The following is a 115,343-nucleotide window of genomic DNA, read 5'->3' as shown; positions in this document are numbered from 1 at the left end:
CCAGGTCGGGCGGCGGACGTACGAATGGACCGACACGCCCCGCCGTGATCCGTACGTGAACGGCCCGCGCCGGCTCGCCGTCTGGCTGTGGTACCCGGTGGCCAAGGAGACGACCGGGCGCCGTGTGCAGTACGCGCCGGGCGAGTGGAGCGGACTGCACCTCAAGGCACCGGCGTCGGTGCTCCAGGGCCCGTTCGACACACTGCAGGACCGCGCCCTCGACCGGGTCGCGATCGCGCCGGGACGGTTCCCGGTCGTGGTGCTGATGCCGGGCATGGGGCTGTCCGCGCCGATGTACGCCGCGCTCGCGGAGAACCTCGCCAGCCACGGCTACCTCGTCGCGGGTGTCACCCCGACGTACAGCGCGAATCTCACCGTCCTCGGCGGGCAGACCATCGAGAGCAAGCCGGAGGCGAACCCGCCGAATCTCGGGGACAGCACCGAGGGCGCGCAGCAGGTCGGCGACCACCTGGTCGGGATCTGGGCCGCCGACGCGCGGTTCGCGGCCGGTATGGTCGCCAAGGAGGTGCCGGACTCGGTCGAGTCCGCGGTGGGCGCGTCGTACGTCGGCCACTCGTTCGGCGGCGCGGCGTCGCTCGAGGCCTGCCGCCTGGACCCGCGCTGCGCCGCCGCGGTCGACCTGGACGGGATCCAGTTCGGCGAAGTCGTGCGGAAGGGCGTGAAGGCGCCGGTGATGCTGCTCGGCGCCGACGATTCCTGTATCACCAGCGTCTGCGGCCCGGACGCGAAGAACGACCACGACCGGGACCGCGCCCTCTCGTTGCTCAAGGCAAGCACCGGGGCGTCGTGGTGCGCGACGATCCCCGGCACCCGGCACTTCAACTTCACCGACTACGGCGTCTACTACCTGGCGTACCCGCTGCGCAGGTACCTCCCGCTCGGCAGCGTCGGCCCGCGGCACGCGCTGACGGTCGCCAACGGCTACGTGAGCACGTTCCTCTCCCACGCGATCTACAAGACCGCGGCGCCCGGCGCACCGCTCTGCAAGTCCTAGAGGTCCAGCTCGTACGTCTGCCCCACCAGGTGGTCGCCCCACATCTCGTGCACCTCGGTGCCGGTCAGCCGGAAGCCCCGTGACAGGTAGATGTGTCGCGCCGCGACCAGCGGATCATTCGTCCACAGCACCATCCGCTTGTATCCGGCCTCGCGCGCGAACTCCAAGCACGTGTCGACCAATTCGGCGCCCAGCTTCAACCCACGAGCGGCGGGCGTGACGAGCAGCAGCCGCAGCTGCGCGGTCGTCTCGTCCGGCCCGCGCACGCAGAAGATGCTGCCCGCCCGCTCCCCGTCGACCTCGGCGATCCACGCGGCCTCGCGTTCGTCGTCATGGTCGGACGCGTACGCCGACACGATCTGCGCGATCAGCGTCTCGTACGCCGGCCCCCAGCCGTACTCGGCCGCATAGATCTCCGCGTGCGACTGCACCACCCAGCCGAGGTCTCCGGGCCGCCCCAGCTTCCTGATCAGTTTCGTCATCAACCTACCCACTCTACTGACACGACTGTTTCAGTAAGCGATACTAGCCCTGTGCCAGCCACAAAGGAAGCTCCGTCCGCCCGCCAGCAGGAACTGCTGGAGCGCGCCTACGCGTACTCGCTGACGCACGGCCTGGCCGACCTGTCGCTGCGCCCGCTGGCGACCGCGATCGGCTCGAGCCCCCGGGTGCTGCTCTTTCTGTTCGGCAGCAAGGACGGCCTGATCCGCGCGCTGCTCGCCCGCGCCCGGTCGGACGAACTCGCGCTGCTCCACGAGATCGAGCAGCGGTACGACGAGCCGCCCGGCCTGACCGTGATCGCCCGGGAACTGTGGACCTGGCTGGCCGCGCCGGAACGCCGGCCGCTGATGACGTTCTGGGTCGAGGCCTACGGGCGGTCGCTCGTCGCACCCGACGGCCCGTGGGCGGATTTCGCCCGCTCGACGGTCGACGACTGGCTCGAGCTGCTCAGGACGAGCGACCCCGACCGGACGGCGGCCCGGCGCACCGCCGTACTGGCGATGCTCCGCGGCGCACTGATCGACCTGCTCGCGACCGGCGACCTCGAACGCACCACGGCCGCCGTCGAGGAATACCTAGCCGACTAGCTCGAAGGCGACGGTGCGCTTGGCGATCTCGGCCTCGACGAGCCGCACCCGGACCTGCTGCCCCAGCGGCAGCGCCGCACCCGTGACCCGGCCCTCGATCGCGTACTTCGTCAGCACGACGATGCCGCGGCTCTGCTCCTTCTCGTCCACGTCGGTGATCACGCCGTCGAACTCGCTGCCGACCTGGTCCGCGACCAGGCCCGCCTCGACCATGCTGACGATCGAGCGCTCGTACGCGTGTGCGCGCCGGTCGGCGTCGTCCATGATCTTCGGGATCTCGTCCATCGACTCGCGCACCCAGGCCGGCACCTCGGCGCCCGCGGAGAGCGCGACGCAGATCTCCCCCGCCCACCGGTCCACCAGTCGCCGCAGCGGCGCCGTGACGTGCGCGTACGCCGCTTTCATCGCGGCGTGCTGCGGCTGCTCGGGGACACTCCCGTCGAACGCCACGTAGCCGGCCCCGCGGAACAGCACCGTGCACGCCGCGAGCATCGCCGCGTGCGCCGGCACCGACGGGTCGAGCCCGTGGATGAACTCCGCGTAGGACGTCTCGGCGGGCCAGTCGATCCCGAGTGCCTTGGCGGTGCTGCCGAGTTTGCGGCGCAGGTCGTCGTGCGATTCGGGCAGCGTGCGGAGGATGCCGATCTTGCCCTTGGTCATCAGGCTCGCGGCCGCCATCCCGGTGAGCAGCGAGATCTGCGCGTTCCAGCCCTCGACCGGCAGCGGTGCACGGAACTCCAGACCCCAGCCGTGGTTGGAGGTGACGATCTCCTGGTCCGGGATCGGGAGGTTCACGCCGCCGCGTTCGAGTTCGCGCTGCTCGCGGAGTTTGCCGACCTCACGCAACAGCTGCAGCGACTCCGGCGCCGTCCCGGCGTCCAGGTCCTTCTGTACGCCGGTGTAGTTGAGCTTGGCCCGCGACTTCACCAGGGCACGCTCGCAGGTGACGCCTGTCCCTTCGCCGGTCGCGTCGACCGTGATGGTCCAGAGCAGCGCGGGCCGCACCTGGTCGGGCAGCAGCGAGGCCGCGGCCTCGGACAGCTCCGGCGGGTGCAGCGGCGTGCGCTTGTCCGGCGCGTACAGCGTCTCGCCGCGGCGCCGGGCCTCGGCGTCGATCGGGTCGCCGGCGCGCACGAACGCGGCCACGTCCGCGATCGCGTAGTGCACGGTGAACCCGTCGCCGGTGCGTTCGATGTGCAGCGCCTGGTCGAGGTCCATCGAGTCCGGCGGGTCGATCGTCACGAACTCGATCTCGGTCCGGTCCAGCTCGGGCAGGCGCGCGCTGCGGACCGCCTCGACAGCCGCCGCGGTCACCTCCGGCGGGAACTCCGCGGGCACCTCCTGCTCCCGGCGGATGTCCTGCAACGACGCCCGGAAGACCTCCGGCACACCCTCGACGAAACGAACCCTCTGCAGCGGCATGGGGTCAGACTAGCGAGGGCTGCACGTTGAAGGAGCGAAGCGACGCCAGACCGTCGGCGTACCAGTGGATCTCGGTCAGGGTCGCCGGGCGCAGCTCCATCCGGAACAGCGACGACATCGGGGCCTGCAGCACCGAACGGACCATCAGCTTGATCGGTGTCACGTGGGTGACCACGACGACGGTCTTGCCCGGGTACCGCGCGAGCAGGCCGTCGCGCGCCGACCGGGCCCGCCGGGCGCAGGTGTCGAACGATTCGCCGCCGGGCGGCGCGACCGCGGTCGAGTCGAGCCAGGCGTTCATCGCGTCGGGCCATTTCTGCTGGATCTCCGCGAACGTGTGCCCGTCCCAGTCGCCGAACGCGACCTCCCGCCAGCCCTCGTCCACGATCGCCTCGAGCCCGAGCTTGTCCGCGACCGCCTGCGCGGTCTCCCGGGTCCGGCGCATCGGCGACACGACCAGTGCGTCGACGCCCCCGATCCGCGCCAGGTATTCGGCGGCGGCCAATGCCTGCGCGCGACCGGTGTCGCTCAGCCCGGGGTTGTCGCCGCCGGATCCGGAGAACCGCTTCTCCGCGGTGTGCGGCGTCTCGCCGTGCCGCAGGAAGATCAGCTGCGTCGGCGGCTCGGCTTGCGGACCCCAGCCCTGCAAGGCCTTCTGCAGATCGGACGGCTCTTTGTCGATCGCGACCGGCGATCCGGCCGGGGCCGGCGTCAACGGGATGTCGACGCCGTCCAGCGCGTTGTTCGCGAGCGCGTCGGCGGCCGCGTTCTGCGCGCGCGGCACCCAGGTCCACTCGGTGCCGAACGGCGCGAGGCCCTGCGCCTTGATCGCCAGCGGCTGCAGGTCCGGGTGCTTGATCTTCCACCGGCCGGCCATCTGCTCGATCACCAGCTTGGAGTCCATCCGCACCTCGATCGAGGCGTCCGGCGCATACTCCGCGGCCAGCTCGAGCCCGGCGATCAGGCCGGAGTACTCGGCGACGTTGTTGGTCGCGATCCCCAGCGTCCGGCCCTGCTGCGCGATCACCTTCCCGGTCGCCGGGTCACGCACGAGCGCGCCGTACGCCGCCGGGCCGGGGTTGCCGCGCGATCCACCGTCGGCCTCGACGATGACGTGGGAGTAACTCATACAGCGCTCTCCGCCGTCCGCACGAGGATCCGGCCGCACTCTTCACAGCGCAGTACGGCGTCCGGCGCGGCGGCCTTGATCGCGGACAGGTCGGACGGCGCGAGCTCCATCCGGCAGCCCATGCAGCGCTTGCCGACGAGCGGCGCGGCGCCGATGCCGCCGTTGTGCTCACGCAGCCGCTGGTACTGCTTGACGAGCGGTTCCGGCAGCTCGGTCGCGACCGCGCTGCGCTGGTCGCCGATCTGGGCGCGCTGCTCGTCGAGCTCCTTCAGCGCGGCGTCGCGACTGGTCTCCAGCTCGGTCTGCCGGCCGGCGCAGGCCTCGGCGCGGGTGCGCAGGTCGATCTGCACCGCCTCGGCGGCCTCAAGCTTCTCCATCACCTCGAGCTCGGCATCCTCCAGGTCGGAGATCCGCCGCTCGAGCGACCCGATCTCGTGCTGCAGGTTCTCCAGGTCGCGCGGCGAGGTCACCTGTCCGGAGTCGAGCCGCTGCTGGTTGCGCGCCCGGCGCTGCTTCACCTGCTCGACGTCGGAGTCGGCCTTCTTCTGCTCACGCTGCAGGTCACTGACCTCGGTGTCGGCGGTGACCAGGTCACGGTCGACCACGGACTTCTCGGCGACCAGGTCCTTCAGGGCCTGGTGCTCGGGCAACGACGCGCGCTTGTGCGCGATCTGATCCAGCTGCAGGTCGAGATCCTGCAGGTCCAGCAACCGGCGTTGGACGGCGGGCTCGGCGTTCAGAGTCAGCTCCTTCGCTCAGATCCGCAGCGTCCAGGCGTCCGTGCAGAGTGTTGAGATGTGAGTGTCTACGGTACTGCCTCGCGCCGCGAGACCTTCGAGCAGGAGCCGCTCGGCAGCTACCAGCCACGGCCACTCGCTGGCCCAGTGCGCGACGTCGACGAGCGCCGGGCCGCCGTACGCCCGGGCCTCGGTCGCGGGATGGTGCCGCAGGTCCGCGGTCAGGTACGCGTCGACACCGGCCGCGCGGACCCGGTCGAACTCCGAGTCGCCCGCTCCCCCGACCACCGCGACGGTCTCGATCGTGCGGTCCAGGTCGCCGGCGACGCGGACGCCGTGCTCGGTCCGCGGCAGGCTCTCCGCGACCAGCTGCGCGAAGGCGCCCAGCGGCAGCGGCACCTCGAGGACACCGACCCGCCCGCCGCCGCGCTCACTTGGCAGCGAGGCCAGCTCGTAGAGGTCGTACGCCGGTTCCTCGTACGAATGCGCAGCAACCAGCGCTTCGACGACCGCACGCCGTCGGCGCCGCGGCAGGATCATCTCGATCCGGTTCTCCGCGACGACCTCGACGGCGCCGACGGTCCCGATCGTCGGGTTCGCGCCGGCGAGCGGCCGGAACGTCCCCTCGCCGGTACCGCTCCAGGCGGCCCGCTCGTAGTCGCCGATCTGCCCGGCGCCCGCCTTCGCCAGCGCGTCGAGCATCGCCTGCGTCTCCGCGACCGGGACGAACACGACCAGCTTGTCCATCGGTTCGGCCGGCATCGCCTTCAGCGGCCGCGTGTCCCGCAGCCCAATCGCGGCGGCGAGCGCGTCGCTCACGCCCGGGTTCGCGTTGTCGGCATTGGTGTGACAGACGTGCAGTGCCACACCGGCGCGGATCAGGTCGTGGACGACGCGGCCCTTCGGCGTCGTCGCGGCCACGCTGTTCACGCCGCGCAGCAACAACGGGTGATGAGTGACGAGCAGATCGAAACCACCGTCGATCGCCTCGTCGACCACCTCGCGCATCGGGTCGACGGCGAACAGGGTCCGGCGTACCTCCTGGTCCGGGTCGCCGGTCACCAGACCGACCGCGTCCCAGGACTCCGCCCAGGCCGGGTCGTAGAGCCGGTCGAGTACTGCGAGCACGTCCGCAAGCGTCGTCACGCGGCCTATCCTGACACTCCCGCAGACAAGAAGCAGTCAGGAGGATCGTGGCAGGGGCAACCGCCCCGGTGCCCCCGCCACGACCCCGGACGCCCCGGTCACAGGGGGAGGGCCGTCAGCGAACGGCTTGACCGGAGCGGGTTCTGGGAGGGCTAGATCAGCCAGGCCGTCGTGGCGCTGGGGAGCTTTTCACCCTCGAGCGGGCCGCTGGACAGCACGACCGCGGCGTCGGGCAGCTCGACCGGAGCCGCACCGAAGTTCGTGACGCACTGCCAGCCGCCGGAGCGGACGAAGTGCAGGACGTCGTCGGTGTTGTCGATCCACGTCAGCGAGCTGCCGGTGCGCAGCCCCCGCCGTACGGCGAGCGCCTTGCGGTACATGCTCAGCGTCGACTCGACGTCGTCGTGCTGCGCCTCGACGGAGTACGCGCCGAACCACTTCGGCTGCAGCAGGTGCGAGCCGCCCGTGCCGAAGCCGAACGACAGCCCGCCGACCGTCCACGGCAGCGGCACCCGGCAGCCGTCGCGGCCCTTCTCGGCGCCCTTCGAGCGGAAGTACGCCGGGTCCTGCAGGTTCGCGGCCGGCAGCTCGCCGACCTCCTGCAGGCCGAGCTCCTCGCCCTGGTACAGGTACGCCGAGCCGGGCAGCGCGAGCATCAGCAGCGTCGCGGCGCGAGCGCGGCGCAGGCCGAGCGCGACGTCGACGGTGGGCTCGGTGCCGTTGCTCAGCAGCCAGTCCTTGCCGTCCTGCCAGCCGCCCTTCGGGTTCTTCGGCAGGCCGTACCGGGTGGCGTGCCGGACGACGTCGTGGTTCGAGAACACCCAGGTCGACGACGAGCCGTTCTCCTCGGCGAGCGCGAGGTTCTGCTCGATCACCTCACGGAACTTCTCGTACTCGAAGTCGGCCTGCAACAGGTCGAAGTTGAACGCCTGCCCGAGGCCGTCGGCACTCGCATACCGCGCCCGGCGGGCGGCCGGCACGAACGCCTCGGCGACCGCCGACCGCGGCGGGTCGTAGGAGTTCAGCAGCTTGCGCCAGTCCTTGTAGATCTCGTGCACGCCGTCCTGGTCCCACAGCGGGTGCTTGCCGTTCGACTCCGACTGCCGCGGCAGCGTGGCCTTCGCCGGGAACGGCTCCGACAGGTCCTTCACCAGCGCGTGCGCGACGTCCACCCGGAAGCCGTCCACACCGCGGTCGGACCAGAACTTCAGGGTGTCCAGGAAGTCCGCGCGGACTTCGGGGTGCTGCCAGTTCAGGTCGGGCTGCTCGGCCGCGAACATGTGCAGGTACCACTGGCCGTCGTCGGTCTGCGCCCAGGCGGAGCCGCCGAACACGGAGTCCCAGTCCGACGGCGGCTGGTCACCCTCGCCGTCGCGGAAGATGTACCGGTCGCGGGCCGGGTGCCCCTTCGCGGCCTCGAGCGCCTCGACGAACCACTCGTGCCGGTCCGAGGTGTGGTTCGGGACGATGTCGACGATCAGCTTGATGTTCTCCGCGTGCAGCGCCTCGATCAGCTGGTCGAAGTCCTCCAGGGTGCCGAGCCGCGGGTCCACGTTGCGGTAGTCGTCGACGTCGTACCCGCCGTCGGCCAGCGCGGACGGGTAGAACGGGCTCAGCCACACCGCGTCGATCCCCAGCGCCACCAGGTACGGGACTCGGCTGATGATGCCGGGCAGGTCACCGACGCCGTCACCGTTGGCGTCGGCGAAGCTGCGCGGGTAGATCTGGTAGACGACGGCCTGCCGCCACCAGTCGGACTGCGCCGTGTGGGTCGTGTGGGTCGTCTGCGGAGTGGTCACTTCGCCTCACTCGGAAATCTGGGGGTAACCCGGCGTTTATATATAGGCTCTAAATTTAGAATCTGCATGTATTCTGCGGTCGGTACGACGACAGGTCAAGGGGCTTTCATGGCGAAACCACCGACTACCCCGCCGACGGCCACCCCGACGATGTTGCGGCGGGTGAACGCGGGCAAGGTACTCGGCGTGCTCACCCGCGCGCGGGTGATGACCGGAACGGGCCTGATCGAGGCCACCGGCCTCACCCGCGCGACCGTGCACGCGGTCTGCAACGACCTGATCTCGATGGGCTGGGTGGTCGAGCTCGACCCCGGCCGGACCTCGGTCGGGCGGCCGTCGCGGCGGTTCGAGTTCAACAGCCACGCGGGGTATGTGCTCGGCATCGACATCGGCGCGGCCAAGACCACCGTGCTGGTCTCCGACCTGCGCGGCGAGACGGTCGCCAAGGCCGGGCGGTCGGCGGCCGGCGTGAAGACGCCGAGCGAGCGGACCGAGATCGTGCACGCGACGGTGGTCGAGGCGCTCGCGTCCGCGGGGGTGTCGGACGCGCAGGTCCTCGCCGCCGGCGCCGGGGTCGCCGCCCCGGTCGACCGGGAGGGCAACATCCTGGTCGACGACGAGTTCTGGCGGCGCTTCGACACCGGGCTGTCCCACCGGCTGACCGAGCTGCACGGCTGGCCGGTCCTGCTGGAGAACGACGCCAACCTCGCCACCCTCGGTGAGCACTGGCGCGGCGAGGCGCGCAATGTGGATGACTTGGTCGTCCTGCTCGCCGGTGAGCGGTTCGGGTCGGGGCTGATGGACTCCGGCCGGCTGCTGCACGGTTCGCGCGGCGGCGCCGGCGAGATGGTGTTCCTGAAGCTGATCGCGGGCGTCGGCGACACCCACGGGATCGCACGGATCGCGCGCGAGAACGGGACGGCGGCGGCCGCGGACCCGGCCGTGGAGACGTCCCTGCGCACGCTGGCCGACGGCGGGGACGTGACCGCCGAACTGGTGTTCCGCGCCGCGGCCGGCGGCGACAAGGTTGCCGAAGGCATCCTTCAGGAGATCGCCGACCGGACCGCGCGGGTGGTCGCCACCCTCGGCACGCTGTTCAACCCCGAACTGGTCGTCCTGGGCGGCGCCGTCGCCGCGGCCGCGGCGGCCCTGCTTCCCGACCTCGAGGCCCGGCTGGCGCACTACACCAGCACTCCCCCGCGCGTCGCCGTCTCCTCCCTCGGCGACGCGATCGTCTCGGTCGGAGCGGTCCGCCACGCCCTCAACTACGTCGAGGAGCACGCCCTCGATCTGGAACTGGAATGCCGCTCCGACTGAGCTGAAACGCAGCTCGACAGTACGTATACGTCCACTGCGCCTGATCGCCGGGCCCGCTGAGCGTGCGCCCGGTCGGTCCGGCCGGACACCTCCTGTCGAGCTGCCGGTTCAGGGCTCGCGGGTCAGTTGTCGTGCAATGGCTTCCAGGACGATGACGTTGCGGCCGGAGGTCGTGGCGGACGGGACGCCCTGCGGGACGAGCGCCTGGTCCTCGGGGATGCCGGTGCAGAGGACGAAGACGTTGTCGGGGTGACCCTGAATCAGGTGCTCCAGGGCGGCACGCATCCACGGCGTACGGCCCGCGTCCTGGACGGCGATCACCAGCGGACGGCCTCGCGCGGCCTTCACCGCCTTGGCGATCGCGTCGTCCTGCGGCTCGCCTGTGTCGGTGAGGTGGTGCTCGCCGCGCAGGACGACACCCTCCGCGCCCGGAGCCACCCGGGTGAAGATCTCGGGCAGGCCGGAGAAGTACGGGTTCCAGGCCGGGTGCAGGCCCTGCGTCAGGTCGATGACGTACGGCGTCGCGCCGTACGCCGGGAACGTCTGCCCGGCCACCACCCGCGCCGCGACCTCGCGGATCGGGGCCCCGCCGAGGCCCGGTAGCCGCGAGCGCCGACCGAGCGACGTGGCGAGTTCGCGAACCCGGGCAGCCGCGTCGGCCACGCGTTCGGCGGGCAGTGTGCCGTTGCGGACGGCCTCGACCACGCGGGCGGTCAGCGCCTGCGGGTCCGCCGTACCGACCGCGATCATCGCCAGGTCGGCTCCGGCGCCGATCGCCGCGACGGCGGCGTCCTCGATCGAGCGGTTCTTGGTGATGGCCTGCATCTCGAGCGCGTCGGTGGTGATGACCCCGGTGAAGCCGAGCTCCTCGCGCAGTAGCCCGGTCAGCACCCGGTGCGACAGCGTGGCCGGCTGGTCGTCGTACGCCGAGAAGATGATGTGCGCGCTCATCACGACATCGGCGCCGGCCGCGATGGTCGCGCGGAACGGGGCCAGCTCGACGGCGCCGACCTCGGCCACCGAACGGTCGACCCGCGGCAGGTCGGTGTGCGAGTCGACCGACACGTCGCCGTGGCCCGGGAAGTGCTTCGGGCAGGCGGCGATGCCCGCGTCGTGGACGCCCTCGACGAACGCGACGCCGTGCCGGGAGACGACGTCCGCGGTGCGGCCGAACGAGCGGGTGGAGATGATCGGGTTCGCCGGGTTGCTGTTCACGTCGACCGACGGGGCCAGCATCAGGTCGATGCCGAGCGCCGCCAGGGTCGCGGCCGCGTCCCGGGCCGCGCCGCGGGTCAGGTCGACGTCGTCCAGGTCGCCGAGCAGCCGCGGGGACGCCAGCGGCCACGGGTTCGCCGGCGCCAGGTGGCTGAACTCGCCGCCCTCGTGGTCGATGGCCACGATCAGATCCGGCCGCTCGGTCCGCAGCTGCGCGGTCAGCGCTGCCACCTGCTCGGCGTCCGCCACGTTCCGGGTGAACAGGATGACGGCCCCGAGGCCGCCGGCCACCGCCCTGCGCAGGTCGTCGGGCGCCGTCGTCCCGGTGAAGCCGACCACCAGTGAGCCGGCCGCGTCACGCTCCAGTTGATCACTCATCCCCCAACCCTCTCCCGCCCCCGGCTCACCCCGCCACCCACCCCCCACTGCCCCCTCGAAGGACGGCTTTGTGCACCGGATCCGTACGGCGAACCCGTCGCCGCACGGATCCGGTGCACAAAGTCGGCCGGGGTCGGATCTGCCGGGCGGGGGGCCGGGGCGGGGTAGGTGGGCGGCTGTCGGGGCTGGTTGGGGTGCCTGGAGGGGTTTCGTTGTCAGGGGCTGTCATGGCAGTTACCTGCCGTCTTCCTGCGGGTTTTCCATGATTACCTGCAATCACCTCTGTCTGTTCGGGCCGACTACAGATAACGTTGTCTCTCGACCTGACCGCCCTGACCGGGGGGACGATGAGCGACGACGCAGCTTCGGCGCGGGGAACCGTGCTGGGAATCGACATCGGCGGCACGAAGATGGCCGCCGCTTTGGTGTCTGCCGACGGCACGATTCTCACCGGCGACCGGATCGCCACCCCGCCCGGCGACGCCGATCAGGTGTTCGCCGCGCTCGGTGAGCTGATCGCGCGCGTCCGCGGCGACGCAACTCCCCTGGCGGTCGGCATCGGCTCCGCCGGCCCGCTCGACCAGCAGCACGGTCTGGTCTCCCCGGTGAACATCCCCGGGTGGCGCAACTTCCCGATCGTCGACCAGGTCCGGGCGCTGACCGGCGACGTCCCGGTGGCGCTCGGCCTCGACGGGCACTGTTTCGCGCTCGGCGAGTTCTGGAGCGGCGCCGGCCGGGACGCGCGCACGCTGCTCGGGATCGTCGTGTCGACCGGCGTCGGCGGCGGGCTCGTCGTCGACGGCAGGCCGCTGGTCGGCCAGTCCGGCAACGCCGCACACATCGGCCACGTGGTGATCGACCAGGACGGCGAGGCGTGCGCGTGCGGGTCGTTCGGCTGCGTCGAGGCGTACGCAAGCGGCCCGCGGATGGTCACCCGCGCGCAGCGCAGCGGGTGGCGGACCGGCGAGGCCGTGGACGCCGAAGCCCTGGCCGCCGACGCCGCCGCCGGGGACGAGCTCGCGCTGGCCGCGTTCGACGACGGTGCGCAGGCGCTGGCCGCCGGGATCGTGGCGACGGCCGTGACCGTCGACCTGACCACGGTCGTGATCGGCGGCGGCGTCGCGAAGGCGGGGCCGGTGCTGTTCGACCCGGTGCAGGCGTGGGTGAAGAGGCTGGCGCAGCTGCCGTTCGTCACAGACCTCACCGTGGTGCCCGCCCAGCTCGACAACGCGGGCCTGTTGGGGGCCGCTCACCAGGCGTGGGCGGCACTGGCCTGAGGCGCACATTCTTGCGCGTCCGGTAAGGCCTCTCCCGCGCACCTTTGCGCAATTTTTACGAATCTCGCGGATCCGTGTAACGACGGCCCTGTGTTGCGCGATGCAACGGATGGATGGGGTGGGGGCACCGTCATCCACGGCCGGTCGAGGGGGCCCGGACCGGCCGGCACACGGGAGATCGAGGGGGGCCTTGGATCGACCGGACACGTGAGCGGCGGGTGAGGCGACTCTCCCGCCGCAACCGTGTGAAGCACGGATCGGGAACCAGCGTGCCTTCGGCACCGTCCGACCGATCGAACACGTTCGATCCTATGGAGGGATGGGATCGAACGCAGGTTCTGCACCGTGAACGGCGGACGGTGGCCGCGGGAAGGCTGTCACTGACCTGACCCCCCGTCCACGGTGCAGAACTTCCACGTCCGGGGCCGTCCACTCAGGACCGCCCGCTCAGGATTTCGGTGTGAGCCACTCCGGTTCCGGCAGCCGGCCGCGGTCCAGCCGGCCGTTGTCGTCGAGCGGGAGTTCCTCGATCGGGATCAGGTCCGCCGGCACCAGGTAGATCGGCAGCTCCTTGCCGAGGTCGAGCATCAGCCGGGCCAACACCGCGGGGTCGCTGTCCTCGAGGACGACGTACCCGATCAGGCAGGTGTCGCCGCCCGGATCCGAGCAGGCCACCACGACCGCGTCGACGACGCCGGGCTGGTCGGCCAGGACGTGCTCGGTCTCGCCGGGCTCGACCCGGTGGCCGCGGATCTTCACCTGGTCGTCCGCGCGGCCCAGGTACTCCAGGGTGCCGTCGGCGCGCCAGCGGCCGAGGTCCCGGCTCCGGTACAGCCGCGCGCCGGGGTGCCCCGGGTCGGCGACGAACGCGTGCTCGGTCTCCTCCGGCCGCCCTATGTAGCCGCGGGCAACGGCGGCGCCGCCGAGGTGGATCTCCCCGACCGCGCCGATCGGCACGGGCCGGAGCGCGGCGTCGAGCAGCCGTACGGCGACACCGTCGATCGGCCGCCCGATCGACGGCCGGTCCTCGGCCGGGTCGACCTCGTGGATCGTGGTCACGATCGACGCCTCGGTCGGGCCGTACTCGTTGAACAGCCGGCACTGCGGATGTGCGTCCAGGAAGTCCCGGACCTTGTGCGTCAGCACCATCGCCTCGCCGCCCGCGACGATCTCGCGCAACTCGGGCAGCTCCGGCAGCCGGCGCATCGTCGCGAGCAACGCGGTCAGCGGGCTGAACGCCATGAACAAGCGCTGTACGCCGTGGTCACGCAGTGCCGCGACGACCGCGTCCGGGTCGTACCGGTCGTCCTCGCCGATCAGGACCAGCGCCGCGCCGGACGCCAGCGTCGTGAACATCTCCTGCACGTGGACGTCGAACCCGAACGACGTCCACTGCAGCGTCCGCAGCGAGCGCCGCGTCCGCAGGTAGTGCCGGACCAGGTTCACCGGGCCGCGGTGCGGGACCACGACGCCCTTCGGGTTTCCGGTCGAGCCGGACGTGTAGATGCAGTAGGCAACATCGTCGGCCGCCGCCCGGACCGGCGGCGCCTGTCGCGCCCGGGTGTCACCGTCGCCGGCGGCCACCGGAACCAGCCGCAGGCCGAGGCGATCGGCCAGCGCCGCGTCGTCGCCGACCAGCGCCACCGCTGCCGCGTCCTGGACCATGAAGGCCCAGCGCGACTCCGGTACGCCGGGATCCAGCGGGAGGTACGCCGCGCCGGACTTCAGCACCGCGAGCACGGCCACGACCATTTCGGTGCCGCGGGCAACGCGGACCGCGACCAGCTGCCCGGGCTTCACGCCGAGATCGACGAGCTGCCAGGCGACCGCGTTGGAGCGGCGGTCGAGCTCGGCGTACGTGAGTTCGCGGCTGCCCTGGATCAGCGCGATGGCGTCCGGTGTGCGTGCGACCTGCTGCTCGAAGAGCGTGTGCAGTCCGCTGAGTTCACCGGCGACGACCGCGTCCCGTCGTACCCGGCCGGCCGAAGCGAGACCGGCTGGCTCGCCTTGGGGCTCGCGCTCGAGGTCGCCCTCGAGTTCGCGCAATGCGGTGAGGTCAGCCTCGGTCGGCAGCACCAGGCCGGGCAGCCGCAGCTCCGGGCTGGTCGTTGCTCTGCGCAACACTTCGGCCAGGTAACCGAGCAGCCGCTCGATCGTCTGGCGCTCGAACAGGCCGGACCGGTAGTCCGCCGTACACGTGATGCCGGCGCCGTGATGGGTCAGCCGGAACCGCAGGTCCACGCTCGGCGGCAGGTCGTCGTCGCCGTCCTCGAACTCGACCAGGATCTGGAACAGCGGATCCCGTTGCAGGATCGCGAGATCGGTGCCGGCGTGATCGAACGCGCCCGCGGTGATGTCGCGGATCCGCTCGGTCAGCTCGCCGAGGTCGGGCTCGCCGGACAGGTCGATCCGCAGCGGGAGCGGATGGCGCGGATCCGTCGAGGTGTCGCCCTTCGGGCGGATCAGCGCCGAGCCGATGGTCACGTCGTCCTGCGCGGCGAACCGGCCGAGCACGGTCGCGACCGCGGCCAGCATGGTCATCACTGGGCTGAGCTTGCGGTCCCGGCTGTACGCGAGCACCGCGTCGCCGAGCTCCTCCTCCAGCTCGTGCTTCACCGACGCCACCGCGTCGTCACCGGCGGCGCGGGCGCGGTCTGCGGGGAGCACCAACGGTTCGGCGCCGGCGAGCACCTGGTTCCAGTACGCGAAGTCGCGGCGGCGCGGGTCGACGGCCGGGTCCGCCGTACTGCGGGAGGGCGCCGGCGGCTCGTCGTCGGTCCAGGAGACGGCTGCACCGCCGACGCTGCCGTCACTCACATCCGACGCGATTTCCTTTGCGTCGTTAGCGTCTGCGGCCTGCTCGGCCGCGGCCGGGGGCTTGGCCTCCGGGGCCGGCTCGCCGAGGAGGGCGAGCTGTTCGCGCATGAGCTTCGTGACGCCGTCCACGAGCTGACCGGCGACCCGGAGCTGCTGCGACATGAGCGCCGCCATGCCGCTGCCCGGCAGCTCGGCCTCGCTCGTCGCCGCCGCGGCCTCGTCCACCTTCGCCGCCAACTCCGCGAGCCCGGAGCCCAGCACGGCCAACGCCGTCCGCGCGTCCCGGACCGGCTCTTGCTCGACAACGGGCTCGGGCTGCGGCTCCGGTTCCGGCTGGGGCGGTTCGGGTTCGGCCGTCTGGACCGCGACCGCGGTCGCGACCTTGTGCGGCGTCGTGTACGTCAGGAACAGGTCGTCCGGCGCCAGCTCGGCCTCGAACCGGCTGTTGAGCTCGTCGATCACCGGCGCCATCGACGCCGGCGTCGCCCCGAGCTCGGCGAACGTGTGGTCGACGGTGAGGTCGTACGGGTCGAGGTTGTGCACCTCGCAGGTCATGTCGAGCACGACATCCAGCGACTCGCGGTACCGCTCGGCGGACATCTCGTTGCCGGACAGCGACCCGGCCTGCGCCAGATAGTCCGCGTCGATCTGGTGCGTCTCGGCCGGCAACGCGAACGGCGACGCGGCCTGCTCGGCCTGCTCGGCCTGCTCGGCCTGCTCGGCCCGCTCGGCCCGCTCGGCCCGCTCTACCGTCGCTGGCTCCGGCGGGTCCAGCGGGATGCGCTTGACGGCGGCGCTCGACGGCGGCTCGAAGACCACGGTCTGCGCCCGGGCAGCGCGCTCGAACGCGTTCAGCCGCGGCGTGACGTTGTCCACGGCAACCGCCGTGCCCGGGCCGGCCGGAACCGTCACCGACGGGTCAACCGGGTGGTGCACCCGGCGGAACGGGTACGTCGGGAGCGGGACCCGCCCGCCGTCCGGGTAGACCTTCGCCCACGCGATCTCGGTGCCCTGCTCGTACAGCTCGGCGAGGCCGTTCATCGTCGCGAGCACCGGGTCCTGGCCGAGACGCTGCGCCGGGATCCATGTGCTGTTCGGCGCGATCCGGCGGCCCGCGGGGCTCAGTACGGCGTCCGGCCCGAGCTCCAGGAACCGGCGGCAGCCGGCCGCCGTCACCGCCTCGACCGCGTCGCCGAACAGCACCGGCTGCCGCAACTGACCGACCAGGTAGTCGCCGTCGAGCACCGTCCCGGACTCGAGCAGATCACCCGACCAGCTCGACACCATCGGCGTCCGCAGCGGCTTCAGCGTGATCTCGCGGACGATCTCCGCGAAGTCGGACAGTATTGGGTCGACCAACGAACTGTGGAACGCACGGTCGACGTCCAGCCGTTGCCAGGACACCTGCAGCTGGTCGAGTTGCGCCGCCAGCTGGCCGACGATCACCTCGGAACCGGTCAGCACGAACGACTGCGGACCGTTGCCAGCGGCAACCTCCACGCCCGCGGTCCGGGCGATCTCGCGGACCCGGTCGGCGTCGGCGCGGACGGCGACCATCGCGCCGGGCACCGTGCCGCGCTGCATGAGCTCGCCGCGCTTCGCGGTGAGGCGTACGCCGTCCGCCAGCGAGAGCGCGCCGGCCACGCACAGCGCGGCGTACTCGCCGACGCTGTGCCCGACGACCAGCGCGGGCTGGACACCGAACGACTGCCACAGCCGGGCCAGCGCGAGCTCGAACGCGAACAGTGCAGGCTGCGCGGTCTCGGTCGGCCACACGCCTTCCGCCGTACCGGCCGGGGTGAGAAGCAGATCGAGCAGGCTGCCGCCGGTCTCCTCGTGGTACACGCGGTCGCATTCGTCGAGGACCGAGCGGAACGCAGGGAACCGCGCCGCGAGCCCCGCGGCCATTCCGCGCCGGGCCGCGCCCTGACCGGTGAACGCGTAGCCGAGCGGGCCGGGGCCTCCGCGCGGCACCTCGGTCGGCTGGGCGGAGCCGAGCGCGTCGACCAGCTCGGCCTCGGTACCGCCCGCGACCGCGATCCGGTGCCGATGCGCCGGCCGGCCGAGCGCCGCCGTACCGGCAAGATCGATCAGGCGGTGACCGGTGCCGTGGTCCAGGTCGGCGCGGTACAGCTCGACGAGGTCGGCGAGCGCATCCGGGTCGGGCGCGGACAGCGGCAGTACGACGGGGCCGTCGTCGCCGCGCCGGATCTGCCGCGGCGCCTCCTCGAGGATCACGTGCGCGTTCATGCCGCTCGGGTCCAGGGCGCTGACGCCGGCGCGCAGCGTCGTACCGCCCGACTGCAGCGGCACGGTCCACTCGCGGGTGTCGGTGCCGATCACGAACGGGCTGCCCTCCAGCGCGAGCGCCGGGTTCGGGCCGGTGTAGTTGATCGTCGGGACCAGCGTCCGGTGCTGCAGCATCAGGATCGTCTTGATCAGGCCGGCCATCCCCGCGGCGCTGTCCAGGTGGCCGATGTTCGGCTTCACCGAACCGAGCGTGCAGAACCCGACCTTGCCGGTGTGCCGGCGCAGCGCCGTCGTCAGCGCCTTCACCTCGGCGACGTCCGCGGCCGGGCTGCCGATCCCGTTCGCCTCGAGGTAGCTCAGCGAGTCGGCCTCGAACCCAGCGCGCTCCAGGGCGCGCTCGATGAGCTCCTGATTGCCCGCCGGCGCGTCCTCGTTGCTGACCGCCGTACCGCGGATCACGGCGTACACCGTGTCGCCGTCGGTGAGGGCCTGGTCGAGACGCTTCAGCAGGACGGCGGCGACACCGTTCCCGCCGACCGTGCCGTCGGCGTCCGCGGCGAACGCGCGGACCTGGCCGGTCGGCGACAGGATCGAGTCCGGCGCCGGATGGTACGTCGTTGCCTGCGGCACCTGTACGGCGGCGGCGCCGGCGAGCGCGAGATCCGCGTCGCCGGACCTCAGCGCCTGGCAGGCCAGATGCACCGCGACCAGCGAACTCGACGAGGCCGACTGCACGCCGATCGCCGGCCCGGTCAGGCCGAGCCGGTACGCGACCCGGGTGGCGATCGAGTCGCGGGACTGCTGCTGGCGGTTGTACAAGTTCATGCCCGAGCCCGCGAACACCCCGACCGGGCTCGTCGTCCCCGCGTACCCGCCGTGCTCCAGCGCCTGGTGACACACCTCGAGGAACAACCGCTGCGCCGGATCCATCAACTGCGCTTCACGATCGCTCAACCCGAAGAACTTCGCGTCGAACGACTCGACGTGCTCCAGCACGCCACCAACCGCAACAGCCCCGTCACCCCCGTCCGGCGCCTCCCGCCGAACACTCTCCACCCCCGCGACCAGGTTCTCCCAGTACTGCTCGATCCCCTCGGCCCCCGGAAACCGCCCAGCCACCCCCACCACAGCCACCGGCTCCACAACACCCGCGCGACCCTCACCCCGCCGCACCCCAACACCCTCAACACGCGCCCCAGCCGGCACCGACTCACCGGCCGCGGCGACGTCGGCCCCGGCGGCGTACGCCTGCTCATCACCCGGTACGACGGAATCCGCGACAGCCTCGTCGTCCGCCCCAGGCAGTTCGTCAGCCTGCTCCGGCTCCGCGGCCGCGGCGGCGCCTGCAGCCGACACGTCGGCATCAGAAGACGCGTCACGCGCCCCCTCAACAACCTCCACCGGCTCGACAGCCTCGCCAGCCGGAACGACGGCATCCGCAGCCGCGTCGTCCGCCTCGTCAGCCTGCTCCGGCTCCGCATCCACGGCGACGCCTGCGGCCAACACGTCGGCATCAGAAGACGCGTCACGCGCCCCGTCAACAGCCTCCACCGGCTCGACAGCCGGTACGACGGCATCCGCAGCCGTGTCGTCCGCCTCGTCAGCCTGCTCCGGCTCCGCATCCACGGCCGCGGCGGCGCCTGCAGCCGACACTTCCGCCGGCTCGTCAGCCCGCTCCCGCTCACCAGCCGACACGACCGATTCCGCAGCCGCGCCGTCCGCCTCGTCAGCCTGCTCCGGCTCCACATCCGCAGCCGTGGCCGCGTTTGCAGCCGACACGTCGGCACCAGAGGACCCGTCGTACGACCCCTCGACGACCTCCGGCTGCTCATCGTCCTGCTCGGACTCTGCCTGTTCGTCAGGCAATCCGGCGGACCGCACGTCGTCCGACTCGGCCGCCTCGTCGGACTCCTCTGGAGCGGCGATGTCCTCGTCCGGCGACGAAGTGGTGCTTGCGATCGACACGTCGCCTGCCGCGTCGTGCGAGTTTTCGGCAGTCGGCGGGAGACTTGCGTCAGCTACATCAGCGGACGTCGGGTCGACCGCCGACTGCTCGGCGTCGTCTGTCAGCTCGTCGGTCTGCTCCGGGTCCACAACCTGCGCGCCGTGCGTCTGCTCAGCCGCATCTGGTACTGCGGACGCCGTGTCGTACGACTGCTCCTCCGCACCGCCGACCGGCTCATCAGCCTGCGCATCAGAAACAACAGCAGTTGCCTCCTGCGACTCCGAGGCCTCCGCATGCGCTGCCTCATCGCCTTGCGCATCGGGAGCGGCGGCCGTCTCGTCGTACGGCGGTTGCCCCGCATCGCCAGCCTGCTCGCCAGCAGGCTCCGGCCCTTCGGTCAGCGCCCCGGGGACGGCGGCGGTCTCCCCCGGCGCCTGCGACTCCTCGGCCTCCGCCTGCTCGCCGCTGGACGCCGGCACCTCCGCGCGCTCGTCAGCCGGCTCCGAACCCTCGGCCTGAACCCCGAGTACGGGAGTCGCGACCTCTGCCTCCTGCTCCGCGTCCTCCGCCCGTTCATCGGCGGACTCCAGGCCCTCAGCCTGAGCGTCGGAGGCGGCCGGCGCGTCGTACGGCTGCTGCTCGAGCTCTTCCGCCTTCCCGTCGACGGACTCCAGCTGCTCGGTCTGCGCGTCGGGCGCGGCGGTGGTTGCGGCGTGCGGCTCTTGCTCCGCGACCTCAGCCTGGTCGTCGGTGGGCTCCGGCCCCTCGGCCTGCGCGTCGGAGGCGACAGCTGGCGCGTCGTGCGGCTGCTCCTCGAGCTCTGCCGCCTTCTCGCCGGCGGGCTCCGGCTGCCCGGTCTGCACCTCAGGCGCGGCGATGGTTACAGCGTGCGGCTCTTGCTCCGCGACCTCAGCCTGGTCGTCAGTGGGCTCCGGCCCGTCGAGCTGCGCGTCGGAGGCGGCGGCTGCCGCGTCGTACGGCTGGTACTCCGTCTCCCCCACCTGCTCGCCGGCAGGCTCCGGCTGCCCGACTTGCTCGTCGGCGCGGGCCGCGCTCTCGTCGTACTCCTGTTGCTCCGCGTCCTCGGACTGCTCGTCGGTCGGCTCCGGACCGTCAGCTCGAGCATCGGCGAGCCGCGCCCCGTCGGCCGGCGCGTCGGGGACGGCGCTGGTTACAGCGTGAGGCTGCGGCTCCTCGGCGTCTGCCTGCTCGGCGGTCGGCTCCGGGTCTTCAGCCTGTACGTCGGAGACAGCCGTGGTTGCGGCTTGTGACTGCGGCTCCTCGGAGTCCGTCTGCTCAGCGGTCGGTACTGGACCTTCAGCCTGGGCGTCGGTGGCGGTCTCGGCGTGCGGCAGTTGCTCCGCGTCGACGGGCTGCTCGGCGCGTGCCTCTGGCTCTTCGGTCTCCGGGCTGGGGGCGGTGGTGGTCGCAGCCTGTGGCAGCGGCTCCTCGGCCTCCGCCTGCTCGTCCGTGGGCTCCGGGCCCTCCGCTTGCGCGGTGGACAGCAGTTCGTGCGGGGTCTTGGGCTGCTCGTTGGTGAGGTCCGGGGCGTCGGCGTTGGAGTGGTGGGTCGCAGCGGCCTCGGCGTGCGGCTGTTGGTCGGCGTCCGCTTCCTCGTCGACCGCTTCCTCGTCGACCGCTTCCTCGTCGACCGGCGCCGGGGCCTCCGGCTGCTCGCCGGTCAGCGCCAAGACCTCCGTCTGCTCGTCGGACGGTGACGGGGCTTCCGGCTGCTCGTCGGTGAGGTCCGGGGCTTCGGCGTGGGCGTCGGAGGTGTGGGCGGTCTCGGCGTGCGGCTGCTGGTGGGCGTCGTCCGCTTGCTCGTCGGTCGGCGCCGGGGCCGCTGGCTGCTCGCCGGTCAGCGCCAAGACCTCCGCCCGCTCCCCAACGGGTGCCGGGGCTTCGGCGTCGGCGTCGGGGGTGGGAACCGTCTCGGCGTGCGGCTGCTGGTGGGCGTCGTCCGCTTGCTCGTCGGCCGGTGCCGGGGCCTCCGGCTGCTCCTCGGTCGGCGCCGCGGCCTCCGCCAGGTCGTCGGTCGGTGCCAGGACCTCCGACTGCTCCTCGGCCTCCGCCCGCTCCTCGGACGATGCCAGGACCTCCGGCTGTACCTCTGTCGGCGCCGCGGCTTCCGCCTGCTCGCCGGACGGCGCCAGGACCGGCGGCTGGTCGCCGGACGATGCCACGACCTCCGCCTGCTCGTCGGACGGTGCCGGGGCCTCCGACTGCTCCTTCTGGGCGGGTGCTTGGAGAGGGGTGGTCGGGAGGGGCGCGGAGGGGTTGGGGGTTTGGGTGCCGAGGGTGGGGCGTTGGGGTGGGGTGGGGATGGATTGCTGGAGTTCGCGTTTCCAGGCGACGCGGACTACCGGGAGTTCGGTGGTGCGTTCGGACGGGTCCTCGTCGGCGTACGGGGTGGACTCCGGTGTGGTGGACGGGCCCTGGCCGGTGGGGCCGGAGGCGGGGGTGGCGCCGGCGGGTTCGACGTGGGTGTGGGCGGGTTCCAGCAGGGTGCCGTCGATCCAGCGCTGTTTGAGCAGCGGGCGGAGGATCTTGCCGCCGGGGGTGGTGGGGAAGTCGCGGCGCGGGACGCCGATGACTTGCGCGGCGAGGCCCAGGCGGGTCTGGATCAGGCTGCGGATGGCCTGGTCCATGCCGGGGACGGAGTCGGCGGTGAGCGCGTAGAACACGACGAGCCGGTCGGTGCCGGTCTCCTCGTCGGCGATGCCGCAGGCGGCGACCAGGCCGTGCTCGGCGCCGACGGCGGTCGCGGCGACGGATTCGATGTCGTGGGCGTAGTGCAGCCGGCCGGACATGATGATGCGTTCGCTGTCCCGGCCGGTGATGACGACCTGCCCGCCGGTGACGAAGCCCTGGTCGCCGGTCGCCAGCCACTTGCGGGCCGGCCAGTTGCCGACGGGGAACGCGGCGCGGTCCGCCTCGAGGTTCCCGAGGTACCCGGGCGTCACCCGCGCGGACGCGACCTGCAGTTGGCCGATCCGGCCCTCGGGGAGTACGGCGCCATTGGGCGCGACGATGCGCACCGTCGTACCGGGAGCGGGCGCGCCGACCGACACCAGCGACAGCACACCCGGCGCCTCGGTCCGCGGCTTGCCCGGACGGGCGACCGCGACCTTCCCGGACGACGGGCGCTGGTCGACCCATTCGACGACGCCGGTCGGCGGGATGCGGACGCGGTGCACGTTCGGCGTCAGGCCGGGCCGGGCGAACGTGATCCCGGTGACCGTCTCGGTCATCCCCCACGCGGCCACGAAGGTCTCCGGAACCACCCCGAACCGGTTCGTGACCCGCAAGAAGTCCGCCATCACCGGGACGGTGATCTGCTCGCCGCCGCTGACCAGGCTGCGCAGCGCCGAGAGATCCCAGTGCCTGTCCGGTTCGCCGGCGACCGCGGTGGTCGCGAGCCGGTACCCGAAGTTCGGCGACCACGAGTGGTTGACCCGGTGCTGCTCCATCAGGTCGAGCCAGCGCAGCGGGTTGGCGAGCACCCAGTCGGTGTTCACGTGGATGTTCGTGCAGCCGGTGAACACCGGCAGCAGGTGGTAGAGCAGGAACGCGCCGCTGCGGTCCAGCGGCAGCCAGTTCAGCGTGGTCTGTCCCGGCCGGACCGGCAGCATCGCCGGCGTGCCCGCGGCGAACTCGACCAGACCGCGGTGCGTGAGCTGGACGATCTTCGGCGTACCGGTCGAACCCGAGGACATCATCAGTACGGCGACGTCGTCCGCGGCCGGACGGTGGAAGTCGGAGGTCGGCTCGTGGCCGGCCATCGCGTCCGGGTCGAGGACCGGCAGGCCGAGGTCGTTCGGCAGGTCGGACGGGCGGCCGATCAGGACCGTCCAGCCGAGCAGATCGGTGATCCGGCGGAGCCGTTCGCGGCCTTCCTCGGTGCGGTCGCCGCCCGGGTTCGGCGCCACCAGGAGCGGGCGGATGCCGCCGAGCGTGCAGGCCCAGAACGCGGCGAAGAAACCGACCGGTTCGGTGCAGTGCACGACCGCGGGGTCGCCGGCGCGGACGCCGTTCGCGCGCAGGCCGGCCAGGATCCGCGCGGCGAGCTCGAGCAGGGTCGGGAAGTCGAGCCGGGTCTCGCGGCCGTCCGCGCCGATCTCGACGACGCCCGAGCCGCTGAAGTCGCGGGCCGCGCGCAGCAACGCGCTCGGCAGGTCGCGGGGGTATCCGGCAGGAATCATCAACGCCGGCCCGGCGGAGATCGCCGGCCGGTCCGCACCACTTCTCACGCCGATGCCACCACCAGCTGAGACGTCTCGGGTACGACGGGGCGCTCGGCCGGTTGGCGACCCACGGACACGTGCCTCCCCAACTGGACGGAGCGGGTTCTGGGCAGACCCCGCCTCACTTCACACCGACAGCAGCCCCGTTTTCCACCTGCCGGAACGATGTCGTGACCGGGCACACCCGGTGCGTCATCGCGCCGACCGACAGCCGTGAACCCTACCAGCCGCGACCCGCCCCGGAGGAGTCCGATCTCGGCAGCCGAAGGTTAAGAATTCCGGTGCGAAGCCCTGACCGCCGACATGGTTCCAACGAGCGACGGCAGGTTCGGGTACGGGCCGTACGAAAGCCGGACCGCGTCAGCGCGGTGGCGGTTCCGTGTCAGGACGCGCCGGGATCGTGAGTGACGTCGAACAGACCATCACTCGAACGAGGAGCAAGACCATGTCGATCCAGACCCCTTCCGTGCACAGCACCCTCCAGCAGGCCGCCCAGGAGTTCGTCGACGCCGGGTTCGGCGGGCTCGAACTGCGGGTGCACGACGAGCACGGCGAATGGGTCGGCACCGCGGGGATCCGTGAGCTCGGCCGGACCGAGGCGCCGCCGGTGGACGGGCAGTTCCGGGTCGGCAGCGTCACCAAGACGTTCGTGTCGACGGTGATGCTGCAACTCGTGGCCGAGGGCAAGCTAGAGCTGGACGGCGCGGTCGCCGGCCACCTGACACGCTTCGGCCTGGACCCGCGGATCACGGTGCGGATGCTGCTCGACCACACCAGCGGATTGTTCAACTACACCGGCGAGTACTACCCCGACGGCACCGTCGTCGCGGGGCTCCCAGCGACCGGCAAGGAGTGGGCCGACAACCGGCTGCAGGGCTACACGCCGGACGAGCTGGTCAAGTTCGCGCTGGGCAAGCCGGCGCGGTTCGAGCCGGGGGCCGAGTGGAGCTACTCGAACACCAACTACACCGTTGCCGCGCTGCTGATCGAGGCTGTGACCGGGCGTTCGTTCGTCGAGGAGTTGACGGAGCGGATCGTCGAGCCGCTGTGCCTGACGGGCACTGTGGAGCCGGGTGCTCGGACGGACATTCCCGGGCCGCATTCGCACGGGTACTTCCGCTACCAGGACGGTGACGAGTGGAAGGTCGTTGACGTCACCGAGCAGAACCCTTCGCTGCTGTTCGCCGCCGGGAGCATGCTGTCGACCACGCAGGACCTGCACAAGTTCATGTCGGCGCTGCAGGGCGGCAAGCTCGTGCCCGCCGAGCTGCTGAGCCAGATGCGTACGCCGCAACCGAAGAGCGGACCGCTCAACTACGGCCTCGGCCTCTTCGCCCAGGACACCGGCACCGAAACCATCTACCACCACAACGGCAGCGCCCCGGGCGGGTACGGCGCCCTGATGTACAGCAACGCCGACGGCACCAAGACCCTGACCGCCGCCATCACCATGGGCGACGCAGACGTCAACCTGCTCGAGACCTTCCCCCCGGCCCTCGAACGCCTGGTCAAGGCCGTCTTCTAGCTAACCGGGGTGAGCGAAGAGGGGATCGAACCGTTCCTGGACATCCACCAGGGTGAGCCCCTGGTCGATGGGCGGCCCCGAACGGTGTTGGGTCGCCTGGTCGCCCGCGTACGGCCTCCTGGTCGGCGGCACGGATCGCGTCCGTGATCCAGATCCGGGCCGGCTGGCTTCCTCGCGCCCCTGGGAGCCACCTCCGGCCTGGACGATCCGATGCCCGGCAGCATCCGTCTGGTGCTGCCGGGGCGGTGCCGCCCGTCGCCTGAGCCGACGCCCGAGGGCGCGCCTCCCGATCGCGACGGCAGCCGCCTCGTGTCGGGTGGTCTGGTGATTCGGAGTGCTGGTCGATTTCTGCCAGTGCTCGGCGCCCCACCGGCTGGTGTAGGCAGGGTCGACAGCAATGACGGCGACTCCAGCCTCGGATGCCATCGCGAGCAGCCGGGCCCGAAACCGGCCGGTGGGCAGACCGGACACCAACCGCCGGAACCACTTGCGGCGGCCGTAGTGTTCGCGACTCTGCGAGTCGGTGAAGTTCAGGTCCTCGACGGCGAGTGCTTTCGCCCCGGTCCGGACTGCCCAGCGGAGCAGCGCGGTGAGTGCATGGCGGACCTGCGCGTCGCGCCGAGTCGACGAACCGGACAGGTCGTACGCGAAAGTGCGCGGCCTGCCGATCGGGTTGCCGTGGATGTCGACCCGCCAGGCCGCGAGGTGGTCGGCGTTCAGGTCCACGCCGATCACCTCGCCGCTGCGGAGGGCTGCGAGTGACATCGCGGGTGCGTCCTTCGGCCGCCACAAGGCGTCGACGTACCAGCGGTCCTTCCCGGGGTTGTAGTGGATGCGATACGCGACCGCGCGATCGGCCGCCACGCGGGCGCGCCATTCAGCACCGCGGTGGGCAAACTCGACGTGTCCAGCGAGGACGTACCTGCCGTGCGCGGCATTGGCGAGGTGCCGCATCGGAGTGGGTAGACGGAGACTGACCTCTCCTTCCGGAGTGACCCGGATGGTTTCGTTCCCGCCTCGCTTGCCGGACTCCCCGTCGGCCGAGAGGAACCAGCGAGCGGACTCCCAGACCGGCTGCCACTGATTCTGCGTCATTCCGGCCGCCGCCAGATTGTGCCGCTTGTTCGCCAATCCCCTGCCACCGCGCACCACCGACACATGCCCAATCGCGCGGTCTTTCTCGACTGCGGCCAGCCGCACTTCCAGGTGAGCGAGGCGGCGAGACTTTGCGTGCCATTCCTTGGTGGAGCGATACCCGCCAGGCCGATCTCTGCGACCCGGCTCTCCGACAGGCAAGGACAGCCGGTGCCGGAGCGTTCGAATGCCTGCTGCGAGCGCGTCGGCGTGAGCATTCTGGGCGCGCCGGGCCAGGCCCCACTGATCGTTCGTCGCCTTCGTGATCGAGCCGGCCCACCTCGACGACGACAAGGCGGTCAGGTCGCGCTTGCGATCGGCCCAGGCTTCGCCGGAATGATCGAGTCCGTCGCGAACGCGACGGGCCAGGTCCGCAGAGGCGAGCCTGCCCAGATGTGCGCCAACCGCTCTCAGCACCGCATCGTCCTCCGGTGTGAGGTCTCTGATCCGGTCGCGGATGCAGACTCCCTGCGTCGGAACTGCGACGTACGAGCGGGCAATTGCGCGGTGCATGCACTCAGCCTCGCCGGGAGCGCCGACATTTCTCGAAGGTGCGCCGACGGGCCGGTCAGTGCGCACACACCGCCCCAGTTGAGGTGGTACGGTCGTGCCTCACGCTCCGCAGCGTATGGAACCCCGACCAGCGGTCGGGGTTGTTCTGCGGACCAGGGCTGTTAGCTCAGTTGGTTAGAGCACCTCGTTTACACCGAGGGGGTCGGGGGTTCGAGTCCCTCACAGCCCACCCGACACCTTCACATCGGCGGCTTGCGGAAACCCCACGCATTCTTGGGCGGCTTGTCGCCTAGCCCAGACTTGCCAGCGCCGCCGCGTAGTCGTCGAGGTTGCGGGCCTCGGGGATCTGGTTCACGACGGACCACCGGATGACGCCGGTGCGGTCCACCACGAAGGTGCCGCGGAGCGCGCAGCCTCGGGCCGCGTCGAAGACGCCGTACGACGTGGCGATCGCGCCGTGCGGCCAGAAATCGGTGAGCAGGCCGAAGGGGAGTTGCTGGGCGTCCGAGTACGCCCGGAGGGTGAACATCGGGTCGCACGAGACGGCCAGGAACTCCGCCGCGGCCAGCAGGTCCGGCCGGTCGCGGAGGGCGGCCAGCTCACTCGTGCAGACCTGACTGAACGCGTACGGATAGAAGACCAGTACGACGTCCCGTCGCCCGGCGTAGTCGCTGAGCCGGACCGGTTCGCCGTACTGGTTCCGCGTCTCGAAGTCGGGGGCCCGGCTGCCGGCAGCCGGGCCGGCAGCTGGGAAAGTCACCCGCGGCGACCGGACTTCGGGACCACCAGCTTGGTGGCGGACCAGTCGTCGGTCACGCTCAGTGTGCTCGTCGTCGCCAGGCCCGCGACCGGCGCGGCCTCGGCGATGTCGCTGGTCTCGACGTACCCGTCGCGACCGACCTTCGGGGTCAGCAGCCAGACGACGCCGCCGGCCTTCAGGTCGGTCAGGATGTCGAAGAAGGCGTCGACCAGGTCACCGTCGTCCTCGCGGAACCAGAGCAGCACGACATCGACGACCTCGTCGGTGTCCTCGTCGACAAACGCTTCCCCGGTGATCTCCCGGATCGCGTCCCGAAAGTCGTCGTCGCAGTCGTCGTCGTACCCGATCTCCTGAACGACCCAGCCGGCCTCCAGGCCGAGCCGGGTCGCCATGTTCGGCACCCCGCCCTTACCGTCCGCGTGGTCCGCGGTCGCGCTCACGTGTCCTCCTCCGTGGTCCCCGCTTGCCCGGGGGTAGGTTTCAGTAGCGGTAGTCCATCGTGACCTACCGCGTCGCGCAAGTATGCACCAGGGTTCCGTGACGTGTCCGGTATGCGCGTGGCGGGTACAAGGCGTGTCCGCTCAGATCTCGCCCGGCGAGCCGGAAACCGGCCGGAAAGGAAGGCGAAGTAGAACGCATTCCGAACAGGTGACAGGATTGCGGTGAAGAGAATCCAGAGAGAACGGCAGGACACCGTGGCTTCCGGACACGAACCACCAGCCATCATCACCGAGGGGATGCCCACCCAGCTCCCCGACATCGACCCCGACGAGACACGGGAGTGGGTCGAATCGCTCGACGCGGTCCTGGACGAACGGGGCAAGGCGCGAGCGCGCTACCTGATGCTCAAGCTGATCGAGCGCGCCCGGGAGCGGCAGGTCGGTGTGCCCGCACTGCGGAGCACCGACTACATCAACTCGATCCCGCCCGAGCGTGAGCCCTGGTTCCCCGGCGACGAGCACATCGAGCGGCGGATCCGGGCGTTCATCCGGTGGAACGCCGCGGTGATGGTGAGCAAGGCCAACCGCAAGGGCCTGGAGGTCGGCGGTCACATCGCCACCTACCAGTCGGCCGCGAGCCTGTACGAGGTCGGTTTCAACCACTTCTTCCGCGGCAAGGACCACCCGGGCGGCGGCGACCAGATCTTCATCCAGGGTCACGCCTCCCCCGGGATGTATGCGCGCGCCTTCCTCGAGGGCCGGCTGACGACCGACGACCTGGACGGTTTCCGCCAGGAGGTCTCCCGCGGCCCGCACAAGGGCCTGTCGTCGTACCCGCACCCGCGGCTGATGCCGGACTTCTGGGAGTTCCCGACCGTCTCGATGGGTCTGGCCGCGCTGAACTCGATCTACCAGGCACGCTTCAACCGGTACCTGCACAACCGCGGGATCAAGGACACCGGCCAGCAGCACGTCTGGGCGTTCCTCGGTGACGGCGAGATGGGTGAGCCGGAGTCGCTCGGCGCGATCGGCCTGGCCGCGCGCGAGGAGCTCGACAACCTCACCTTCGTGATCAACTGCAACCTGCAGCAGCTGGACGGCCCGGTCCGCGGCAACGGCAAGGTCATCCAGGAGCTGGAGGCGTTCTTCCGCGGCGCCGGCTGGAACGTGATCAAGGTGATCTGGGGCCGCGAGTGGGACAACCTGCTGGCCCAGGACCACGACGGCGCGCTGGTGAACAAGATGAACACCACGCCCGACGGCCAGTTCCAGACGTACTCGGTCGAGTCCGGCGAGTACATCCGAAACAACTTCTTCGGCGGCGACCAGCGGCTGCAGCAGATGGTCAGCGGCCTGTCCGACGAGGACCTGCGCAAGCTGCCGCGCGGCGGTCACGATTACCGCAAGGTGTACGCCGCGTTCAAGAGCGCGACCGAGCACGTCGGCCAGCCGACCGTGATCCTGGCCCAGACCATCAAGGGCTGGACGATCGAGGCGCTGGAGGGCCGCAACGCGACCCACCAGATGAAGAAGCTGACCTCGGACGACCTGAAGGCGTTCCGCGACCGGCTCTACCTGCCGATCGAGGACAAGGACCTCGAGGACGCGTACAACCCGCCGTATTTCCACCCCGGCACCGACTCGCCGGAGTACCAGTACATGATGGAGCGGCGCAAGCAGCTCGGCGGTTCGCTGCCGGAGCGCCGGGTGCAGCCGAAGACGCTGACGCTGCCGGGCGACGCCGTGTACAAGCCGCTCAGCAAGGGCTCGCACGCGCCGATCGCGACCACGATGGCGCTGGTGCGGCTGTTCCGGGACCTGATGAAGGACCCGGAGATCGGTCACCGGATCGTCCCGATCGCCCCGGACGAGTACCGCACGTTCGGTATGGACTCGATGTTCCCGACTGCGAAGATCTACTCGCCGCACGGGCAGAACTACGACGCCGTCGACCGCAACCTGCTGCTGTCGTGGAAGGAGTCCACGGCGGGCCAGCTGCTGCACGAGGGCATCAGCGAAGCCGGCGCGATGGGCTCGGTGCTCGCGGCGAGTACGGCGTACGCGACGCACGGCGAGCCGATGATCCCGTTCTACATCTTCTACTCGATGTTCGGGTTCCAGCGCACCGGCGACTGGATGTGGGCGCTCGGCGACCAGCTCGGCCGCGGCTTCCTGGTCGGCGCGACCGCGGGCCGTACGACGCTGACCGGTGAGGGACTGCAGCACGCGGACGGTCACTCGCCGCTGCTGGCCTCGACCAACCCGGCCGCGGTGCACTACGACCCGGCGTTCGCGTACGAGATCCCGTACATCGTCAAGGACGGCCTGCGCCGGATGTACGGCTACGGGCTGGACCAGGACAAGCCGCACGGCGAGGACGTCTTCTACTACCTCACGGTCTACAACGAGCCGGTGGCGCAGCCCGCCGAGCCGGAGAACCTCGACGTCGCGGGGCTGCTCAAGGGCATGTACCGCTTCAACGAGTACCAGACCGCCGAGGGCGACGACGCGCCGCGCGTGCAGCTGCTGGCCTCCGGTGTCGCGCTGCCGTGGGTGATGAAGGCCCAGCAGATCCTCGCCGAGGAGTACTCCGTGGCAGCCGACATCTGGTCGGTGACCTCGTGGAACGAGCTGCGCCGGGACGCCGTCGCCGCCGAGCAGCACAACCTGCTGCACCCGGACGAGCCGGAGCAGGTGCCGTTCGTCACCGAGCAACTGAAGGACACCAAGGGTCCGGTCGTGGCCGTCAGCGACTTCATGCGCGCGGTGCAGGACCAGATCTCCCGCTGGGTGCCGAACGACTACACGTCGCTCGGGACCGACGGCTGGGGCCTGGCCGACACCCGGGCCGCGGCCCGCCGGCATTTCCAGGTGGACGCCGAGTCGATCGTCGTCGCGGCGCTGGAGATCCTCGCCAAGCGCGGCGACGTGAAGCCGGAGGTCGCCGCCGAGGCGGCCCGCAAGTACCGCATCGACGACCCGACCGCGGTCGCCGGCGTGAAGCAGGAAGGCGCCGGCGCCTGACGCCGCAACGTCCGACCGACGGGCCGCTCATCCCACCCGGGGTGAGCGGCCCGTCGCCGTTCGGCCTCCACGGCGGTACTGGATCGCTCTCTGAGTAGTCGGATTGCTACGGTCGGTAGATGACCGATGCGCAGCAGGCCGCCCCCGAGAAGACGTTCTTCGGGCATCCGCGTGGGTTGATGACGCTGTTCACCACCGAGTTGTGGGAGCGGTTCAGCTACTACGGGATGCGCGCGATCCTGCTGCTCTACCTGACCGACAAGGCGCACGGGCTCGGGCTCGGGGAGTCGCTCGGGCAGGCCGTGGTGTCGATCTACGGCGCCTCGGTGTACCTGCTGTCGGTGCTCGGCGGCTGGTTCGCGGACCGCGTCTTCGGCGCCCGCCGCACGGTGCTGTACGGCGGGACCGTGATCGTCGCCGGCCACCTGTGTCTCGCGCTGCCGTCGACCGGACCGGCGTACGCCGGGATCGCACTGGTTGCCCTCGGCACCGGACTGCTGAAGCCGAACGTGTCCACGATGGTCGGCACGCTCTACGAACAGGACGACCCGCGGCGCGACTCGGCGTCCTCGATCTTCTACATGGGGATCAACATCGGGTCGTTCTCGGCGCCGTTCGTGGTCGGGTTCCTGCGCCGCGAGTTCGGGTTCCACGTCGCGTTCGCGGCGGCCGCGGTCGGGATGACGCTGGCGCTGGTCGCGTACCTGCTCGGCCGGCGCACGCTGCACGGCCGCGGCGACACCCCGCCGAACCCGCTGACCGCCGCGGACCGGCCGACGATGCTGAAGGTCTCGGCCGCCGTACTCGGGCTGCTCGCGGTCGTGTTCGCCTGGTCCGCGTGGCGGTCCGGCGGGTTCGGCCCGAAGCCGGTCGTGGACGCGATCTCGTATCTGTGCTTCCTGGCCCCGATCGCGTACTTCGTGATGCTGCTGCGCAGTCCCCTGGTGACGCCCGTCGAGCGGCAGCGGGTCCGCGCGTACATCCCGCTGTTCGTCGCGGCGATGCTGTTCTTCATGGTGTTCGAGCAGGCCGCGACCACGCTGACGTCGTTCGCCGCCGACCGGACGCGGCTGGAGCTGTTCGGCGTGCAGATCTCGCCGGAGTTCTTCCAGTCGGTGAACCCGTTCTCGATCATCGTGCTGGCGCCGGTGTTCGCGGTGATCTGGATCAAACTGGGCGATCGCGGGCCGTCGATCGGGCAGAAGTTCGCCACCGGGCTGCTGCTGGCCGGTATCTCGTTCGCGGTGATGGCGCTCGCGTCGTCGGTGGCCGGCGACAACCTCGCCTCGCCGCTGTGGCTGGTCCTCGTGTACGTGATCCAGACCCTCGGCGAGTTGTTCCTGTCCCCCGTCGGCCTGGCCGCGACGACGGTGCTGGCGCCGCGGGCGTTCCTCAGCCAGATGATGGCGCTGTGGTTCCTGGCGCCGGCCGCGGGCCAGGCGATCACCGCGCAGCTCGTGCAGGCGACCGAGGACGCGTCGGACACGGCCTACTTCGGCGGCCTGGCGGTCGTGACGATCGTGGTCGCGTTCGCGGTCTACGCGCTCGCACCGTGGATCCGCCGGCACACAGACGTACGACAAACCTCGTAGTCGCGCCCTGCGCGAGTTGCGCATTCCGTCCGACGCGGTGCACCGCCCGCGGTCCCTAGCGTCGGTGACATGACTGGCGCAAGCGTTGCTCTTCTCGCGGGGACGATGTCCACCATCCTCTTCGCGTCGAGCGCCCTGCCGATGGTGATCAAGGCGATCCGCACCCGCGACCTCGCGTCGTACAGCCCGGTCAACCTGGTGCTCGCCAACGTCGGCAACGCCGTCCATTGCATCTACGTGGTGCACCTGCCGCCGGGACCGATCTGGATCCTGCACGGCTTCTACGTGGTGACGTCCGCGCTGATGCTGTTGTGGTGGCTGCGCTTCCACACGCTGCGGCGCGACGTGGAAGGGAGACCAGCATGAACACCATCGTCATCGGCGCCGGGCAGGCGGGACTCGCCACCGGCCGCCACCTGCAGCAGCTCGGGGAGGAGTTCCTCATCCTGGACGGCAACGCCCAGGTCGGCGACCAGTGGCGCTCGCACTGGGACAGCCTGCGGCTGTACTCGCCGGCGAAGTACGACGGGCTGCCCGGCCTGCCCTTCCCGGGCGATCCGTGGCACTACCCCGGCAAGGACGAGGTCGCCGACTACCTCGCGTCGTACGCCGCGCACTTCGAGCTGCCGATCCGGCACAACACCCGGGTGGACAGGCTCGAGCGGATCGACGACCGGTGGATCGTCAGCACCGGAGGCGAGCAGCTCACCGCCGGCAACGTCGTGGTCGCCACCGGCACGTTCGGGCGTACGCCGTACCTGCCGGACTGCGCGGTCGACCTGGATCCGGCGATCCGGCAGCTGCACTCGTCGGAGTACCGCCGGCCGGAGCAGCTCAAGGACGGGCCGGTGCTCGTCGTCGGCGGGTCGCACTCGGGCACCGACATCGCGTACGAGGTCGCGCAGACGCACGAGACGATCCTGTGCGGTCGCGATCCCGGGCAGGTCCCCTTCCGGCCCGGCGGGCGCGGTCAGGTCCTGCTCTGGCCGGTGCTCCTGTTCGCCTGGCGGCACGTGCTCACGCGCCGGACGCCGATGGGCCGCAAGGAGATGGGGGAGATTCGGTTCCACGGCGGGCCGATGATCCGGGTGAAGCGGGACGACCTGCTCGCGCGCGGGGTCGAGCGGGTCCACGACCGGGTCACCGGTGTCCGGGACGGCCGGCCACAGCTCGCGAACGGGCGGGTGCTCGATGTCGCGAACGTGGTGTGGGCGACCGGGTTCCGGCAGGTGTTCGACTGGATCAAGACCCCGGTGACCGGTGCCGACGGCTGGCCGCGGGAGTACCGCGGTGTCGCCGAGGGCGCGCCCGGGCTGTTCTTCTGCGGCCTGTCCTTCCAGTACGCGTTCAGCTCGATGGTGCTGCCGGGCGTCGGCCGGGACGCGGCGTACGTCGCCCGGCGGATCGCGGCCGGCGCGGCCGCGGACCGGAGTCTTGCCGCCGCGTGACCCGACGGCGCATGCTCACCTCAAGGGGCACGGATGGGCATTGTCGACGATCTGCAGCGAGCCCGGTCCGCGTACGAGCGGCGGGACTGGGCTTCGGCGTACGACCGGCTCGCCACGGTGGACGGCGAGCCGGGGTCGGCCCTCGGCCCGGACGAGTTGATGACGCTGGCCACGGCCGCGTTCCTGCTCGGCGACACGGACAGCTGCATCCGCGCACTGCAGCGCGGCTACCGCCTGCGGACCGACGCCGGGGAGGTGCTCGGAGCGGTCCGGTTCGCCTTCTGGCTGGCCCTTGTGCTGAACATCCGCGGCGAGGTGGCGGTCGGCAGCGGCTGGGCCGCGCGCGCCCAGCGGCTGCTCGCGGACCAGCCGGACGACGTGCTCGAACGCGGCTACCTGCGCGTCCACGACTTCTTCCGGTGCCTGGACCGTGGCGACTTCCCCGGCGCGCTCGCGGTCAGCGAGGACATGATCGGCATCGCCCGCCGGCACGCCGATCCCGATCTGCTGGCCCAGAGCCTCGTGTGCAAAGGCAGGCTGCTGATGTACTCCGGGCGGGTGCCGGAGGGGCTCGCCCTGCTGGACGAGGCGATGGTCGCCGTCGCGGCCGGTGAGCTGTCGCCGATCTTCGCGGGCAACGTGTACTGCGCGATGATCGAAGCCTGCCAGGAAGTTCTGGACTTCGCCCGTGCGTCCGCGTGGACGACGGCGCTGACGCGCTGGTGCGACAGTCAGCCCGACCTGGTTCCGTTCACCGGGCAGTGCGCGGTGCATCGCGGTCAGATCCTGCGGGTGCACGCGGCGTACCCGGAGGCGCTGGCCGAGTTCGAGGACGCCTGCCGCCGGTACGCGGCGTCGGGTTCCCAGGCCGCGGCCGGCCTCGCGCTGGCCGAGCGGGGCGACGTACTGCGAATCCGTGGCGACGTTGCGGCAGCGGAGGCGTCGTACGACGAGGCGGCCGGGTTCGGGTACGAGGCGCAGCCGGGACGGGCGCTGCTGATGGTCGCGCGGGGACGCGTGCCGGGTGCGCTCGCCGCCGTCCGCCGGCTGCTGACGGAGACGGGTGACCCGGTTCACCGGTCGCGATTGCTGGCGGGGGCAGTCGAGGTGTTGCTGGCCGGTGACGCACGGTCGGACGCGGAGGCTGCCGCGGACGAGTTGGCCGCCATCGCGCAGGGTTTCGGCTGTGCGGGGTTGCGGGCGTCGGCGGCGTACTGCTCGGCCTTGGTGGCGTTGGCCGACGACGATCCGGACAGGGCGCTGCCGCACGCCCGGACGGCGGCGCGGTTGTGGGACGAGCTGCGGGCGCCGTACGAGGTGGCGCGCGCGAAGGTGCTGGTCGGGCGCGCGGTGCGGCTGCTCGGCGACGAGGACTCGGCGGCGGCGGAGTTCACCGCCGCCTGCCGGTCCTTCGCCGAGATCGGTGCGGCGCCGGCGCGTCAGGAGACCGAGAAACTGCTCGGCCGGAGTACGGCGGGCGGGCTCACCGGACGGGAGCTGGACGTCCTCCGACTGGTTGCTGTCGGCAACAGCAATGCCGAGATCGCGCACCGGCTGGTGCTGAGCGACAAGACCGTCGCCCGGCACCTCACCAACATCTTCGCCAAGCTGGACGTACCGTCACGGACGGCGGCCGCCGCCTACGCCCGCGATCACGACCTGATCTGAGGCACCCAGGTCGACAACGCCTCGTCCAGCCCCGCCACGGCCCCGTCCGCCGCGGCCCAGGCGACATACCCGTCGGGCCGGATCAGTACGCCGGTGAGGTCGCCGCCGTACTTCGTGGTCAGTACCCGCACCCGCTCGGATGCGAGCTCGCGCAGCTGCGCGGAGTCGGACAGGTCCAGCAGCAGCGACGTGCCGTCGGACAGGTACTCCCCCAGCCGCGTGCCGTCCGCGAACTCGAAATCGGGCGCGGCCGACCCGACGAGCTCATGCTCGCCCGCGATCGGGTAGCGGTGCAGGACGCCGGACAGCTTCTTCGCCAGGTACGTCGAACCGTCCGCCGTCCGGAGCAGATCGGTGACCACGTCGCGCAATGCGGCGGTCCGGGAATCCGTGCGCATCAAGGCGATCTGGGCCCGCGTCCAGTCCAGCACCCACGCGCCGACCGGATGCCGCTCGGTCGTGTAGGTGTCGAGCAGGCCTTCGGGCGCGGTGCCCTGGATCGTCGCCGCGAGCTTCCATCCGAGGTTGACCGCGTCGCCGATCCCCAGGTTCAGCCCCTGCCCGCCGAACGGCGAGTGCACGTGCGCCGCGTCGCCCGCGAGCAGCACCCGGCCCGTGCGGTACGACGTGGCCTGGCGCGCGTTGTCGGTGAACCTGGTCGCACTGTGCACCGCCGTGACCGTGACGTCGACGCCGGTGACGCGTCGCAGGCTGCCCTGGATCTCGTCGGCGGTGATCGGCGCATCGCGATCCTCCGGCGGGCCGTCGAACTCGACGGTCAGCACGCGTCCCGGGACCGGACCGTGGGCGTAGAGACCGGTCGGCGTGTAGTTCCAGCTCCGCTGCAGGCCTTCGGCACTCTCCAGATCCACGATCGCCTGGCGGCCCGTGATCGCGGGCTCGGTGCCCGGGAACTCGAAGCCGGCCAGCTTGCGCACCAGACTGCGTCCGCCGTCACAACCGACCAGCCAGCCCGCGCGCATCACGTCGTCGCCCAACCGGACGGTGACGCCATCGTCGTCGGCGTCGAACCCGGTGACCTCGGTCCCGCGCCGGATCTCGACACCGAGCTCGGCGGCCCGGGCGCCGAGGATCGACTCGAGCGCCTGCTGCCCGACCGCGAAGACCGACCGCGCGGGTCCGGCGTCCCGGAAAGCGGGATCGTCGAAGTGCACACCGGCCGAGCTGACCATGATCCCGGCGAAGTGCCCGGCCGGCGGCGGGCCGCTCGGGCCCTTCCCGGCCCGGAACGCCTTCATCTGCTCGAACGCCTGCCGCTGGTGCTCGTGCAGAGCCGGCAGCATCCCGCGCCGATACAGCGCCTCGGCGGTCGGCACGTTGATCGAACCGGCCTTGATCGTCGGGTCGATCTCCCGCAGCCGCTCCACGACCAGCACGCCCACTCCGGCCAGCGCCAGCTCACCGGCGAGCATCAGCCCGACCGGCCCGCCGCCGGCGATCACCACATCTCGGTTGTCCATGGCACGAATATTAGACCGAGTATAAAATTTGGTCCAGTATAATTCCTGCCATGGCCGAGCAAGGGCTGCGCGAACGCAAGAAGCAGGCGACCCGGCGGATGATCTCCGACGTCGCCACCGGGCTGTTCGTGCGGCGCGGGTTCGACGCCGTCACGGTCGCGGAGATCGCCGATGCGGCCGGGGTGTCCAAGATGACGGTCTTCAACTACTTCCCGCGCAAGGAAGACCTGTTCCTGGACCGGCACGACGACCGGCTGCGCGAGCTCGAGGCCGTCGTCCGCGACCGGCCGGCCGGTGAGCCCGTCGCGGTCGCCATGCGCCGGTACCAGCACGAACTGCTGGCCGCGCGCCATCCCCTGTCGGGCGCGATCGAGGGCGTGCGCGGCTTCTGGAGCGTGCTCGAGTCCAGTCCCGCGCTCGTCAGCCGCAGCATCGAACAGGAACACGAGATCGCCGCGATGCTGGCCGGGGTGCTGGCAGCCGAGACCGGCGACGAGCTCGGCGCTCGCCTGGTCGCCAATCTGCTCACGGCGACCCTCACGACGATCTACCACACCTCGGTCGCACGGATCATCGCCGGCGACGACCTCGCGCAGGTGCAGGCCGACCAGGTCACCGTGATCGACCGCGCGTTCGACGTCCTGGAGCAGGGAATCGGTCCTGGGAGGGATCGAGTTCACTCCGACGGGTGAGGTAGCGACGTACCGGTCGGGCGGATGCTCGGGACGTGAGCACAACAGAGCGTCCCGTCCCGCGCTGGGCCTACCGCCTCGCGCACGCGATCCCCTTCCTCACCCTGCCGTCCGGCCTGTGGCGACTCGGACTGGTCTTCGGCTCGTCGATGGGCATGCTCGACGACGCCCGCCAGCCGGCGCACCTGATCGGGTTCGGTCAGAAGCTGTACGTGGTCTGTCTGACGATCTTCTCCGAGCTCGTCGCGCTGACCGCGCTCGGCCTGGTCAGCCGGTGGGGCGAGATCGTTCCGCGGTGGATCCCGTTCATCGGCGGCCGTCGGGTCGCGCCGTACGCCGCGATCGTCCCCGCGGTGCTCGGGGCGCTGAGCCTGATCGCGATCTGGACCTACGGCTTCCGCGACGTGTTCTCGAAGGAGTTCATCCCCTTCTCCAGCACGCCGTGGGCAGCGCTGATGATCACGTGTTACGCGCCCTTGCAGCTGTGGGGCCCGTCGCTGCTGGTCCTCACCTGGGCCTACTACCGGCGCCGGGTCAGCGTGCCCGCGGTCGCGGTCTGAGTGTGGTCGCGGGCAGCGGCGGGGCCGGCAGCGGATCGCCGTCGTAGCCCGGGACCATGCCGAAGCGGTCGTTGCCCGCAGCATCGATCGCGGCCTGCCAGGCGTCCCGGGCGGCGACGATCTCCTCGTGGGTGCGGCCGATGAAGTTCCACCACATCACCAGCTGCTCCTCGAACGGTTCGCCGCCGAGCAGCAGGAACCGCACACCGCCCTCGGCGGCGACCAGGTCGATCGCGTCCCGGCCGGCCCCCAGGTAGACCATCTCGCCGAAGCCCGGCGTCAGGTCCCCGACCGCCAGCGATCCGTCGACCACGAGGACGGCGTACTCGTTGGACGGGGTCAGCGGGAGCGTCAGGGACCGCCCCGGCGCGACCGTGACGTCGGCCCCGACCAGCGGGGTGTACGCCGGTGCGGGCGAGGTGACCCCGGCGACGGTCCCGATCATCACCGTCACCTGCGCGCCGTCGAGGTCGAGCCGCGGCAGGTCGGCGTACGCGTTGAAGGCGGGCGGGGTCGTCGTACGAACAGCATCCGGGAGCGCGACCCACAGCTGGGCGCCGTGCAGCTTCGGCGGCGCGTCCGGCGTGGACACCTCGGAGTGCGCGATCCCGTTGCCGGCGGTCATGATGTTCAGCTCGCCGGGGCGGACGAGGGCGTGCGACCCGACGCTGTCGCGGTGCTCGATCTCGCCCTCGAACAACCAGCTCACGGTCTGCAGACTCGTGTGCGGGTGCGGCGGGACCTGCATACCGCGCTCCCCCGGTACGTCGTAGGAGTCGACGCGCCGGGTCAGGTCGTCCGGCCCGTAGTGGTCGACGAAGCACCACGCGCCGACCATCCGCCGGTTCTTGTTCGGCAGCAGCCGGCGGACCGTGGTGGACCGCCCCAGCACGACCTCCCGGCCCTCGAGCATCTCCAGCGCGGGCCCCTCACAGTCCGCGAATCCCAGGACCTCGGCCGGGTCCTTCTCCAAGTCGCTCATGATGCTGTCCATTCGAGAAGTTGTTGCTGGTCCCAGGTGTTGACGACGCGGTCGGCGGTGACGCCGCAGTCCTCGGCGCGCTCGCAGCCGTAGACCTGCCAGTCGAGCTGGCCGGGGGCGTGCGCGTCGGTGTCGATCGAGAACAGGCAGTCCATCTCGACCGCCATCGCGAGCAGCCGCTTCGGCGGGTCGAGCCGCTCGGGGCGGGAGTTGATCTCGACCGCCGTCCCGAACTGGCGGCACGCCTCGAACACCACCTCGGCATCGAACTCCGACTCCGGACGGGTTCCGCGACCGCCGGTGATCAGCCGGCCGGTGCAGTGCCCCAGGACGTCCACGTGCGGGTTCGCGATGGCGCGGACCATCCGCTCGGTCATCGGCTCCGAGGCCATCCGGAGCTTGGAGTGCACACTGGCCACCACGACGTCGAGCCGGGCGAGGATCTCGGAGTCGCAGTCGAGCGTGCCGTCCTCGTTGATGTCGACCTCGATCCCGTTCAGGATCGTGAAGCCGTCCAGTTCGTCCTGCAGCTTCTTGTTGAGCTCGGCAACGACCTCGAGCTGCTGCAGGCGCCGCTCGCGGGACAGCCCGTTGGCGACGGTCAGCCGCGGCGAGTGATCGGTGAGCGCGATGTAGGAGTGTCCCAGCCGGTGCGCCGTACGGGCCATCTCCTCGATCGGGCTGCCGCCGTCCGACCACTCCGAGTGCAGGTGCAGGTCCGCCTTCAGGTCGGCGCGCAGGCCCTTGCCGGCCGTGGTCAGCTCACCCGCCGCCTCCTCCAGCTTCACCAGGTACGACGGTGTGGCGCCGTCCATCGCCTCGACGATCACGGCTTCGGTCTTCGGCCCGATCCCCGGGAGCTCGGTGAGCGTCCCGGCCCGGCGCCGCGCCCGCACCTCGGTGGCCGGCAGCGCGGCGATCGTGTCGGCGGCCCGCCGGTACGCCTTCACCCGGTGCGTCGGCTGCCGGTCGCGCTCGAGGTAGTACCCGATCGCCCGCAACGCCTCGATCGCGTCCGCCACACCCGCCTTGTCCGTCATACGCCCATCATGGCAGTGCGCGTATGGTCTGGGCGTGGTGACGAAGGCACATCTGGCGCGGGCCGAGCGGTTGCAGAACGCGACCGGTGCGCTGGCGACCGCCGCGATGGCGGCGATGGACGCGAAGCTGCCGTGGTTCGCGACGCTGTCCGCGCAGGACCGGTCCTGGATCGGCCTGGTCGCGCAGTCCGGGATCTCCGCGTTCGTCGAGTGGTTCCGCGACCCCGAGGCGCACTCGTCGATGCCGACCCGGATCTTCGGATCCGCGCCGCGCGAGTTCACCCGGGTGATCTCGCTGCACCAGACCGTCGACCTGGTCCGCACCACGATCGAGACCATCGAGAACACCATCGGCACCCTGCTGCCGCCGGACGACGTGCCGATAGTCCACGAGGCCATGCAGCGGTACGCCCGCGAGGTCGCGTTCGCCGCCGCGACCGTCTACGCGCAGGCCGCCGAGATGCGCGGCGCCTGGGACGCCCGGCTCGAGGCCCTGCTCGTCGACTCCGTGATCCGCGGCGAGGCCGACGAGTCGGTCCGCTCGCGCGCCTCGGCGCTCGGCTGGACCGGAACCGTCGGTACGACGGGATCGGCCGAGGTCGCGGTGGTGGTCGGCCGCGCCCCGGTCGCCGAGACGCCGCCGGCGAGCAACACCGGCTCGAACGTCGCGGACATGGTCCGGCACGCGGCCCGCGAGGCGGGCGCTGACGCACTGTGCGCGATCCAGGGCGACCGGCTGGTCGTCGTACTCGGCGGTACGAGCCAACCTGTCGAGACCGTACAAAAACTCGCCCGCTGGTTTGGACCCGGCCCGATCGTCGTCGGGCCGGTCGTGAAAGACCTGATGTCGGCCGTGACCTCGGCCCGCGCCGCCGTCGCCGGTCTGCGCGCCGCGGCGGCCTGGCCGGGCGCCCCGCGACCGGTGCCGGCCGACGATCTGCTCCCGGAGCGGTCACTCTCCGGAGACGGCCACGCCCGCCGCCAGCTCGCGACCGAGGTCTACGGCCCGCTCACCGTGGGCGACGGCGTGCTCCTCGACACGGTCTCGGCGTACCTGGACTCCGGCGGCTCGATCGAGGCGACCGCCCGGGCGATGTTCATCCACGCCAACACCGTGCGGTACCGGCTGAAGCGTGTGGCGGACCTCACGGGCTACAACCCGCTGAATCCCCGCGACAGTTTCACACTGCGTGTCGCACTGACCTTGGGTCGCCTGCTGCATCCCGAGCCCGGATCCACCGTTTTGTAGGATCTCCACAAAAGCGGCCCGGTAGAATTCGTGCTCGCCGTGCGGCTCGCGGCGGGCCCGGCTGAGGGAGAGTTGTCACGTGCTCGTCATCGTCGCGCCCGGTCAGGGTGCCCAGACCCCAGGTTTCCTCGAGCCGTGGCTGGCCGATCCCGTGTTCGAGAGCCGGCTGAACTGGCTCTCCGCGGTCGCCGGTCTCGACCTCGCCCACTACGGCACCGAAGCCGACGCGGACACGATCCGGGACACCGCGATCGCGCAGCCGCTGCTGGTCGCCTCCAGCATGCTGGCCGCGCTGGCGGTCTTCCCGCACCCCGCCGACGCCTTCGCGAAGGTCGGCGCGGTCGCCGGGCACAGCGTCGGCGAGCTCGCCGCCGCGGCCGGCACCGGCGTCCTGACCGCCGAGCAGGCGATGGTCCTGGTCCGCGAGCGCGGCAAGGCGATGGCCGCCGCGGCCGCGCTGACGCCGACCTCGATGACCGCGGTGCTGGGCGGCGACCGCGACGAGATCCTGGCCAAGCTCGCCGAGCACGGCCTGACCCCGGCCAACGACAACGGCCCCGGCCAGATCGTTGCCGCCGGCACCGTCGCGGAGCTCGAGGCGCTGGCCGCCGACCCGCCGGCGAAGGCCCGGCTGATCCCGCTGTCGGTCGCCGGCGCGTTCCACACCCGGCACATGGAGCCGGCCGTGCAGACGCTGGCGAAGTACGCGACCGCGATCAGCACCCACGACCCGCGGACCCGCCTGATCTCGAACCGCGACGGCCACGTCGTCCACGACGGCCGGGACGTCCTGCAGCGGCTCGTCACCCAGGTGAACGCGCCGGTCCGCTGGGACCTGTGCATGCAGACGATGTCCGACCTCGAGGTGACCGGCATCCTGGAGCTGCCGCCGGCGGGCACGCTGACCGGGATCGCGCGCCGCGCCCTCAAGGGCGTCGAGACGTTCGCGCTCAAGACGCCGGACCAGCTCGACGACGCCCGTGCGTTCGTCGACAAGCACGGCAGCCCGTCCGAGATCGACGCCACGCCGACGTGGCGGCTGCTCGTCGCCCCGATCAAGGGCACCTTCAGCCGCGCGGCGCAGACCGGTCGCGAGACCGGTGACCATGTGGGCGCCGGCGAGGTCGTCGCGAAGGTCAGCAGCCTCCGCGACGAGGTCGACGTGACCGCGCCGCACGGCGGCATCGTGGTCGAGTGGCTCGTCGAGGAAGGCGACCCGGTCTCCCCCGGCCAGCCGCTGGTCCGCCTGCACCCCGCCGGGACCCCGGCATGATCACCGCGTCGACCGGCGCGACGTACGCCGGCATCCTCGGCATCGGCTCCTACCGGCCGCGCCGCGTCGTACCGAACTCGGAGATCCTCGAGCACATCGACTCCAGCGACGAGTGGATCCAGACCCGCTCCGGGATCAAGGAGCGGCGCTGGGCCGAGGCGGACGAGACCGTCCTGATGATGTCGGTGCACGCGGCCAAGGACGCGATCGCCGAGTCCGGCATCGACCCGGCCGACATCGGCTGCGTGATCGTCTCGACCGTCACGCACCTGTACCAGACGCCGGCGATCGCGACCCGGATCGCGGTCGAGGTCGGCGCCCCGACGGCCGCGGCCTTCGACGTGTCGGCCGCCTGCGCGGGCTTCTGCTACGGCGTCGCGCTGGCCAACGACCTGGTCCGCGGCGGCAGCGCGAAGTACGTGCTCGCGATCGGCGTCGAGCGGCTCAGCGACCTGACCGACCGCACGGACCGCAGTACGGCGTTCATCTTCGCCGACGGCGCCGGCGCCGCGATCGTCGGGCCGACCGACGAACCGGGGATCGGCCCGGTGGTCTGGGGCTCGGACGGCACGCAGCACCAGGTGATCAGCCAGAAGGAGTCCTGGCAGGAGGTGCACGGCAACCACAACTGGCCGCACCTGACGATGGACGGCAACCCGGTGTTCCGCTGGGCGTCATTCGAGATGGCGAAGACCGCGCAGCAGGCGCTGGACGTCGCCGGGGTGAAGGCCGAGCAGCTCGACCTGTTCGTCCCGCACCAGGCGAACATGCGGATCACCGACGCGATGCGCCGCACGCTGAAGCTGCCCGAGCACGTCAAGGTCGCCCGCGACATCGAGCGTCAGGGCAACACCTCGGCGGCCTCGATCCCGCTCGCGATCACCGCGATGCGCGAGGCCGGCGAGGCCAAGAGCGGCGACCTCGCGCTGATCATCGGCTTCGGCGCTGGCCTGGTGTACGCCGCCCAGGTGATCCGGCTGCCGTAGTTCATAGTTGTCCGGGGCGGCTCAGGTGGCCGCACCGGCTGAAGCAACCAGCAGAAATCCGAAAGGGAACCCAAGAAATGGCCAGCACCGAAGAGATCCGTTCCAGCCTCGCCGAGATCGTGAACGAGATCGCCGGCATCCCGGTCGAGGACGTCCAGCTGGACAAGTCCTTCACCGACGACCTCGACGTCGACTCGCTCTCCATGGTGGAGGTCGTGGTGGCCGCCGAGGAGAAGTTCGACGTGAAGATCCCCGACGACGAGGTCAAGAACCTCAAGACCGTCGGCGACGCCGTCGCGTTCATCGAGCGCGCCCAGAACGGCTGACCTCCGTCACCGTGCTGGCCCCGGTGCTCATCGGGTCACCCCGATGAGCACCACGCAGTACCTCTGAAGTACCCCTGAAGTACCCCTGTTGTACCCCTGTTGTACCACCCCTCGCTCCCAACCGCAGATCTCTCATGTGAAGGATGAGGTAACCATGTCGAAGACCCGGGTCGTCATCACTGGGCTCGGTGCCACGACCCCGCTCGGGGGCGACGTGACCAGCACCTGGGAAGGACTGCTGGCGGGCCGCTCCGGCGCGCGGCGGCTGACCGACGAGTGGGTGCAGAACCTGGCGGTGCAGATCGCCGCGCCGGCCGCGGTCGAGCCGACCGAGGTCATCGAGCGGGTCAAGGCCCGCCGCCTCGACCGGACCGCGCAGCTCGCCGTCGTCGCCGCCCGCGAGGCCTGGGCCGACTCCGGCCTGGCGGACTCCGGGCTCGACAAGGAGCGGCTGGGCGTGGCGGTCGCGTCCGGTATCGGCGGCCTGCACACCACCCTGGCGAACTACGACGCCCTGCGGTCCAACCCGCGCCGGGTGTCGCCGCTGGCGATCCCGATGCTGATGCCGAACTCGTCGGCCGCCTACGTCAGCCTGGAGTTCGGCGCGAAGGCCGGTGTGCACACCCCGGTCTCGGCGTGCGCCTCCGGCAACGAGGCGATCTGGCTGGGCCTGGACCAGATCCGGCTCGGCCGCGCGGACGTCGTGATCGCGGGCGGCTCCGAGGGCGCGATCATGGCGCTGCCGCTGGCCGCGTTCGGGATGATGCAGGCGCTCAGCAAGCGCAACGACGAGCCGGAGAAGGCGTCGCGTCCGTGGGACGTGGACCGCGACGGGTTCCTGCTCGGTGAGGGCGCCGGAATCCTGATCCTGGAGTCGTACGAGCACGCCAAGGCGCGCGGCGCGAAGATCTACGCCGAGCTCGCCGGCGCCGGCATCTCCGCCGACGGCCACGACATCGCACAGCCCGACCCGACCGGTTCCGGCGCCCGCCGGGCGATGGAGCGGGCGCTGTCCGAGGGCGACCTGACGCCGGCCGACATCTTCCACATCAACGCCCACGCCACCTCGACGCCGCAGGGCGACATCGCCGAGTCGATCGCGATCCGGCAGGCGCTCGGCAAGGACGCCGACCACGCGGTCGCCACCGCGCCGAAGTCGATGATCGGCCACCTGCTCGGCGGCGCCGGCGCGGTCGAGTCGGTCGCCACCGTGCTCGCGCTGAAGAACCGGGTCTCGCCGCCGACCATCAACATCGACAAGCTCGACGACCAGATCGAGCTGGATGTCGCGACCGAGCAGCGCAAGCTGCCCGACGGCGACATCGCCGCGCTGAACAACTCGTTCGGCTTCGGCGGCCACAACGCCGCCATCGCCTTCAAGTCGGTGTAGCGATGACCGTTGCCCCGGCGAAGCCTGCCAAGCTTCCACGCGAGCAGGACCCGCGGAACCCGGTCAGCCGGCTCACCACGCTGCTCGATCCGGGCAGCCTGGAGCTGATCACCCCCGACAACCTGTCGGGGATGGTCGCGGCCCGCGGGACGATCGCCGGCGCGGCGGTCGTGGCGTTCTGCTCCGACGCGACCGTGATGGGCGGCGCGATGGGCGACGAGGGCTGCGACGTCGTCGTCAAGGCGTACGACGTCGCGCGGGCCGAGCAGGTGCCGATCATCGGCCTGTGGCACTCCGGCGGCGCCCGGCTGGCCGAAGGCGTGCTCAGCCTGCACGCGGTCGGCAAGATCTTCTACGCGATGACACAGGCGTCCGGGAAGATCCCGCAGATCTCCGTCGTCCTCGGCCCGGCGGCGGGCGGAGCGGCGTACGGACCGGCGCTGACCGACGTGGTCGTGCTGGGTCCGGAGGGCCGGATCTTCGTGACCGGCCCGGACGTGGTCCGCTCGGTCACCGGCGAGGACGTCGACATGCTCCGGCTCGGCGGCCCCGAGCCGCACGGCCGGCGGTCGGGCGTCGTCCACATCACCACCGACACCGAGGCCGACGCCCTCGAGCAGGCCCGTCGCCTCACCGATCTGCTCGCCAACCAGGGGTCCGTGGCCACGGACATCCCCGACCTCGACCTGTCCGGGTTCCTGCCCGAGTCGGCCAAGCGCGCGTACGACGTCCATCCGCTGGTCGGAGGGGTGCTCGATGAGGGAACCTCCGTCGAGCTTCACCAGCGCTGGGCGCCGAACATCGTCACGACGCTCGGCCGCCTCGGCGGCCGCACGGTCGGCGTGATCGCCAACAACCCGCTCCGCCTCGGTGGTTGCCTCGACGCCCTGTCCGCGGAGAAGGCGTCCCGGTTCGTGCGGATGTGCGACGCGTTCGGCGTACCGCTCGTCGTCCTGGTCGACGTCCCCGGCTACCTGCCCGGCGTCGGTCAGGAGTGGGACGGTGTCGTGCGGCGCGGCGCCAAACTGCTGCACGCGTTCGCGGAGTCCGTCGTACCGCGGGTGACGCTGGTGACCCGCAAGACGTACGGCGGGGCGTACATCGCGATGAACGCCCGCTCGCTGGGCGCGACCCGGGTGTTCGCCTGGCCGCGCGCCGAGGTGGCCGTGATGGGCGCGGTCGCGGCGGTCCGCGTCCTGCACCGGCGCAAGCTCGCCGAGGTGCCTCCCGAGCTCCGTCCGCAGGTCGAGGCCGAGCTCGCCGCGGAGCACGAGAAGATTGCCGGAGGCATCGACCGGGCCCGCGAGATCGGCGTCGTCGACGAGGTCGTCGAGCCCACCCGCACCCGCACCGCACTGGCCGCAGCGCTGGCGGGGGCCGAGGCGGACGGCCGTATCCGCGGCAACCACGGCAACATTCCGCTGTAGACGGCTGAAGGGCACGAACCCTCGGGTTCGTGCCCTTCACGTGGTGCGGCCGCTGTTGTTAGACAACCACCGGGGGTGTCCCGACACCCGGTGGCCCAGCGGCCACGGCCCCTCCCACCCTTGTATGACGTCTGATGCTCAGTCTCATCGAAAAGTTCGGCGCTGTCCCGGCTTTCACAGGTTTCTTCTGAAGTTCTCAGGATCCGTTCAGACGACCTGATGCAGCCAGCGGACCGGGGCGCCGTCGCCGGCGTACCGGAACGGTTCGAGCTCGTCGTCCCACGGGCGACCGAGCAAACGCTCGACCTCCTCGGTCAGGTCGGCCTCGCCGCTCGCCGCCTTCAGCATCGCGGCCTTCAACCGCTCCTCGGGCACCATGATGTCGCCGTGCACGCCGGTGGTCGCGTGGAAGATCCCGAGCTCGGGCGTGAACGAGTAGCGCTCGCCCTCGGCGCCGTTGCTCGGCTCCTCGGTGACCTCGAACCGCAGCTTCTGCCAGCCGCGCAGGGCGGAGGCCAGCTTGGCCGCGGTACCGCCCTCGGCCTGCCAGGACAGCTCGGCCCGGTAGGTGCCCTGGGCCGCCGGCTGCGGGGTCCAATCCAGTTTCACAGGCACGCCAAGGATGCCGCCCGCGGCCCACTCGACATGCGGGCACAACGCTGACGGCACCGTGTGGACGTACAGAACGCCACGAGTCGTCGCCACCGGGACCTCCTGTGCTCGAGGGGCGCCTTCCCCAGCGTTCTCGAACAGCCGTCGATCCGGCGGATCAGTCTCTTTACAGTTCTACAGGGCACCACAAGACACCCCGCGAAACTTCTGTACATCTTGCACCACCGCCCCCTGGAACACCAGTAACCTCGCCGTGTCAACTACATCACCGTCGTGTCGCGAACCTCAGGCGGTCAGCAGACCCGCGGCCAGGGTTCGGCGGGCTTCGTCGGCCCACCAGTCGAGGTCGGCCCGCTCGCGGGCACGGATCGCCGGGTCCTCGTGCTCGGCTGCATCCAGGGCCTTGTTCCAGCCGAGCCAGAGCAGGCCGGCCAGCAGGGCCAGGCGGAGGGCCGGCTCGTCGCGGCCGGCTTCGACCAGTTCGCGGAAGTCGTCGATCACCTGCTCGCGGGTCGCGTCGACCACCGAGGCGCAGCCGGCCAGGAACCTCGCCAGGTCGAGCGCGGCCGGCGCCTCCGCCGGCATGCTCCAGTCGAGCAACGTCAGCCGCTCCTTCTCGAACGCCATGTTGACGGTCGCGAGGTCGCCGTGCACCAGCGTGCAGGGCCGGGCCTGCAACGCCTTCACCAGCGGTCCGGGCTGGGCGAGCAGCCGGAGCACCGGTTCGGCGACGTCGGGCGGCACCATGCCGGGGAACAGGTCCCAGCCGCGCAGGACCAGTCCCGGCAACGGGTTGTCACCGCCGGCATGCCGCCGCACGCGATCCGGCGTGAACATGCCGACCAGGGTCGTCAGCGGAGTGAGGCTGGACGGGACACGGCCCAGGAACCCGTCGTACATCGAACCGACCGCGGCGAACAGCCGGCGGCACTGTTCCCGGCTGAGCCGGTCGTCCCAGCTGAGTACGGCATCGCCCAGGTCGCGCATCACCAGGACAGTGACGTCACCGTCCTGCCAGCCGTCGACGATCGCATGCCCGACCGCGGGCGGAAGCTGGTCGAGCACTCCGCTCGACCACATCAGGTATTCGCGCCCGAACGAGTCGCCCGACAGCGCCATCAGCAGGTCGGTATCGGGCGAGGACCGCTTCACGACGAGGCGCCGGCCGTCCGCCAGCACGAGCCGCTCCAGCGTGGCGCCGGACTTCCCGACGTGACCCGACATCGGCGTGCGTTCGACCGCGGTCTCCAGGTAATCGTGAGGTTCCACCCGTCCAGCGTCCGCCTGAACGGCCTGCCCCGCCAGGGTCAGGTCGAGGCGCGCCGGACCAGGCGGGTGGGGAGGATCAGCGGCGTCGGGTCCGCACCGGACATGACCGCGAGCAGCATCCGGGCCATCTCCCGGCCGAGCGCCTGGATCGGCTGACTGACCGTGGTCAGCGGCGGGCTGGTGTGGCGGGCGGTGCTGATGTCGTTGAAACCGACCAGCCCGACGTCGTCCGGTACGGACCTGCCGGCGTCGCGCAGGACCCGCAGGGCGCCGATCGCCATCTGGTCCGACGCGACGAACACGCCGTCGAGATCCGGGTGCGCGGCGAGCAACTCCTGCATCGCGCGCGTGCCGCCCTCCTCGGAGAAGTCGGCGTGCGCGACGCGGCCCGCGTCCAGGCCGGCCACCGCGAGCGCCTCCTGGTACCCCTTGAACCGCGCAGTGCCCGCGCCCTCGTCCATCCGGCCGGTGATGGTCGCGATCCGCCGCCGGCCGGTCGCCACCAGGTGCTCGGTCGCCAGCCGGGCGCCGCCGCGGTTGTCGGCGTCCACGGAGTACCGCGGCTCGAAGTTCACCGGCGAACCGCCGAACACCACCGGCACGTCGGCCTTCTCGGCGAGCTGTGCCAGCGGGTCGTCGCCGTGCATCGACATCAGCATCACGCCGTCGGCCTGCCGGGTCCGCAGCAACTGCTCGAGTCGCGTCTGCCCGCGGCTCGAGGTGGCCATCATCAGCATCAGCTCCAGATCGGTGTCCTCGAGCACCGAGCTGATCCCGATCACGACCTCCGCGAAGAACGGGTCCGCGAACACCTGCGCGTTGTCGCTGGAGATGGCCAGCACGACGGCGCCGGCCTGCTGGGTGGCGAGCGCGCGGGCCGTTGCGTTCGGCACGTATCCGAGGTCGCTGACCGCCCGCTGCACGGCCTCCCGCTTGGCCTTGCTGACATGCGGGGCGTTGTTGATCACCCGGGACGCCGCCGACCGGGACACACCGGCCCGCTCGGCGACTTCGTCGAGCGTCACTTGGCGTTTCGGGAGGTCGGCCACCGGATCGTCCTTAACGATTGAGTGGCACGAGGGTAAACCATCGGGACGCCGGGTTCGAGCTGGAAGCGCTCCCGAGACGTGTCGCCACGCCGGAAAGCGCTGGATTCAGGGTGCTGTGCCCTTGACGCGCCGCCGGTCGGTCGGCACGATGCGGAGTCAAACTGGAAGCGCTCCCGGTCCTCGATGGAGGCTCGCCCCATGCCCACCGCCAGCCAACGCGCCACCGTCACCCTGACCGCCACCGTGCTCGTCAGCACGCTCCTCACGGGACTACCGGCGGTCGCCGTGGACCCGCCGTACGAGCGGGAGCTGAACGGGACGTTCGACGCCGCGAAGGAGCCCTGGTGGTCGAGCGGGAACACCCCGGCCGCCGTCACCGACGGGCGGCTCTGCGCGCAGGTCCCGGCCGGCACGGTCAACCCGTGGGACTCGATGATCGGCCAGGGCGACTTGCCGATCGAGCAGGGACAGCCGTACACGCTGCGGTTCGACGCTTCGGCGAGCCGTCCGGTCCAGTTCCACGCCGTACTCCAGCAGGCGGCCGCTCCGCATGCGACGGTGCTGAACAAGACCGTCGACGCCACGACGACCGCCCAGACCTTCACGTTCACCGGGACGTCGCCGGTCACGGACACGCACGGCCAGATCTCGTTCCAGGCCGGCGGCGCGACCGAGCCGTACACGCTCTGCCTGGACAACATCTCCGTGACCGGCGGCATCGTCCCGCCGGGCGGCCTCCGCGACTTCGGCCCGCCGGTGCGCGTCAACCAGCTCGGGTACGTCGCCGACGGCCCGAAGCGTTCGACCTACGTGACCACCGCGACCACACCGCTGGACTGGCGACTGCTTGCCGCAGGCAACCAGGTGGTCGCGAGCGGCCGTACCGAACCGTATGGTCTGGACGCCCTGTCCGGCGACACCGTCCAGCTGATCGACTTCGGCGGTTATCGCGGCACCGGGACGGGTTTCCGGCTGGCGGTCGGCGACGACGTCAGCGAGCCGTTCGACATCGGCAGCCACGTGTACGCAGGGCTGCGCCGCGACGCGCTCGCGTACTTCTACAACAACCGTAGCGGCATCCCGATCGAGGCACAGTACGTCGGCGCCGAGTACGCGCGCGCTGCCGGGCACCTCGGCGTCGCGCCCAACCAGGGCGATACGTCCGTCCCCTGCTACCCGGGTACCTGCGACTACAGCCTGGATGTGCGCGGCGGCTGGTACGACGCGGGCGACCACGGCAAGTACGTCGTGAACGGTGCCCTCGCCGCCTGGCAGCTCCTCGATCTGTACGAGGAGACAGGGCCTGGCGTGAGCCTGAAGATCCCCGAGGCCGGCAACCGTGTACCGGATGTGCTGGACGAGGCACGGTGGGAGCTCGAGTTCCTGGTCCGCATGCAGGCGCCGAGCGGCATGGTGCACCACAAGGTGCACGACGAGAAGTGGACCGCGCTCGGGACTCCCCCGGCCGCCGATCCGCAGCCGCGCTACCTCTACCCGGTCTCGACCGCGGCAACGCTCAATCTCGCGGCCGTCGGTGCCCGCTGTGCGCGGGTCTACGCACGCTGGGACCGTCAGTTCGCGGCCCGCTGCCTGTCGGCGGCAGAGGAAGCGTGGAACGCCGCTCGGCAGCATCCCGCGATCTACGCCCCGCCCGGCGGCGAAGGCGGCGGCGCGTACGACGACACCAAGGTGACGGACGAGTTCTCCTGGGCCGCCGCCGAGTTGTTCGCGGCAACAGGCAGAACGTCGTACAAACGCTTCATCACAACGACCCTGCAGGCGGCTGACGGGTTCTCCTGGCAGGAGACCGGCGGGCTGGCCGATCTCGCACTGGCACGGGTGCCGTGGCGGTTGCCGATTCTCGACCGGCTCCGGTTACGCCAGCGGATCGCATCGGTTGCCAACAGCTACCTTGCCGATCTCAGGTTGCAGGGCTATGCCAATCCGTACAAACCGGCTGACGGACAGTACGTGTGGGGCTCCAACTCCGGGACGGCGAACAACGCGATGATCCTCGCGATCGCGGCGGACCTCACCGGCAGCCCGGCGTACCGCTCCGCCGCGCTCGAGTCGCTCGACTACCTGCTCGGCCGGAACGCGATCGGCCAGTCGTACGTGACCGGGTACGGCGAACGGTCCAGCCACAACCAGCACCACCGGTTCTGGGCCCACTCGCTGAATCCCGCGCTGCCGTCGCCGTACCCCGGTTCGCTCGCGGGCGGGCCCAACTCGCACCTGCAGGATCCCGTTGCCCAGCGCAACCTCCAGGGCTGTGCCCCGGCCACCTGCTACCTCGACGAGATCGGCTCCTACTCGACCAACGAGGTGGCGATCAACTGGAACTCAGCCCTGGCCTGGCTGACCGCCTACGCGGACACGAAATGACCCGCAAGTAGGCCTTTCTCAGCCAGGCCACGAGGCCTATGGTCGTGGCGAGCCTGGGGGAATCCTGAGACGGCATGGCTCATGGCAACGGTCGCGGTAGGTGAGGCGGCGCCGATCGGCCCCGGTGGTCGGTGTACAACGGGTCGCGCCAGTGCTCGGGCACCGCCGGCACCCGGCTGATCGCTGAGCGAGTTCAGGACGTCGCACGGTCCGCGACCGTGCACGCCACGTCCAGGATCGCTGCGCTCCGCCCCGCAGCCGCACTACGCGCAGTTCCGAGGGGGTTCAACCTCATGCGCAGGTTCATGCTCATGCTGTTTGCGGCGCTCGCCGCTTCGGTGTTCTTCCTGCCGACCGCGTCGGCCGGCAGTCCGCACTTCGTCGGCACCCCGACCGTCACCCGGTCGGACAGCTCGTTGACCGTCTCCGGCAAGGAGGCCGGGCTCGGCAACGAGGACCAGGTCCACATCGTCATCTCGGCCCAGGCCGCCTGCCTCAACCCTGGCCAGAACTTCCCGTCCGCCGCGAACAAGCAAACGTTCAGCGCGGCCGGTGATTTCCCGGTCCAGAACGGGAAGGCGAACTTCTCGCTGACCCTGACGGCGACGTTCCAGCCCAAGTGCAGCCCGCCGATGACAGTGGTCTTCGGTGACGTGACAGTCACCGACACCACCAACAACATCTCGGTGACACTGCCTGGCACCTTCTGATCGCACCACGACGCCCGCGCCCGGACTCCCGCGCGGGCGTCCCGCACAGCGTTACGGGAAGCGGGTGGCGAGGGCGATACAGGCGCCGGCGGCGGCGAGGGTGAACAGCATCGCGATCCCGGCGTACCGGGCGGTGATCTCCTTGTCGACCTCGTCGTAGCCGACCGAGGAGCCGATGTCCTTGTAGACGTCCTCGAGCTCACCGGCCGACTCGGCGGTGTACGCCTCGCCGCCGCTGATCTCGGCGACGGTGCGCAGCTCGGCACGGTCCGGTGGCACCCGCTGCCGGATGCCGTCCATCTCGATGAAGCCGGAGTCGGTGCCGAAGCAGATCGTGTAGACGGGGGTGTTCTTCGCCTTCGCCGCCTGCGCACCCTCCTGCGCGGTGCGGCCGACGGTCCGCTTCCCGTCGGACAGCAGCACGATCCGCGCCGGGGCCGGGTCGTTCGGGTGCTCGGGGTCCGGCGGGACCTGGGTGAGCGCCTGCAGCGAGGTGAAGATGCCCTCACCGGTCGCGGTCGACTCGGCCAGCTCGAGCCCGTCGATCGAGCGCAGCACGGTGGCCCGGTCGGTGGTCGGCGGCACGATGATGGACGCCGTACCGGCGAAGTTCACCAGCGCCACGTTGAACTTGCCCGGCAGCTGGTTGACGAAGTTCTTCGCCGACTTCTTCGCCGCCTCGAGCCGGTTCGGGTCGATGTCGGTCGCCATCATCGACAGCGAGACGTCGATCGCGACCACGATCGTGGCCCGCTCGCGCGGGACCTTGACCTTGTCCTTCGGCTGCGCGAACGCCACGATGCACATCAGCGCGGCCAGCAGCGCCAGCCCGACCGCCAGGTGCCGCCGCCACTGCGGGCGCCGCGGCGCGACCCGGTCGAGCAGCGCGATGTTCGTGAAGCGCAGCGCGTACTGCGAGCGACGGTGCTGGAGAAAGATGTATCCCGCGACGATCAGCGGGATGAGCAGCAGGAACCACAACCGCCCCGGAGACAGGAACTCCATCAGCGAGCCACTCCCTTCGGCGGTTGGTGCAGGCGGGGCGCCACCCGCCGGTAGGCGAGCACGAACCGCACGGTGTCCGCGACCCAGTCACGGTCGGTGCGCAGCACGAGATGCCCGGCACCTACCCTACGTAGGGCGGCGCGGGTTCGTTCCCGCTGTGCCAAAGCCGCCGTCGCGAACGCCTCCCGGACCTTGCGCCGCCGGGTGTCGATCTCGCGCACCTCGCCGGTCTCCGGGTCACCGATCGTGACGACGCCGATGTTCGGCAGCTCCAGCTCCCGCGGGTCGACGATCTCGACCGCGAGCACCTGGTGCTGTGCGGTCAGCTTGCGCATCGCCCGCTCCCAGGAGGGCTCGATCTGGGTCGCGATCTCGCCGTCCTGCGGGGTGAGGAAGTCGGACACGATCACCCGCAGTCCGCGCTTGCGCTGGGTGCGCGCCATCGACTCCAGCGCCGCCGCCAGGTCGCTGCGGTGCACCTCGTCGTCGGTGCTGAACTGCTCGGCCAGCAGCGCGCGCAGCAGGCCGTAGAGCGCGAGCCGCCCGGACCGCGCCGGCCAGCGCCGCAGCGCCGAGTCGCGCAGCATCAGCCCGCCGAACCGGTCGCCGAGCCGGTGGGTCAGGAACCCGACGGTGGCGACGGCCGCGACCGCGAGCTCCCGCTTCTCCAGTGTCGACGTACCGAAGTCCATCGAGCCGGACAGGTCAACCAGCGCCCAGGTCTCCAGCTCCCGGTCCGCGATCAGGTCGCGGACGTGCGGAACCGTGGTGCGCGCGGTGACCGCCCAGTCCATCCGCCGTACGTCGTCACCCACCTGGTACTCACGCGCCTCGGCGAGCTCGGTGCCCGGCCCCGGCAGCAGACCGAGATGCTCGCCGTGCAGATAGCCCTCGAGCCGCCGGACAACGGTCAGCTCCAGCCGCCGCAACGCACGCTCAGGAGCGAGCTGCGAGATCGTCATCGCAGCTCGTGGATCGGGACGGTTGGGCCCGGCCCGGAGCACTAGACGAACTCCGGACGGCCGGTGCCGTCGGCGCCGTCGCGCCAGACCGGTTGCGGCGGCGGGACGGTGGCCAGGATCCGCTCGATCACCGCGCGCGGGTCGATGTTGTCCGCGACCGCGTCGAAGGTCAGGCCGAGCCGGTGGCCCATCACGTCCAGCGCGACGGTCTGGATGTCGCTCGGCAGCAGGTAGTCACGCCCGTGGATCAGCGCCAGCGCCCGGCCGGCCGCGATCAGGCCGAGGGTCGCGCGCGGGCTGACGCCCAGCTCGATGATCGGCTCCAGGTCGGGCAGGTGGAAGTCGGTCGGCGTCCGGGTCGCCATCACCAGGCGGACGGCGTACTCCGCGACCAGGTTGTGCACGAACACCTGCTCCGCGGACCGCTGCAGCTCGAGGATTGTCTCCGGCTGCAGCACCTGCCGCGGCTCCGGCGGGTCGACGCTCATCCGGCGGAGGATCTCGAACTCCTCGTGGCCGCGTGGGTGCGGTACGTCGATCTTCACCAGGAACCGGTCCCGCTGCGCCTCCGGCAGCGGGTACACGCCCTCGGACTCGATCGGGTTCTGGGTCGCGATCACGATGAACGGCTTCGGCATCGGGAACGTCTGGCCGCCGATCGACACCTGCCGCTCGGCCATCAGCTCCAGCATCGCGGACTGCACCTTGGCCGGCGCGCGGTTCACCTCGTCGGCCAGCACGAAGTTCACGAACGTCGGGCCGAGCTCGATGTCGAAGGCCTCCCGGGTCTGCCGGTAGATCCGGGTGCCGACGATGTCGGACGGGACCAGGTCCGGGGTGAACTGGATCCGGGCGAAGGTGCCGCCGACCACACTCGCGAAGGTCCGCACGGCGAGCGTCTTGGCGACGCCCGGAACGCCTTCGAGCAGGCAGTGACCCTTGGCCAGCAGCGACACCATCAGGGTCTCGACCATGTGCTCCTGGCCGACGATCACCCGCTTGACCTCGCTGACGGCCTCGCCGATCAGCCGGGACTGCTGGGCAACCGAACCTGTCGGCACCGTGGTTTCGGTCATGCCTGTCCTTCCGGGGTCCGCGCGCGGACCTTGTCATTCACCGTCGTTCCCCACTTCGCAACACCGGCCATTCCATCAGATCACCGGGGCCAGCAGCCGCAGGGCCTGCCGCAGTCCCTCCCCATCCTCCCCCTCCGCGCCAAATCCCGCCCGCCGACCACACTTTGTGCACGACGTCCGTACGGCGGCGCGCCCGGCGTACGGACACGGTGCACACAGTCGGCTCGGGAGGAGTGGCGACGACAGTGCTACCGGGGATGTGGTGGGATTGGGGGTGATGACTGCGACCGAATCCCAGACCGAGGTGCAGCCGGCGGACGTGCCGGCCGGCCCGGAGATTCCGGACGCCCTCCCGCTGCAGCCGGAGGACCCGCCGCGGGTCGGCGAGTTCTGGCTCCGCGGCCGCCTCGGCGCGAACGCGGCCGGGTACCTGTACGCGGTCAGTTCCGACGACGGCCGGGAGGCGGTCGTCGCGATGATGACCGAGGGCTCGGCCGACGACGCCGCCGCGCGCGAGCGGTTCGTGTACGCCGTCGACGAGCTGCCCGAGGACGTCGTCCTGGCGCACAACGACTCCGACGACGACGATCTGGCGCTCTGGGTCGCGATCGGGCCGATCCGGGCCGACGACGGGTCCAGCGCGGCGTCCGACGAGCGGCTGATCGCGGAGCGTCGCGGCGAGGAGATCCTGTCCGCGGTGCTCATGGACCGGATCCCGCAGCCCGGCAAGCTCCGCGGCCCGGACTTCCGGCACTACTGGGAGAACCGGCGCCGCCCCGGCCTGTTCCGGATCTGGCCGCTGCCGTGGCCGAACGCGCTTCGCCCGCCGTCGTGGTGGGCGCTCGGGTTCGCGCTGCTGACGATGGCCGTGATCATGGCGCTCGCGGTGTTCCTGGCCTGGCTGCTGTTCCGGCACGCCGCGCCGCTGGAGCCGGAGCCCGTCATCCCGACGCCGACCGGCACCACGACGGTCACCGTCACGCCGACCACGCCACCGCCCGGCACCGGCTCCGGATCGGTCACACCGCCGACGACCGGCCCGCCGACGGGCACTCCGACCACCGGCGGTGTCCCGACCGAGGTGCCGACCGGATCGGCCGGTACGGCGACCAACCCGGGCGACAAGTTCTAGGTCGCGTCCTGCCGGACCGGGCGGACCAGGTTGATCAGGCCGAGCAGGCTGATGACGGCCCAGCTGCCCTCGAGCAGCAGGAAACCCCACGACGACTGCACCATGGCGATCGTTGCCAGCACACCTGATCCGATCAGGTTCAGGAGCTGGTAGGTGACCGTGCGCTGCCGCAGGCGGCCGGCCTGCGCGGCCGCGAAGGCGACCAGAACGGTGAGCGCACCAACGATTTCGACGACATCGAGGACATGCATCGGACGACCCCCTCCTGCGGGGTGAGGCGCCGTCTTGGCAGACCGGGTACGACGCCGCTCGTCCGGGGAGCCGCCGGAACGCGAACTCCTACTTCGACGATAGCAAGCGCAGCAAGTCCGGGTCCTTCCAGAGCCGCTGCGGCACGGGCTGCCGGACGAGTGCGGCGTCGGCCCGGATCTCCGCCGGTGTCGACGCCGCGATCAGCACCGAGGTGACCGCGGAATGCCTGGTGGGGAACGCGAGCGCGGCCTGCGGCAGGGACACGCCGTACCGCTCGCAGACTGCCGAGATCCGCCGGGCCTCGACGGTCTGCACCTGGAGGATCTGCGGCGTCAGGACACCGGACACGATCACGGACACCGCACGCGCCGCGCACCGGTCGAGCAGCGGCTCGGCCGACTGGTCGAGCAGGCCGTACCGATCGGTGAGCAGTACGCAGTCCAGCTCGACGTCCCGCACCAGCCGATCGAGTTCGCGCCAGTCGTCCGAGGCCGCGCCGACCGCCTTGATCACGCCGTCGCGCCGCAACTGGTCGAGCACCGGGTACGCCGCCTCGTCCTGCGCGAACACCAGGTCGACCGCGAGACCGAGCCGTTCGCTGCTCGCCCGGACCGATTCCTCCGGGTCGGCGCCGGTCACCTTCGTCGACACCAGCAACTCACCCCGCGGCCGGCGCCGCAACGCCGTACCGAGGCGCCGCTCCGAGGCGCCGTACGCCGGGGAGGTGTCGAAGAACCTGATCCCGGCCTGGTACGCCGCGTCGACGGTCGCGATCGCTCGCTCGTCCGCCTCGCCGGCAGCGGTGCCGGGCAGGTCGTCGCCGAGATGGGCGCCGCCGAGCCCGAACCGGGGCGGCCGGAACCGGGCCGTGGAGCGGGGCGCGAGCACTTGGCTGGGTGCGGCCATCGCACTCACCTCCGCTGGTCGGTTACCTACCAGGATCGGGGCTCGGCGGCTTCTCCGCATCTCGAACTAACGACCGGATTCGTACAAGGTAAGCACCTCAGCGTCGGTCAGGGCACGGTCGTACAGGTGCACCTGGTCGACCGTCCCGTCGAGGAAGTCGACCGGGTTGCCGCCGAACTTCGCGCGCCCGATCACCGTGTTGCCGGTCGAGCCGGCGTCCAGGGTGCAGGCGCTCTTGGCGGCGACGAGCTGCCCGTCGACGTACAGCCTCAGCTCGCCCTGCACGACGTCCCGGACGCCGGTGACGTGGTACCACTGCCCCGGGTTCGGCTTGGTCGGCGACAGCGCCCGGATCCCGGGGAAGCTCATCGCGAAGCGCTGGTCCTGCCCGGAGTACTGGAGGAAGAACGCGCTGTCACGATCGCCGTCCTGGCTGACGAACGTCTGGAACGCGCCGTCGGCCTTGTTGAGCTTCACCCAGGCGCTCGCGGTGTAGTTCTTGCTCGTGTCGAGCAGCGCCGCGCCGGTGTCGGCGTACTGGCCGGATCCGTTCAGCGAGAGTCCCTGGCCGTTCTGTCCAGGTCCGTAGACCGCGCCGCCCTGCAGCGTCGCGTCATTGTTGCCGACAGCATCTTCACCGGATCCGTCCAGCGGGTAGAAGTGGATGCCGTCGGCACCGGGTGTGCCCGGGCCGGGATCCGGGGCACCGCTGCCGGATCCGTCCGCGGTGTCGACGATCTGCTCGTTGATCGTCCGCACCTGGGCGAAGTCCATCTTCGGTACCCGCCGGTCGTAGGTGAAGAAGCCGTTCAGCTCGCCCTCGACATCGGTGATCTGGGTGTACACCGAGCCGCTGATACCGCACTGCTGGGCCGACTTCAGCACGTCGGTCTGGTTCTCGACGTATCTACGCGTGAGGGTCGCCGAGTCGGGCTCCATCTCGTACGCCGACCCGTCGCCGAACCACATGTGATCCGGCACCTTCAGGCCGAACCCGCCGTGCTCGCCGTCGACCGCGGCACGATCAGCCGTCGGCGAGGTGGTCGCCGGGCCGAGGTACGCGTGATGGTCGAGGAGGTCGCCGCGGCCGGAGTCGCCGTGCGAGTTGCAGCAGTTCACACCGCTGTGCGCGTTCACCAGCCGGGACGGGTCCTGCGCCTTCACGGAGTCTGCGATCCGGCCCGTCTCGGTCCGGTCCCATTCACCCCAGCCTTCGTTGAACGGCACCCAGACCGTGATCGACGTGAAGCTCTTGTGTTCCTCGACCATCTCGTGCAGCTCGGATTTCCATTGGGTCCGCCACGGCTCGGGCATCGCGTCGGTCTTCGACGCCGGCATGTCCTGCCAGACCATCAGTCCGAGCTTGTCGGCCCAGTAGTACCAGCGGTCCGGCTCGACCTTGATGTGCTTGCGGACGGTGTTGAAGCCGAGCCGCTTGTGCTGCTCGAGGTCGAAGCGGAGCGCGGCGTCGGTCGGCGCGGTGTTCAGTCCGTCCGGCCAGAAGCCCTGGTCGAGAGTGGACAGGTTGAACAGGATCTTCCCGTTCAGCGCCATCCGAAGCTTGCCGTCGGCCCCCTTCTTCAGGCCGACCGCGCGCATCCCGGCGTACGACCCGACCTGGTCCACCAGTCGGCCGCGGTCGAACAGCTTCACCTTGAGGTCGTACAGGAACGGGTTGCCGGGCGACCAGGTCTTCGGGTGCGGAATCGGCACGCTCAGCTCGGTGTCCGCCGTGCCGGTCGCCTTCCCGACCTGCCGGCGCCCGTCGTACGCCGTGACCTCGACGTCGAGGTTCGCGGGACCGGCGGCGGTGTCCGCGGTCACCTTCAGCGTCTGGTTCGGCAGGTCCGGCGTGATCTGGAGGCGGCTGATCGAGGCGGCGCTCACCGGCTCCATCCAGACGGTCCGCCAGATTCCGGAGCTGCCCTGGTAGAAGATCCCGTGGTCGCCGACCTCGCGCTGTTTGCCGATCGGCTGGTACGTCTCGTCGGTCAGGTCCTCGGCCCAGACGATGAGCTCCTGCGGACCGATGGCGTGCAGCGCGCCGGTGACGTCGACGTCGAAGCCGTCGTACCCGCCGCGGTGGGTGGCGACCTGACGGCCGTTGACCCACACCTTCGCGTCGTAGTCGACCGCGCCGAAGTGCAGCAGCAGCCGCTTGCCTTTCCAGTTGCCGGGGACCTCGAAGGTACGGCGGTACCACATCCGATCCTCATGCTTCTGCAGACCGGAGAGCGCGGACTCGATCGGGTACGGGACGAGGACCTTCTCGCCGAGCGTGCGGCCGACCGGCGGTTGCTCGCCGGGCGCGGCGGCGGACCACTCCCAGAGGCCGTTCAGATTGCGCCACTCGGGGCGGGTCAGCTGCGGTCTCGGGTACTCCGGGAGCGCGTTCGTGGGCGAGACGTCATCGGTCCACGGGGTCGTGAGCGGCGGTACGCCGACCTGCCACTCCGGTGCGGCCTGAGCGGTGGGGACCAGGACGGCTGACGCCACGAGGGCTGCTGCGGCCAGGATCTTGAGCATGGGCGGTCCTTTCAGGGGCGGAGAAAGGCGATCCCATGGAAACGTTCTCACGACAAAAGCGCAAGAGCTCGCGCACGATCAAACATTCACCGATTAGGCCGCCATCGGGACACTGATCCATGACGGGTCCCCCACCGGCGAGCTGAACGTCACCGTGGACCCCAGCACACTCCGGCCGAGGTACCGGGGGTCGACCGTGTCCACCACGAGGACGAGGTGATGCCCGGCCGGCACCTCCCAGCTCGTCGCCTCGAGCCTGACGTCGAGCGGGACCGCCTTCCCCGGCGTCGCGCCGCGCAGCGTGTACGGCTTCTGCGAGATCAGCGAGCCCACGCCGAGCGCGTCGACGTCGTACAGATAGGCGAACAGCGACGTACTCGCGGCCGACGGCTTCACGGTGAGATGCGCCTTCGGCGACCCGTTCACGACTGTCGACCGATCGAACGCCGGGCCGGACCACACCCCGGCGAACGTCCTGTCCACCAAGGGCGTCACGACCCCGGTCGGGATCGACAGCAGGCCCTGCAACGCACCGGACAGGAGAGCAACCCCGCTGTCGGCAACGGTCGGTACGCCGGCACCGATGGTGCGGCTCCAGCCGGTCGACTCCTTCGCCTGCAGCACACCCGCCTTGGTCAGGTACGACGTACGCTCCTGCCCGACCGCCGACCAGCTCGGATACCCACGCCACACGCCGCGCTGCGACTTCAACTGCACCGGCGCCTCGGTGTCGGCCCCGTTGTCCGCGCCGGTGAGGTAGTGCCGCAGCCAGCCGGCCAGCTCGCTCCACGTCTCATTGGGCAGGCCAACGGCACCGCTCGCCTCCGGTGTCGCGTGATCGCCGTGCGCCAGCAGCAACCGTTTCGGGCCGGTGAGGGCGGTGAAGAAGTCCGTGTACTGCGTGGGCGGGAAGATCGAGTCCTCGAACGCGTTCGCGAGGAACACCGCCGGCCGGCGGGCGTTGATCTGGTCCACCACGGTCGCCGCCGACCGCACCGGCGCCAGTTGCTTCGCCTCCCCGATCGCGCCGTCGAAGTCGCCGGTGACGAACTTCGTCTGCAGCGACGCCATCTCCGGCCCCGGCCGGCCAGTTAGGTTGCCCAGGGCAAGCAGACCCGCGACCGCCTGGAGCGAGACCGTCTCGTTCGGATTCAGCGACCGGATCAGATCCGCCCACCCGCTCAGCGCGCCGACTGCCGTGATCCGCGGGTCCTGCGCGGCGGCGAGCAGCGACGTACCGGCGCCGTACGAGATCCCCACAGCGGCGACCCGCTCGGTGTCGGCGGGCGTGTGCTGGTCGGCCCAGTCGATCACCTTGCTCACATCCGCGACGGTCGGCAGGCCGGCGATGTCGATCCCGCCGCCGGTGTCCCAGAAGCCGCGGCTCGAGTACGAGATCACTTGGAACCCGGCGGTCGCCAGCTTCGCGCCCTGACCGACGTACTCGACGTTCGGCACACCCCAGCTCGACGGCATCACCACGAGCGGGAACGGTCCGTCGCCCTGACCGGTCGGCGTGAGCACGACGGCGCCGATCTCGATCCCGCCGGCGCCGGGAATGCGCTCGTACGACGTGCTGAAACCGGCGGCGGTCTGACTCGCGTCCGCGCGTGGACCGATCGCGATCAGGGTCAGAGCGACAGCAAGGGCGGCGGCAAGTCTGCGCACTGGAGGCCTCCGGCAGTTGGAATTACCGGAGGGTAACCAGAACGATGCCGCTGTGTCACTAGTTCGGCACGGTGAGTTCCGGATCCACCCCGGTCGCCTCCACCGACCACGTCCAGAGCCGCGCGGCCAGCTCGGGGTCCTGTGCGAGGCGGGTCGGCAGCACGACCTTCGGCGTACCGCGGTACTCGAAGAAGCTCGGCCCGACGAACGATCCGGGACGCAGGTCCGGGTACGTCGCGGCGTACAGACTCGGCCAGGCGCCGGCCGCCGCGGACTGTGCGACCAAGCGCGTCGCGGCAGCCAACAGCTGCGCCTGCCGGGCGCGGCCGGCGAGCTCGGGACCGGCGGCTTGCAGATGGGTCGATGCGTACCCGGGGTGCGCGCCGACGCTCAACAGGTCAGCCCCCGCCGCGCGAGCGCGTCGATCGAGCTCGAGCATGAAGAGCAGGTTGGCGAGCTTCGACTTCCCGTACGACTCCCACTTGCGGTAGTTGCCCGACGGGCGGCGCAGGTCGCTCTCGCTGATGCCCCGCACGGTCTTGTGCATGAACGAGCTGACCGTGACGACGCGGCTGCCTTTGACCAGCAACGGGAGCAGTCTCCCGGTCAGCGCGAAGTGCCCGAGATGGTTCGTGCCGAGCTGCAGCTCGAATCCGTCGACGGTCTCCCGGTGCGGCGGCGCCATCACGCCGGCGTTGTTGACCAGCAGATCGAGCCTGTCGTACGACTTCACGACCTCGGCGGCGGCCTGCTCGACGCTCGCGAGATCGGCGAGGTCGAGCTCCAGAACCGTCGGCGCCCGCCCGGCCTGCTGCGTCAGCGTTTCCGCCGCCCGCGCGGCCTTCTCCGGGTTGCGGGCCGCGACCAGCACGTCCGCGCCGTGCCGGAGCAGTTCGCACGCGGTCTCGTACCCGATCCCGCTGGTGGCGCCCGTCACGAGCGCCAGCCGTCCGGTCAGGTCAGGAATGTCCGCCGTGGTCCAGGTCATGCGCCCACAGTAGTCGTGGGCGCATGACCCGGGTGATCGCTACAGGATCTTGCGGGCCTTGAAGGCGTCGGTCACCGTTTGCGCGGCGGCCTTGCCGTAGAGCAGCCGGGCCGCCTGGACGGTGTCCTGGGCCGCGGCGGCGAACGAGGTGTCCGGGTCGTAGAAGAACGTCGCCTCGAGGATCAGCTTGTTCGCCTTCGTCCGGCCGAGGGCCTTGTGGATGTCCCACAACGCGTTCGACCAGATCTCGCCGTCGTCGTGCACCTCACCGGTCTTGTCGTCGATCGTCTTGCCGGTGTCCGTACGGCGCAGGCAGTGCGGCTCGGTCGAGGTGTACGAGGTGGCGTCCCAGTCCATCACGCACGGCAGCTCGAAGCCCTTGCTGACCGGGACCGACATCGTCACCGCCCAGTAGTCGCCGAAGCCCTCGCCCATCGCGCCGGCCTCCTCCGACTCACCGAAGCCCGGCACCACGTCGTCCTGGATCGCGTGCCCGTACTCGTGCCAGATCACCTCGGCGTCCTCGGCGTCGTCGACCCCGCCCTCGCCCATCGTGATCATGTCCGTGGACGGGTCGTAGAACGAGTTGTCACCGGAGAACGTGTCGATCGAGAAGTCCTGCGACTCGTTGTTCACCTCGGTGAAGCCGAGCTGGTGGATGTACTCCTGCGTCTGATTGACGTGGTAGTACGCCATCACCTGCTCGAACTTGTCGTTCTGCCGCTGGTACACGAACGTGTTGGTCTTGCTCTGCGCCAGCCCGCCCTTGGCTTCCTTGATGTTCACGTAGGTGCCGTTGAGCTTGCCGGAACCGTCCAGGTTGCGCAGGATCACGTTCTTCTGCGCGAGGAACAGCTCGTCGGTGTTCTTGTCGTTCTGGTCGGTCAGCTTCTCGTTCTGCTCACTGACCACCGGGTTCGGGTCGAACACCGAGCCCCGGCCGTCGATGTTGTCACTGATCACCTTCGACTCGACGACACTGCCGGTCTTCGCGTCGACCAGCGACCGGCTGACCCCCTCGGTCGAACGGCTCGTGACATTCCAGACCAGACGAGCATCCGGACCACCGATCACCGCCAGCTGCGCAGCGCCACTGGTAGCGGCCGGCTGCAACACCTCGCTCTTGTTCGGCCCCGCGACCCGTCGTGCCCTCGCGGTCACCGCAGCGTTGGCAGACTGCGTCGCCGACGCCGACGCCACCTTCGCACTGACATCCAGAGTCGCCGGCACGGCGTCGCGCCCGTCCGCGATCTGCACCGCCCCATCCTTGGCGACGTGCTTCGCGTAGTGCCCGTTGATCACCGGCAGACCCTTGAAGGTCTGCTGGTACCAGTAGTGCTTGCCGAGCAGCGACGTCTTCGTCTTGATCAGCTTCAACCCGTTCGGATCAGCCGCCCCCACCTGCGGCACAGCCCCCGCAGCACTGGTGAACGACAACCCAAGCGACACACTAACCACCCCAGCAGCAACAGCCACCAGCGCCTTACGGCGTCTCCTCATCCGTTTCCCTCCCACGCTCCTGTTGCGTAACGCAACCACTACGGTCCGTAGAACCCTAGATCGACACCCCACAACCTGTGAAGAGAAACGACAAGTCGCCCCACCCCGCAAGGGAAACCCTCTTACCCCGCAGCGGTACCTCCGTGAGGGGTGCAGTTCAGCGGCGCTGAAGATATACCTCAAGGGCGCTGATCCGTTCCCCTACCGACGGCTGTCCGGTGAGCCAGTCGGGTTGTGCGAAGCCTCCTCGACGCTGGCCGCCCTCGTGTTGTGCTTGCCATCCATAAAGCACCTCGAGAAACTTGCGGCCATAGCCAAGGTCGCCTGTCGCATGATCAGCCATACGTTCCGCGAGTTTGTTCGCACCGATGAAAAGCAGCGGTGAGAACAGCGGCGCGAGGAACGCCAACGGCACTGCGAGGCTGTCGTAGAAGATCAGCGCGGCGAAAACGATTCCTAAGTATGCGACCAGTAGGAAGCCGATGATTGTGCATCCGACCGCCGGAATCGTACGACTGAGCCTGAGTAGCTGCCACACCACGAAGCCGACGATGCGCGCCGGAACCGAATACCAGTGCAGCACGCGGCTCACCCAGAGATGACCATGCCGACGCATCGACAGGTTGTGAGCAATCGCCGCCTCCAGATGGCTCGGCGGCAAGGTGTACAGCGCCCAACTCGTCACCGAGACCGTGTTGCCGCCGGTCGCAGAACCGGTAGGAGTCTCTGCTCTCTCGATCCACAGGGTGAACCTGCTCGGGTCGACTCCAGATCGGTTCGCCAGCGCGTACCAGATGGGAGCAAGGCGCTGATTCTCCACCATCGTCGGTCGGCGTAGTCCGAGAAGAAATCGTGCGATCAGACCGTCCGACCCTGGCCACACCACGACCAGCCCGGTCAGGAGCCAAACGCCCACGACCACGATCCAACTCCAGTCGAACGTTCCTGACAGCCAGAAGATGATGACGAAACTCGCGGCAGCCCATACCAGCATGGCCCCGAACTCGGCGGCGACCATGCCGCCGCCCCCCGGTGCGCCTGATGGCTCAGGACCACCGATCGCGCGATGCTCGCGCCAAGGTCCGTCGTTGAACGGGATCTGCGGGACCGCGTTGTCTCCGCCGGGTGTGCTCGATGCCGAGTCGCGAGAACCATGCTCCCGAGAGCCATCATCGGGACGATCGCCCGGGTTCTGCGAGTTGTTCATGTACCGCCTCAGTAGTCGGAATCAGTAGAGGGACACGTGAACGTGATCGTAATGGCCACCTGTCGCGTCACTCGGATCGTAGACGCCGCCGCCGTTGTACGGCTTCCACTGCCCGGTGCGTGCACTCCAGATCTTCCCGTACCAGATGACGTAGTGCAGACCGGTAGTTCCCGCCGTTTGAATCGCCCAGTTCGCGATGCGGTCGCCCTTCGCTCTCGCTGCGGCGGCTCGTCGTGAGTCACCGCCAACGAAGACGTCGCAGGCCTTTCCCTTCGGATGGTCGCTCGTCGGGTTCCAGACATGAGCGTCCCAGCAACTCATCGGAGGGTTGGCGAGCGCGGCACGAGCCTGCGCAACCCACGCTGCTGTGCGTTGGGTCACGAGCCCGCCGGTACCCGTAGGATCCGTCACGGTCGCGACCTGCGGCGGCCATACGCCGTTGATAGGCCGTCCCTCGACCAGGCCACCGCCGCCGCAGTTGTCGAGGTTGGCAGGCTGCACCGGCCCGGCAGTCGGCTTCGGTCCGGAACGACCGGCGTAGGGATCTCCCGCCCGCTCGAGGTCGATGCCGGCTTCGCTGGCGATCTGGCGCGCTGTGCGTTCATGGCGCGCATACGCGTCCGGAAAGGCCGATACCTGCACGGCTTGTGCCGCCTCCGTGAACGACATGGAAGGCCAGTCGTCGATGTCGACCAGTCCCGGAGGGCTGGGCGGATTCGGACCACCGAAGAACGCCTCAGCCGCATACGTCGGATCCATGATCTGCTCGACGGTGCCCCACCCGGCGCTGGGACGCTGCTGAAACAGACCGACCGAATCACGGTCGCCGTAATCGATGTTCTCGAGGCCCGATTCCTGCAGCGCCGTCATGAGTGCGATCAGCGTCGCCCGCCCGGGAAGTCCTCGTGCCACCGCGACACCGTCGATGATCTTGGCGAATGCAACCTGACGCGCGCGGGTCGGCGCATCCGCGGGCGGATCATCGGCCCGGGCGTCGCCGCTTCCCGGCGGGCAACTCGCAAGGAACTGATCGCCGCCGGCACCGAACGGAACAATCAGGACAAAGCTCATCAGTCCGACCACGGCCATGACACCGAGCGCCTTCAGGCCCAGGAGCTTGCTGGCACCTGCGCCGAGCACACCGCCGCCGCGATCCATGAACATCAAAGTCCCCGCTCGCTCATGGACCGGTCCCCCCGTTCAGATCACTGATCACCCAACCGGTGCCCTCAGGAACGAGGGTCACCAGGAGTGGCAGCACCATTCGATTGGGCCGCTTACCTGTGACCTCAATCGTGACAGAGACCATGCGACTGATCCGCGTCGGCGTGTCGACGGGGGCTGCGTCCGGCCTCGGCATCTCGACCTTGACGTTGGCCACTGTGGACTTTCCGCCGTCGGACTTGAGTGCCTCGTAGGTCGAATCGCCCTCGGTCTGCAGGTTGTCCCCGAGCTGGGTGGTGATGTAGGCCGCCGTTTTATCAATGAGATCGGCGTATGTCTCGCGTGACGGATCACGCGTGTAGAACACTCGCGCCCACGCGTTGACTGTGGTCGTCGCGGCGGTTGTCGCGGTCGGTGCCGGACGCGCGGTAAGGATCGGCGGAGTGGAGTTCTGCAAGGTCGTCGGGCCCGCGGGAGTGGTCGTCGACTGTGACGCAGCGGGAGTCTGCGCTTGGCCGGGCGGTGGCGAGGGCGTCAACACGCCAACACCCCCACTGGTCGGCTCGTCGCCTCGCAGCAGCCTGGGCAATCCTCCGCCAAGACCGAGAACCACGATCGCGAGAATCACGACAGCCACGACAACCGTTACCGGGCTCGTAGGCTCGGTCTGCCGCTGCTGACGTAGCCAAGCGACACGCTGTGCGTGATCGTCGCGACGCCAGGTCCGCTTGGCCTGGCGACGTTCTTTCCGGCTCAGCTCACCGATTTCTTCCGGGTACTCGTAATCCGCCCGCACGATGTCCCGCCAGTTCGTGGGCTCATCGGGCCGCGACCTGCCGGAAATGTCATCGCGACTATGCCGCGAGGAGTCACCGCCGCTCTTCATCGTCCGGTCACCTGCGGTTGGGCACCATGACCGTCACGCCGTCCTTCGTGACGCTCGAGTACTCGCGGTATTGCCGGCCCGCACTGACCGGTGCCTTTCGACGGCCGCGAACCGACTTGGGAGGCCCGTCACGCAAGCTCGCCGAGTGCGTATGAATCCGCGGTTCGAACCTGCTGTGCGACGCTGGACGACTGTCCTTCCTGGCTGCTTTCGCGTGCCGAGCAGGCCTGGCTTCGGTGTTCGAAGACCCGGCACCCACGACGCCTGATGGTGATCCTCCGATTCCTCTGCCGGATCGTGCAGACGGCGCGGACGACATGCCGACCGTGATCGTTCGGCGCCGTCCGAATGGCGAGGAGGCTCCGTCCGACGTCGCGGATCCGGCCAGCAGCGCGCCGCTGGACGTGCGCGCTTGGTCTTTCAGGCGCGCGAGCTTTGATTCTTGGCCTGCCGCGGATCCCGAGGATGCCCCCGCCGGCTCAATGGCTCGGCGTTCTGGTGCACTCATTGCATGAGCAGGCGACTGCCGCGTCGCCATCGTACGATAGCTCGTCCCGAGGGCAGGTGCTTGCCGGAAGACGCGGACAGAGGAGGTTCGCTGAACCTGTGTGTCGTACGCCGCCTTTGAGGCCCGCTCTCCGACGGTTGGGCTCGCGGCACGGCTGCCTACGACGCCCATGAGACGTCGAACGGCCGTGACAGCGCCCCTGCGAGCAAGACCTCCCATGACCAAGCTCCCCGTGCCTGGTCGCATCATCGAGCTCATGCTCTCGAAGAGCCGCCTAAGCCTGAACCCCGCGATCAGAACGGCGATTGCGAGCCCACTCACCGGAAGCCATCCAAGGGTGTCGGTCAGGCTGAAGACCGCTGTCACGAGTGCCAGCGTTGTCGAGAACACCAGCAGGGCGAGGATCGACTGCAGAACCAAGCCGAGCAGGGCCTCGAACCAGTTCATTCCCCACTGACGTGTCCGGCCGGGAACAGCCCACAGGCAGGTGAACAGGACACCGACCACCAGCAGGATCATGCAACCGATGAACGCCATCAGGGCTGTGAACGCCAGTGAAATCGTCAAGAACGCGAAGAGAGTGGCTGCTATCGCTCCGAGCGTCAGAACTCCGACGCGACCGAAGGGATTGTCCCCTTTCGCCCACTTCACTGTGGGCGCATCGCCGCCCCCTTCGGCTCTACTGATCTCGTTGTCGATGTAGCTCTTACGAGCGTCGCCATCGGTTCCTTTGTCGAGGATCGCCTTGCCGTAACGCTGACACGCTTCGAGAGAGCCGAACTCGGCAACACACCACGGAGTCGCCGCAAAAGCACGCCAAGTCGCATCACCGGACTTGCGCAACAAGGTGTCACGTTTCGAGCCAGCGAAGCTGGGGTCAGGCCACGCGATAGGCACCTTCGGCGTTGCTCCGAGTACTTCGGTGGACGTCCCCACGACCGCGTCGGAGCCGATTTGCCGTGCCCCGTCGACGCCGTGCAACCAGGTCGCCGGCGCGACGGCAAAGCTCGTGGCCAAGAGACCGGCAGCGAACACCCACACCAATTGACTCATCGAGCTACCGCTGGCCCGACGCTGCGCGTAGGCCGCGATCGCACCAAATGCCAGGGCGGACGGCAGCAACCATCCCGCAAGTTGCGTGTTCACCAGGCCGATGGCCGACGAAGCCGTGTCGGTCAACTGCTTCATGTCGGTGAACGAGAACAGCCACCAACCCACGGAAATCGCGGCGCGGGTAATCGCGACGATGTACAGCATGACCATGTGTGCGTACCCGTTGAACACGGCCTGCATCGGATCGCGGAAGCTCGTCTCGAAGTCCAGCCCGTAGACCGTTGGGCTGTACTCCTCGAAGAGAGTCCGCGAATCACCGTGGGTCAGGTCCGGGGTCGGCAGCAGATCGCCGAACCCCGTGGGGTTGGTGGGGCCTTGGTTGGGGTCGGCGGCTAGGGCTAGTTGGGAGGTGAGGATTAGGGAGATGGAGAGGACGGTTAGCGCCGTGCGGGTGCGGCGCTGCCATCTCATGCGACGTGCTCCTTGCCGCTGGGGGTTTTTTGGTCGGAGCCGTTGGGGGGTGGCTCTTTGGTGTCGTAGGCGGGGTACATGGCCTCGTTGTAGGCGGCCTCGTCGGCCTCCTGGTCGTAGACCTCGTCGGGGCCAATCGGGGACTCGTAGCGGAGGGGGTAGCTGTGGCTGTGGTCCTCGTTGTGGTCTTGGCCGTTGGGGATGGGGGGATGACCGTTCTGCTGGGCTACGGCGGCAGGCGGTGGTGTCTGCTGGGGAGCAGGAGTGTTGGCGGCTGCGGGCTTTGCGGTGGGCGCGGGCTCGGGTGTGCGCGTCTCAGCGGGTGCCAACTGGATCGACATCGGCGTCGGCTTCGGCGTGGAAGGCGTAGGAGCCGTGGACGGTGGCGTCGGTTGGGTGGGGATGCCTTGCGGTGCGGGCTGCAGGTGGGCGGCCTCGGCTTGGGCGTGGGCGGAGGAGGCCGGCTCGTAGAGTTCCTCGTCGTCGGCGAACGGGTCTTCGGGCTCGTAGTCGGGGACGACCGGGGCCGGTTGGGCCTTGTGTTCGGATTCCGGGGTGGTGCGGAGGAGGGCTGCTACTTGTTGGCTGGGGATGTCGATCTGGACTGTGGCTACTTCGTCCCAGCGGTCTCGCATGATGCAGTGGCCGTGGCGGATGGATTTGCCGTTGGCGGCGGTGTTGATGCCGCGGACCAGGGTTTGGTACGGCGGGGTCTGCGGGCGGCCGAGCAGTTCCAGGAGGGAGTCGACCTGTTCGCGGGAGCGCAGGCTGAACGCGAAGAGGGTGGTGATCTGCTCGACGAGGCCGGGGAGTTTGAGGATCGACGCGGGGTCCTGGGTATCGAGGACCAGGGAGGCGCCGAGGGCGCGGCCGACGCGGGCGATGTAGTCGAGGAAGGACGCGCCGTCGGGGGTCTTCGTCAGGAGGTGGACCTCGGGGACGATGACGACCTTGGAGCGGCCGCGGAACTCGCGGCGGCCCGTCGTACGGATCATCCAGGCCAGGCAGCCGCGGAGGCAGGCCATGCCGACGCGTTCGATCGGGGACCAGGACTCCGGCGCCGACTCGGGTGACGGCAGGGTCAGGCCGGGCATCTGGACGACCCAGAGGCCGGGGTTGGTGGTCAGGGAGGACAGGCCGGACGGCGGGCCGGCGACGACGGAGCCGAGACCTGTCTCGACCAGGTCGCGCAGTGCGAAGCCGACCGTGCGTACGGTTTCCTCTTCGGCGTTGCACAGCCGCTGGATGACGCCCCACGAGGAGGGGTCAGGCGACTGGATCTCCGCACGTGTCGCCGCGACGACCGGGGCCTCAGCGGCACCCCGCAGGTGCGGCGGCAGCAGGAGCATCAGCTGGGAAGGTGCCTGCAGCAACGCGTCATCGACGGGCAGCACCCGCAGCAGGTCGGCAGCACCGGAGAACTGCGCGGTGATCTCGATGACAGCAGTCGGTACGCCGTACTCGGCGGCGACGGCTGACACACCGGCGGCGTCGCCCTTCAGGTCCAGCAGCGGCACCCACGCACCGGCGAACGCCGAGTCCAAACCGCCCATCATCGCGGCAGTCGTCTTCCCTCGACCGGACCGGCCTAGGAACAGCGTCGTGGTCGCGTCACCGAGCGCAGAACCGGCCGCGGCGTCAAAACGCACCAGACCGGGAGTGGAGCCCGTCAGATAGCCGATGGCCGGGCCAGTGGCGTCACCGATCGACGCACCGCCCCAGAACCAGGACCCGAAGAACGCGGTCGACTCCCGCACGTGCCCGAGGTCAGGAACGCGCAACTGGTCGCCCGGCAAGGACTCCAGCCACAGGTCGCGCTGCTCGTCGGCGCCGGTGGCGACAGTGATGCCGCGGTCCGCATAGTGCGCGATGACCGCGTCGACATACGCCTCGAGGTCTTCGCGGGTGTCCGCGCTGACCAGCAGACGTGGGTGATCCTCGACCAGGGTCAGACCGCTCCGGTTGATGTCGCGCTTGACCTCGCGCATCACGCGCTCGGTCTCCACGATCTCGTCGGCGGTCTCCTCCGCGGTGCCCTTGGCGGCCGAGCGTCGCTGTTCCTTCGCGCTCTTCCGGGTCTCGTCGACCAGGTGGCGCGCGGTTTTCTTCGTCAGTACGCGGAACCGGACCGAGGCCTCGACGGTGACGTCGATCTCCTCGCCGTCGTCGTCGATCGCCTTGATCTCGGACAGGGTCCGCAGCCACTCCCCCGCGCCCGGCGTCTCGAGCTCCTCGGGGAAGTCGGTCATCGCCAGGACGGACGTGTACGCCGCGACCTGGCCGCGCGTGTCGTAGATCCGCAGGTGGTCCGTGTACGGCACGACGCGCCCGGACGTCAGCCGGGCGAGTGAGGCGCCGGTGATCAGTCCACGGCGCGGAGCTGCGACCGCGCCGCGGTGCATCTCGCGGCTGATCAGCCAGGAGATCACCTCCGCCGGTGCGGTGTGTGCCCGCCAGACGGTCGAGCCGAGCTGACGAGCGAGCTTGCGCACCCGCTCGTCGAGGTGCGCGAGCTCGCGCGCACTGACCCGCCACGACGTCGTACCGAGGGCGTCGCTGATCGAGCCGCGGACCTGGGCCGTCGCCCTCGGGTCGCGGTCGGAGAGATGGACCCCGAGCGCGACGTACCGCTCGGGCATCCGCATCTCGTCGATCCGGTCGGCCCGGGTCTGCGCCCACGCCTCGTGGTCGCCGAGCCGGTAGTGGCCGCCGACCGAGTCGATGTAGTCCTGTCCGGTCGACCGGCCCCAGACCACCTTCAGGTGGCTGAGCCGGTCGCCGAGGATGGTCGCCGCAGCGCTGACCGCGGCGTCCAGGGCGGCGTCCTGCTCGGCCTCGGTGGCCAGGTCGGTGTTCGCCACCGAGATCAGGAACCATGCCTCGGCGCTGCGCTCGGTCACCAGCAGACCGTCGGCGATAGCAACAAGACGAGGTGGCGGTAAGCCGCGCTCGCGGCCGACCCCCACCAGGTTCAAGAGCTTGTCAGCGATCTTCATTCGCGGCCCTTCCCTGACGACGTCCTGCGACTCACCCGTTGTACGTAATCAGATCCCAGCAGGCGGGCCCGCTGGTTGACGGTGATGTCCGCACCCGCGCGGACCCTCGGGTCGACCTCAACCACGACCTCGCGTTCCCACTCCGGCGTGACCCGGGCCTTGGCCAGGTCGGCCACCTTCCGGGTCGAGATGCGTTCCCGCCAGGGCAGGTACTCCGACTTGTCGGCGGCCCGGGCGCCCAGGCCGATGATCGGGCGGTGCGCCCGCAACGCGTACCGGACCGACAACGCCCACTCGGTCACCCGCCGGCGCCGTTCGTGGAACTTGCCGGACCGCCAGCCGAACGCGGTGATGACGAACGGCGGCACGATGTACAGACTGACGGTGGGCTTCTGCGGTACGCCGATGAACGGGAACAGCAGCGCGACCCAGAGCAGGATGACCACCGCACCGAAGATGATCATCCGGCGCCGGGCGCCTTCTCCGAGGTCGATCCCGAGCAGGTCGTACTGCCGGGTCTCGATCTCGAAGTGGTGGGTAAGGGTACGGCCGACGCGCATCAATTACCCCCGGAGAGCAATCCCCAAAAGCCCTTGAGCACGTTGATCGTCTGGTTGTTGGCGTAGATCAGCCCACCAACCAGCACCCCGGCCGCGATATGGCCGAACAGTTCGCCCCACTCGCGCTTGAAGTAGTGACCGATGGCGCGCAGCACGAGGATGGCGATGAAGATGTTCCCCGCGATGACCAGGACCCAGTCCTTGAAATCCGCGCCGGTGGGAACATTCGGATCAGCCATGGGCAGAGCAAGCTGAACCACGCTCGCGGCCAGTTCGTGCGTCATCATTGCGGTGTCTCCCTTGTTGCTTCGGTCATCCGATGGCCAGTCGCTGGATTCATCCGACGGCAGCCACTTGCCATCGCTGTGCTCCGTCAGTGGCGACAGTACGCCTCAGCGTGAGCGTGTAGGTCTGGTCCAGCGTGGTATCACCCACGCCGTTCCAGGTGACGGCGGCGGTCGCCCGCCGCTCGTCGTCGTTGCCGGCGTACACCTGCCAGTCCTTCAGTTCGCCGAACTTCACCGCACCGTTGAGGCTGCGGATCGTCGAGCCAGGCGCGGTCACGGCGGACACCTTGTTGTCGGACTCCGCATACGCCGAGAAGAAGGCTTCCGCGTCCTTCTCGGTCGCCGTGGTGAGGTCCTCGTCGGGCTTGCCGGCGTCCGGCATGTTGCTCGGCAGCGGCGCCCGCTCGTCCGGGACGAACGTCGGCGGCCCGCTGACCACCACCCGTGAGGTGGTCCGTGCGACCGGCACCGAGATGCGCTCCCAGGTGATCGGTCCGGCGGCCCAGTTCTTGCCCTGCCGGGTGAACGTGTAGACGCGGACCCGGACGTCGACCACGGCCGTGACGCCGTTGGCGTCGGGCTTGACCTCTCCCGGATACGCCACGTCGGCGGTCTGCTTGCCGCGACCGTTCCAGCCCGCGCGGCTGTCCAGACCGGAGGCCAGGTCGAGACCTACCTGCGCCGGACGGGCGTCCGGGTTGTTCTCGTCCCAGGTCAAGTACGAGATCGCGTACCGCGTCGCGACCGCGCTCGCGTCGGCGGCCGGGAAGCTGCTCTGTCCGCTGACGACCGTCTCAGGCTTCTTGTTCGGGGCGATCCAGGAGCGGATACCGCTGATCGCGGCCAGCAGCAGCACGACGACCACGAGGCCGCGGAAGAACCGCCGGGCCCAGGTGGAGAACGAGGACTCCGGCTCGGTCGACCACGGTGTCTGCCCGGGCTCCAGCACCTCGCGGGCCGGTCCGGGCGCCGGGTGCGAACCATGCGGCGAACGCTGTTTCAAACGTTCGGGTGTGCGGCGGCCCGGCTCCTGCTGCGGGGTCTCGGACGGGCGCTGCGGACCTGGACGACGAGGAGGAGCCATCACGCCGCCGGGCGGCGGGCCCTGGGTCGGTGGGGTCTGGCTCTGCGGAGCGGAGTACTGCGCCGCGACCCCCTGCGCCTGGCGAGGGGTAGGTGACACCGGCCCGCCGGGGTGGGCCCACCACTCCGGCGCGGTGCTCTGCGGGCGTCCTTTACCCGGCTTCCTGGTCCGGCGCTGGTCCGACCAATGCTCACCTTTTGGCGGCAGATTCAGTACCGTTCGCCACCAACTCATCCCTACCCGCCCCTCAGACAGCAGTTACGCGGACAGTAGCCGGGAGGATACGGCAAGCAACCGCCCTCCGGGAGACCTGAAGCCAGGATCCCGATGGTCCATCGCTCCCCGCAGCCATACTGTTACCCCGCTCGCGGGCAGTGCCATCCTCGCCGTCACAGTTCCCGGCCAAGAGTGACACCTTCGGTACCGTCGTCATAGCTCCTCTCCCATGCCCGCTCAGGTCGGCCAGGCAGCGCACACCATGCCACACGCCGCGGACAGGTTCGAAAATCCGTGCGAAGAGCATGATAAAAGAACGCACTCCTGATCACGCATAGTAACCGATCCGATGGTCACCCTGTGGAAAACTCTCCCGCGCCGACGGGGTCAAATTCGGCTGTGGACAACCGCTTGCCGACGGCGGTCGCGGGCATAAGGTCGGAGTGACCCCTGCTACCCCTGGAGGACCAGGATGGAAACTCGCCGACTGGGCAGGCTCGGCCACCAGAGCTCGGTACTGATCTACGGCGCCGCGTCGCTCGGTGGCGTCGACCAGGATCGCGCCGACGCGTCGATCCAGGAGGCCCTCGACGCCGGCCTCAACCACTTCGACGTGGCCGCCGACTACGGCGACGCCGAGCTGCGCCTCGGCCCCCGGATGCCGGAGATCCGGGACCGCATCTTCCTCGCCACCAAGACCGGCCGCCGGACGTTCGAGGAGGCCTGGAGCGAGATCAACCGGTCGCTCGAGCGGCTACAGACCGATCACGTCGACCTGATCCAGATGCACGCCGTCTGCGACTTGGAGAACCTCGATCTCGTGACCGGCAAGGGCGGATCGCTCGAAGCCGCGATCCGGGCCAAGGACGAAGGCATGGTCCGGGCAATCGGGATCACCGGCCACACCGCGCAGGCGCCGGCGGTGCACACCGAGGGACTGCGCCGCTTCGACTTCGACAGCGTGCTCACGCCGCTCAACTACAAGCTGTCGACCGACCCGCAGTACGCCGCCGACTACGCCGTCCTCGTGGACGCGGTCAAGGCGTCGGACGCCGCACTGATGACGATCAAGATGATCGCCCGGCGGAACTGGGCAGAAGGCGAGCAGAAGTCGTACGACACGTGGTACCGGCCGTTCGACGAGCAGCGCTACATCACCGCCGCGACCGCCTGGCTGCTGAACGGTCATCCGGAGATCACCGGCCTGGCTACGGCGGGTGAGACCCGGCTGCTGCAGCAGATGATCGTCGCAGAGCGCGAGCGGGCCGACCTGACCCCCGAGGCCGCCGCGTCGATCCTCGACGAGGTCAAGGACTACGCGTCACCCTTCGTCGACATGCCCATCTGACAACGTGGCCCAGGTCACATACGAGACTCCGCATTCCGGTCACGCCGTACGCCGTACGGGATCTCCGTACGGCGGCCGCCGCCGCGCGGGAACAAGTCCGGGGGCGGTCGGTGTTGACTACGTCGTACTCATCTACTTTCGGAGGTCGTAGTGGCAACGGTCGAGCTGACCCAGGAGAACTTCAACGAGGTGGTCGGTAGCGACGGCCTGGTGCTGGTGGATTTCTGGGCAGAGTGGTGTGGCCCGTGCAAGATGTTCGGGCCGGTGTTCGAGAAGTCGTCCGAGACGCACGGTGACATCACCTTCGGCAAGGTCGACACCGAGGCTCAGGTCGAGCTGGCGCAGGCCTTCCAGATCCGGTCCATCCCGACCCTGATGGCGGTCCGCGACGGCGTTGTCCTGTACTCGCAGGCGGGTGCGCTGCCGGCGGCGAGCCTGGAGGACCTGATCGGCCAGCTGCGCGCGGTCGACATGGAAGAGGTCAAGTCCCAGATCGCCGCCCACGAGGCTGAGCACGGGTCCGAGCCGCACACTCACTGACACAACCCCACCAGATCCGGGAGCTCAGCTCGAGCTCCCGGATCTGCTGTGTCCGAGGCGGGGGTCGGTCGTACGGCGCATCAGGTGGGACGTGCCGACCTCGGTGGTGAAGCCCCAGCGGGCGTAGAACGGGAACAGCTCGGGCTGGCAGACCAACTCGAGGCTGCGGACGTCGGCGAGCGCCGGGTGGGTGACGACGGCGTCGAGCAGCGCGGCGCCAACGCCGGAGCCGCGATGAGGCTCGGCGACGATGTGGCTCAGTAGTCGCGAGAGCTGAGGACGCAGAACTCGTTGCCCTCCGGGTCGGTGAGGACGGTCCAGGTGGAGTCGTCCGACTGTCCGACGTCCACGCGCCGAGCGCCCAGAGCTTCGAGGCGGGCGATCTCGGCGTCGCGGTCCTGACTGGTGTGCGGGGCGAAGTCGAGGTGCAGCCTGTTCTTGACCGTCTTGCCCTCAGGCACCGGCACGAACACCATCCCAGGGCCGATCCGCTCCCACGCGATGACGGTGTCCAGCTCGAGCCAGCCCGGCACGTTCACACATTCGTCGTCGGTCTCGATGATCGTTTTCCAGCCGAACGCCTCGGCCCACCAGGCCGCCTGCTTGCGGACGTCGTGGCAATCGATCACGACCGTGTACCACCTGAGCACCATGGCATCACCGTCCCACAGCCCACCGACAGAAAAGAGCGGGCCCTGGGCAGGAGAAAGATTGCCAGGGCCCGCTCTCGGGGCTGACCGGAGCGGCGTCGTGGTGGCCGGGTGGTGGCGGGCAGGTGAGGTGGCTGCCCGAGGAGGGTCACCGAAAGCGCTACACGATCAGCGGGACGGAGGGGCCACGTCGCTGGAGCCCCTCCAGGTCGTCAGCGGAGCGGGTTGAAGGGACGCAGCTCCTCCGGGGTGCGGCCGGTGGTGATGGTCTCGGCCAGCAGCTGCCCGGTGATCGGGCCGAGCGTGATGCCCCACATGCCGTGCCCGCCGGCGGCGAAGACCCGCGGCGACGCGGTCGCGCCGATCAGCGGCAGGCCGTCCGGGGTGCAGGGCCGCGGCCCGACCCACTCGAAGGTCCGCGCGTCCAGGTCGGCGTCCCGCAGCAGCGGCCGGGCGCCCTCGACGATCGCGTTGATCCGGCGCGGGTCGAGCTTCGCCCCGGGCTTGCGGAACTCCATCATTCCGGCGACGCGGAGCCGGTCCCCCAGCGGCGTGCAGGCGATCCGTTGCGCCGGGAAGTACACCGGGCCGGCCGGTACGTGGGCCATCGGCACGCTGAAGCTGTACCCGCGGCCCGCCTGGACGATGGTCTTCACGCCGTACTGCCGCGCCAGGTCGCCGAGCCATGCGCCGGTCGCCATCACGACCGCGTCGAACGAGTCGGTCTCGCCGTCGCCCGTGACGAGGCGGACACCGCGGATCTCGTCGACGATGTCGCGCACGTCGACACCGCTGATGATCTGCCCGCCGCGGGCGCGCACCGCGTCGGCGAGCAGGCCGACGTACTCGCCGGGGTTGATGAAGCGCTGCCCGTGCAGCCGGATCGCGGCACCGATCTGGTCGGACAGCGACGGCTCGATCTCGCGGGCGTCGTCACCGCTGATCGCCTCGAACTCGATGCCCTGGCCGGCGGCGTGGATCTGCTCGATCTCCTCGAGCAGCACCTTGCGCTCCTCGACGGTCCGGTAGGCCGCCAGGAACGACTTGGCCGCGTACGTCTGCGCCTCGACGCCGGCCTCGGCCAGGAAGTCGAAGGCGGTCAGGGCCTGCCGGTTGATCGGGACCAGCGCGTCCATCGCGGTCTTCCAGCGGCCGGCGGTGCTGTTGCGAGCGAAGCGGGTGAGGAACGTGAGGAGCCGCGGGCTCGCGGTCGGCGGGACGTACACCGGCGAGGAGGGGCTCAGCACCGCACGGACGCCGTACTTGAGGACCGCTGGTTCCGGCAGCGGGGTGGCCAGACCGGGGGTCAGCCAGCCGGCGTTGCCCCAAGAGGCACCCGCGGCGACACCCTCACGGTCGAGCACGGTCACCTCGACGCCCGCCTCCTGGAGGAACCAGGCGGTGGCCAGGCCGACCATGCCCGCGCCGACGACGGCGACGCGATCGGGGACGAGGTGAGTGGATCCAGCTGTGGTCATGTATCGATGGTGGGGCCGCCACGAGCGGCTGTCATGGTGCGATCACACCATATCGGCGACAAATGACTGTGCTCAGCGCACAATAACCTCATGACCTCCTCCTCCGATCTGATCGTGGCTGTCGGTCCTGCGCTGTTCGAGGTCGTGGTGCCCGGCAAAGGCGACAGTGAGGTCCGGGACGTGTTCCTGGCCGACCCACAGGAGCCCGCGACCGGTCAGCCAGGCGATCTGGTGCTCGGACTCGGTCTGCGCGACGCAGAGGACGCTGTGGAGCTTGTGGAGCGCTGCGCCGCCGGCAACGCGTCCGGAGTGGTTCTACGTACGGCGTTGGCGCACGAGCCGACTGTTGTCGCCGCGGCGGAGCGGGAAGTCATAACACTGGTCGCACTGCAGCCGAGCGTCACCTGGGCGCACGTGGTCTGGCTGCTCCGCGGCGTACTCGACCGGGCGGCCGCACCGGACTCTCCCGCCGCCGGAGACGCCGGTGTCCATCAAGAGCTCTTCGCGCTGGCAGATGCCGCCGCTGCGATCGTCGACGCACCCGTGACGATCGAGGACAACCAGTCCAGGGTCCTGGCGTACTCCTCCGGTCAGGACTTCACCGACCCGGCCCGGGTGTCGACCATCGTCGGACGCCGGGTGCCGCCCGAGGTGATCGCGCATTTCCGGGCCCGTGGCATCTTCCGACGGCTCGCACGGTCCAGTGAACCGTTCCTGGTGCCAGCCGGACCGAACGGCATCCGCCCGCGCCTCGTCGTACCGGTCCGGGCTGGTGGTGAGTGGCTGGGTTCTATCTGGGCCGTTGTCGACGGTCCGGTCAGTGATGCGGTCACGACCGAGCTCAGCAACGCCGCGTCCGTCCTCGCGTTGCACTTGTTGCGGCTGCGCGCACAGGCCGACGTGGCGCGGCGGAGTGCGATCGACCGGCTGCGGACGATCCTGCGGCAGTTCTCGCCGGACAACCCGATCGACGTACGGCTCCCGCCGCAGCCGTGGCGGGTTGTCGCGCTGGGGTCGCCCGACGGGTACGACGTACCGCAGCAGCTGGACCTGTGGGAGTCGACCGGTCGTCGGCACGGGTGGAGCGAGCCGCAGCTGGCTGACCTCGACGGGACCGTGCTCGCCGTCGTCACGGACTCTGACGGGCCAGGGTCCTGGAACTGGCTGCAGAAACTCGTGCTGGAGCAAGCACCAGGCACGTACGCCGCGGCGGGCGGTCCCGCGCGCGGTCCGGCCGATCTGCCGAGCTCACGGGCCGAGGCTGTCGAGCTGCTGGGACTGGTACGGCGGGGTGTCGCACCGGGGCCGGCGTTGCGGGTCGAGGAGGCGTGGCACGTGCTGACGGTGCACCGCGCGGTGACGTCGCTTGATACCACCAAGATGGATGGTCCGCTCGCCACGCTGCTGCGCCACGACATCGAGCACGACACGGGCTACGTGGAAACGTTGCAGGCGTGGCTGGACTTTCCGGGGCAGCCGCAGCGGGCGGCGCGGGAACTGCACCTGCACACCAACACGTTACGGCACCGGATGAAACGAATCGGGGAGATCGCCGCGCTGGACCTGTCGGATCCGCGGGAGCGGTTGGCCTTGCAGTTGCAGATCGCCGCCGTGCGCACAGAACACTGAGATCTACGCCACAGGTCCATGTAACAAGGCTTCATATTCCGGCAACTGCTGGGCAACATCCGCCTGACAGAGTCTTCCTTGTCAGCAGGTCCGACCTTTCACCAGGAGGCCGGAAAGGCTGCGGGTCCGAGCTTTTCACCAGGAAGCTCGGGCCACCCGTGGGCCCGGCGGTTGTCTGAGCGATCGCCGGGCCCCGCGGCATTTCCGGACGTTGCCTAGGACAACCTGTTCACGATGGTGCGGTAGACGCCCGGCAGGGTGGCCGCGGCGGGGACGATGCGCGGCGCGAGGAGCGGGCGGTTGCGGGCCCACAGCAACGACGCGGTGAGCAGGCGGCACTCCCAGGAGACACGGCGCCAGGCGGCCTCGTAGTCCTGCGGGCGGTCGGCGCGGAGGCAGTCGACGAGTTCGGCGGAGGTCCGGAGCGCGACGGCGATACCTTCGCCGGTCAGCGCGTCGACGTACCCGGCGGCGTCACCCACGAGCAGGACCCGGCCGGCGGTACGGGCGCGGACGCGTTGGCGCAGCGGGCCGGCACCCATCACAGCACTTGCTGCCGGGGCGCCGCCCAGGCGACGCTTCAGGGCCGGGAAGGCGTCGAGGTGCGAGTCGAAGGTGCCGCGGGCCGAGGTGAGGATGGCTACGCCGACGAGGTCGTCGGCCACAGGTGTCACGTAGGCCTCGCCCAGCTTTGACCAGTAGACCTCGACGAGATCGGTCCAGGGCGAGACCTGGAAATGCTGCCGCAGACCGCGGCGTACCTCTCCCGAACTATCACCACACAACTCGAACTGGCGGCGGATAGGTGAGTGGAGGCCGTCCGCGGCTGCCAAGTAGCGGGCGGTCAGGCCGCCGGCGGTTACCAAGTCCGGCGTTTGGGTGATCGGGCCCATCCGGGTGGGGATGACGGGGATGTTCAGGGATGCCAGCCGGGACATGAGGGCGGCGTGGAGGGTGGTGCGGCGTACTCCGAGGCCGGGTCCCGCGGTGAACAGGGCGTCGACGGAGTGGGCGTCGTCGAGGTAGCGGATTCCGTGGAACGGGCGGCCGGTGAGTTCCACGCCGAGGCGGGACAGGTACGAGACCGCGCTGTGGGCGATGCCTTCGCCGCAGGCCTTGTCGATCGGGGCCGAGCGGGGCTCGACGACGACAACCGACAGGCCGGCCAGGGCCGCGCGGATGGCGACGGCAGCGCCGGCCGGCCCGGCGCCGGCAACCAGCAGATCGACATCGGGCCGCATTCGGTTCACGGCACGAGGGCGGATTTCAGGGCCGCGTTCTCGGTCCGGATCCGCACGGCCAGCAACGGGATGTTCAGCACCGTGAACACCAGCGCCGTCACCCAGGCCGTGTGGACCAGCGGGAGCGCGATGCCCTCCAGCACGACCGCCACGTAGTTCGGGTGCCGCAGCCAGCGGTACGGGCCGCGGGCCACCAGGTGGAGACCTGGTACGACGATCACGCGCGTGTTCCACTGATGCCCGAGCACCGCGATGCACCACCACCGCAGCCCCTGCGCCAGCAGCACCACCACGAACATCGTCCAGCCGAGCCACGGAATGAACGGCCGGTGCATCGCCTCCACAATGCACGCCGCCAGCAACAACGTGTGCAAGGCGACCATGAACGGGTAATGCCCGCGCCCCGACTCCACACCGCCCCGCGCGAAGCTCCACCGCGCGTTGCGCAGCGACACCACCAACTCCGCGACGCGCTCGGCCGCGACCAGCAGCACCAGACCCAAGTACCAGCCGTACATCACCACTCCAGCAGAACGAGTTCCGAACAGAAACCCGGCCCCATCGCCAGCAACAGTCCGGGACCAGCAGGATCCAGCTTCATGGTGTCACCGAGGACGTGCAGCACCGAGGATGACGACAGGTTGCCGACCGCATCGAGCGACTTCCAGGTCACGTCCAGCGCCCCCGGCCGTAACGACAGCGTCTCCGCGACCGCCTCGAGCACCTTCGGGCCGCCCGGATGGCTCACCCATGTCCCGATCTCCGGCACCGTCAGCCCGGCCGAGCCGAGGAACTCCCGCACGTCGCCGCCGAGGTAGGTCCGGACCACTTCGGGCACGTCCGCCCCGAGCACAATCCGGAACCCACCCGCTCCGACATCCCACCCCATCACCCGCTCCGAGTCGGGGTACAACCGCGAACGCGTCGCCACCACCGACGGACCTGACGCCGCCGGATGCTCCGATCCCGTCATCACGACCGCCGCCGCGCCGTCCCCGAACAACGCCCCGCCGACGAGGTTCGGCAACGACGCGTCGTCGCGCTGCAACGTCAGCGAACACAGCTCGACCGACAGCAGGACGGCGACATGCGAAGGCCAGGCCGTCAGGTAGTCGTGCAGTCGCGCGATGCCGGCCGCTCCCCCGACGCACCCGAGCCCGAACAACGGCAGTCGTTTCACGTCCTCACGCAAGCCCAGCCGCACCGCCACCCGTGCGTCGATCGACGGCGCCGCCACGCCGGTCACCGTGGTGAACATCAGCAGGTCGACGTCGTCGAGTGTCAGCCCGGCGTCCTTGACCGCTCCCGCGACCGCTTCGGCGCCGAGGTCGACCGCGGCCGCGATCCACGCGTCGTTCGCCGCGCCGAAGTCGTCGAGCGTGGCGTACTGCTCCAGCGGCAGCGCGAGATACCGGTGCGACACCCCGGCGTTCGCGTGCAGCCGGCGGAGCAGCGCCGTACCGCGGCCGTCGGCCAGGCACATCGAGGCGAACGCGTCGGTCAGCGCCGACTGCGGATAGCGGTACGGCGGAAGCGCGGGCCGGACCGCTGCGATCCGCGTCATCGTGGCATCGTTACGTCGGTGAGAGCACTGCGGACCGCCGAGGGTCTGGCTCTCGCCTGCCATCCGGGGCCGACCGTCGCCGTCACCGCCCTGGTCACCGCCGTCGCGTGGTCGGCCGGGCGAAGTCCGGCCGGGTGTCTCCTCGTCGCAGCAACGATCCTCACCGGCCACCTCTCGATCGGCTGGAGCAATGACGCGATAGATGCCGCCCGCGACACCATTGTGAACCGACGGGACAAGCCCGTGGTGCGTGGACTGGTGAGTCGCCGGACGCTTGCCGTGGGTGCGGGCGTCATGCTGGTCGTCACCGTTCCGCTCTCCCTCGCCAACGGCATCGCGGCCGGACTGATGCACCTGCTGTTCGTCGCCTGCGCCTGGGCGTACAACCTGGGGCTCAAGTCCACCGTGATCTCGTGGCTCCCGTACGCCGTGGCGTTCGGCGCACTGCCCTCGTTCGTGACGCTCGGGACCGCGCAGGTCTGGGCCCCGTGGTGGGCGACAGCGGCGGGTGCACTTCTAGGAGTCGGTGCCCATCTGGCAAACGTCGTACCCGATCTGGCCGACGACCTGGCCACCGGTGTCCGCGGCTGGCCGCAGCGCCTCGGCTCCTACGCCCGGCTGCTCGCGCCGCTCCCGCTGGCGGCCGCGACCGGCCTGCTGGTCGTCGCCCCGGCCGGCGCGATCGGCGTCATCGGCTGGATCGCCCTCGCGCTGGTCGCCGCCCTGCTCGTCACGATCCTGCTCTGGCGCAACGCACCGTTCCTGATCACGATCGCGATCGCCGCGGTCAGCATCATCTCGCTGGTCCTCCGCGGCGACGCCCTCGTCTGACCGGCAGCTCGACAGTACGTATACGTCCACTGGGGCGCCGCGGGCGGTCGGCTGAGCGTGGCGGCGGCGCGGCCGGCCGGACACCTCCTGTCGAGCTGCCGGTCTCAGCCTGCGTCCGGCTTGAGTGGTGCGTTGCTGCCGAGGATCGCGGCGGTGAGCGCTTCCGCGGGCTCCTTGGCGGCGCGCGGGTTCGTGATCAGCACCAGGTCGATGGACGGCAACTCGGGCAGCCCGGCGCCCGGCGGGGGCTCGACCAGGTCGGCGGGCATCAGCGAGCGGGCGAAGATCGCGATGCCGAGCCCGGCCCGGACGGCCGCGAGTACGCCGTTGACGCCGCGCACGATGCAGGTGATCCGGCAGGTCCGCCCGGCCTGCTCGAGGGACTGCACACCGAGCGACCGGCTCAGCGAGGGCGCCTGGTACGCGACCAGCGGCACCGGCCCGTCGGGGGCGATCCGGGTCCCCGCGATCCCGGCCCAGACCAGCGGGTCGCGCCGGACCAGGCGGCCGTTCGGCTCGTAGCCGCCGCCGGCGCCGTGTTTCACGTAGGCGAGGTCGAGGTGCCCGGACTCGACGCGGCGGAGCAGGTTCGGGCTCTGGGCGACGGTCAGCTCGAGGTCGATCCGCGGGTACAACTGGCGGAAGTCGCGCAGGATCTTCGGCAGCGGCGTGAGCGCCAGGTCGTCGGTCACGCCGAACCGCAGCCGGCCGCGCAGCTCCGAACCGGTGAAGTACCCGGCGGCCTCCTCGTGCGCGGCCAGGATGGTCCGCGCGAATCCGGCCATCGCCTCCCCGTCCGCGGTCAGCGTGACGGTGCGGGTGTCCCGGACGAACAGCGGCCGCCCGACGGCCGTCTCGAGTTTGCGCACATGTTGACTCACGGTCGGCTGCCGGATGCCCAGCCGCTCGGCCGCCTGGGTGAAGCTGAGCGACTGCGCCACCGCCAGGAACGTGCGCAACTGGTCCGGGTCGTACATCGATAGACCTCCCATTACGTGACGCAATAAGACTAATAGGAGTAATTCGCTGGGGGAATCCAGCACTCACCCCTGAGGATGGACCTGTCCTCCCCTGACCAGTTCACTCGCGTAGGGATCGCTCTTGACCTCCCGGGCCACCGGCACCGTCCCGTCCACCGACTTCCATCTGCACCGCCCCACCGACTCCACCAGCAAGCTCCGGGAGCAGCGCCGCCCGGGCTTCAAGGACACCTTCAGCGCATTGCGGGTCCGCAACTTCCGCCTCCTGGTCAGCGGACTGCTGGTCAGTTCGACCGGCGGCTGGATCCAGCGCATCGCCCAGGACTGGCTGGTGCTCACGCTCACCGGCAGCGCCACCGCGGTCGGCATCACGACCGCCCTGCAGTTCCTCCCCACCCTCGTGCTCGGTCTGTACGGCGGCGTGATCGCGGACCGTTTCCCGAAGCGGAAGATCCTGCTCGTCACGCAGATCACGATGGGCACCTGCGCCGGCCTGCTCGCGCTGACCGCCTTCACCGGCAGCGTCCAGGTCTGGCACGTCTACACGATGGCCTTCGTCCTCGGTCTGGCGACCGCGGTCGACAACCCGACCCGGCAGTCGTTCGTCACCGAGCTCGTCCCGCGGGACACAGTCCGGAACGCGATCAGCATGGTCTCGTCGACGTTCCAGCTCGGCAGCCTGATCGGCCCGGCGCTCGGCGGTCTGCTGCTCGGCACGATCGGCGCGGGCTGGGCGTTCGCGCTCAACGGACTCACGTTCTTCGCGTCGATCAGCGCGCTGCTGCGGATGCGCGAGAGCGAGATGCCCGGGTTCCACGCCGCGCGCACGGCGAGTGCCGGGATGCGGATCCGGGACGGGCTGCGCGACGGCGTCCGGTACGCGTTCCACGAGCCGGCCGTCCGCTGGGCGATCGCGCTGGTCGGGATCTACGGCATGTTCTGTATCAGCCTGCCGGTGACGCTGACCGCGTTCGCCGACCGGGTCTTCCACACCGGCGCTTCCGGGTACGGCGTGCTGAACTCGGTCGTCGCGTTCGGCGCCCTCGCCGGCGCGCTGCTCTCGGCCCGGCGCGTCCGGCCGAGCCGGCTGCGGAACCTGATCGGCATCGCCTGCCTGCTCACGATCACCGAGGTACTGGCCGCCCTCCAGCCGTCGCTGTGGACGTTCATCCCGGTGCTGGCGTCGATGGGCATGGCGACGCTGATGTTCCTGACCGCGGCCCAGTCGATGGTCCAGCTGACCACTCCGGACGGCCTGCGCGGCCGGGTGTCCGGGATCTACAACCTGGTCTTCATCGGGGGCGGCGCGATCGGCGGGCCGCTGGTCGGCTACCTCGCCCAGCACTTCGGTGCCCGGTGGGCGCTGATGCTCGCGGGTCTGGTCCCGGCGGTGGCGACGGTCGCGATCGGCCTCCGGCTGCGGCGCGACGGCCGGCTCCGGCTGGTCCTGGTACGGACCAGGTCGCCGTGGCACCAGGTCCCGATCCGGCTGAATCTGCAGCAGACCGAGATCCAACTGTCGGCCCCGAAGAGCACGCCGATCACGCGCACGTCGCGCCCCTTCATCCTCGGTCGTCGGCAACATGCGCGCATGGACTCGCATCTACGCCCGATGCGCACCCGCCGCCGCCCGCAACACCAGTGAACTCCTGGGGCGGGGCTGCGCTGCCTTCCCGGCCCTGCCCCAGGCTCTTTGGGCACGCACCAACCACTTTCTCCCGCGACGCATGGTTGGCCGGTGCTCAAAGCTCGCGGTCAGCCGACGGAGCCGCCGGTGCCGGTGGAGGTCGACGACGAGGCGCCGAGGGTGTTCAGATCCGCCTGAGCGGGGTGAGCCCGGCCTAGTGGCCCGGCGGCCATGGCCACGATCAGGTTCAGCGTCAGCTTGCGCGCGAACGCGACACCTCTTTCGTCCAGCCCGTGCTTGGAGTTCGGGCCGCGCAACGACGGCACCCAGTTCATGGTGCCGACGTCGACCACGCCGGCGCCCGACGGCACGGTGTAGTAGATCGCGTCGGAGAACGTGTGGACCGACGGGCCACAGGACACCGGCGAGTGCGCGACGACCTGGAGGTTCGCGGGTGTTCCTGGTATCGGGTAGGCCCGGTCCACCTCGGTCGCCACGAGGCCCGGGTACGTCGATCCCTTGGTTGCGCCCGTGCCGGCGTACAGGAAGAAGCCCGGGTTGTGGACGATGAACCGCCCGACCGCCGGGAAGCACTCGTAGAGCATGCCAGTGAGCGAGTTTTCGGGGCGCGGATCCGGCCTGCTCCGCCACTTCGCGGTGGTTTCCGGCCGATTCCGCAGCGGGTCGAGGGCCGCGTCCTTGTAGCCGACCAGCATCCGGTTCGCGCCGAGCGGGCCGGGCTCGTAGCGCACCCGCCAGTACACCGCGTTCGCACCGAGGAACGCGACGTTCGTCCCCGCATCCCGGGCCTTGGTGACCGCATCGCGCATCGCGACCGTCCAGTACTCGTCGTGCCCGGGCGACACGATTCCCCGCGCGCCGGCCAGCGCGGCCGGGTTGGTCGCCACGTCGACACTGGTCAGGTACGCCAACCGTACGCCGCTGCGCTCGGCCAACTGGATCAAGGGCAACTCGGACTGTACGAGGGTCCGCGCACCGTTGCCGTCGTACGGCCGGTCGAACGTGACCCGTTGGGCGCGCGAGGCCAAGGACTTGTCGGGGCCGTTGTAGAGCGAGTAGCCGCCCCACTCGTTGTAGGCCTCGTACGTGTTCACGGCGTTGACGATGACGACCGCTCCGCGCGTCGAGTCCGAGCGAACCGTGATCGGGACGTACTTCTGCTTGCCGCTCGCCGCAGTGAGCATGATTAGGTACGCTCCGGCCGGCCAGCCCGTCGTCGGCACGGTCAACGTCGGTTTCCACGTGGTACTGACCAGGTGGTCGGACCGCCGGACGACGGGTGCGGGCTGAGCGCGCCCCGGAACGGCCGGCGATGTCCACACCAGTCGGGCTCCGGTTCCGCCGTACCAGCCGATCCGGAACGCGCGCACGGTGAAGGCGCCCGCGGCCGACGTCACGAACAGCCGGAACGGTTGCCCGCTGCGGACGCTGACGTGATCCGCGAAGCCGGCGAGTTCCATCGGTCCGGCGATCCGCCTCGAGTCCATCCGCCAGGCCGTCGTACCCCGCTTGGCGTTCTCCGCGACTGCCCTCACACGGCCGGGAGCCGACGGCGTGGTGGATGGCGTGGTGGATGGCGCCGTCCGCGTCGGCCCGCCCGCGGTCGGCGCGGGACGCGGCTCCGGAGCCGCCGACGAGCATCCCGCCGCCAGCACCGTCACGGCCACACCGAGCACCACTGCCGATCGCACTCTCGGCATGGTAGTTCGGAACGGGCCGGGAAGAAGACCCGCGCGCCCCGGCTGGATCGGGGCCGGGGCGCGCGAACTTGCCGGCGGGCGGGCCGGCAACGGCGGCATCAGGGAGCGGTGATGACGCCGACCGGGAGCACCTTGACGGTGCGGTGGTGCTTGGTGCCGCCGAGGACCACCTGGCGCAGCGCGACATTGTTGTTCGTGCTCGACTCGAACAGGCGGTGTTCCGGGTTGGCGGTCACCTGGACGTAGTACGTGCCGTTCGCCAGGTTGGTGATGTCGAAGGACTGGCCCGGCAGTGTCTGCTCGTAGGTGTCGCCGGAGCCGACGTCCAGCACCTCACGAACCGACAGCGAGCCGTGGTCGCCGCACGCGGTGTGCAGGTCGGTGTTGTCCGGGTGCCAGTTCGCGTTCTTCACCGTGTAGTCGATGGAGTCCGTCGCGGCGAGACAGAACGCCTCCTTCTGACTGCGCACGACCTCGGTCTGCTCGGCGTTCAGCAGGCTGTAGCGCGCGAAGTCGGTGAAGTGCCAGTGGGTGTGGCCGTCGCGGCCGTCCCACTCCATCGTGCCGGTGTTCTGGTACCCGACCTGCTTGCCCTGCGCGTTGTAGAAGTACTGATAAGCGTCCATCAGGTCCTTGCCCTGCCGACGGAAGCCGTCCAGCACCAGCGGCGACGGGCCCGCGTTCCACACGGTCGCGGAGAACTGCAGGAAGTCCTTGTTCGCGTCCGGCGTCCCCTCGTCGCCGGTCGCGACCTGGATCCCCCAGGCCGGCACCGCCCGCAGGTCCGGCTTCGGTCCGTGCGGCACACTCGCCCGGCCGGTCGGACGCGTCGCGTTCGGCTTCGGTGCCGCCCGGCCCGCGATTGCCTGCTTGGCCGCCGAACCCTCGGACTTCCGCACCGTCACGTTCAAGGTCACCGCCGACTCCTTGGCGGGGATCTTGAAGAAGTCCCGGTAGGCCTTGTTCACGGTAATCGTCGCCTTGTACTTGCCGAGGGCAAGCTGTACCGGATCGCCGCCGCCGTACGTCCGCGCGGACCAGCCGGTCTGCAGTCCCCACACGGCGCCCTGCGTGAACGGGTTCGCCGTACAGCTGTCCGGGTACGGCGAGGTCGCCGGCGCATCCGGACGGGTCCGCGAGCCGTCGCCGTTCAGGCAGATCCCCTGGTCCTTGTCGAGCACCTTCTTGCCCGCGGCGTCGGTCAGCGTGACGTGCAGGAACTTCCCGAGACCGGAGAAGTCCGTGACGAGACCCTTCGGCAACTTCCGGACCGGCTTGCCGTGCACGTACTGCGCCGCCACGACCGGCGAGCTGTACGACGCCCGCGTCGCGCGCACCTCGACCGGCGCGTTCCCGGCCACCAGGTGGGTACCGAGGTCGAGATCCACGCCGTAGTCCTCGACACTCTCCAGCGTGACATTGGTGCTTCCGGCAACCAGTTTCACCGGCGGCCGGTCAGCTGATGAATCTGATGACGCCGACGCACCGGCGGCCGCGAGCGCGACCAGTCCGGTGGCCCCGGCCGCGGCGACCGCCGTCCGGCCGAGTTTCCTTGCGTTCACGATGACGGAACCCCCTCCTGCTGCGGCCGGCATCCTCACGATCCGGCCTGTTGCTGGTACGACGACGCGGCCGCGGAGCGAAGTTGATCAAGGTTCCATGGCAGTCCTGTCACAGGAAGTGACAGGAAATGACAGAGCCTCAATACTTGACTGCGTAAATTAAGCCGACCTAGGCTCGACGGCGTCCGCTCACGCCTCCCCCGGAGGACGTTCACATGTCCTTGAGACGCCGCACCGCAACAGTCCTGGCTGCCGTCGCCCTGGTGTCGACAGCAACCTTGACAGCAGCCCCCACCGCCCCCGCCGAAGCGATCCAGGAGCAGCAGCCGACCTACCCGCAGATCGCCGCGAAGCCCTATATGGGCTGGAGCAGCTGGAGTCTGCAGTCGACCAACTATCCGGGCGTCAACCCCGACGGCCCCGGCAGCTTCATCAGCGAGAAGAACATCCTCGCCCAGGCGAACGCCCTGGCGACCAAGCTCAAGCCGTACGGCTACGAGTACATCAACGTCGACGCCGGCTGGCAGGACGGCGGCGACGAGTACGGCCGCCCGGTCGCCAACCTCAAGCGGTTCCCGCGCGGCATGAAGGCCGTCGGCGACGACATCCACAAGCTCGAGCTGAAGTTCGGCATCTACACGGTCGTCGGTCTCGGCAAGGACGTATACCGCGACGGCAACACCCCGATCTACGATGCGCCCGGCTGCTTCACCCGCGACATCGTCTACCCGGACCTGCGGACCACCAACGGCTGGGATGCGGCGTACAAGATCGACTACGCGAGCCCGTGCGCGCAGAAGTACGCCGACTCGATCGCGAGGCTGTTCGCGTCCTGGGGTGTGGACTTCATCAAGATGGACGGCGTCGGCCCCGGCTCCTGGAAGGGTGCGCCGGACGACCCGAACCACAACAACACCGAGGACGTCGAGGCCTGGTGGCGCGCGGTGCAAAACGCCGGCCGGCCGATGATGTACACGCTGTCCTGGTCGCTCAGCCACCGGTACGCCGACGTGTGGAAGCGGAACTCGAACGGCTGGCGGATCGACACCGACGTCGAGTGCTACTGCGACACCATCGTGAAGTGGGACAGCTCGGTGAAGGCCCGCTGGTGGGACGTCGCGCAGTGGATCGACGACGCCGGCCCGGGACACTGGAACAACCTGGACGCGATCAACGTCGGCGTCGGCGCGATGGACGGCCTGACCGACGCGGAACGCCAGTCGTACATGACGTTCTGGGCGATCAACTCCGCGCCGCTGTTCGCCGGTGACGACCTGACCAAGCTGGATGCGTACGGCCTGAAGCTGCTGACGAACCGCGAGGTCATCGCGATCAACCAGTCCGGCAACCCGGCGCGCCCGCTCGACCAGGACCAGCTGCAGCAGGTCTGGTACGCGCAGAACGCCGACGGCAGTACGACGGTGGCCCTGTTCAACCTGGCCGACTCCCCCGCGACCGTGACCGGCGACTTCGGCCGGCTCGGCATCACCGGCAAGGCGACGGTTCGCGACGTCTGGGCCGGTCAGAACGCCCGCAACGTCACCGGTTCGGTCAGCGCGAACCTGCCGGCGCACGGGTCGAAGCTCTACAAGATCACGCCGAACAACCTGGGCGCCGTCGGTAAGCCCGCGGACGTGACCGCGACCGACGTCAGCCGCACCACCGTCTCCCTCGCCTGGCGGCCGAGCGCCGGCGCCACGTCGTACCGGGTGTTTGCCAACGGCAAGCAGGTGGCGACCGCATCGGGTACGAGCGCGGTCGTGTCCGGGTTGCTTCCGCAAACGCCGTACACCTTCACGGTGACGGGTGTGCGAGGCAACGCGACATCAGAGGCGAGTGCGCCGATCACCCTGTCGACCTCGGCGTCGGGCGGGCCGATGCGGTACGAGGCGGAGGCCCCGACCAGTACCTTGACAGGCGACGCGGGTGTCTCCGGGTGCACGGCATGCTCGGGCGGTTCGAAGATCGGCAACATCGGCTACTCGTCGACGGTGACGCTGAACGGCATCACCGTGCCGGCCACGGGCACGTACCTGGTGAAGATCGCCTACACCGACGGCGACACCAGCCGGCAGAGCATGCTGACGGTCAACGGCACGGACAGCTACTGGGTGAACTACCACGGCCTCGGCGACAACGACTGGGGCACGCCGCAGGTCACCTACCTCCCGATGAAGCTCACCGCCGGAGCGAACTCGATCAAGGTCAGCAACCCGAACGGCTACATCGCCGACATCGACTGGATCACGGTCTAGTCGTCCAGATCCGCGGGGCCGGCACCACCAGGGCCGGCCCCGCGCTTGTACTCAGCGCGGCTCGACCGTGTACCGGATCGTCTGGGCGACGATCTTCCCGTTCTCGATCAGGTACGAGTCGACGCCGTCGCGGACCTGGACCTGCGAGTCCTGGTAGGCCCACTCGAGCAGCCCCATCCGGCCGTCGACGGCGACGTAGGTGTAGTCGAACGCCTTGTGCTCGGGCAGCTCACCGGCCAGCATCAGCGCGAGCTCCCGGACGCCGGCATGGCCGCGGAACGTGCCGCGGCTCATCAGGATCACGATGTCCTCGGACACGTTCCGGCGCAGATCCTCCGCCAGCACGTCCTCGAACGACGGGATTCCCACCCAGTTGTTCGCGATGTTCAGATGGTCGTCCAGCACCTCACGTGCCGAGCGCCGACTCAGGTCCCCCACGATCCCTCCCCCTGGCTCGCCGTACGACCTCAATGCTGCGACGACCGGCCCCGGCCGCACAAGCTTTACTGGAACCATGAGCGCCTACCCCGAACCTCTGGTCCCGCCCGGCGGCACCGCGCCGGTTCCACGGCGGATCCGCGCGATGCTCGACGACCGCGTCGTCCTCGACACGACCGACGCGATCTACCTGTGGGAGTTCCCGCCGTACCCGCAGTACTACGTCCCGGTCGCGGACGTCGCTGCCGGCGTGCTGACCGACACCGGCGAGACGAAGGAGTTCACGCACGGTGTGGCGCGGGTGCACAGCGCCGGATCCGGGCGTGCCTGGGTGTACGACGACGGTGTCGCGAAGGACCGCGTCCGGTTCCAATGGGACGCGCTGGACAGCTGGTTCGAGGAAGACGAGGAAGTCTTCGTCCACCCGAGAAACCCGTACGCGCGAGTCGACGCGGTCAAGTCGACGAGGCGCATCCAGGTCGCCGCCGACGACCAGGTCCTCGCCGAGTCGAGCGCTGCGGTGATCGTGTTCGAGACCGGGCTGCCACCGCGGTACTACTTCCCGCGGACAGCGGTGAACTTCGAGCACCTGACCCCGTCCGACACGGTCACCGCGTGCCCGTACAAGGGCCGCACCTCGGCGTACTGGTCGGCTCCGTCCGTCCCCGACGTGGCCTGGTCCTACGACTTCCCGACGGCGCCGCTGCTCCCGATCGCCAACCACGTCGCGTTCTTCAACGAGAACGTCGACATCACCATCGACGGCGTGCCGCAGGACCGCCCGATCACGCCGTTCTCGAACCCAGCTCAGCGACCAACGGACGGAAATGTGAACACGCGGTGACGGTCGGCGTCAGATGCCCGCGGTGGTCGCGCCGTCCATGGTGATGATCGAGGCGGTCACGTAACCGGCCCGCGGTGAGGCGAGGAAGACGGCGACGTCGGCGACCTCGGCGGGCTCGCCGGCGCGACCCATCGGGATCTCGCTGGTCATCTCGGCCAGCAGTTCGTCCTTCGGGCGGCCGGTGGCCCGGACCGCGGCCTCGAGGCCTTCGTCCACCCGGCCGGTGCGGGTCATGCCCGGGTTGATCACGTTCACCCGGACGCCCTGGCCCGCGTACGCCTTCGCGTAGCCGACCGACGCCAGCATCAGTGCGGCGTTGGCCGCGCCGCCGCCGATGTGCAACGGGTTCGCCGCGCGGCCGCCCTGGCCGACGATGTTCACGATCGCGCCGCTGCCGCGCTCGGCCATCCCGCGGATCACGGCCTCGGTCGCGTGCATGTACGTGAAGTACTTCGCCTCCATCGCCGCGTGCAGCGCCGCACTGTCCAGCTCGTCGACCGGCGTCCGCCGGGCCGCGCCGGCGCAGTTGACCAGGATGTCCGGTACGCCGATCCGCTCGAAGGCGGCCCGCGTCGCACCGGGGTCGGTGAGATCGACCGCCTCCGCCCGGAAGCTCAGGCCCTTGGCGGCGAGGTCCTCCTGCGCCTTCGCCAGGTTGCCGGTGTCCCGCGAGATGCCGACCACCGTCGCACCTTCACGCGTCAGCGCCTCGACACAGGCCAGTCCGATGCCCTTGCTCGCACCCGTGACCACCGCGGTCTTGCCCGAGAGTTGCAGGTCCACTCACTTCTCCTCGTTCATCGATGTGCTGAGCAACAAATTCGCAGCGGTCGCTTTTGTGGCAGTGATTCGTTCAGTACGATCAGTGACCAGATCGACACTCTTAGTTTCGACGCCTGATGCCCGAGCAGTTGCCCTGAGCACCGACGCCGGAGGACCCGTGCCGACCACGTCTCATTCCCCACCGACTTCCAGCGAACGCCTGTCCTGGAAGAACATTCTCCATCATGACCTCCCGGCCTCGCTGGTGGTCTTCTTGATTGCGATACCGCTGTCCCTGGGGATCGCCGCCGCGTCCGGCGCCCCACTCATCGCCGGCCTGGTGGCCGCCGTCGTCGGAGGTGTCGTCGCCGGCGCGCTCGGCGGCTCCCCACTCCAGGTCAGCGGCCCCGCCGCCGGTCTCACCGTGGTCGTCGCCGGCCTGATCGGCCAGTTCGGCTGGGCCGCGACCGCCGCCATCACCTGCGCGGCCGGCCTGTTGCAGATCCTGCTGGGCGTCACCCGCATCGGGCGGCTGGCGCTGTCGCTGTCCCCCGCCGTCGTGCACGGCATGCTCGCCGGGATCGGCGTCACGATCGCCGTCCAGCAGCTGCACGTGGTGCTCGGCGGCAAGGCGCAGAGCTCGCTGGTCTCCAACGTGACCGCGCTTCCCGCGCAACTGATCGCGCACCACGGACACTCGGTCCTGGCCGGCGTCCTCACGGTCGCGATCGTCCTCGCCTGGCCGCGAATCCCCACAGTGAAGGTGATTCCGGCTCCGCTCGTCGCCGTCGTCGCGGTCACCGCGCTCGCGGCCGTCGCGATGCCCGACGTCACCCGCGTCGACCTGCCGGACAACCCGTTGCAGAGTCTGGTGCTGCCGGCGATGCCCGCAGGTACGCCGCTCGAGATCGTCACCGCCGTCCTGACCGTCGCGCTGGTCGCCAGTGTGGAGTCGCTGCTGTCGGCCGTTGCCGTCGACAAGCTTCATCGCGGCCGGCGCAGCAACCTCGACCGCGAGCTGATCGGCCAGGGCGGCGCGAACGCGGTCTCCGGCGCCCTAGGCGGGATGCCGGTGACCGGTGTGATCGTGCGCTCGTCGACCAACGTCGCGGCCGGCGCCCGGACCCGCGCTTCCACGATCATGCACGGCCTGTGGATCGCGGCGTTCGTGCTGGCGGCGGGGTCGATGCTCGAGCTGATCCCGATGGCCGCGCTGGCCGGCGTCCTGCTCGTCACCGGCCTCCGGCTGGTGCAGCTGGCCCACATCCGCACGCTGCGCCGGCACGACGAGCTCCTCGTGTACGTCGTGACCGCGGTCGGCGTCGGCGTCCTGGGTTTGGCCGAGGGCGTGCTGCTCGGTCTGGTGCTCGCGCTCGCGCGGGTGCTGTACCGGCTGGCCCGCGCGACCGTGACCGCCACCGAGGACGACGGCGTGTGGACGGTCCGGATCCGCGGCGCACTGGTGTTCCTCGGGGTCGCGTCGCTGGTGCGGACGTTGCGGTCGATCCCCACCGGGGCGACGGTCCGGGTCGATCTCACGGTCGACCACCTGGACCACGCGGCGTCCGAGGCGATCGAGGACTGGCGGAGCGGTCACATCGCGCGCGGCGGCTCGGTCGAGGTGCATCGCGGCGGCGTCGCCCAGCAGCTCGACGACGTCCCGATCCGGGCGCTGCTGGCGAAGCTCGCGGCTGAAGGACAGCAGCCGGCGCACCTGTTCATCACCTGTGCGGACTCGCGGATCGTGCCGACGATGATCACGACCAGCGGACCGGGCGACCAGTTCTGCGTGCGGAACATCGGGAATCTGGTGCCGCCGAAAGGATCGAACAGCAGCTCGGTGGGCGCCGCGATCGAGTACGCGGTCGACGTCCTCGGGGTGAAGTCGATCGTGGTCTGCGGTCACTCCTCCTGCGGCGCCGCGGCCGCCGCGCTCGCGGCCGACGCCCCCGAGGGGTCCGGCCTGCACAACTGGTTGCGGCACCTGGAGCCATCCGTACGCCGGGCGCTCGCGCTGCCGGAGATCGCGGATCCGGCCGGCGGCGTGAAGTTGTCGCCGGCGGACAAGCTGTCGGTCGCGAACGTCGCCGTCCAGCTGGAGAACCTGCGCAGCTTCGACTGTGTCCGCCGGGCCGAGGATCAAGGACGGCTCGAGCTGATCGGACTCTGGTTCGACATCGGCGCGGCGACGGCCCGATCGGTGGTCGACCGCGCGCCCTTCCTCGTCCGCGCCGACGAGGAGCTGTCGAAGATCAGGAGCACCGGGACGGCGAGCGCGATCGCGACCAACCCGTCCAGCCAGTAGTGGTTCGCGGTCACCACGACGACCGTGAAGGTGAGCACCGGATGCGCGATCCACAGCCAGCGCCACCGTGACCGCGTCGCCCGGATCAGGACCACCGCGACCAGGAACGCCCAGCCGACATGCAAGCTCGGCATCGCGGCGAACTGGTTCGCCACCCCGGAGTCCGTGCTCGGTCCGTACACCGACTGACCGAGCAGGACACCCGTGTCCACCCAGCCCGGCATCATCCGCGGCGGGGCGAGTGGGAAGAACATGTGCCCGATCAACGCCAGCCCGGTCAGCGACGCGAGCGCCCAGCGCGCCTTCCCGTACGCGGCCGGGCGGCGGATCATCAGCCAGAGCAGCACTGCCGCGGTCAGCGGGAAGTGCACGCTCGCGTAGAACACGTTCGCGACCCGGGCGAGGCCGTCGATCGCCAGCGCGTGGTGCTGGATCGACGCCTCGCTCGGGAGGCCGAGCCTCGCCTCCCAGCCGATCAGCTCGTGCGCGTGCCGGAAGGCCGAGCCCGCATGCTCCGCCGACAGGAACCGGCCGAGGTTGTAGACCCCGAAGAGGAGGGCGAGCAGTCCGATCTCCCGCAGGATCCGCCAGAGGCCGCCGCGCTGCCGGTCCAGATCCGGCAGTGCCGGTTGCCCGACCCGCTCCAGAGTCACCTGCGCCATGCCGACCCCCACATCAAACCGAACGCTCGTTCTCTGAACTTCCACCCTGCGCCCGAGTCCACGCGCAAATCAAGAACGGTCATTCGTTTTCCACTGTGATCCCCGGCACCATTTCAAATTATCGCAAACTCCTGATAGTTACGAATAATATGAACCAACTCACACCTTGGTGGTAAAGCCTTGGCGGCCGCCAGGTCGCGGCGGGCAGGATCGGGGACCGAAGGACAGGAGGTGTCCGTTCGCCAGAGCCTCAGTCCCGCTCGGCGAAGGCTCGCTCGCCCGGTCGTGGCGGACTCCTACCTGTCCTTCGGTCCCGGCAACGAGCGTGGAGAGGCGCGGCAGATGGTCGATGTCTTCATCCGCTGGACGTGGATGCGGGCGGTCCTGCACAACGGGTGGTGGCTGGTCACCAGCGTTTACCTGGTCGTCGACGCCGGGCTCTCTCCCGCTCAGCTGGTGCTGATCGGCTCAGTGCAGAGTGCGTTCGCGCTCGTCCTCGAAGTTCCGGCCGGCGTGTTCGCCGACACGATCAGCCGCAAGTGGTCGCTGGTGATTTCCCAGGTCCTGATGGGTACGGCGATGCTCGCGACGGGCTTGTCCGAGTCGTTCCCGGCGCTGCTCGCGACGCAGGTGCTGTGGGGCGTCTCGTGGACGTTCGCGAGTGGCTCGGACGTCGCACTCGTCACCGACGAGCTGGACCGGCCCGACGAGATCAACCTCGTCCTGACCCGCGCCGCCCGCGCCCAGTTGACCGGCGCCGCGACCGGACTGGTCCTGCTCGGTGCGCTCGCCTGGGCGACCCGGCGCGACCTGACGATCGTGATCGCCGGCGTCGCGATGACGTCGCTCGCCCTGTACGTCGCGGTCCGCTTCACCGAGCACAACTTCGTCCCGACCCGGAGCGCCCGGTGGTCGGCGTCCTGGGGCACATTCCGCCGTGGCGTCACACTGGTCCGGCGCAGCCGGGCGCTCCTCCTGATCTTCGCGGCCACGTTCCTCGTGAACGGCGCCTCCGACGCCGCCGGCCGCCTCACCCAGAAGCAGCTTCTCGAGCTGGGCCTGCCGACCCGGCCGGACCCGATCGTCTGGTTCACCGCTCTCGGCGTCCTCGGTCTGGTCGTCGGCGCCGTCGTCCTCCGACTCGTCACCCGAAGGATCAACGGCGAGCACGCCGCGACGGACTACGCCCTCGCCGCACTCGTCGGCGTGGTCGCGATGCTGCTGCTCGCGTTCGCCTGGGACCCGGTTCTCGGCGCGGTCGCGGTCGTCCTACTGAACGGCATCGTCACGCCGCTCACCCGCGTGATCAGCACGATCTGGGTCAACGCCCGCGCGACCGCGGACGTCCGCGCGACGACACATTCGTTCCTGGCCCAGCTCGAGTACCTGGGCGAGATCGTCTGCGGTGTCGCCGTCTCCGCGATCGCCCGGCTCACCACGCTCCCCCTCGCGCTCACCGCGTGCGCGGTCCTGTTCGCCGCCACCGCCGTACTGATGGGATCACCACGAGATCGCAGCCTCGCCCGAGGTGGCGGACACCCGCACTAGGACGTCGTCGGGAACGGCGTCGTACGGCGCGACGACGACGGGCAGGTCGAGGTGGTACAGCTCGGCGGCGACGAGTGCGCCGAGCGGGATGATCGGGTCCGCGCGGGACAGGAGGATCGCGGCGGGCGCCGTCCGGGTGCGGATCTGCTCGGCCAGCACGCTCGACGCGGAGCTGGAGCCGCGGCCGGATTCCATCAGCAGGATCCGGCCGGTGAGGACGGCGCCGCACTGCGGGTGATGTGCGTCGACGACGCGGCCCAGGTTGTCCGTGCCGCCCCAGAAGGACAGCGGTGCGGTGAGGCGGATCGGCAGGCCCGTCGCGCTGCCGGGGTGGAGGGTTCGGCCGTGCACGATCATGCGTCGAGCACCACCCGTCCGGCGCGCGCCGAGGCCACGCATTCGGCGAGTGAGCCGAGGATCGCGGAGACGTTGATGTTGCCGGGCGCGTAGTGCGCCCACTTGGCCGAGTTCGTCATCACGTTCTTCCAGCCGGGCGACAGGATCGCGGTGACGTACGTGCAGGTGTCCACGACGACGGTCACGCCCGCGGCCTCGAGCACCTGCAGTACGCCGTCCTCGGCCAGCCGGTCTCGGGTCGCGCGGGCGGTCGACAGGTACAACGGCAATGTCAACGGCGGGCCGACGACGAGACCGGCAAGGCGGACGCACTCGGCGTACGACGCGTGCGGCGTACCCACGCTCACCGCGTCCAGCTCCGCGATGTCCGCCGACAACTCCCGCCGGACCCGCCGCAGTGTCTCCAGGTCGACCACACGCACGGGCAGGCCGTCGACCGACGACGGCGCCTCGGGCGTGATCCCGACGGCGTGGAACAACGCGACTCCCCCGGCCGACGCGGCCGCCGCACCGAGCGCCTTCAGGTCGTCCTCACGCACATCCGCCGGAATCCCTACCAGCACAGGGATTCCGGCTCCGACCGTCGATCCGATGTGATGCCCCAGCAGCGGATAGGTCAACTCGGTGAACTCACCCAGCGGGCGGCAGTCGAACACCACGGTCCCTCGTCGCGCCTCGGGGGTCTGCAAGCCGGCGTACGGCGCGCGGCCGGTGATCGCCGCGCAGATGTCCAGGAAGTCGCCGTACCGGTCCGTGCGCGCGCCGAGCACCGAGTTCGCGAACACGATCGCGTTCGACTCCGCCCACGCGATGTGTTCCCCGAGCCCGGGCCGGCCGGGGAGCTGGTACGGCGCGCAGGTGAACGTCGGCGTGCACCCGAGCTCGACGTACGCCGCCATCAGCTCCCGCCCGGCCGACGCCAGCGCCTGGTCGCGGACCAGCTCCGGGTGGATGAGGTCCGTCGAGCCGACATTCAGCGTGGTCGGCACGCGCACGCGTGCGCCCAGCTCGACGAGGCGCTGCGCGAAGTCCAGGCTGACCTGGCCGTGGTACAGGCAGGAGTCGACGTGCGCCGAGGTGATCGCGACCAGCCGCGGCGCGTCCGAGATCCGCGCCTGCCCGACGAGCACCCGCATCGCGAGCGCGACACCCTCCCCGTCCCGGCCGCCGAGCATCGCTTCTTCCTCGGCGGTCAGGCGGAGAGTCGGCATACGTCGAACCTAGCGGACGCCCACCACTCACCAACCCGCCCGAAGCGGGCTGCGCCACGCTCGTCCAGGCGGGCGGCGCGCCGTTGGCGCGAGGTTGGTGAGTGGTGGGCGTCCGCCTCCTAGACGGTCCGTCGGCGGGATGCCACGAGCTTGCCGGCGTCGTAGCCGTCCGCGCGGAGCAGCTGGCCGGACGTCACCTCGAGGATGTCGATGCTCACCGGGCCGGTCAGGTCCTCGGAGCTGATCGGCCGGTCGTCGACGTACAGGTCGACCCGGTCGATGCCCTGGGCATCGATCGCGACGGTGAGCGTGGTCCCGCTGAACGAGGTGGTCAGGTCCAGCCGGCGCACCGGCTGCGCGGCGAGCAGCTCACCGGCCCGGTTCAGCAGGTCGACGTTGCCCTCGAGCAGGTCGGCCCGGGTCATCCGGTGGGTCTCCTGCGGCTTGACGCCGAGGTCCTCGACCGGCGTTCCGGCGAGCTTGCCGACCCGCAGGGTGCGCCGGATCGCGACCCGCAGGTTCGCGCCGTTCGGCAGCGCGACGTACGGCGACGTCTCGTCGGGCGGCGGCGGTTCGTTCAGCAGCGTAGCGAGCAGGCCGTGCGTCCAGACGTTCGCGCCGCCGGCGCCGGTGTTGTCGTCGACGCCGAGGATGGTGCCGATCTCGTGGTCGGCGAACCCGGCCGCGAAGATGTCGGTGGCCGAGTAGACCCGGGCGTCGGTGATCAGCACGACCGGCCCGAGGTAGGTCTGCCCGATGTCGTTCGCGCCGCTCTCGGGCGTGATCGGGCTCGCCGCCGAGAACTGCGCGCCGGTCTCGATCGCCAGGTCCAGCGACTCGAACCACGGACCGAGGTCGATCCCGGCCGGGTTGTCCTTGTGCCGGCGGCAGATCCGCAGGTTGAGCGGCGAGCTGACGAACTGCACCGGCTCCGGCGCGATCCGCCGCGGCGTCATCGTCTGCAGGGTGAACTCGCTGGCGAAGATGTGCCCGCCGCCGTTGTCCCGGACGTCCACGATCAAGCCGTTCTGCGGGAGCGCCGCGGCCAGCCGGACGAACTCGTCGCGGAACGCCACCGGATCCTGCACGCTGAACGTGAAGATCCGCAGCTGCCCGAAGGTGCCGGACGGCGTGACCACCTCGCGGGCCCGGAAGACACCTGGCATCGTCGTCGGCAGATCCGCGCCGGCGACCGCCGCCGGGGCGGCCAGCTCGGCCGAGCTCCGGCCGCGTTCGAGCTCGACCACCTCGCGGACGTACAGCGCCTTCTTCGCGCGGGACTTCTCGTCGGAGTCGAGGTCGAGACCCATCGACGCCGACACCTCGCTGATCGCGTCCAGGTCGGTCATCGGCGGCAGGTTGGTGGCGACCTTCCACTCCTCGCGCAGCTCCTGGTCCGAGCCGTCGAGGCCGATGTAGGTCAGCCGCACCCAGTCCTCGTCCGGCGGCGCCTGGATGACGAGCGGCCGCAGGGTCAGCGACTCCAGTCCACGGGCGAGGTTGGCGGCGTCGTTGCTCCCGGCGAAGACAGCGCCGTTGAGCGCGACGGCGCGCGCGATCGGCGTACCGTTCCAGTGCGTCACCTCGGCGCCGGGGCCGAACTGCGGCGCCTGGTAACCGGTGACGGTCCGGGTGATCAGGTAGTGCTCGGCACCCGCCGCGTCGTAGCACTTCTCGATCATGAACGGCAGGAACGCGACCTTCCCGGCAAACGGGACCGGCAGCAGGTAGTTGGTGTGCAGGTCGCGGACCGAGTGGAAGACGCTCGACATCTCGCGATGGAACAGCCACTCCTCCCCCATCGTCGCCGGCGTCTGCCGCGCCATCCGGGCGCGCAGCACGCGCAGCCGCTGCAACGGGTTCACGGCGTGCATGGCGACCTTCAGCGGCAGGTGGACGTAGTTCTCGCTCAGCAGCAGAAGCGCCTGATCCACCAGCAGCCTGCGCTGCTCGAGCGTCAGACTGCCCGCGGAACCGAGGAAGGTGGCGAGCGGCACGGCGGCGGCCGCGGCCGAGGCCGAGGCCGGCTTCGCCGCAGCGCCCTTGCCGGCCGAGGTTTTCGCCTCCGCGGCCGCGCCCTTCGCCGATGTGCTCTTCGCCGCTGTGCTCTTTGCCGATGTGGTCTTCGCCGATGTGGTCTTGGTGGCGGCGCGGCGGCGTGCGGGCGTCCGCTTGGCGGCTGTCTTCTTCGGTGTGGCTTTGATCGTGCGCGGTTGAGACATGGTCCCCCCAAGTGCGGCGGCACCTCCCCAGGGCCGCGATCCCTCCACCGTGGTCCGCGCACCAGGCGATGTCAACGCCACGCCGTCCGCCAGGACAGTCCGCGACTTGTCAATCATTATCGAAGACATGCGGATCAGCCGTTTGTTCTTGACGGCCGCCCTCCTGATCGGCGTGCTCGTCCCGACGCCGGCGCACGCGGCGGCGACGTTCCCACGCATCGACGCGAGCGGATTCCAGCTCGTCTCCGGCGACACGTTCGCGACGTACGGCGCCCGCGTCGCGCAACTGGAGACCAAGCCGCAGCTCGCACCGGTCGGCGTCACCGAGGTGCTCGCCGCGTCCAACCGCACCGGCCGACCGTTGTGCCACTCGACGTACCTGAACGCGTCGCTCAACCCGCAGGGCTTCTGCTGGCAGGACGGCGAGGACGACGACGAGAACGTGTGGATCCCGCAGGGCGTGAGCGGATCGGGCGACGCGCAACCGGCCGGCGGCGCGCGCCGGGTCGTGGTCGCGACCTGGCACAACAGCGACGACACGGCGATCCGGGTGTCGTTCCTGGATCTGGCGACGCTGAAGTACCGGCATGTGCTGCTGGTCGAGCCGACGGCGGACGGGAACTTCCAGGCGATCGCCGGGCACGGGCACGGGCTGTTCTGGTCCGGGAACATGCTCGTCGTGGCGACCGGCGGATCGGTGCTGCGGGTCTTCGACCTGCGGCATATCTGGCGGACGGACACCAGCACCGGCGAGGTCGGGTTAGGGGCCGACGGCAAGTACCACGCGCTGTGGCACGCGTTCGCCCTGCCGCAGGTCGGCGCCTACTGGTACGCCGGGGGCGGTTGCGCGAACTCGATCGGGACGAAGCCGTGCTTCGCGTCGCTCGGCATCGATCACGCCGGGAGCGGCTCGTTCGTGGCGGTGGAGCACACCGAGCGCGGCGGCGGGCGGATCGTGCGCTGGCCGCTCGACGAGGCTGCCGGGCTGCCGCGGACCGGATCGGACGGCGTCGTCCATGCGGTCGAGGCCTTCAACTCGCCGGTGTGGGGCATGCAGGGCGCGACGTCGTACGACAACAACTTCGTGATCACCGGCGTTTGCCCGGAGTACGCCGGGAACATCGGGGACGGGATCGACTACCCGAGCTGCCTGCATCGCGGCGTCGGCGGGGAGTCGACAACGGTCTGGACCAAGGCGCCGAAGAACACCGAGAACCTCTCGTACTGGCCGGCCACCGGCGAGCTGTGGCTGATCAGCGAGCAACTCCGCGAACGCGTGACGGTGCACGTCCCCTTCCCCTAGGGCCTAGCAGTCGACCACCTGGCTGTAAGGATGGGCGGGTGAAGGAGTTCTGGGACAACATCACGTCGGTTCAGCCGGAGCCGTCACTGCGGCTGGTCATCGGTACGGGCGTCGTCGCGCTGCTGCTGATCGCGTGGCGCCCGATCTGGAAGTACACCCGGCAGGTCGTCACGATCGCGCACGAGGGTGCGCACGGTCTGATCGCCGCGCTGGTCGGCCGCAAGCTCTCCGGGATCCGCCTGCACTCGGACACGTCCGGTGTCACGGTGTCGCGCGGCAAACCGACCGGCGGCGGCATGATCGCCGTACTGCTGGCCGGCTATCCGGGTCCCGCGCTGTTCGGCCTCGCCGCGGCGTTCGTCCTCAGCCGCGGGTACGCCGTCGCGCTGCTGTGGGGACTGCTGGCGGCGCTGGTGATCCTGCTGCTCCAGATCCGCAACCTGTTCGGGCTGTGGTCGGTGCTGGTGTTCGGCGCCGTGGTGTTCAGCGTGTCCTGGTGGGGCTCGCCGTCCGTTCAGTCCGCGTTCGCGCATCTGCTCACGTGGTTCCTGCTGCTGGCCGCGCCGCGCGCCGTACTGGAGCTGCAGCACTCCCGGCGACGCGGTCAGGGGCGCAGCTCCGACGCGGATCAGCTCCGGCGGCTGACCGGCGTGCCGGCCTTGATGTGGGTCGGGGTGTTCGGGCTGGTCACGCTCGCGTGTCTGGCGCTCGGCGTGATGTGGTCCGGCGTTCTGCCGAGCTAGGGCGGCGGGAGCGTGACGCCGAAGCCAGTCACTGCCAACCGGAGGAGCACTTGTCCCGGCCTGAGCAGATCGGCGACCTTTGCCGCACTCAGTACCTCCAGCTCGCCCAGCCGCTTCTCGTAGCCTCCGTTGGCACGCGCCTGCTGCAGCTCGACGGTGTTGTGCCACACCTTCTGCCGGGACTCGCGCAGGAAACGCTGTGACGCGAGCCGGTTGAGCGGTGTGAGGACGCGGTCGAGCAGACTCCGCGGACCGGTCGCTGCGAGCTCGCCGTCCTCGGCCGCGACGCGTTCCGCGAGTACAGCGTCGATCCGCTCGTGATCCCGCCGGCGTCGCGCCATCAGCCGCGGATCCAGGAAATCGTCGTCGCTGATCACCGCGAGCAACGCCTGCGGCAGGTCGTAGTTCACGTGTGCGTTGATGCCGAGCAGCACATGCCCCAGCGCAGGCAGGTCAGGCGGCGCGTCGAACGCCAGACGCCAGGGTCGCGGCACGCCGGCGGCCCCGGTGGCCAGGTCGGCGTCGTGCGCCTGCAGGTACAGCTCGGCGAACCGCACGTCCCAGATCTCGACCCACTCGGGATCCTCGAACCGTGCCTGGTCGATCGCCCGGCCCACCGCCTGGGTCGTCCGCAGGTACGTTCCGAGGAAGTGCCGCCGAGCGGCCAGGTCCGCCGGCAACGCGTCGAGCCGCTGCCGCATCCGCGCCACGACGTCGGCGATCGGACTAGCATCGGTCATCGGATGTCCTCAGGGGGGAACATGCGCACCAGTCCACTGTCCTTCGACCCGGTGGTCGTCGGCAACCGCGAGACGGACGCCTGGGCCGCGTACTACCGGCACGAGTGGGGCCGGTTCCTGGTGGCCGCGGTCGGTATGGTCGCCGCCGGGTTCGGCATGGCACCGCACCGGACACTCGCCGCAGCCTGGTATGTACTGCGCGCCAACCAGGTGTGGTCGCCGTACCCGGACAACCAGCCGGACGCGGCCCGCGCGTACATGCGCCGCTTCTACGAACTCGTTGCCCTGTCCGGCACGCTGTCGCTGGAGCCGGTCGAGGCCGCGCGCCTGGAGGTCGAGTGGTGGCGCGTGCATCGCGCACACCAGCACGACGAGAACGTCACCCGGGAGCAGATCGTGGACGCCCTCGCCGAGCTGTACGCCTACGTGTTCTGCGTCGAGCGCGACACCGTGCGGCATGCAGCGCGGAAGCGGGTCGAGGCGATGGGCCTGTCGGACCAGTGGGTCCGGGCCGGGCGTCATCGCGACGACCCGCTGCTCGCGAGCGAGCGGCGTGCGCTGGTTGCCTCGTACTCCGCGCTCCGTGCCGCCGTCGAGCGCTAGGCGCGTCCGCCGCTGATCGGGCGGTCGCGCTGTGCGACGCCGGGCCCGCCGTACGGGTAGTCCGCCGCGCCCGGGTCGCTGGCCTCGTCGAGTGTCGCGCTCTCCTCTGCGGTCAGGTGCAAGTCCGCGGCGGCGAGGTTGTCGTCGAGCTGGTCCAGCGTGCGGGCGCCGAGGATCACCGACGTGACCGCGGGCCGGTCGACCAGCCAGGCGAGGGCGACCTGCGCCATCGAGATCCCGCGCTTGCCGGCGATCTCACGGACCGCGTCGACCACGTCCCGGACCCGCTGGTTGCGGCTGCGCCGGTACCAGGACTCGACGCCGCGGTCCGGGTTCTCGCCGAGCCGGGTCGCACCGGCCGGCTCCTCGTCGAACGAGTACTTCCCGGTCAGCCAGCCACCGCCGAGCGGCGACCACGGCAGCAGGCCCAGCCCGTTCTCCTGCGCGGCCGGCACGATCTCCCACTCGATCTCGCGGACCAGCAGGTTGTACTGCGGCTGCAGCGTGACGAGCCGCGACCAGCCGCGGTGCGCGATCAGGTCGCACGCCTTCTGCAGCTGCCATCCGGTGAAGTTCGACAGACCGCCGTACGAGATCTTGCCCGCGCGGACGGCGTCCTCGAGGAAGCTGAGCGTCTCGTCGAGCGGGGTGATCGGGTCCCAGGCGTGCAGCTGGTACAGATCGACGTGGTCGACACCGAGTCTGCGCAGTGACGCCTCCAGCGCCTGGCGGAGGTGCCGTCGGGACGTGCCGACGTCGTTCGGCCCCTCGCCCGTCGGGAACCTGCCCTTGGTCGCGAGCATGACGTCACCGCTCTTCTTCGCCAGCCAGCGGCCGATGATCTCCTCGGAGACCCCGGCGTTGTACACGTCGGCGGTGTCGACGAAGTTGCCGCCCGCCTCGACGTACCGGTCCAGCTGGGCGTGTGCCCCGGCCTCGTCGGTCTCGTTGCCGAACGTCATGGTGCCGAGCGCGTATGTCGAGACGACGGCGCCACTGGTGCCGAGAGTGCGATATTCCACGGCTGCTCCCTCTCATCGGAACTGTCTGAAGCGAAGACTACGGTGGCGGGTATGAAGACAAGTGAACTACTCCTCGACGCACACAGCCGGGTGCAGGAGGTGCTGCACGACGTCGTGGGCGGGCTCGACGACAAGACGCTCGCGACGCGGCCGGGCGACTCGGCGAACTCGATCGCCTGGCTGGTCTGGCATCTCACCCGAGTGCAGGACGACCACCTGGCGGACGCAGGTGGGTATGAGCAGGTCTACACCGCCGACGGGTGGTTCGAGCGGCTCGGACTGCCGTTCGACGCGGCGGACACCGGGTATGGGCACAGCTCCGAGCAGGTCGGGCTGGTGAAGCTGTCGGCGGACCAGTTGCTCGGGTACTACGACGCCGTGCACGCGCGGACCGCGGACTTCCTGCGCACCGTGACCGACGAGGGTCTGGACCGGATCGTCGACCGCCGGTGGAACCCGCCGGTCACGCTCGGCGTGCGACTGGTCAGCGTCATCGACGACTGCGCGCAGCACTCCGGTCAGGCGGCGTATGTGAAGGGTCTGCTCAGCTGAGCGTGGTCTGCCACAGCGACGTGCCGGCGATCAGGTAGAGCTTGTGGTCCGGCATCAGCACGGCGTCGGTCACCTGGCCCTCCGGGCCCTGCGTGTCCTGGACGGTCCACTCCCCGCCCTGACCGGTGAGGACCTTTACTTTGTTGTCCTGAGCAACGACCTGGACAATTTTGTCGCCGTCGACGATCGGCGGCGGCAACTTGTCCTTGTCCCCCACCGGCACCGACGGCACGCCCTGCAGCCGCTTCGCGGTCCCGGACGCGTCCAGCTGCCAGATTGCGAGCTTGCCGTCGACGTACCCGGAGATGACGCAGTCCTTCGCGCAGGTCGCGGTGTTGGCCTGGCTGCGGCTGCCGGGCTCGGGCAGCGCGATCCGGGTCCAGCCCTGGTTGGCCTTCGTGGACCGCCACACAGCGGCCTCCTGCGCGACGGTGTTGGGCGCGAGCCGGACCTGCGAGCCGACGAGCACGATGCTGTCGCCGAGCGTCGTGCCGAAACCGGGGCCGACCAGCAGTGACGACGTGCTCTGCAGCGCGGTCTTTGTCGGGTCCTGCCGCGCCCACTTGCCGTCGGGTTGCGGCAGCCAGACCATCGCGTCGTTGCCGGTCTCGACTCCGCCCCAGGTGCCGAGCAGGGCGCCCCCGCTCGGGGTGAGGACGGCGCTGAACAGGTCGCCGGCGGTCTGGCCGCCGAACGTCCAGAAGTTCTGCGGATGCTCGACCAGCCCGGTCTGCGGTGTGCCGGTCCAGACCGTCCAGCGGGTGTTGGAGTGCGCACCGCCGGATGCTCCGCCGAGGGCGAGGAGTTGCTTGCCGTCGTACGCGATCGAGTACCAGATCGCTTCGAACGCATACGGACTGGCCGCGTTCGGCCGCACCGCGATCGGCGTCCACCGGCCGTTCCGAAGGATCTGCGCTTCGGGCACGACCTTTGCTCCGCGATGCCGCAGACCCACCAGCAGCTCGCTGCCATGTGCGGCCAGGACGACGGGCTCCGCCTGGCCCACCGCCACCTTGGACAATGCCAACGGCGGCGGCGCCGCGGACTTCTCGTCCTTGCAGGCAGCTGCCGCTGCCATCAGCACTCCGGCCAGGATCGCGACCGCAGCGAGGCGTCGCATGTCAGCGGCTCTGCGGGAGCTTGGTGGTCTGCTTCCGGCCGGTCCGCGGTGCGGACGGGGGTGGCACGACCGGGCCGATGTCGCCGTCCGGCGCGGTGTCCAGGTCGACGATCACCGGGGCGTGGTCGCTCGGCCCGGTGCCCTTGCGTGCCTTGCGGTCGATCCACGCGGCCTTGACCCGCTCCGCGACCGGCACGGTGGCCAGCATCAGGTCGATCCGCATGCCGAGGTCCTGGTGGAACATGCCGGCACGGTAGTCCCAGTAGCTGAAGATGCGGTTGTCCGGCCACCGGTCACGGACCACGTCGTGCAGGTCCTTCGCGGCCATCAGCTCCGCGAGCGCCTGCCGCTCGGGCGGCGTCACGTGCGTCTCACCGACGTACGCCGCCGGGTCGAACACGTCAGCGTCGGTCGGGGCGATGTTCATGTCGCCGCAGACGATCTGGTCGGCCGGACCGCCGGCAACGACCTCGGCCAGCGCCGCGAGCCACGCGAGTTTGTACTGGTAGTGGTCGGAGTCCACCACGCGGCCGTTCGGAACGTAGAGCGAGTGGATACGCACACCGCCACAGGTTGCGGCGATTGCGCGGGCCTCGGGGTGCGGGAAGCCGGGCGCGCCGGCCACACCGGTCACCACGTCCTCCAGGCCGACCCGGGACAGCAGCGCGACGCCGTTCCACTGCGGTTCGCCCGACAGGCCGAACTCGTAGCCGCGACCGGTCAGCTCGTCACCGAGCAGCTTCGTGAACGCGTCGTCGGCGAGCTTGGTCTCCTGCAGGCACACGACATCGGGCTGCCGCTCGTCGAGCCAGTCCAGCAGCCGCGGCATCCGCTGCTTGACCGAGTTCACATTCCACGTGGCGACTCGCATCCGACCAAGGTAGCGCCCGCCGGGGACAACGTCAGCCGAGCTTGGGCGCCCTCCAGACGAGAGTGTTCAGCAGGTCGGTCCCGGGACGTTCGACGCTGTTGTTGTGGCGCGGTTTGTCCTTGCGTCCCCACGCGTCGTCGCCCAGCCACGGCGGTACGCCGAACGGCAGGTCCCCCGGCGGGATCGGCGAGTAGTCCGACTCGGTGAACTTCGGCCCGTAGTTGGGGACGCCGTTGTCGCCGTCCGGGTCCGGGGTCACGATCACCCGCAGGTCCGTGACGGCCGCCCGCCAACTGTCGACGAGAGCCTTGGCGTTGCGGCTCGACGGGTGCGGCACCTCGAACACCGGCACGTCCGGCTTGTCGTCCCAGAGCTGCACGGCCGCGCGGGCCTGGGTGCCGAACGCGACGATCGCCTGCAGTTGCGGGCCGATGATCAGGTCCAGCAACGTGTTCCGCCAGCCGAGCTGATCGGCCCTGGACAGCAGGGGCGCCGCCTGCTGGGCACGGGACGGCCGGAGCGCGTACGCGTACGCGTTGACCAGCGCGTAGCTGCGGGTCAGGCCGAGCTTGTGCAGGAAGCCCTGCACGCGTTGCCCGGCGTCGCCGACCAGCGTGCGGCCGGCGATCCGTTCGGTCGGCCCGGGATCGGACGCGATCGCGAGCAGCCGGGCCGTGCGGTTCAGCCGGCCGCGGTAGAAGACGGGCCCCCAGTCGTACCAGAACAATTCCCGGAAGTCCGCGTAGCTCGGCAGTTTCGCCAGGTGCCGCGCCACCGTGGCCGGCGGGCCCGGATCGAATTCCCCCATCGAACAACCTCCCCCTCGGCGATACGCTCATGATCAGGGGCGGCACGGGGAATTCTACGGGAGGGTGGGCGATGTTCGTACTGCGTGGAACCGTGGTGACGATGCGACCGGACGGAGCGGTTCTTTCCGGCGGCGCGGTGTACGTCGGCGACGACGGCCTGATCGCGGCGGTGACGCCGTCGGACCCGGAGCCCGACGGTTTCGGGAATGCGCCGCGGATCACCGCGGGCGGATTGATCTGCCCGGGGTTGATCGATCTGCACAATCACTTGATGTACAACAGCCTGCCGTTGTGGACGGAGCCCTCGCGCACCGTTCCGTGGACCTCGCACAACCAGTGGGGCCGCGCGCCGACGTACAGCGCTCAGATCAGCCAGCCGGCCAGGTTGCTCGGCGCCACCGCGGGCCGGGCGCTGCTGCGGTACGTCGAGACGCGGGCCATCGTCGGCGGTACGACGTCGATCCAGGGCAACCCGCGCGGCGCCGTACCGCCGGACAACGACCTGATCCGCAACATCGACTCCGAGAAACTGGGCACCCACGACGACTTCATCCGGGTCAGCACACTGGTTGCCGACAGCGCCGAAGCCCTGGCGCCGTACGCCGCCGCGGTGGCGGCCGGCCGCGGATTCATCGCGCATTCGGCGGAGGGATCGGATCCGAAACTGCGCTCGGAGTTCCGGCTGCTGGCCGATGTCGGCGTGGTGAAACCGCAACTGGTCGCGATTCACGGGGCCGCGCTGAATGCCGACGACTTCGCCGCGATGAAGGCCGGGAATTCGAGTCTGGTCTGGTCGCCGTTCTCGAACCTGTGGTTGTACGGGGCAACGGCGGACGTGAAAACTGCGCACGCCGCCGGGGTGCGGTTGTGCCTGGGGTCGGACTGGGGTCCGTCTGGGACGCGAAATGTCCTGTGGGAGCTGAAGGTCGCCGACCTGTGGAACAAGAAACACTCGGTCTTCACCGACGAGGAACTGGTCCGGATGGTCACGTCGAATCCCGGCGACGCATTGTCCGGCGTGTGGCCGCGCCCGATCGGCCGGGTCGAACGCGGCGCGCTCGCCGACCTGGTCGTCGTACGCCGTGCCGCCGGCGGCACGTACCGCAGCCTCATCGAGGCGACCGAGCCGGACATCAGGCTGGTCGTCGTGGGCGGCCGCGCCCGCTACGGCCTCCGGTCACTGATGACTCCGCTCGCTCCGGCGGCGACGCCGATCCGGGTCGGACGGCTGTCCCGCATGATCGACTACGGCGACCCGGCCGTGACGTGGAAGACCGTGGTCGCCGATCTGGAGAAGATCCGCAGCGATCCAGCCGGAGCCTCCGCGCGCGCCGCAATCACGTTCGCCGCGCTCGCCGCTGACGGAGCTGACGGGACCGGCTTTGCCGACTCGTTCGTCCTGTTGCCGGACATGCCGGCTCCCGAGGTCGGCGACGAGTTCAACCGCGCCGGTCCCCCGGAGGCGGTCAGCATTCCGCCGCTGGAGCCGTTGACCACCGGTCCGGACTGGTTCGACACGGTCGACGCCAACCCGTTCCACGGGGGCCTGCTCAGCGGTCTGCGCGCCTATACATGAGACAAGAGGTCGGATCACTCGCCGGTTCGGGGTAGCGTCCCGCCAGGAATTCCGTGCGCGCGGGAGGGTGGGGCGAGGATGCTGCAGGGGCTGGGTATCGGTCAGCAGGAGGAAGCCGTCTACGTGGAGCTGCTGCGTCGGCGCCGGGCCACGGCCGCCGACCTCGGCTCCGCCGCGCAACTGCCGTGCGAACGCGTGGCCGCCGCGCTGACCCGGCTGGCCGAGCTCGGACTCGTCACCGGCGACGAGTCCGGCCTGTACAACGCCGTACCGCCGGACGTCGGGCTCGGAACGCTCGTCGTCCAGCATCAAAGCACGCTGCAGCTGGTGCAACGACGGCTGTCCGAACTCGTCGATGTGTACCGCACCGGCGCGGCGTCGACGATGAGCGAGGTCGAGGCGCTCACCACGCCGGAGGAGCTGGCGACATGGGTGGACAACATCGAGCGCGGCGCGAAACACGAGCTGCTCGCGTTCTTCCGCCCGCCGTACGTGCTGGACGGCGATCTCGAGGTCACGACGGACGTCCCGTCGTACCGGTACGTGTACGAGCGGGCCGCGCTCGACGACCCGCGGACGCCGGCGGAGATCGGACGATTCCTGGACGGCGGCTACCAGATCCGGATCGTCAACGAGCTGCCGAGCAAGATGATCATCATGGACCGGACGATCGTGCTGCTGCCGATGCTGCCGGACCAGGCAGGGATCGAGCCGGGGTTCCTGCTGGTGCGCGGGCAGTCCCTGGTCCGGCTGCTGGTGGACCTGTTCGAGCGGGTCTGGCAGCTGGCCACACCGCTGCGGCTGAGCGCCGCCAATCTCGTCGAAGGCGGTCCGGCGTGGGACGACTTCGACATCAAGCTGCTCACGTACCTGCTGTCCGGGATGCCGGACAAGTCGGCGGCCGGCAAGCTCGGCACCAGCGAGCGGACGGTGCAGCGCCGGATCAAGCGGCTGATGGAGCTGTCCGGCACCGACAGCCGCATGCAGCTGGCCTGGTACGCCGCCCGCTCCGGACTGATCGCGCCGTGACCGCGGGGGTGCCCCCACTCGTTTTACGAGCAAGGGCACCCCGTGAGGTCAGCGGAGCCGGTAGGCCCGGGTCACGGTCTGCTCAACGGCGGTGCCGTCGACGTCCGTGGCCTGGACCCGCAGCGTGACGAACCCGTTGGTGTTGCGCAGCGCGGGGCTGTTCAGGACGCCCTTGGCGCTCGCGGCGCCGGTCGCGGTCACCGGGACCCGGGTCCAGGTCGCGCCGTCGTCGTACGAGGCCGACAGCGTGACGTCCCGCAGCTTCGGAGCAGCCAGCCCCTTCGGGTACCGGAAGCCGAGGCCGAGGGTGGCCGCCCGCCCTGCCTGCACCGTGTTGTCGAGCGCGACGTCCAGGTCGTAGTCGATCGACATGACCGGCAGTAGGCTCCGGTCGCTGTGCTCCGACCGGAACGTCCAGGCGGTGCTGGCCTTGGTCGATGTCGTCCACCACGGCTGGTTCTTGGTGACGTCGAGGACGAGCTTGTATGTCGCCGGCTGCGGCACCATCGGGAATGCCACCGTGCTCGACGGCGCCGAGCCGAGCAGCTGGCCGTCGCGGTAGACCGTGGTCACCGACTTGTCCAGGTTGCTCGGGAGCGTGAACCACTGTCCGGTCCCCGTGTCCAGGAGCGGCGCGATGTCCGTGCCGCCGAGGTCACCGATGCGGACGGCGCCGTCCGGGTGGTTGGGCGTGATCGCGGAGCGGACCACGGCCTTGTTCCAGGCCCGGCTGGTCGTCCGGCCGGCCTGGAGAACGGTCGGCATGGTCTGGTACGACCCGCCCATCGGCTCCCAGACACCAGCCGCCGACACGAACTCCCAGGTCCGTACGCCGCCAGTGACGTACTCGGTCGTCCTGCGCGGCATCGCCGACCGCTTCAGCATCATCACGACGAACGTCTGCTTGTCCGAGATCAGGTACCGCGCATAGCCGCCCAGCGCCGGCGTCGACGCGTGGAAGCTGCTGTCGACCGTCGCCAGTTCGCTCGGATCAGCCCGGTACTGCTGGTTCGCAGCGATGCCCACCTGGGTCTTCAGGACCTCGTAGCTGTACAGCGGCTCTGTCGTACCGCGGAACAGCAGCATGGCGTCGCGGCTGGCAGCCAGCTTGACGCCCTGCTCGTTGGACAGCGAGAGCGCGGGAATCGCGGTCGGGTCCTTCCGGTAGATCGCGGTACCCCAGTCACCCGGTGCGTCGTTGTAGACGATCACTACGGCCGCACCTGCGGCGGCCGCGTTCGCGACGACCTGGCTGATGCTGACTGCGTCACTCCGCTTCACCAGCGCCACGGCTCCACGGACCGCCGAGCCGGTCAGGTCCTCCGGCCGGCCGGTGCCCGCGTCGACAACGCGGAGCAGTTTGGTGCCGTTGATCCGGGCAGAGCCGGCCCAGCCGTCGATGTATTCCGGCGTGATCGCGAAGGAGTTGCGGCCGACGA

Annotated in this window: 89 protein-coding genes, 1 tRNA gene, 2 pseudogenes and 1 riboswitch (2 of these 93 running past the window's edge); of the genes and pseudogenes, 37 read left to right on the top strand and 55 right to left on the bottom strand. The window is 70.0% G+C overall.

Annotated elements, in window-relative coordinates; genetic code table 11:
• On the top strand, window positions 1-1,015 hold the 3' portion of the coding sequence (locus tag AB0I12_RS22045) for a hypothetical protein (RefSeq protein ID WP_359932682.1). It extends 131 nt beyond the left edge of the window; 1,015 of the gene's 1,146 nt are visible here — the last part of the coding sequence; the start codon falls outside the window, past its left edge; its stop codon occupies window positions 1,013-1,015.
• Here AB0I12_RS22045 and AB0I12_RS22040 read toward each other — a convergent pair.
• The gene (locus AB0I12_RS22040; protein WP_359932679.1) at window positions 1,012-1,497 is read right to left on the bottom strand and encodes a GNAT family N-acetyltransferase; all 486 of its coding nucleotides are present in this window, start codon (window positions 1,495-1,497) and stop codon (window positions 1,012-1,014) included. The two genes, AB0I12_RS22045 and AB0I12_RS22040, sit on opposite strands and share 4 nt — an antisense overlap.
• 51 nt (window positions 1,498-1,548) lie before the next feature.
• Here AB0I12_RS22040 and AB0I12_RS22035 point away from each other — a divergent pair, with 51 nt between their 5' ends.
• Complete coding sequence (locus tag AB0I12_RS22035) at window positions 1,549-2,103, top strand: TetR/AcrR family transcriptional regulator (RefSeq protein ID WP_359932676.1); 555 nt, start codon at window positions 1,549-1,551, stop codon at window positions 2,101-2,103.
• Here AB0I12_RS22035 and AB0I12_RS22030 read toward each other — a convergent pair.
• The 5 genes from AB0I12_RS22030 to AB0I12_RS22010 all read right to left on the bottom strand — a co-directional run bounded on the left by AB0I12_RS22030 (window position 2,092) and on the right by AB0I12_RS22010 (window position 8,336).
• Window positions 2,092-3,525: an RNB domain-containing ribonuclease gene (locus AB0I12_RS22030; RefSeq protein WP_359932673.1), complete on the bottom strand. Its 1,434-nt coding sequence runs from the start codon at window positions 3,523-3,525 to the stop codon at window positions 2,092-2,094. The genes AB0I12_RS22035 and AB0I12_RS22030 overlap by 12 nt on opposite strands.
• Window positions 3,526-3,529: 4 nt before the next feature.
• Window positions 3,530-4,654, bottom strand: a complete 1,125-nt coding sequence (locus AB0I12_RS22025) for a bifunctional RNase H/acid phosphatase (RefSeq protein WP_359932670.1) — start codon at window positions 4,652-4,654, stop codon at window positions 3,530-3,532.
• On the bottom strand, window positions 4,651-5,364 hold the full coding sequence (locus AB0I12_RS22020) for a C4-type zinc ribbon domain-containing protein (RefSeq protein ID WP_359932667.1): 714 nt from the start codon (window positions 5,362-5,364) through the stop codon (window positions 4,651-4,653). The genes AB0I12_RS22025 and AB0I12_RS22020 overlap by 4 nt, the downstream gene beginning before the upstream one ends.
• A gap of 45 nt (window positions 5,365-5,409) precedes the next feature.
• Complete coding sequence (locus tag AB0I12_RS22015; RefSeq protein ID WP_359932664.1) at window positions 5,410-6,537, bottom strand: Nif3-like dinuclear metal center hexameric protein; 1,128 nt, start codon at window positions 6,535-6,537, stop codon at window positions 5,410-5,412.
• A gap of 152 nt (window positions 6,538-6,689) precedes the next feature.
• Window positions 6,690-8,336, bottom strand: coding sequence for a glycoside hydrolase family 13 protein (locus tag AB0I12_RS22010; RefSeq protein ID WP_359932661.1), 1,647 nt, complete (start codon window positions 8,334-8,336; stop codon window positions 6,690-6,692).
• A gap of 108 nt (window positions 8,337-8,444) precedes the next feature.
• On the opposite strand from AB0I12_RS22010, the gene AB0I12_RS22005 reads away from it, so the two are divergent.
• A complete protein-coding gene (locus AB0I12_RS22005; RefSeq protein ID WP_359932658.1) occupies window positions 8,445-9,653 on the top strand; it encodes an ROK family transcriptional regulator in 1,209 nt (402 codons plus the stop codon).
• A gap of 108 nt (window positions 9,654-9,761) precedes the next feature.
• Here AB0I12_RS22005 and nagZ read toward each other — a convergent pair whose 3' ends face one another.
• A complete protein-coding gene (nagZ, locus tag AB0I12_RS22000; protein WP_359932655.1) occupies window positions 9,762-11,246 on the bottom strand; it encodes a beta-N-acetylhexosaminidase in 1,485 nt (494 codons plus the stop codon).
• 347 nt (window positions 11,247-11,593) lie between these two features.
• On the opposite strand from nagZ, the gene AB0I12_RS21995 reads away from it, so the two are divergent.
• Complete coding sequence (locus AB0I12_RS21995; RefSeq protein WP_359932652.1) at window positions 11,594-12,523, top strand: ROK family protein; 930 nt, start codon at window positions 11,594-11,596, stop codon at window positions 12,521-12,523.
• A 447-nt stretch (window positions 12,524-12,970) separates the two neighbouring features.
• On the opposite strand, the gene AB0I12_RS21990 is transcribed toward AB0I12_RS21995, so the two are convergent.
• Window positions 12,971-23,785, bottom strand: a complete 10,815-nt coding sequence (locus AB0I12_RS21990; protein WP_359932649.1) for an amino acid adenylation domain-containing protein — start codon at window positions 23,783-23,785, stop codon at window positions 12,971-12,973.
• Between the two features lie 439 nt (window positions 23,786-24,224).
• Between AB0I12_RS21990 and AB0I12_RS21985 the strand changes: the two genes are divergently transcribed.
• The gene (locus AB0I12_RS21985; RefSeq protein ID WP_359932646.1) at window positions 24,225-25,304 is read left to right on the top strand and encodes a serine hydrolase domain-containing protein; all 1,080 of its coding nucleotides are present in this window, start codon (window positions 24,225-24,227) and stop codon (window positions 25,302-25,304) included.
• On the opposite strand, the gene AB0I12_RS21980 is transcribed toward AB0I12_RS21985, so the two are convergent.
• Complete coding sequence (locus AB0I12_RS21980; protein ID WP_359932643.1) at window positions 25,305-26,399, bottom strand: hypothetical protein; 1,095 nt, start codon at window positions 26,397-26,399, stop codon at window positions 25,305-25,307.
• Between the two features lie 707 nt (window positions 26,400-27,106).
• Here AB0I12_RS21980 and AB0I12_RS21975 point away from each other — a divergent pair.
• Window positions 27,107-27,180: transfer RNA gene (locus AB0I12_RS21975), tRNA-Val, on the top strand.
• Between the two features lie 60 nt (window positions 27,181-27,240).
• On the opposite strand, the gene AB0I12_RS21970 is transcribed toward AB0I12_RS21975, so the two are convergent.
• Window positions 27,241-27,711 (bottom strand): peroxiredoxin, encoded by a 471-nt coding sequence (locus tag AB0I12_RS21970; RefSeq protein ID WP_359932641.1) that lies wholly within the window; start codon window positions 27,709-27,711, stop codon window positions 27,241-27,243.
• Window positions 27,708-28,151 (bottom strand): DUF3052 domain-containing protein, encoded by a 444-nt coding sequence (locus AB0I12_RS21965; RefSeq protein ID WP_359932638.1) that lies wholly within the window; start codon window positions 28,149-28,151, stop codon window positions 27,708-27,710. Before AB0I12_RS21965 ends, AB0I12_RS21970 begins: the two co-directional genes overlap by 4 nt.
• Before the next feature lie 297 nt (window positions 28,152-28,448).
• Between AB0I12_RS21965 and aceE the strand changes: the two genes are divergently transcribed.
• The 5 genes from aceE to AB0I12_RS21940 all read left to right on the top strand — a co-directional run bounded on the left by aceE (window position 28,449) and on the right by AB0I12_RS21940 (window position 35,883).
• Window positions 28,449-31,175, top strand: coding sequence for a pyruvate dehydrogenase (acetyl-transferring), homodimeric type (gene aceE / locus AB0I12_RS21960; protein ID WP_359933115.1), 2,727 nt, complete (start codon window positions 28,449-28,451; stop codon window positions 31,173-31,175).
• Window positions 31,176-31,294: 119 nt separating this feature from the next.
• Window positions 31,295-32,767: a peptide MFS transporter gene (locus AB0I12_RS21955; RefSeq protein ID WP_359932635.1), complete on the top strand. Its 1,473-nt coding sequence runs from the start codon at window positions 31,295-31,297 to the stop codon at window positions 32,765-32,767.
• A 69-nt stretch (window positions 32,768-32,836) separates the two neighbouring features.
• Window positions 32,837-33,133, top strand: a complete 297-nt coding sequence (locus tag AB0I12_RS21950) for a hypothetical protein (protein ID WP_355688718.1) — start codon at window positions 32,837-32,839, stop codon at window positions 33,131-33,133.
• Entirely contained in the window at window positions 33,130-34,215 is a 1,086-nt protein-coding gene (locus AB0I12_RS21945; RefSeq protein WP_359932632.1) for an NAD(P)/FAD-dependent oxidoreductase, read from the top strand. Before AB0I12_RS21950 ends, AB0I12_RS21945 begins: the two co-directional genes overlap by 4 nt.
• 33 nt (window positions 34,216-34,248) lie before the next feature.
• A complete protein-coding gene (locus AB0I12_RS21940; RefSeq protein ID WP_359932629.1) occupies window positions 34,249-35,883 on the top strand; it encodes a helix-turn-helix transcriptional regulator in 1,635 nt (544 codons plus the stop codon).
• Here AB0I12_RS21940 and AB0I12_RS21935 read toward each other — a convergent pair.
• Entirely contained in the window at window positions 35,868-37,364 is a 1,497-nt protein-coding gene (locus AB0I12_RS21935) for an FAD-dependent monooxygenase (protein WP_359932626.1), read from the bottom strand. The two genes, AB0I12_RS21940 and AB0I12_RS21935, sit on opposite strands and share 16 nt — an antisense overlap.
• 50 nt (window positions 37,365-37,414) lie before the next feature.
• Between AB0I12_RS21935 and AB0I12_RS21930 the strand changes: the two genes are divergently transcribed.
• Together AB0I12_RS21930 and AB0I12_RS21925 are read left to right on the top strand one after the other, a co-directional pair.
• On the top strand, window positions 37,415-38,056 hold the full coding sequence (locus AB0I12_RS21930) for a TetR family transcriptional regulator (RefSeq protein WP_359932623.1): 642 nt from the start codon (window positions 37,415-37,417) through the stop codon (window positions 38,054-38,056).
• Window positions 38,057-38,091: 35 nt separating this feature from the next.
• Window positions 38,092-38,616, top strand: coding sequence for a hypothetical protein (locus AB0I12_RS21925; protein ID WP_359932620.1), 525 nt, complete (start codon window positions 38,092-38,094; stop codon window positions 38,614-38,616).
• Here the strand turns inward: AB0I12_RS21925 and AB0I12_RS21920 are convergent.
• A complete protein-coding gene (locus tag AB0I12_RS21920; protein WP_359932617.1) occupies window positions 38,591-39,598 on the bottom strand; it encodes a pirin family protein in 1,008 nt (335 codons plus the stop codon). The two genes, AB0I12_RS21925 and AB0I12_RS21920, sit on opposite strands and share 26 nt — an antisense overlap.
• On the bottom strand, window positions 39,595-40,638 hold the full coding sequence (locus AB0I12_RS21915; protein ID WP_359932614.1) for a PHP domain-containing protein: 1,044 nt from the start codon (window positions 40,636-40,638) through the stop codon (window positions 39,595-39,597). The genes AB0I12_RS21920 and AB0I12_RS21915 overlap by 4 nt, the downstream gene beginning before the upstream one ends.
• A gap of 34 nt (window positions 40,639-40,672) precedes the next feature.
• On the opposite strand from AB0I12_RS21915, the gene AB0I12_RS21910 reads away from it, so the two are divergent.
• The 6 genes from AB0I12_RS21910 (at window position 40,673) to AB0I12_RS21885 (ending at window position 47,289) form a co-directional block, all read left to right on the top strand.
• Window positions 40,673-41,887 (top strand): helix-turn-helix domain-containing protein, encoded by a 1,215-nt coding sequence (locus tag AB0I12_RS21910; RefSeq protein ID WP_359932611.1) that lies wholly within the window; start codon window positions 40,673-40,675, stop codon window positions 41,885-41,887.
• A 79-nt stretch (window positions 41,888-41,966) separates the two neighbouring features.
• Window positions 41,967-43,160: an acyltransferase domain-containing protein gene (locus AB0I12_RS21905; RefSeq protein WP_359932608.1), complete on the top strand. Its 1,194-nt coding sequence runs from the start codon at window positions 41,967-41,969 to the stop codon at window positions 43,158-43,160.
• Window positions 43,157-44,146, top strand: coding sequence for a beta-ketoacyl-ACP synthase III (locus tag AB0I12_RS21900; protein ID WP_359932605.1), 990 nt, complete (start codon window positions 43,157-43,159; stop codon window positions 44,144-44,146). Before AB0I12_RS21905 ends, AB0I12_RS21900 begins: the two co-directional genes overlap by 4 nt.
• 77 nt (window positions 44,147-44,223) lie before the next feature.
• Entirely contained in the window at window positions 44,224-44,472 is a 249-nt protein-coding gene (locus AB0I12_RS21895) for an acyl carrier protein (protein WP_130380551.1), read from the top strand.
• A gap of 154 nt (window positions 44,473-44,626) precedes the next feature.
• A complete protein-coding gene (locus AB0I12_RS21890; RefSeq protein WP_359932601.1) occupies window positions 44,627-45,862 on the top strand; it encodes a beta-ketoacyl-ACP synthase II in 1,236 nt (411 codons plus the stop codon).
• A 2-nt stretch (window positions 45,863-45,864) separates the two neighbouring features.
• On the top strand, window positions 45,865-47,289 hold the full coding sequence (locus AB0I12_RS21885) for a carboxyl transferase domain-containing protein (protein ID WP_359932598.1): 1,425 nt from the start codon (window positions 45,865-45,867) through the stop codon (window positions 47,287-47,289).
• Window positions 47,290-47,496: 207 nt separating this feature from the next.
• Here AB0I12_RS21885 and AB0I12_RS21880 read toward each other — a convergent pair whose 3' ends face one another.
• From AB0I12_RS21880 to AB0I12_RS21870, 3 genes are all read right to left on the bottom strand, one after another.
• Entirely contained in the window at window positions 47,497-47,994 is a 498-nt protein-coding gene (locus AB0I12_RS21880; protein ID WP_359932595.1) for a DUF3145 domain-containing protein, read from the bottom strand.
• A gap of 192 nt (window positions 47,995-48,186) precedes the next feature.
• Window positions 48,187-49,170 (bottom strand): hypothetical protein, encoded by a 984-nt coding sequence (locus AB0I12_RS21875; protein ID WP_359932592.1) that lies wholly within the window; start codon window positions 49,168-49,170, stop codon window positions 48,187-48,189.
• A gap of 38 nt (window positions 49,171-49,208) precedes the next feature.
• Complete coding sequence (locus AB0I12_RS21870; protein ID WP_359932589.1) at window positions 49,209-50,219, bottom strand: LacI family DNA-binding transcriptional regulator; 1,011 nt, start codon at window positions 50,217-50,219, stop codon at window positions 49,209-49,211.
• Between the two features lie 198 nt (window positions 50,220-50,417).
• Here AB0I12_RS21870 and AB0I12_RS21865 point away from each other — a divergent pair, with 198 nt between their 5' ends.
• A complete protein-coding gene (locus AB0I12_RS21865; protein ID WP_359932586.1) occupies window positions 50,418-52,604 on the top strand; it encodes a glycoside hydrolase family 9 protein in 2,187 nt (728 codons plus the stop codon).
• 293 nt (window positions 52,605-52,897) lie between these two features.
• Complete coding sequence (locus tag AB0I12_RS21860; protein ID WP_359932583.1) at window positions 52,898-53,314, top strand: hypothetical protein; 417 nt, start codon at window positions 52,898-52,900, stop codon at window positions 53,312-53,314.
• Between the two features lie 51 nt (window positions 53,315-53,365).
• Here the strand turns inward: AB0I12_RS21860 and AB0I12_RS21855 are convergent, their stop codons facing one another.
• The 3 genes and pseudogenes from AB0I12_RS21855 to AB0I12_RS21845 form a co-directional block, all read right to left on the bottom strand.
• Window positions 53,366-54,319 (bottom strand): VWA domain-containing protein, encoded by a 954-nt coding sequence (locus AB0I12_RS21855; RefSeq protein ID WP_355688744.1) that lies wholly within the window; start codon window positions 54,317-54,319, stop codon window positions 53,366-53,368.
• The gene (locus AB0I12_RS21850; protein WP_355484560.1) at window positions 54,319-55,281 is read right to left on the bottom strand and encodes a DUF58 domain-containing protein; all 963 of its coding nucleotides are present in this window, start codon (window positions 55,279-55,281) and stop codon (window positions 54,319-54,321) included. Before AB0I12_RS21850 ends, AB0I12_RS21855 begins: the two co-directional genes overlap by 1 nt.
• Window positions 55,282-55,322: 41 nt before the next feature.
• Window positions 55,323-56,312 (bottom strand): annotated as a pseudogene (locus tag AB0I12_RS21845) (MoxR family ATPase); the annotation flags it as partial.
• A gap of 322 nt (window positions 56,313-56,634) precedes the next feature.
• Between AB0I12_RS21845 and AB0I12_RS21840 the strand changes: the two are divergent.
• Window positions 56,635-57,489: a hypothetical protein gene (locus tag AB0I12_RS21840; protein WP_359932581.1), complete on the top strand. Its 855-nt coding sequence runs from the start codon at window positions 56,635-56,637 to the stop codon at window positions 57,487-57,489.
• On the opposite strand, the gene AB0I12_RS21835 is transcribed toward AB0I12_RS21840, so the two are convergent.
• The 14 genes from AB0I12_RS21835 to AB0I12_RS21770 form a co-directional block, all read right to left on the bottom strand.
• The gene (locus tag AB0I12_RS21835; RefSeq protein ID WP_359932578.1) at window positions 57,486-57,740 is read right to left on the bottom strand and encodes a hypothetical protein; all 255 of its coding nucleotides are present in this window, start codon (window positions 57,738-57,740) and stop codon (window positions 57,486-57,488) included. The genes AB0I12_RS21840 and AB0I12_RS21835 overlap by 4 nt on opposite strands.
• A 23-nt stretch (window positions 57,741-57,763) precedes the next feature.
• Window positions 57,764-57,829, bottom strand: a riboswitch (guanidine-III (ykkC-III) riboswitch).
• Window positions 57,829-58,647 (bottom strand): aldo/keto reductase, encoded by an 819-nt coding sequence (locus tag AB0I12_RS21830; RefSeq protein ID WP_359932575.1) that lies wholly within the window; start codon window positions 58,645-58,647, stop codon window positions 57,829-57,831. (Overlaps the previous riboswitch by 1 nt.)
• A gap of 66 nt (window positions 58,648-58,713) precedes the next feature.
• Window positions 58,714-61,173 carry a LamG-like jellyroll fold domain-containing protein gene (locus AB0I12_RS21825; RefSeq protein WP_359932572.1) on the bottom strand — a complete coding sequence of 820 codons (2,460 nt, stop codon included), beginning with the start codon at window positions 61,171-61,173 and terminating at the stop codon, window positions 58,714-58,716.
• A gap of 93 nt (window positions 61,174-61,266) precedes the next feature.
• Window positions 61,267-62,841, bottom strand: a complete 1,575-nt coding sequence (locus AB0I12_RS21820) for an alpha/beta fold hydrolase (protein ID WP_359932569.1) — start codon at window positions 62,839-62,841, stop codon at window positions 61,267-61,269.
• Between the two features lie 58 nt (window positions 62,842-62,899).
• Window positions 62,900-63,829 carry an oxidoreductase gene (locus tag AB0I12_RS21815; RefSeq protein WP_359932566.1) on the bottom strand — a complete coding sequence of 310 codons (930 nt, stop codon included), beginning with the start codon at window positions 63,827-63,829 and terminating at the stop codon, window positions 62,900-62,902.
• A gap of 39 nt (window positions 63,830-63,868) precedes the next feature.
• Entirely contained in the window at window positions 63,869-65,329 is a 1,461-nt protein-coding gene (locus tag AB0I12_RS21810; protein WP_359932564.1) for a M36 family metallopeptidase, read from the bottom strand.
• 157 nt (window positions 65,330-65,486) lie between these two features.
• On the bottom strand, window positions 65,487-66,536 hold the full coding sequence (locus AB0I12_RS21805; RefSeq protein ID WP_359932561.1) for a hypothetical protein: 1,050 nt from the start codon (window positions 66,534-66,536) through the stop codon (window positions 65,487-65,489).
• Window positions 66,537-66,557: 21 nt separating this feature from the next.
• Window positions 66,558-67,700: a hypothetical protein gene (locus tag AB0I12_RS21800; RefSeq protein ID WP_359932558.1), complete on the bottom strand. Its 1,143-nt coding sequence runs from the start codon at window positions 67,698-67,700 to the stop codon at window positions 66,558-66,560.
• Window positions 67,701-67,716: 16 nt separating this feature from the next.
• Window positions 67,717-68,586: a hypothetical protein gene (locus tag AB0I12_RS21795; protein ID WP_359932555.1), complete on the bottom strand. Its 870-nt coding sequence runs from the start codon at window positions 68,584-68,586 to the stop codon at window positions 67,717-67,719.
• A 7-nt stretch (window positions 68,587-68,593) separates the two neighbouring features.
• Entirely contained in the window at window positions 68,594-70,618 is a 2,025-nt protein-coding gene (locus AB0I12_RS21790; protein ID WP_359932552.1) for a hypothetical protein, read from the bottom strand.
• A complete protein-coding gene (locus AB0I12_RS21785) occupies window positions 70,615-73,614 on the bottom strand; it encodes an ATP-binding protein (RefSeq protein ID WP_359932549.1) in 3,000 nt (999 codons plus the stop codon). The genes AB0I12_RS21790 and AB0I12_RS21785 overlap by 4 nt, the downstream gene beginning before the upstream one ends.
• On the bottom strand, window positions 73,611-74,174 hold the full coding sequence (locus AB0I12_RS21780; RefSeq protein ID WP_359932546.1) for a hypothetical protein: 564 nt from the start codon (window positions 74,172-74,174) through the stop codon (window positions 73,611-73,613). The genes AB0I12_RS21785 and AB0I12_RS21780 overlap by 4 nt, the downstream gene beginning before the upstream one ends.
• Complete coding sequence (locus AB0I12_RS21775) at window positions 74,174-74,461, bottom strand: hypothetical protein (protein WP_359932543.1); 288 nt, start codon at window positions 74,459-74,461, stop codon at window positions 74,174-74,176. The genes AB0I12_RS21780 and AB0I12_RS21775 overlap by 1 nt, the downstream gene beginning before the upstream one ends.
• A 49-nt stretch (window positions 74,462-74,510) precedes the next feature.
• Complete coding sequence (locus AB0I12_RS21770; protein WP_359932540.1) at window positions 74,511-75,464, bottom strand: conjugal transfer protein; 954 nt, start codon at window positions 75,462-75,464, stop codon at window positions 74,511-74,513.
• Window positions 75,465-76,233: 769 nt separating this feature from the next.
• Between AB0I12_RS21770 and AB0I12_RS21765 the strand changes: the two genes are divergently transcribed.
• Together AB0I12_RS21765 and trxA are read left to right on the top strand one after the other, a co-directional pair.
• Window positions 76,234-77,109, top strand: a complete 876-nt coding sequence (locus AB0I12_RS21765; RefSeq protein WP_359932537.1) for an aldo/keto reductase — start codon at window positions 76,234-76,236, stop codon at window positions 77,107-77,109.
• A 150-nt stretch (window positions 77,110-77,259) separates the two neighbouring features.
• Window positions 77,260-77,649, top strand: coding sequence for a thioredoxin (trxA, locus tag AB0I12_RS21760; RefSeq protein ID WP_359932534.1), 390 nt, complete (start codon window positions 77,260-77,262; stop codon window positions 77,647-77,649).
• A gap of 24 nt (window positions 77,650-77,673) precedes the next feature.
• Here the strand turns inward: trxA and AB0I12_RS21755 are convergent, their stop codons facing one another.
• The 3 genes from AB0I12_RS21755 to AB0I12_RS21745 all read right to left on the bottom strand — a co-directional run bounded on the left by AB0I12_RS21755 (window position 77,674) and on the right by AB0I12_RS21745 (window position 79,777).
• Window positions 77,674-77,859: a hypothetical protein gene (locus tag AB0I12_RS21755; protein WP_359933113.1), complete on the bottom strand. Its 186-nt coding sequence runs from the start codon at window positions 77,857-77,859 to the stop codon at window positions 77,674-77,676.
• Window positions 77,860-77,906: 47 nt separating this feature from the next.
• A complete protein-coding gene (locus AB0I12_RS21750) occupies window positions 77,907-78,302 on the bottom strand; it encodes a VOC family protein (RefSeq protein ID WP_359932531.1) in 396 nt (131 codons plus the stop codon).
• Between the two features lie 209 nt (window positions 78,303-78,511).
• A complete protein-coding gene (locus AB0I12_RS21745) occupies window positions 78,512-79,777 on the bottom strand; it encodes an FAD-dependent oxidoreductase (RefSeq protein WP_359932528.1) in 1,266 nt (421 codons plus the stop codon).
• A gap of 90 nt (window positions 79,778-79,867) precedes the next feature.
• Here AB0I12_RS21745 and AB0I12_RS21740 point away from each other — a divergent pair, with 90 nt between their 5' ends.
• On the top strand, window positions 79,868-81,406 hold the full coding sequence (locus AB0I12_RS21740) for a helix-turn-helix domain-containing protein (protein ID WP_359932525.1): 1,539 nt from the start codon (window positions 79,868-79,870) through the stop codon (window positions 81,404-81,406).
• Between the two features lie 215 nt (window positions 81,407-81,621).
• Here the strand turns inward: AB0I12_RS21740 and AB0I12_RS21735 are convergent, their stop codons facing one another.
• Genes AB0I12_RS21735 through AB0I12_RS21725 form a run of 3 tightly spaced genes read right to left on the bottom strand, consistent with a single transcriptional unit; the run spans window position 81,622 to window position 84,211 of the window.
• The gene (locus AB0I12_RS21735; protein ID WP_359932522.1) at window positions 81,622-82,647 is read right to left on the bottom strand and encodes a monooxygenase; all 1,026 of its coding nucleotides are present in this window, start codon (window positions 82,645-82,647) and stop codon (window positions 81,622-81,624) included.
• Between the two features lie 5 nt (window positions 82,648-82,652).
• A complete protein-coding gene (locus AB0I12_RS21730; RefSeq protein WP_359932519.1) occupies window positions 82,653-83,165 on the bottom strand; it encodes an isoprenylcysteine carboxyl methyltransferase family protein in 513 nt (170 codons plus the stop codon).
• Window positions 83,165-84,211, bottom strand: a complete 1,047-nt coding sequence (locus AB0I12_RS21725; protein WP_359932516.1) for a type III polyketide synthase — start codon at window positions 84,209-84,211, stop codon at window positions 83,165-83,167. The genes AB0I12_RS21730 and AB0I12_RS21725 overlap by 1 nt, the downstream gene beginning before the upstream one ends.
• An 18-nt stretch (window positions 84,212-84,229) precedes the next feature.
• Here AB0I12_RS21725 and AB0I12_RS21720 point away from each other — a divergent pair, with 18 nt between their 5' ends.
• Window positions 84,230-85,042: a UbiA family prenyltransferase gene (locus AB0I12_RS21720; RefSeq protein WP_359932513.1), complete on the top strand. Its 813-nt coding sequence runs from the start codon at window positions 84,230-84,232 to the stop codon at window positions 85,040-85,042.
• Window positions 85,043-85,146: 104 nt separating this feature from the next.
• Here the strand turns inward: AB0I12_RS21720 and AB0I12_RS21715 are convergent, their stop codons facing one another.
• Entirely contained in the window at window positions 85,147-86,019 is an 873-nt protein-coding gene (locus AB0I12_RS21715) for a LysR substrate-binding domain-containing protein (protein ID WP_359932511.1), read from the bottom strand.
• A gap of 124 nt (window positions 86,020-86,143) precedes the next feature.
• On the opposite strand from AB0I12_RS21715, the gene AB0I12_RS21710 reads away from it, so the two are divergent.
• Complete coding sequence (locus tag AB0I12_RS21710) at window positions 86,144-87,667, top strand: MFS transporter (protein ID WP_359932508.1); 1,524 nt, start codon at window positions 86,144-86,146, stop codon at window positions 87,665-87,667.
• Between the two features lie 110 nt (window positions 87,668-87,777).
• On the opposite strand, the gene AB0I12_RS21705 is transcribed toward AB0I12_RS21710, so the two are convergent.
• Together AB0I12_RS21705 and AB0I12_RS21700 are read right to left on the bottom strand one after the other, a co-directional pair.
• On the bottom strand, window positions 87,778-89,361 hold the full coding sequence (locus AB0I12_RS21705) for a N,N-dimethylformamidase beta subunit family domain-containing protein (protein WP_359932505.1): 1,584 nt from the start codon (window positions 89,359-89,361) through the stop codon (window positions 87,778-87,780).
• Window positions 89,362-89,468: 107 nt separating this feature from the next.
• Window positions 89,469-90,932 carry a lysyl oxidase family protein gene (locus tag AB0I12_RS21700; RefSeq protein WP_359932502.1) on the bottom strand — a complete coding sequence of 488 codons (1,464 nt, stop codon included), beginning with the start codon at window positions 90,930-90,932 and terminating at the stop codon, window positions 89,469-89,471.
• Between the two features lie 215 nt (window positions 90,933-91,147).
• Between AB0I12_RS21700 and AB0I12_RS21695 the strand changes: the two genes are divergently transcribed.
• A complete protein-coding gene (locus AB0I12_RS21695) occupies window positions 91,148-93,187 on the top strand; it encodes a fibronectin type III domain-containing protein (RefSeq protein ID WP_359932499.1) in 2,040 nt (679 codons plus the stop codon).
• 51 nt (window positions 93,188-93,238) lie between these two features.
• Here the strand turns inward: AB0I12_RS21695 and AB0I12_RS21690 are convergent, their stop codons facing one another.
• Window positions 93,239-93,625 carry a nuclear transport factor 2 family protein gene (locus AB0I12_RS21690; RefSeq protein ID WP_355688801.1) on the bottom strand — a complete coding sequence of 129 codons (387 nt, stop codon included), beginning with the start codon at window positions 93,623-93,625 and terminating at the stop codon, window positions 93,239-93,241.
• A gap of 76 nt (window positions 93,626-93,701) precedes the next feature.
• Here AB0I12_RS21690 and AB0I12_RS21685 point away from each other — a divergent pair, with 76 nt between their 5' ends.
• On the top strand, window positions 93,702-94,469 hold the full coding sequence (locus tag AB0I12_RS21685; protein WP_359932495.1) for a DUF427 domain-containing protein: 768 nt from the start codon (window positions 93,702-93,704) through the stop codon (window positions 94,467-94,469).
• Between the two features lie 9 nt (window positions 94,470-94,478).
• Here AB0I12_RS21685 and AB0I12_RS21680 read toward each other — a convergent pair whose 3' ends face one another.
• A complete protein-coding gene (locus AB0I12_RS21680) occupies window positions 94,479-95,252 on the bottom strand; it encodes an SDR family oxidoreductase (protein WP_359932492.1) in 774 nt (257 codons plus the stop codon).
• Between AB0I12_RS21680 and AB0I12_RS21675 the strand changes: the two are divergent.
• A pseudogene (locus AB0I12_RS21675) lies at window positions 95,143-97,356 on the top strand (SulP family inorganic anion transporter); the annotation flags it as partial. The gene AB0I12_RS21680 and the pseudogene AB0I12_RS21675 sit on opposite strands and share 110 nt — an antisense overlap.
• 14 nt (window positions 97,357-97,370) lie before the next feature.
• Here AB0I12_RS21675 and AB0I12_RS21670 read toward each other — a convergent pair.
• The gene (locus AB0I12_RS21670) at window positions 97,371-98,198 is read right to left on the bottom strand and encodes a phosphatase PAP2 family protein (protein ID WP_359932489.1); all 828 of its coding nucleotides are present in this window, start codon (window positions 98,196-98,198) and stop codon (window positions 97,371-97,373) included.
• Between the two features lie 231 nt (window positions 98,199-98,429).
• Between AB0I12_RS21670 and AB0I12_RS21665 the strand changes: the two genes are divergently transcribed.
• Window positions 98,430-99,746, top strand: coding sequence for an MFS transporter (locus tag AB0I12_RS21665; RefSeq protein WP_359932486.1), 1,317 nt, complete (start codon window positions 98,430-98,432; stop codon window positions 99,744-99,746).
• On the opposite strand, the gene AB0I12_RS21660 is transcribed toward AB0I12_RS21665, so the two are convergent.
• The 3 genes from AB0I12_RS21660 to AB0I12_RS21650 all read right to left on the bottom strand — a co-directional run bounded on the left by AB0I12_RS21660 (window position 99,699) and on the right by AB0I12_RS21650 (window position 103,536).
• On the bottom strand, window positions 99,699-100,103 hold the full coding sequence (locus tag AB0I12_RS21660; RefSeq protein WP_359932483.1) for a DUF126 domain-containing protein: 405 nt from the start codon (window positions 100,101-100,103) through the stop codon (window positions 99,699-99,701). The two genes, AB0I12_RS21665 and AB0I12_RS21660, sit on opposite strands and share 48 nt — an antisense overlap.
• Window positions 100,100-101,314 carry an aconitase X catalytic domain-containing protein gene (locus AB0I12_RS21655; RefSeq protein WP_359932480.1) on the bottom strand — a complete coding sequence of 405 codons (1,215 nt, stop codon included), beginning with the start codon at window positions 101,312-101,314 and terminating at the stop codon, window positions 100,100-100,102. The genes AB0I12_RS21660 and AB0I12_RS21655 overlap by 4 nt, the downstream gene beginning before the upstream one ends.
• Window positions 101,315-101,433: 119 nt before the next feature.
• Window positions 101,434-103,536 (bottom strand): S41 family peptidase, encoded by a 2,103-nt coding sequence (locus AB0I12_RS21650; protein WP_359932477.1) that lies wholly within the window; start codon window positions 103,534-103,536, stop codon window positions 101,434-101,436.
• A 127-nt stretch (window positions 103,537-103,663) separates the two neighbouring features.
• Here AB0I12_RS21650 and AB0I12_RS21645 point away from each other — a divergent pair, with 127 nt between their 5' ends.
• Both AB0I12_RS21645 and AB0I12_RS21640 read left to right on the top strand, forming a co-directional pair.
• Window positions 103,664-104,839 carry a hypothetical protein gene (locus tag AB0I12_RS21645; RefSeq protein ID WP_359932474.1) on the top strand — a complete coding sequence of 392 codons (1,176 nt, stop codon included), beginning with the start codon at window positions 103,664-103,666 and terminating at the stop codon, window positions 104,837-104,839.
• Window positions 104,840-104,877: 38 nt separating this feature from the next.
• Entirely contained in the window at window positions 104,878-105,582 is a 705-nt protein-coding gene (locus tag AB0I12_RS21640; RefSeq protein WP_359932471.1) for a M50 family metallopeptidase, read from the top strand.
• Here AB0I12_RS21640 and AB0I12_RS21635 read toward each other — a convergent pair.
• Entirely contained in the window at window positions 105,579-106,322 is a 744-nt protein-coding gene (locus AB0I12_RS21635; RefSeq protein WP_359932468.1) for a DUF5995 family protein, read from the bottom strand. The genes AB0I12_RS21640 and AB0I12_RS21635 overlap by 4 nt on opposite strands.
• 21 nt (window positions 106,323-106,343) lie before the next feature.
• On the opposite strand from AB0I12_RS21635, the gene AB0I12_RS21630 reads away from it, so the two are divergent.
• A complete protein-coding gene (locus AB0I12_RS21630; protein ID WP_359932465.1) occupies window positions 106,344-106,925 on the top strand; it encodes a hypothetical protein in 582 nt (193 codons plus the stop codon).
• Here AB0I12_RS21630 and AB0I12_RS21625 read toward each other — a convergent pair.
• Complete coding sequence (locus tag AB0I12_RS21625) at window positions 106,922-107,947, bottom strand: aldo/keto reductase (protein WP_359932462.1); 1,026 nt, start codon at window positions 107,945-107,947, stop codon at window positions 106,922-106,924. The genes AB0I12_RS21630 and AB0I12_RS21625 overlap by 4 nt on opposite strands.
• A 51-nt stretch (window positions 107,948-107,998) precedes the next feature.
• Between AB0I12_RS21625 and AB0I12_RS21620 the strand changes: the two genes are divergently transcribed.
• Window positions 107,999-108,499, top strand: coding sequence for a DUF664 domain-containing protein (locus tag AB0I12_RS21620; RefSeq protein WP_359932459.1), 501 nt, complete (start codon window positions 107,999-108,001; stop codon window positions 108,497-108,499).
• Here the strand turns inward: AB0I12_RS21620 and AB0I12_RS21615 are convergent.
• The 3 genes from AB0I12_RS21615 to AB0I12_RS21605 are packed head-to-tail and all read right to left on the bottom strand — an operon-like array spanning window position 108,492 to window position 111,298.
• Window positions 108,492-109,619, bottom strand: a complete 1,128-nt coding sequence (locus AB0I12_RS21615; RefSeq protein WP_359932456.1) for a hypothetical protein — start codon at window positions 109,617-109,619, stop codon at window positions 108,492-108,494. The genes AB0I12_RS21620 and AB0I12_RS21615 overlap by 8 nt on opposite strands.
• Window position 109,620: 1 nt before the next feature.
• Window positions 109,621-110,490 (bottom strand): exodeoxyribonuclease III, encoded by an 870-nt coding sequence (locus AB0I12_RS21610; RefSeq protein WP_359932453.1) that lies wholly within the window; start codon window positions 110,488-110,490, stop codon window positions 109,621-109,623.
• A 31-nt stretch (window positions 110,491-110,521) separates the two neighbouring features.
• On the bottom strand, window positions 110,522-111,298 hold the full coding sequence (locus AB0I12_RS21605) for a uracil-DNA glycosylase family protein (RefSeq protein ID WP_359932450.1): 777 nt from the start codon (window positions 111,296-111,298) through the stop codon (window positions 110,522-110,524).
• 71 nt (window positions 111,299-111,369) lie between these two features.
• Here AB0I12_RS21605 and AB0I12_RS21600 point away from each other — a divergent pair, with 71 nt between their 5' ends.
• Window positions 111,370-112,875: an amidohydrolase family protein gene (locus tag AB0I12_RS21600; RefSeq protein WP_359932447.1), complete on the top strand. Its 1,506-nt coding sequence runs from the start codon at window positions 111,370-111,372 to the stop codon at window positions 112,873-112,875.
• Between the two features lie 78 nt (window positions 112,876-112,953).
• Complete coding sequence (locus AB0I12_RS21595) at window positions 112,954-113,904, top strand: helix-turn-helix domain-containing protein (RefSeq protein WP_359932444.1); 951 nt, start codon at window positions 112,954-112,956, stop codon at window positions 113,902-113,904.
• Between the two features lie 48 nt (window positions 113,905-113,952).
• Here the strand turns inward: AB0I12_RS21595 and AB0I12_RS21590 are convergent, their stop codons facing one another.
• A protein-coding gene (locus tag AB0I12_RS21590; RefSeq protein WP_359932441.1) for a S8 family serine peptidase crosses the window boundary here: on the bottom strand, window positions 113,953-115,343 show its 3' end. 2,362 nt of this gene lie beyond the right edge of the window; 1,391 of the gene's 3,753 nt are visible here — the last part of the coding sequence; its start codon lies beyond the right edge, outside the window; its stop codon occupies window positions 113,953-113,955.

This window comes from Kribbella sp. NPDC050459, from assembly GCF_040655315.1.
Classification (GTDB): Bacteria; Actinomycetota; Actinomycetes; order Propionibacteriales; family Kribbellaceae; genus Kribbella.
The sequence above is the reverse complement of the archived record's forward strand: the minus strand, read 5'-3'. Positions and strand labels throughout refer to the sequence as shown.

What these genes read in the sequence shown, in the direction of transcription:
- AB0I12_RS21765 (WP_359932537.1), top strand. Translation starts at nt 76,234, where the DNA reads ATGGAAACTCGCCGACTGGGCAGGCTCGGCCACCAGAGCTCGGTACTG.
- AB0I12_RS21955 (WP_359932635.1), top strand. Translation starts at nt 31,295, where the DNA reads ATGACCGATGCGCAGCAGGCCGCCCCCGAGAAGACGTTCTTCGGGCAT.
- AB0I12_RS21620 (WP_359932459.1), top strand. Translation starts at nt 107,999, where the DNA reads ATGAAGACAAGTGAACTACTCCTCGACGCACACAGCCGGGTGCAGGAG.
- AB0I12_RS21930 (WP_359932623.1), top strand. Translation starts at nt 37,415, where the DNA reads ATGGCCGAGCAAGGGCTGCGCGAACGCAAGAAGCAGGCGACCCGGCGG.
- AB0I12_RS21950 (WP_355688718.1), top strand. Translation starts at nt 32,837, where the DNA reads ATGACTGGCGCAAGCGTTGCTCTTCTCGCGGGGACGATGTCCACCATC.
- AB0I12_RS21885 (WP_359932598.1), top strand. Translation starts at nt 45,865, where the DNA reads ATGACCGTTGCCCCGGCGAAGCCTGCCAAGCTTCCACGCGAGCAGGAC.
- AB0I12_RS21610 (WP_359932453.1), bottom strand. Translation starts at nt 110,490, where the DNA reads ATGCGAGTCGCCACGTGGAATGTGAACTCGGTCAAGCAGCGGATGCCG.
- AB0I12_RS21985 (WP_359932646.1), top strand. Translation starts at nt 24,225, where the DNA reads ATGTCGATCCAGACCCCTTCCGTGCACAGCACCCTCCAGCAGGCCGCC.
- AB0I12_RS21605 (WP_359932450.1), bottom strand. Translation starts at nt 111,298, where the DNA reads ATGGGGGAATTCGATCCGGGCCCGCCGGCCACGGTGGCGCGGCACCTG.
- AB0I12_RS21660 (WP_359932483.1), bottom strand. Translation starts at nt 100,103, where the DNA reads ATGATCGTGCACGGCCGAACCCTCCACCCCGGCAGCGCGACGGGCCTG.
- AB0I12_RS22030 (WP_359932673.1), bottom strand. Translation starts at nt 3,525, where the DNA reads ATGCCGCTGCAGAGGGTTCGTTTCGTCGAGGGTGTGCCGGAGGTCTTC.
- AB0I12_RS21935 (WP_359932626.1), bottom strand. Translation starts at nt 37,364, where the DNA reads ATGGACAACCGAGATGTGGTGATCGCCGGCGGCGGGCCGGTCGGGCTG.
- AB0I12_RS21600 (WP_359932447.1), top strand. Translation starts at nt 111,370, where the DNA reads ATGTTCGTACTGCGTGGAACCGTGGTGACGATGCGACCGGACGGAGCG.
- AB0I12_RS22005 (WP_359932658.1), top strand. Translation starts at nt 8,445, where the DNA reads ATGGCGAAACCACCGACTACCCCGCCGACGGCCACCCCGACGATGTTG.
- AB0I12_RS21745 (WP_359932528.1), bottom strand. Translation starts at nt 79,777, where the DNA reads ATGACCACAGCTGGATCCACTCACCTCGTCCCCGATCGCGTCGCCGTC.
- AB0I12_RS21850 (WP_355484560.1), bottom strand. Translation starts at nt 55,281, where the DNA reads ATGACGATCTCGCAGCTCGCTCCTGAGCGTGCGTTGCGGCGGCTGGAG.
- AB0I12_RS21740 (WP_359932525.1), top strand. Translation starts at nt 79,868, where the DNA reads ATGACCTCCTCCTCCGATCTGATCGTGGCTGTCGGTCCTGCGCTGTTC.
- AB0I12_RS21815 (WP_359932566.1), bottom strand. Translation starts at nt 63,829, where the DNA reads ATGACCTGGACCACGGCGGACATTCCTGACCTGACCGGACGGCTGGCG.
- AB0I12_RS21725 (WP_359932516.1), bottom strand. Translation starts at nt 84,211, where the DNA reads ATGACGCGGATCGCAGCGGTCCGGCCCGCGCTTCCGCCGTACCGCTAT.
- AB0I12_RS21785 (WP_359932549.1), bottom strand. Translation starts at nt 73,614, where the DNA reads ATGAAGATCGCTGACAAGCTCTTGAACCTGGTGGGGGTCGGCCGCGAG.
- AB0I12_RS21865 (WP_359932586.1), top strand. Translation starts at nt 50,418, where the DNA reads ATGCCCACCGCCAGCCAACGCGCCACCGTCACCCTGACCGCCACCGTG.
- AB0I12_RS21940 (WP_359932629.1), top strand. Translation starts at nt 34,249, where the DNA reads ATGGGCATTGTCGACGATCTGCAGCGAGCCCGGTCCGCGTACGAGCGG.
- AB0I12_RS21635 (WP_359932468.1), bottom strand. Translation starts at nt 106,322, where the DNA reads ATGACCGATGCTAGTCCGATCGCCGACGTCGTGGCGCGGATGCGGCAG.
- AB0I12_RS21685 (WP_359932495.1), top strand. Translation starts at nt 93,702, where the DNA reads ATGAGCGCCTACCCCGAACCTCTGGTCCCGCCCGGCGGCACCGCGCCG.
- AB0I12_RS21630 (WP_359932465.1), top strand. Translation starts at nt 106,344, where the DNA reads ATGCGCACCAGTCCACTGTCCTTCGACCCGGTGGTCGTCGGCAACCGC.
- AB0I12_RS21780 (WP_359932546.1), bottom strand. Translation starts at nt 74,174, where the DNA reads ATGCGCGTCGGCCGTACCCTTACCCACCACTTCGAGATCGAGACCCGG.
- AB0I12_RS21775 (WP_359932543.1), bottom strand. Translation starts at nt 74,461, where the DNA reads ATGATGACGCACGAACTGGCCGCGAGCGTGGTTCAGCTTGCTCTGCCC.
- AB0I12_RS21980 (WP_359932643.1), bottom strand. Translation starts at nt 26,399, where the DNA reads ATGACGCAGAATCAGTGGCAGCCGGTCTGGGAGTCCGCTCGCTGGTTC.
- AB0I12_RS21840 (WP_359932581.1), top strand. Translation starts at nt 56,635, where the DNA reads ATGACTGCGACCGAATCCCAGACCGAGGTGCAGCCGGCGGACGTGCCG.
- AB0I12_RS21795 (WP_359932555.1), bottom strand. Translation starts at nt 68,586, where the DNA reads ATGAAGAGCGGCGGTGACTCCTCGCGGCATAGTCGCGATGACATTTCC.
- AB0I12_RS21835 (WP_359932578.1), bottom strand. Translation starts at nt 57,740, where the DNA reads ATGCATGTCCTCGATGTCGTCGAAATCGTTGGTGCGCTCACCGTTCTG.
- AB0I12_RS21595 (WP_359932444.1), top strand. Translation starts at nt 112,954, where the DNA reads ATGCTGCAGGGGCTGGGTATCGGTCAGCAGGAGGAAGCCGTCTACGTG.
- AB0I12_RS21895 (WP_130380551.1), top strand. Translation starts at nt 44,224, where the DNA reads ATGGCCAGCACCGAAGAGATCCGTTCCAGCCTCGCCGAGATCGTGAAC.
- AB0I12_RS22040 (WP_359932679.1), bottom strand. Translation starts at nt 1,497, where the DNA reads ATGACGAAACTGATCAGGAAGCTGGGGCGGCCCGGAGACCTCGGCTGG.
- AB0I12_RS21800 (WP_359932558.1), bottom strand. Translation starts at nt 67,700, where the DNA reads ATGTTCATGGATCGCGGCGGCGGTGTGCTCGGCGCAGGTGCCAGCAAG.
- AB0I12_RS21695 (WP_359932499.1), top strand. Translation starts at nt 91,148, where the DNA reads ATGTCCTTGAGACGCCGCACCGCAACAGTCCTGGCTGCCGTCGCCCTG.
- AB0I12_RS21995 (WP_359932652.1), top strand. Translation starts at nt 11,594, where the DNA reads ATGAGCGACGACGCAGCTTCGGCGCGGGGAACCGTGCTGGGAATCGAC.
- AB0I12_RS21890 (WP_359932601.1), top strand. Translation starts at nt 44,627, where the DNA reads ATGTCGAAGACCCGGGTCGTCATCACTGGGCTCGGTGCCACGACCCCG.
- AB0I12_RS21650 (WP_359932477.1), bottom strand. Translation starts at nt 103,536, where the DNA reads ATGTCTCAACCGCGCACGATCAAAGCCACACCGAAGAAGACAGCCGCC.
- AB0I12_RS21645 (WP_359932474.1), top strand. Translation starts at nt 103,664, where the DNA reads ATGCGGATCAGCCGTTTGTTCTTGACGGCCGCCCTCCTGATCGGCGTG.
- AB0I12_RS21900 (WP_359932605.1), top strand. Translation starts at nt 43,157, where the DNA reads ATGATCACCGCGTCGACCGGCGCGACGTACGCCGGCATCCTCGGCATC.
- AB0I12_RS21655 (WP_359932480.1), bottom strand. Translation starts at nt 101,314, where the DNA reads ATGCCGACTCTCCGCCTGACCGCCGAGGAAGAAGCGATGCTCGGCGGC.
- AB0I12_RS21860 (WP_359932583.1), top strand. Translation starts at nt 52,898, where the DNA reads ATGCGCAGGTTCATGCTCATGCTGTTTGCGGCGCTCGCCGCTTCGGTG.
- AB0I12_RS21615 (WP_359932456.1), bottom strand. Translation starts at nt 109,619, where the DNA reads ATGCGACGCCTCGCTGCGGTCGCGATCCTGGCCGGAGTGCTGATGGCA.
- AB0I12_RS21735 (WP_359932522.1), bottom strand. Translation starts at nt 82,647, where the DNA reads ATGCGGCCCGATGTCGATCTGCTGGTTGCCGGCGCCGGGCCGGCCGGC.
- AB0I12_RS21920 (WP_359932617.1), bottom strand. Translation starts at nt 39,598, where the DNA reads ATGAGCGACTTGGAGAAGGACCCGGCCGAGGTCCTGGGATTCGCGGAC.
- AB0I12_RS21750 (WP_359932531.1), bottom strand. Translation starts at nt 78,302, where the DNA reads ATGGTGCTCAGGTGGTACACGGTCGTGATCGATTGCCACGACGTCCGC.
- nagZ (WP_359932655.1), bottom strand. Translation starts at nt 11,246, where the DNA reads ATGAGTGATCAACTGGAGCGTGACGCGGCCGGCTCACTGGTGGTCGGC.
- AB0I12_RS21830 (WP_359932575.1), bottom strand. Translation starts at nt 58,647, where the DNA reads ATGGCCGCACCCAGCCAAGTGCTCGCGCCCCGCTCCACGGCCCGGTTC.
- AB0I12_RS21945 (WP_359932632.1), top strand. Translation starts at nt 33,130, where the DNA reads ATGAACACCATCGTCATCGGCGCCGGGCAGGCGGGACTCGCCACCGGC.
- AB0I12_RS21805 (WP_359932561.1), bottom strand. Translation starts at nt 66,536, where the DNA reads ATGAACAACTCGCAGAACCCGGGCGATCGTCCCGATGATGGCTCTCGG.
- AB0I12_RS21810 (WP_359932564.1), bottom strand. Translation starts at nt 65,329, where the DNA reads ATGAGGAGACGCCGTAAGGCGCTGGTGGCTGTTGCTGCTGGGGTGGTT.
- AB0I12_RS21715 (WP_359932511.1), bottom strand. Translation starts at nt 86,019, where the DNA reads ATGTACGACCCGGACCAGTTGCGCACGTTCCTGGCGGTGGCGCAGTCG.
- AB0I12_RS21855 (WP_355688744.1), bottom strand. Translation starts at nt 54,319, where the DNA reads ATGGAGTTCCTGTCTCCGGGGCGGTTGTGGTTCCTGCTGCTCATCCCG.
- AB0I12_RS21730 (WP_359932519.1), bottom strand. Translation starts at nt 83,165, where the DNA reads ATGTACGGCTGGTACTTGGGTCTGGTGCTGCTGGTCGCGGCCGAGCGC.
- AB0I12_RS21825 (WP_359932572.1), bottom strand. Translation starts at nt 61,173, where the DNA reads ATGCTCAAGATCCTGGCCGCAGCAGCCCTCGTGGCGTCAGCCGTCCTG.
- AB0I12_RS21790 (WP_359932552.1), bottom strand. Translation starts at nt 70,618, where the DNA reads ATGAGATGGCAGCGCCGCACCCGCACGGCGCTAACCGTCCTCTCCATC.
- AB0I12_RS22025 (WP_359932670.1), bottom strand. Translation starts at nt 4,654, where the DNA reads ATGAGTTACTCCCACGTCATCGTCGAGGCCGACGGTGGATCGCGCGGC.
- AB0I12_RS21915 (WP_359932614.1), bottom strand. Translation starts at nt 40,638, where the DNA reads ATGACGGACAAGGCGGGTGTGGCGGACGCGATCGAGGCGTTGCGGGCG.
- AB0I12_RS21670 (WP_359932489.1), bottom strand. Translation starts at nt 98,198, where the DNA reads ATGGCGCAGGTGACTCTGGAGCGGGTCGGGCAACCGGCACTGCCGGAT.
- aceE (WP_359933115.1), top strand. Translation starts at nt 28,449, where the DNA reads ATGCCCACCCAGCTCCCCGACATCGACCCCGACGAGACACGGGAGTGG.